Here is a 115,343-nt window from a genome sequence, read left to right on the forward strand (position 1 = left end):
TGACAGCGGTCTCGTCGACCGCGACCCGCCTCGGCGTCGCCTTCGGCGGGTCTGAGACGCTGTCAGCCAGCCGATGTACCCACTGAAAGATTGCCTGAAACGAGCGTTCTACGCCGAGCAGCCGAAGAATCGCTTCTGTCTCTCTAAGCGACAAACCGGCAGCATGGAGTCGGACGGCGAACGCCCTGACGGGCGTCGCCGTCCACTCCCGCTGCCAACATTCAAGCGTAGCGGTGTCTAAACTCTGCTTGAGCAGGTTTGAGAGTAGCATAGATCACTAACTTTTCGACCTGCTCGTTCCTTATCTAGACAGTGCCGGCTGGACCAGCGCCCTCCAACCAGAACATGACCTTCTCCCAGAAGATTCGGTTCGAAATTGCTTCGGAGCAGACTGGTGGGGACGACACCAGACACGCAACCTCTCACAGTCGATTCGTCGTGTCGTGGTTTGGGTTGGTGACGAACTTTCTCACTCTCCGAAGGAAACGGTTCTCTGATTGGCCGTTATAGCTGTGAACTATAGCTACAACATATAGTTAGATGCTATAGATAGTGACCGTATCTCGGTGTCATAGTCGTAGTCTGATCACGAGTCCCACGAGTACGACCGAGATATACTATATTTAGACACGATAGTGGAATAAGTCCGGTGTATGTTATAGCTATAAAGTATAGCTCGACATTATAGCTGGCAACTATAGCTATCTTTTATGGCTGTACTGTCTGACTTACCTTTATATTCATTGCGTTCGACTATCGCCTATAATGCTCACGTATGCTCCAGTTTCGGAGGCTGGAGGCGTCGGAAAGACGACCACGGCGGCGACGCTCGCAGCGAGCCACGCGCGTGCTGGACACGATGTCCTTGCCATCGATATGGATACGCAGAACGGGAGTCTCACGTACTTCTTCGGTCCAGACTACGACCGTGGTGATCCAAAGGTCGACAACCTCGTTCGGCATCTCGTCGGCCGCCCGAAGGGTGACTTTCGTGACCTCACCATCGAAGTCGAGGGTGGAATCGACCTCGTCCCCTCACACAACATGCTCGAAGACCTACACGAGTTTCTGCTGAACGAGAAGCAGCAAGCCGAGAACTTCGGCGAGTCATACAGCATGTATCATCAACTCCACCGCGTGTTGCGTGATGCAAACGTTCGAGACGAGTACGACGTTATCATCGTCGACTCCGCCGGGAAAGCGGGACCGATCCTCTACAACGCACTGGTCGCCGTCAGAAACGTCGTTATCCCGTTCGAGGCGACTGCGAAAGGGCAGGAATCGATCGAAGGTCTCGACGATCTCGTCGACGGGTTAGAGCAGAGTATCGACGTCGACGTCGGCGTGCTCGCCGTCCTCCCGATTGGCTACAAGGATACACGAGACCAGCGAGAGATCCTCCGGGAACTCCGCGAAAGCGGCTTCCCAGTCCCCGTCGTCATCGGCGAACGTGGCTCGCTGATGGAGGGGAGTTGGATGCAGCAGTGTAGCCCGTACACGTACGTCGAGAAACACCGCGATAGGAAGCGTGAATACGAACTCGAAACGCTCGACCAGTTCGACGAACTCGCTCGCTATCTCGAGAAAGAAGCCGGACTCGAAACTCCCGAGGTGACTGCATAATGGGACTCAAATCAGGGTCGCGGGACGCTGGTCTCGACGACTCCGAAGACGACGTCGAACCGTCTGACGAGCAGATACAGGAGGAGCCTCGAACTGAAGACGACGCGTCTCCGACCACCTCTCCATCCGAAACGACAGACGAACAGACCGAGACGGAGCCACGCTCCAAATCGGTCTCACAGCGTCCGACGATGGAGTCGATTCCGTACAAACTCCGGCGAGACAAGGTGAACGAAGGGCGAGAGCAAGTTCCGTATTTCCTTCGAGAGGAGATTATCGAAGCCGAGGGCGAACTGCAAGACACACTCGAAACGCTACTGGGCGAGAGTGTCTACAAATCCGATTATCGAGAGGCTGCCATGGTTGTTGCACAGCGAAACCCGGAACTCATCGCAGAAGTACTGCGCGAGTGGGGTTACGACCTTGACGCGACGTAGTTCGTGAACTGTTCGAGCTATCGGGTTCGGTGTCGCGTGAAATATTCCGTTAGAGAGCCGAAAGAGATGCGGAATCGATTAGACAATAGGGAGTTCCATCTACTCCTGAGAGGTCCCTCTCTCGAACGCAGCAGCGAGTTGTTCTCGCATGTACTCTCGCCGTAACTTCCGCGCACGTGCGTCCGAGAGATAGTTCTGTAGGACTACGTCGGCGCTTGCACTTCCTTGTTCAGCCGCGATTTCGTCGAGACTCCCGAGAACGACGTCGAGCGACGACGAATATGCGTCGTACCAGAACCGCCGTCCCATCTTTGGCGACGGAGATTCCCCACCGATTGTGTCGGGTAGCCCGGCACGATCGGCGAGTTGCTTAAATCGGTTCCAGACCGTCCAACGAGAAATGTGTCCGCCAGAAGCGTGTGGCGACGGAAACAGATAGCCGTCCCACTCGTCGCCGTCGGCAATCGCAGCGAGACAGTCTGCGAGAACATCCCGCCCGTAGAGAAGTGACACCTCACCGGGTCCGTTCTTCCGCTCTTCGAAGGCGATGACCGGAACGTCGCCGTCGTCCGGGTCGAGAACGAACTGGTGGGTGTGGAGTCGAGCGACCTCACCTGGTCGAAGCCCCCACGCGCAGAGCGCAAGCACGAGCAGTCGCTCTTCGTCGTCGACTGCCACAGTGTAGAGCGCCCGAACGTGCGCTGCGTCGAGACAGGGTGTATCGGCGTCGCTGCCACCGCTCCCGTTCGACCAGTCGAACTCGTCGTCGAGTCCGTCAGCCGGATTTATCGCAGCCCATTTCCGTCGAACCAGATGCGCATACCAGTTCGAGACCGCCAGATGGATGCGACGTTTCGTCTGACCGCCGTCAAGTTCGTCGTGAAGGCGGTCGAAAGCCGCCCAGCAGCCATCGACTGCCTTGTATGCCGGCACGTCGCTCTCGCGACCGATGGGTGTCACGAGATCGTCTGTCTCGTTCTCGTCTCGGTAGGCACTCACGTACCGATTCAACCGATAACGGAGCGTCTCGATCGACGATTTGGCGAGTCCTTTCCGCTCGCGGCGTGACATCAGGAAAGATTCGAGTGCCTCGATGGTCCGTTCGTGCTCAGTTGCCCAGTCGTAGCCGGTCTCTGCAGGTTCGAGCCCCAGGTCTTCGGACCAGAAGTCTCCGAACGTGGTGTCGTGGTACGCCCGAAGCGCGTAGAGCAGCGGTCTGAAGTCGTGTTTACGCAACCAGTTGTGCGTTGGCTTCTCTCGTGTCGAATCGAGGCCGTCAGCCTCCAACGCCGGTGCGACGACCTCCCAATACGCGTCGACGAGTTCCTCGCGGTCGAGGAGCGTCCAAGAGACGTCGTCGGCATCGTTCCAGTCTCGGTTTTGAGACGAGTGTGCTGGCTCACTCACGGTCGGCACACCATCGGTTCTGGTAAATCCGGCCCTGAATCGTCGGTAGCCGCCTCAGTGAGTGAGTTCCTGATTCTAAGCGCGTCATTAGCTGGTGAAAGAGACTACTACTTGGATAGATTATATATTTTGGGAACAAACTGACCGCTGGGGTCTGTGTGAACACCAAAAATAACGACTCGCGACGTATCGTACTTCATAAACTGCATTGTGCTACATCAAACTCTGGTCCTCTTCGTCCCCAGAGGTTCAGAGGATTGGCCAAGTTTTGGGCCGAATCGTCGGTCATCGAAGTCGTATGTTGTCGATGTAACTCTTCGATTCGGTCTTTGACCCAGTTACGATTGGAGCATGGACAGAATCGACTGCTTGGCGTCGACGCACCGTCCACATCGGTGTCTCTAAACGATACTGTCTCGACCCGGTCGGATCGAGAACGTCCGACCGGTCACTCGTCGTCCACAACCGCCGGGGTGAGGTCGCCATCCTCGACCATCGCTTCGAGCGGGTTGTCGTCGAGGTCCAGTGGGAGGTCGACGCGGCCGCGCGAGCGGACCGACTCGAACCCTGCGAACAGAATCTCGGCCGTGTTGAGCCCACGCTTCCCGCTCAACACCGGTTCGCGTCTCTCGTCGAGCGCGTCGAGAATCTCCGCGACGGCACGGTCTTGGAAGTGCGACCCGAACCGCCCCTCCTCCTCGCCGGTGTGGTGCATCGTCTCGCTGCCGACGTCGACCGCCTCACGCTCGCCGGCACGCTCCAGTTCGAGCATCGGCCCGTCGTCGACGTCGATGCGGATGGCGCCTTCGGTACCGCGCAGCAGGAATGCGGCGTCGTGGATGTCCGAGCCCGCGCCGGTCGAACAGACGCCGTAGACGCCGTTGTCGTAGCGCCATTGTGCCCACATCTGGTTCTCTTGGTGGCTACCGAACCGGATGTCTTCCTCGCGGTAGTCGAGTCCCGCGAGCACCCACTCGGCGGGGCGCTCGTCGTTGAACATCCCTGCGAGGTCGACGGTGTGGGCGCCAGTGTCGTAGAAGTCGCCCCACGCGATCTCAACGCGCTGGAGGCTGCCGATCTCGCCTTCGTCGAGTAGCCTCTTCGCCTCGGTGAAGGGCTTGCCGAACCGACGCTGGCGGTTGAACGTCAGTTGGACGTCCTGTCGCCAACACTCTTGGACCATCGTCCGGGCGTCGGCGAACGTGTCTGCCATCGGCTTCTCGCAGTGGATCGCATCCACGGCGCCGCTCCGAGCGCAGTCAACGACGACACGGCGGTGAATGGCCGGCGGGACACAGACGCTCACCACGTCTGGGTTGAGCGACGCGAGCAGTTCTTCGTAGTCGGTGAAGGCGGCCTCGTCCGGGAGGTCGAACTCCTCGGCGAAGGCCGCCACGTTCTCCGGGACGATGTCGGCCGCGCCGACAAGTTCCGACCGGTCGTCGACCGCGTACGCCTCCGCGTGTCTGTAGCCCATCGCGAACCCCTGAACGCTAGGGTTCGAAGGATCAGGGCCGGTACCGATGACTGCGACAGTGTAAGTGCTCATCCGTCGGCTATCCCTGTGTCGGGATGTCGTATAGTGATTTCGTCTCGGGGATCGACCGAAGCGGGAACCCGATGCGGCAACGACGAGCTACCAGTGCGTCTCGACGACGTCGGCGGCGTGGTCCAGCGTGTCGTAGGAGTCCGGTCGCTCCTCGGCCTCGTAGACCAGCCAGTCACAGCCGTGCTCGCGGACGGCCGCGATGGCGGCCGCGACGTCCAAGTCGCCGTCGCCGACCTCGACCACGTCGCCTGTCTCGGCATTGTAGTCCTTGAGGTGGACGATGCGCACGCGGTCGGCGTAGTCGCCGAGGACGGTGAGCGGATCGTAGCCGGCCGCGCCGACCCAGCCGAGGTCGAGTTCGAAGCCGACGTGTTCGGTCGCCGCGACGAGCGTCGACAGCGCGGGCTCGCCATCGAGGGTGGTGAACTCCTGGTCGTGGTTGTGGTAGTGGAGCGAGAGGCCGTAGTCCGCGAGGGACACTGTGGCAGCGTCCAGCCGCTCTGCCACCGCCTCGACGGCCGCGACCGATTCGAAGTGCTCTGGGCCGAGCCACGGGACGACGACGTCGTCACAGCCGAGCGTTCCGTAGGTCTCGGCGACCTGTTCGGGGTCCTCCTCGATCTCGTCGAGGCCGACGTGTGCGCCGGCGACGTCGAGGTCCGCGGCCGTCAGGGCGTCGGTTATCTCGGTCAGGTCGTGGTCGTCCAGACCGGCGAGCTCGACGCCGTCGAAGCCGGCCGCGCCGACGCGTTCGATGACTGCGGGGAGAGGGTCGGCGACCCCGTGCAGACTGTAGAGCTGAAAGCCGATTGCTGTCATACGCGCCGTTCACCGCTCACCAACATAAAGTATCGGTGCGCGAACAGTCGTTGCCGGAAGTGCTGGCACGAACCCACTGCCGACCGGGGGTACGGCGGGGTGGGGACGAGAGCGAACCGTCGGTCAGTCGTCGGCCGCGCCCGGCCGGTAGGCGCGGCTGATCGCCTTCCACTTTCCGGAGCGGAAGCGATACCAGTTGACGAGCATCGAGGGAAGGCTCTCGCCGAGAAACGACAGCGAGACGGCGAACAGGCCGAGTGAGGTCGTCGTGGCGAGATAGGTCAGCGGGATGGCGAAGCCGAACATCCCGAGGGCGCGGCCGTAGAAGGGCCACCGCGTGTCACCCGTCGCGTCGAGCGCGCCGGCGATACCGTTCGTCACACCCGCGGGGACGATAGCAACGCAGGCCGCGTAGACGAAGTCGACGGCGATGGGCACCGCCGGCGAGACCGGGTCGTCGACGAACAGCAGAACGGCCGGTCGGGCGAAGGCCGCGACGAATGCCGCCGCGAGCAGGTACGTCGCGACGGTGAAGTAGGTAATCTCGCGGCCGTAGGCCTCGGCGTTCGCCTCGTCGTCCGCGCCGAGTGCCTGTCCGACGAGGCTGCTTGCGGCGAGGCCGAAGCCCCACCCGGGCGTGTTCATCAACCCCCAGATGCGACGGCTGATGACGTAGGCGGCGACGACGTTCGGGCCGAGCAGGCCGACGAAGACGAGGATGGGGAAACGCGCGACTGTCCACACGGAGCTCCGGCCGACGACCGGCAGGCCGATGGCGAGCAGGTCGGCGAAAACCTCGCGGTCGAGATACCGCGCGGCCGGGTCGACGGTTATGGGGAAGTCACCAACGAGCGGCAGTCGGCCGGCGACGAGGCCGACGACGAACGCGGCCGTGACGAGGACGCTCGCGACGACGGTCCCGGTCGCCGCGCCGACGACGCCCATGTCGAGCCCGAAGACGAACACGGCGTTGAGCGTGACGTTCGCGGCGGCCCCAGCAGAGCGGACGACCATCGGTGTCCACGCGTCGTCGACGCCGATGAGAACCCTGCTGCCGATCTGATTGACGATGGCGAACGGGACCGCGAGCGCGAGGATACGGAGGTAGGCGGCCCCGTAACCCACGGCGGCGGGGTCGTCGCTCAGGAGCGCGACGAGTTCGGTCGGGACGGTCCAAAAGAGCAGCGTGACCGGGAGCGCGACGAGCGTCACGAGCAGCGCGCTCGACCGGACGACACCTTCGAGGTCGTCGTGTGCGCCCGCGCCGTAGCGCTGGGAGACGAGTGCGATGGTGCCCGCGGCCATCCCGCCGCCGACGGCGAACGTCATGCCCCAGTACGGCCCGGCGAAGCCCATCCCGGCGATGGCTACGGGGCCGACGGCGACGCCGACCATGGCCGCGTCGGCGACGCTATTCGACATCCGCGCGAGGCCGGTCAGGATGCGCGGCCACGCGAGGTCGGTCGTCTCGCGGGCCTTCTCGGGCGTGACGAGGCCGAGTTTGGCGAGCACCGCGCCGACACCGACGAGAAACAGTCTGAGGGGGTTTCTGTCCCGTACCACTACCCTCGTGTCGGTGTCGGCACGGAGTTAACTGTTGGTGTGACGGCGACGACTGCAGGCCGCGAGACGAACTGCCGCTCCCGCCGGGCAGAACGCGCGGTCACGGCGACGCGGAGACGATGCTTTGCAGTCGACGGGCGAGACCGTCGCCGATGGCGCGCATCCCCGCGTCGCCCGGATGAAGCAGGTCGGCGGCCAGCCCGGAGACGGGCAACAGCGCTGGCCCCTCGACCAGCGAGAGGTTGTCGTGCGGCGAGGCGGCGACGATCTCACGGAGCGTCTCGCGGTACGCCTCCGCGTGGTCGGCGTCGCCGGCATCGGTCAGGTCGTCGAAGTAGGAAAACAAGGTGATACAGACGACCGGCTTGTCGGGGTGGGCGGCCGCGACGGTGTCGACGAAGGGTTCGGCGCGGGCTTCGAAGGCCTCGACCGAGAAGCCGCCGGTGTTGGCCATGTTGACCGAGAGTGCGAGCGTCGCCACGTCCCAGTCGTCGCGAGCGGCGATATGTTCGGCCATGGCGGCCTCGCAGTAGGCCGACCCCGAGCAGCCGAGATTGAGTGCGTCGTAGCCACAGTCGCGAGCGGCCTGTGTCACGTAGTTGGTCTGCGGAGCCGACGACGTTGCCCCCTCGGTGATGGACGTGCCGTAGGCGAGATATCGCGTCTCGGGGCGTTCGTCGTCGGCCGGCGGCCGGCAGTCGCCGACGACGTCGTGGACCGCGACGGGTGTGAATCGCTCGAATCGGAGCCGACAGACCCGCGAGTCGAACCGCCCGCCGAGGTCGGCGTCGGAAGCGAGGCCGGTCCCGGCGGCGAGGTCGGCCACACGCTCCGGAACACGGAGCCTGAGCGTCTCCGACCCGGGGCCGAACTCGGTCGGTTCCCACGGCTGGAACGGCCCCCAGAAGACCCGGACTCGTGTTCTTTCGGGGACAGAGAGCGTCACCTCGACCGTGGTGTCGTCGTCTCCCGGGACGAACCGCAGTTCACTCCCGGTGGGATGTCGGACGCGGTCACGAGCCGTCTCGTTCAGGCCTGCACCGACCGTGTCGGGGACGCGACACAGCCGGTCCCCGTCGTCGGTCCACTCGGCGGGAACCGTCTCCGCGACGTTGTGCAAGGAGACGGAGGGGTAGCTGTCGGAGTGCATACCGGCACACTCGTGCCCGCTCACATGACGTTACTGGAAACTTCCGTATCTTACGACCGTTTCGTGGTCAGGTCTCCCTCGTGAATCGCCCACGTCGGTAGCGACCGGCTGGAACTCGTCGGTCGCGAAGGAGTAAGCCACGTACCGGCCGTAGAGCAGCTGTCCGGCGGTGGGTACGAAGTTCTGGGCGTCGTAGGAATCGACGGTGAGCTGGTGAATATTTGCAATGGGTCGGTTTCGAAGAATCTCTTCGACTGTTCGTTGAAGACGAAAGACGAACAGCCGAGCCGGTCGAGCGACGGTGTAGTCTCTGTCTGTCGCCGTCTCTTTGGCTCGTCTGTCGGTTCGGTCCGTCGGCTCGCTCCGGTTCGGTCGTCGAGTCAGTTCGGGTCGTACTGCAGGTCACCCTCGTGAACCCACCAGAACTGGGGCCACTTGACACGGCGGTTCGTGTCGTCCTCGCCGGGTTCGGTCCACTCGTCGTTCGTGGTCCACGACTGTTCGTACTTCGAGACGAGCCCGAGGAACGGCAGTTCGATGTGGTTGTGCCACGCCGCCTGCTGGACGAACGGCCGTGCCCCCTCGTCGTCGGCCTGTTTCGCGATCTCCTCGACGGTGCTCAACGGCGTATCGAGCGTCATCTCGCCGCCGTCGCGACCGGGGATGGTCTGCGCAGACTCAGCCTTCTCGCGGTAGCCGTGACCACCGCCGATGTCCGAGGCCCACAGCTGGTAGTACAGTGGGAAGTACGGGAACGCCGAGCGCGAGCCACCGGGCAGCCAGTAGAACGAGCCCATCTTGAAGTTCCCGCCGGAGTACTGGCTGAACCAGTCGTTCGTCGGCTTGGTAGTGACTGTGAAGTCGAAGCCGAACTCGTTGAGCTGGCTGACGACCGTCTGGGTCATCGTCGTCCAGTCGTTCCAGCCGGCCGGCGAGTAGTAGCTTCCGCCGAGGGTCTCGCCGCTATTGTCCTGCCACTTGCCGTTCTGCTTCGTGTAGCCGGCCTCTTCGAGCAGTTGCGTCGCCTTGTCGGTCTGGCTCTCGTCGACGCCGTAGGTCTCGAAGTCGTCGTACCAGTCACCGAGCCAGTACTCCTGGTCGCGCGGGGCGATGCCACAGGGGATTGGCGCAGTGAACTTCGTTCGGGGGCCGGCGTTGTCGACGATATCCTGCCGGTTGATGACGTGGGCGATCGCCTGCCGGACGGCGCGCTTGCCGAAGTCGGGGTCGTTGTGGTTGAAGACGATGCCGTAGCCCCACTTCGCCGGAATGTTGACCTCGACGACGTGGTCTGGGAACTGCTTGGCAATCTCCGGCGGCGTGAAGGAACTCGTCGCCGCGTCGACTTCCGTCCCCGACATCAGCGCCTGGTGTTGGGCGGACCCGCCACCGGTGTTCTCCAGCAGGTAGGTCTCGAAGTTGACGTTGTCGGACTTGTAGAACTCGGGGTTGCGCTCGAACTCGAAGGCCTGGCGGTCCTTGTTGACGAACCGGAACATCCCGCTCGCGACGGGGTCTTCCCACGCCCACTGGAGGAACTCGGCTTCGCCCTTGTCGAGCCACTGTTCGTGCGTCTCGGCCTTCGTGTCGACGAAGTAGTTCGTCAACTCGAAGCGAATGATGCGCGGGTTCGTCGGCCCCGAAAGCAGGAGTTTCGCCGTCTTGTCGTCGACGATTTCGAAGTCGTCGACGTAGCCGAACAGTGAACTTCCGGTCTTTTGGGCGAGTTGGAGCTGGACGTCGAGGTCCTCGGTCGTCCACTCGTCGCCGTTGCTCCACATGAGGTCGTCGCGGAACGTCAGTGTCACTTCCTCGTCGGTGATTTCGAGGTTATCCAACGCACCGTAGAGGAACTCGTCTTTGTTGAAGGAGTACTTCAGGAACGGTGCGAACACCACACGGCCCGCGGGCCAACTGTAGTTCTGACTCGCCGAGGAGTTGAAGTGCAGGTCGACCGGGTTGCCGTCGTACGCGTTCGTAAGCGTCGCGTCGTACACTTGTCCACTCGACCCCGATGTCGCGGTGTTCGCGGTGTCGCCGCTCGACGTCCCACCACTATCTGTGCTAGCACAGCCGGCGAGTGCAGCCACACCCGACGAGCCAGCCGCGGCCAACATCTGGCGACGGCTGATCGACTGAGCAAAATTGTCTCTGACGCTGTCTTCGGACATGTCGTATTGTGTTAAAAATTGCCATAGATTAAATCTTGTGCATCGGACAAGACCCAGATACGTCCTTCCGTGCCCGTCGGACGCGACAGCAGCACGACGCGAGTGTCGTTTTCGATGCGGTCGCTGTCGACGAACTCCGCGGTGTAGAGTCGCGACGTTCAGCCGAAGTTCGGGCCGGCCACGTCGGCGTCCGCAGCCTCGCGCCACGTGTGTTCGGGAGCCCAACCCAACTCTCGTTCGGCCTTGACTGTCGTGAACGCCGAGTCGTCACCCGTGACCGGGCACGGCGGCGCGTCGTCGTAGAGTGCGTCGATCAGATCACTCGTCGCGACGCCGAGGTAGTTCTCCGCGGCGTGACAGAGATACGCCTCGTGGCCCGAGACGTCCGCGGTCAGCGCCGCCGAGACCATCGAGACGAAATCCCGAACGTCGATGTACGACCAGAAGTTCCCCGCACCGCCGCTCGGGGACCTGCCCGCTGGCAGCGCTGCCAACTCGTCGAGGTCGAACGCCTCACGGTTGGTCGTCGCTTGGTACGCACCGGGGTACTGCACCCACGACGGCCGGATCGATGCCACCGGGACGCCATAGCGTCGGGTAGTCATGCCCGCGAGCGCCTCGCCGGTGACCTTCGAGACGCCGTAGGGGTCCTCGGGCCGTAGTGGGTGGGACTCGTCGATCGGGAGGTAGTCGGGAACGAGGAGGTTCTGTGCGAACGGGAAGCCGTACGCCGACTCACTAGACGCTTGGACGACGCGCGCACCAGCCCGGCCGGCCGCGTCGAGGACGTTGTACGTACTCAGGACGTTGTTCGCGAACACGCGGCTGCCGGCGTGGTTCGTCGGGTCGGGAATCGCCGCGAGATGGACGACGGCGTCGGGCTCGAACGTGGAGAGGAGCTCTGCCGTCTCACCTCGGTCGGTCAAGTCGACTTGGAAGAAGTCCGCGTCGTCGGGGCCGCCGTCCGCGGGGAGTCGCTGGTCCAGTCCAACGACGTCGTAGCCGTCGGCGAGCAGTCCGTCCACAGTCCACTGGCCGGCACCACCGAGCGCTCCGGTGACGACGACACTCGTACATTCGGACATCACACCTGTACGGACGGCGAACAGCCACTTGAACCCACGGAACCGAGCGACTGCGTCACGTCGTCGTCGACGAACGGCGGTCACTGTGACGACATCCTGTTCTCTAAACCAGAACGTTTATCGCCTTGAAGTGCTAGTCAATAGCATGGACGCCAAGCACCCGGTGCGAACCACCGAGAAGACACTCCTGCTGATAGAGCAACTGATGGAGGCAGGTCCGTGTGGAGTGACGGAACTGTCGAATCGGCTCGACATAGGGAAGAGCGCCGTCCACAACCACCTGACGACGCTCCAGAGTCACGGCTACGTGCTGAAGACCGACGGCGAGTACCGCCTCGGGCTGAAGTTCCTCGAAATCGGCGGTCACATCCGAAAGTCGATGGAGCTCTACGAGGTCGCCGAGCCCGAGGTCAAGTCTTTGGCCGCCGAGACGGGCGAACTCGCCAACCTGCTCGTCGAGGAACGGGGACTGGGCGTGTATCTCATGCGGGCGAAGGGTGACGACGCCGTCGACCTCGACACTTACGCCGGCCTGCGGACGAACCTTCACACGACCGCACTCGGCAAGGCCATCCTCGCCAACCTCCCGAAGTCGCGCGTCGAAGAGATCATCGACCACCGCGGGTTGGAGCAGAAGACGCCGAAGAGTATCGGGACACGTGAGGAACTGTACGACGTTCTCGACGACGTCCGCGAACGCGGCTACGCTATCGACGACGGCGAACGACTAGAGGGACTGCGCTGTCTTGCCGCCCCGGTCAAGGCCTCGTCGGGCGAGGTGTTGGGTGCGATCAGCGTCTCGGCCCCCGCGAGCCGCGTCAGCGACGAGGACCTCTACGAGGCGCTCCCCGAACGTGTCCTCAGCGCCGCTAACGTCGTCGAACTCAACATCAACTACTGAACTCTGTTTTCTATTTCAGAAAACACCGCTCGGACAGGGAGACGGCGTTCTGCTCACACCCACCGCCTGTTCTGTTCTCTACACAGCCCCCGTTACAAACCTAACAGTGTAATCTTCTGCTGACGAACGGTTCCTCGGTGTTCTGATATAGAGAAATTCGTTCTCGCCGTCACGGCGTGACGGTATCTGCGTCACGGCTGGTGGCGGCTCGTGACGAGTACGGTGGTCGGTGTGTCGAACCTGCGGCCCAATACGGGTCGCAAGGAGGAGAGCGGCGTCAGTCCGACGTCGTATCCCCTTCGCTACTGGTCGCCCGTGCCCAGCCGTAGGCCTGCCAGCCGCCGTCGGCGTAGAGCACCTCACTGGTCACGAAGCCGGTCTGCGCGACTTCGTCGGCGCGCTTCTGTGAGCGAGAGTTGACGACGACGTTCGCACCCATCGCCGAGGAAGTACTCGAGGTTCGACCAGAGTTCGCCTTCGCTGATGTCGACGGGGTAGTCGGGTGCGCGTTCGGACTGCTCGTGGCAGTAAGCGGTCGTCCGCGAACCGCCCCGCAACGGAACCGAGCCGGCGGTGTGAATCACGCCGCCGGGGTTCTCCGTCCAGACCCAACGAGTAGATGCCGATGCCGATGTCGATGCGACCCATGTTCCGGAGCAGTCGCTCGACGGTCGCGATCTCCTCGTCACGGTCCTCCCGACCGAGCACAGTCTTCGTCGTCGGTCGGTTCTCGGCTACTCGCTCGGGTGGCGGGTCGGCCGTGGTCAGCTCATCCGCGTGGTCACGTAGCCCGGGAAGTTGAGGATGAGTCGTTGGGTCGTGTCGCCGAAGACGGCCTTCCCCGTCGGCGACCGCGGGTTGCCGAGCGTGAAGACGTGGTCACAGTCGTGTTCCTCGGCGATGTCGACGATGTGGTCGGCCGTCCGCTCCTCGACCACGTCGGCGACGATGGTCCACTCGACGTCCATGTCAGCCAGCGCGTCGTTCGCGAGTTCGCGGGCGAACGTGAACGCGACGCCGAGCGCCTGGTCGTCGCCGTACTCTCGGTTCTCCACTCGCCCGATCTCGTCGAGCGTCTCGGCGGTCTCTTCGTACTGTTCTGTGGTCAGCGGCGAGTAGAGCACGAGTTCGCTGTCTGCGCCCTTCGCGTACATGGCTGCCTCACGGAGCAAGTCGGCACAGGCGTCTCTGTCCTCTAATACGACGAGTGCGTCCTCCATATCCCCGTGTTCGACAGCCCCCTATATAATTACTCGGTGATTCACGGGGAGTCGAGTCCGAAAAAGTCGTCGTCGGGGTGGAAACCGTCGTGGTGAGGTGGCGTGACTGGGGGTGCCGGCGCGGGACTGTCGCCGACGGGGTGGTGTGTCGGTCGTGCGTCACGCGGTCGGTCGTACTCAGTAGTTGTCGTAGACGGTCTTCTCGATGGTGTAGAAGTCGAGGCCAGCGTCGCCCTGTTCGCGCCACGTCTCCGAGGAGGAGCGCTTGAAGCCGCCGAACGGGACGTGGAGTTCGAGACCGGTCGTCTTCTCGTTGACTTTCACGACGCCGGCTTCCGCCTCGTCGACGAAGCGGTTCGCTTCGGTGTGGTCGTCGGTGACGACACTGGCCGAGAGACCGTAGTCCACGTCGTTGGTGACGGCGAGTCCCTCCTCGAAGTCGCTGACCTTCAGCACGGCGACGACCGGGCCGAAGACCTCCTCTTGGGCGATTCGCATGTCACTCTCGACGTCGGTGAAGACGGTGGGTTCGACGTAGTAGCCCTCCTCGACCGCCTCACCTTCGGGTCGGCCGCCACCTGCGGCGAGTGTCGCGCCCTCGTCTTTCGCGATTTCGATGTAGTCGAGTGTCCCCTCGAGTTCGCTCTCGCTGGCCTGCGGCCCCATCTCGTGGTCGTTGCCGGGGCCGACGTCGATGGACTCCGCTCGGTCGACGAGTTCCGCGACGAAGTCGTCGTAGACGTCCTCGTGGACGATGGCGCGCGAACAGCCGGTACACGACTGGCCTGTCGTCCCGAAGGCGCCGGTGGCGACGATGTCGGCCGCCTCGGCGGGGTCGGCCGAGTCGGTGACGAGCGTCGGGTTCTTCCCGCCGAGTTCGGTCTGGACGCGCTTGCCCGCGTCGGTCGCCTGTTCGTAGACCATCTCGCCGACGTGACTGCTACCGGTGAAGGAGACGGCGTCGGTGCCTTCGTTCTCGATAAACTCGTTGCCGACCGTGCTGCCGGGGCCGGTCACCACGTTCAACACGCCGTCGGGCAGACCCGCCTCATCGAGTGCCTCGGCTACGTCGAGGACGACACCCGGGGCCTGCGACGCCGGCTTCAGGACGACCGTGTTACCCGCGGCCAGCGCCGGCGCGAGCTTCCAGACCGGGATGGCGATTGGGTAGTTCCACGGCGTAACCAGGGCGGCGACGCCGACGGGCTCTTGGCGGATGTAGAGGTTCTTCCGGCGCCCGCTCGGCGACTTCGTCGTCCCGCCGAGGTCGGCGGCTTTGGTGGCGAAGTAGTGGAAGATGTCGATGGCGCGCTGGACCTCACCGGCCGCTTCGGGGCGCGCTTTGCCCTCTTCGGCCACCAGCGAGTCGGTCAGTTCCTCTTTCCGCTCTTGGAGGATAGTCCCCGCCTCTCGGAGGATACGGCCGCGCTCCGGTCCGGGTGTCGTCGCCCAGTCGTCTTGGGCGTCGACGGCGGCGTCGACCGCCTCGGCCGCGTCGGCGGCGCTGGACTGTTGGTAGCGCGCGACGACTTCGCTCGGGTTCGCGGGGTTCTCGACGTCGATGGTCTCGCCCGTCTCCGAGGAGACCCACTCTCCGTTCACGTAGTTGGCTCTCGTCTCTGTCATCAGCCACGTGTTCACGGTTCACGCATACTACTCTTACGGTTCCCCAACTACCTGCCGACTGCGACTCTCACCCCGTCCACTACACTTTTGCCACTCGCCGAGTACCCTCGTAGTATGTCACTCGACGACCTACTGCAGGGTGTCCGCGCCCGTGACTGGGAAGCACTGGACTCCGGAACGCTCAGACTCGCCATCGTCGGCCTCGGCTGGTGGACCCGTCAACAGGCGATTCCGGCCATCCAGAACTCGAAGTTCTGTGAAGCGACCGTCGCCGTCAGCAGCAGCCACGAGAAAGCCGGCGAGACCGTGGCGGCGACACCGACAATCACGACCGGCCTCACCTACGACGAGTTCGTCGAGGGTGAGGCCACTGACGAATACGACGCCGTCTACATCTGTACGCCGAACGCACTCCATCTCCCCTACGTCGCCGCGGCCGCCGAACACGGTAAAGCCGTCCTCTGTGAGAAGCCCGTCGAGGCGACGCTCGAACGCGCCGAGGAACTCGTCGACACAGCCGAAGATGTGCCGCTGATGGTCGCCTACCGGATGCAGACCGACCCGCAGGTACGACTGATGCGGGATCTCGTCGCCGAGGGGGCCATCGGCGATCCGGTGGCCGTCCACGGCCACATGGGCCAGCAGATGCTCGACGTCGTCTCCGGGGACCCCGACCAGTGGCGGCTGAACCCCGACCTCGCGGGCTACGGCGCGACCGTGATGGACCTCGGCATCTACCCGCTCAACACCGCGCGGTTCGTCCTCGGGGCCGACCCGGTGAGCGTGACCGCCCAGATGCACTCCGAGGACGAGGCGTTCCGCGACGTCCCCGACCAACACGCCACGTTCACTATCCAGTTCGACGACGGCACCTACGCTGCCTGTACGGCGAGCCAGCACTCGCATCTCTCGGGGCATCTCCGACTCGTCGGTACCGAGGGTGAACTCCTGCTGGAACCGACGTTCCTCGGCGAGTCGCCACAGACGTTGACCTACCGGACGCTCGACGGCCGCGAGGTCGAACTCGACGACGGCCGTCGCGACGTCTTTGCCGACGAGATGACCGAGGAGTTCGACTACTTCGCCGACCACGTCCTGCGAGACGAGCCACTGACGCCCGACGGCGACCACGCGCTCGTCGACATGCGTTCGCTCGCTGCGATCTACGAGGCAGCCGAGACCGGTCAGGAAGTCACGCTCGACTCGCTGTGAGCGGTCCGAACCGATCGGAACGGGTTGTCTTGGCTCTGCGAAACGCGTCCTACGAACTGCCCTGTCGTTCGAGAATCTCGACCAGTTGATTGGCGAACTCGACCGTCCGGGTAGGAAGGCCGTATCTATCCGTCGACATATCGTAGTCGGCGAGTTCCGAGACCATCTCCTCGGTGTGTGACATGGTCGTCACCACCTCACGAACGTCGATTTCGAGGACGCCGTCGTCCGTATCCAGCCACGGCTGGGCCTGTTGTTTGTCGTCGTACTCGATGACGTACGTCTCGCCGCCGACAGCGTCGACGATGTCGTCGACGGTGCCGACCTCGATACGGGTGCCGTCGTCCTCACTGACCAAAAAGAGGGTGTCGTCCACGCACTCCGGAGTGTACCGTGTCATAGTATCGACTATGCTAGTGTGGGTAGTAATAGCTTGTCGGTGTCTCGGTGCGATGGCGATTCGGCTACTGGCCGAAATCAGGGCGAGAAAGAGAGCGGCCGCGCGCTCAGTGCTGTTCGAGGCCTTCGGGGTTCTCGGCCGCGCCGTCGAGCGGTTCGCTGTTCCAGTACGCGTGGTTCGGGTCCTCGCGGAAGCAGGCCGCGGCACCGTCTCCGTCGTCGAGTTCCGCCAGCTTCGGCTGCTCTTCGCGGCAGGCCTCACGCGCCACCGGACAGCGCGTGTGGAACCGACAGCCCGACGGTGGATCCACCGGGTCGGGGACGTCGATCTCGCGAATCGGCGGATCCTCGGCGTCCATCGCGTCGAGGTCGAGGTTCGGCGTCGCCCACCGCAACACTTCCGTGTAGGGATGTCGCGGGTCGTGGATGAGCCGCTCGGCGGAGCCGATCTCGACGATCTCGCCGAGATACATGACGGCGATGCGGCCGTCGCCGTGCTCGGCGAAGTACCGCGCGTTCGAGAGGTCGTGGCTGATGAACAGGAACGACGTGTCGAACTCAGCTTGGAGTTCGAGCATCAGATCCATGATGCCGATACGGAGACTCACGTCGACGGCGCTGATGGCCTCGTCCGCGAGGATGGCGTCGGGGTCCATCAACAGCGCCCGCGCGAGGGCGACACGCTGTTTCTCGCCGCCAGACAGCTGATGCGGGTAGCGTTCGAGGAAGTCGCCCGCGGGTGTCATCCCGACCCGTTCGAGCAGCGAGTGCATCCGGTCGCGACGCTCGGCACGGCCGATGTTCGGGTGAGTGTGGCGCAGCGGCTCCGTGAGGATGTCGGCGATGCGCCGGTTGGGGTTGAGCGCGCTGCCGGGATCCTGGTGGATGATCTGGAGCGCCGAACGAACCTCCTTGTAGGGGATGTCGGTGTTCCCGGCTTTCGCCTCCCAGATGTCGTGGCCGCGGTACTCGATCGATCCGCCGGTCGGCTTCTGGAGGCCGATCATCGTCTTGCCGAGCGTCGTCTTCCCACAGCCGGACTCGCCGAGCAGACAGACGAGGTCCTGCTCTTCGATGTCCAGCGAGATGCCGTCAACAGCGCGGACGACCGTCGGGTCCTGCGTGAACCGCTCGATGAGGCTCTGTTCCTCCCCGAAGTGGACTTCGACGTCGTCGAGCGACAACAACGGCGTGTCGCTCGTCGTCTCGAGAGTGGCCGTCGAACCGGCGTTCGGGCCGTCCGTCGGGTCGGAGACGAGTTGCTGGTCGAAATCCTCGGCCGTCTTGCCGAAGTTGAGCGGGATCTCTTCGCGGGCCTCCTCGCGGTAGTGACAGGCCGAGCGGTGGCCGCCCCCGCCGTCGACCGGCGAGAACGGCGGGTCGTCGGTCCGACACTTCTCGGTCGCGAGTTGACAGCGCGGATGGTAGCGACAGCCCGAGGGGACGTTGACGGGTGCGGGCCCCTCGCCCTCGATGGGTTGCATGTCCTCCAGCGGCGCGTCGAGGTTCGGTGTCGAGTTCAGTAGTTCCCGTGTGTACGGATGTGCGGAGTTGCCGATGATCTCGTCGCGCGGCCCGATTTCGGCGAACTGGAACGCGTAGATGATGGCCATCCGGTCGGCCAGCGACGCGACCAGCGGCAGGTCGTGCGTGATGAAGATGATCGTCAGGTCGTACTCGCTCTGGAGGTTGTCCAACAGTTGCAGAATCGACCGCTGCATCAGCAGGTCGAGTGCGGCTGTCGGCTCGTCCATAACGAGGACCTCTGGGTCGAGCACCATGCTCAGCGCGATGAGCGCGCGTTGTTGCATCCCGCCAGAGAGTTCGTGTGGGTAGGAGTCGAGCACGCGCTCGGGTTCGAGATAGAGGTTCTCCAGCAGTTCACGGGCGAACTCCATCCCCTCCGAGACGTTCTTGTCGTGGGTCCGCAGCGTCTCCTTGAAGTGCGAGCCGACCTTCATCGTCGGGTTGAACGAACTCATCGCCCCCTGGAAGACCATCGAGATCTCCTCCCAGCGGAACTGCCGCAGTTCCTCGTCGCTCATCTGGAGGATGTCGACGGTCGAGCCGTCCTTGCGGTTGTAGTGGATCTTCCCGGTGAGGAGCCCGGGATCCGGGACGGCGTCGAGCAGTGCGGAGGCGAACATCGACTTTCCAGAGCCGCTCTCGCCGACGATGCCGAGCACCTCGTGGCGGTCGATGGTGACGTTGACGTCTTCGAGGACGTAGGTGTCGCCTTCACTGTAAGTGACGTTCGTGTCCTCGATTTCGAGGATTGGGTCGTCGACGACCCTTTTCGATGCCGTGTCGTCGGTCGGTGACGTGTTCGTGTCTGTGTTGGTTGCCATGTTATTTACACCCACGCGGACGTGTTTTCGTTGTCGCTCTCCTCTTCGACGGACTCGGACTTACCGGTGAGGCGCGTCCGCACCCGCGGGTTGAAGATGCGATCCATGCCTTGACTGACTAGAATGAGCCCGAATGCGAGGCCGACGATGGCCACGATGGGCACGAGCAGCCAGTGGAGCGCTTCGAGAGTGAACAGCCCACCCTGGTTGTACGCGTTGTTCAGCGTGACGCCCCAGTTCTGTCCCGTGTAGGGCAGGACGCCGATGAAGTACAGCCCGACGGACGCGAAGATGGTGTACCGTGCGGCGAGCACGAAGTTGACCATGACGTACGGCATGATGTTCGGCAACACGTCCTTCAGGATGATCCGATGCGTACTCGTCCCCATCGTCCGCGAGGCTTCGACGTAGCTGGCCTCGCGGATCGAGAGGACCTGCGACCGGATCGACCGGCCGAGGCCGGCCCAGTAGTTGATCGTCAGGATGACGCCGAGCAGGATCGGGTTCTCCGGACTCAGCGCGATCGCTAAGATGATGATGAGCGGCAGTCCCGGAATCGCCATGAAGAAGTCCGAGATAGACGTGATGACGGTGTCGACGGTACCGCCCTTGTAGCCGGAGATGGTACCGACGACGATGGCGACGCTGGTCGCCCAGACGCCGCCCGCGAGCACCATCAACAGGATGAACGGCGTCGAGTCGACGATGAGCGCGAACAGGTCGACGCCGGACTGCGTCGTCCCGAGCGGATACTGCATGTTCACGAAGGGGGCGAGCAGCCGCGGTGCCTGGTTCGGAGCCGGGTTGCGCCACAGCCCGAGCACCTCGACGAGCGCCATCAGCAGGTAGACGCTCAGGATGACGATACCGAGTCGGGTTCGCACGTCGGACCACGCGACGACGGCGGGTTCGTAGATGCTCTGCTCGTAGAACTCCGCCAGTCGGTCGCGCTGGCTCATCTCGGCCGAAGAGGTCTCCGAGCGCCAGTCGATATCGTCCGGGGACGAGGAGTCGGTTTCAGTAACCATCGGAATCACCTGCGCTGATGCGGGGGTCGATGAGCCCGTAGGTCAGGTCCGCGATGTACACCGCGATGACGAGCGTGACCGTGATGACGAGGAAACAGCCCATCATCAGCGGGTAGTCGTTCGCGTTGACCGCGGAGATGAGGTAATAGCCCAGCCCGGGGTACGAGAAGATCTGCTCCAGGACGACGGTTCCGCCGAGACGGAAGCCGATGAGAAGCAACAGTCCCGTGTACATCGGGAGGATGGCGTTCTTCGCGACGTACTTCGTCGCGATACGGCTGTCGGGCAGTCCGCGTAGCCGGGCGACTTCGACGTACTCCTCGCCGAGCACCTGGATCCCGTTGCCGCGCATGTTGAGCGCGGTCGAGCCGACGCCGCCGATGGTGAACGCGATGATCGGCAGCGCGGCGTGGTGGAGCACGCTCAGGAAGTACTCCGCGCTGAGGGAAGCTTCGATCCCCCGTTCGACCGCGTTCCCGGTCGGAAAGAGGTTGAGCTGGAACGAGAGGAAGAACAGGAAGAGGACGGCGAAGATGTAGTACGGGACCGCCATCAGGAAGATAGAACTCCCCGAGGCGACCTTGTCGAACCGTGAACCTTCCTTGTACGCCTGAATCGCGCCGATGAGGACGCCGATGACGAACATCAGAACCGTCGACGTCACGACGAGAAAGACCGTCCACGGCAGTGCACGCGCGAGGATTTCGATCACGGGTGCGTTCAGCGAGATCGACCGGCCGAGGTCCAACTGGGCCACGCCGATGAGGTAGTCGAGATACTGTTGCCAGAGCGGTGCGTCCGGCCTGATGTTCTGAAGCGCTTCGATGCGAGCGTTGACCTGCTCGGCCGGGACACCCTGACGGATGAGCTGGATACGCAGTTGCGTGAACGGGCCACCCGGGAGAAGGCGAATCAGCCCGAAAGTGAATGTCGCGACCGCGAGGATGGTCAGGGGGATTCTGACCGTTCGTCTGAGGTAGTAGTTCATTGTTGAAGTTAGTGGGTTTTTGGATGGGGTGTCTTATCCCTGGTACTGCAGTTCGCCCTCGTGGACCCACCAGAACGGGGGCCACTTGACCTGGCGGTTCGGGCTGTCCTCGCTGGCGACCGTCCAGTCGTCGTTGGTCACCCAGGACTGTTCGTACTTCGAGACGAGTCCGAGGAACGGCAGTTCGATGTGGTTGTGCCACGCTGCCTGCTGGACGTACGGCCGTGATTCGTCGTCGTTCGGCTGTCGAGCGATTTCCCGCGTGACCTCCAACGGGGTGATGGTCGTCTCCCCGCCGTCGCGACCGGGGATTGTCTGCTCGGACTCGGCCTTCTCGCGGTAGCCGTGACCGCCGCCGATGTCGGTCGCCCACAGCTGGTAGTACAGTGGGAAGTACGGGAACGACGAACGCGAGCCACCGGGCAGCCAGTATAACGAACCCATCTTGAAGTTGCTGTTGGAGTACTGGCTGAACCAGTCGTTCGTCGGCTTCGTGCTGATTGAGAAGTCGAAGCCGAACTCGTTGAGCTGGCTGACGACCGTCTGGGTCATCGTCGTCCAGTCCGTCCAGCCCGACGGCGAGTAGTACTCCCCGCCGAGGGTCTCGCCGCTACTGTCCTGCCAGGTGCCGTTCTGCTTCGTGTAGCCGGCCTCTTCGAGCAGTTGCGTCGCCTGCTCGGCTTGAATCTCGTCGGCACCGTAGGTCTCGAAGTCGTCGAACCAGTCGCCGAGCCAGTATTCTTGGTCACGCGGGGCGATACCACACGGCGTCGGGGCGACGAACTTCGTCTCTGGGCCCGCGTTGTCGACGATTGCCTGCCGGTTGATGACGTGGGCAACCGCCTGGCGGACAGCGCGCTTGCCGAAGTGCGGGTCGTTGTGGTTGAAGACGATGCCGTAACCCCACTTCGCCGGGATGTTGACCTCGACGACGTGGTCCGGGAAGCGGTTGGCGATCTCCGGGGGTGTGAACAGACTGGTCGACGCGTCCACCTCGCTGCCGGAGATGAGCGCCTGGTGCTGGGCGGTGTTGCCACCGTAGCTTTCGAGCAGGTAGGTCCCGAAGTTGACGTTGTCGGACTTGTAGAACTCGGGGTTGCGCTCGAACTCGAAGGCCTGCTGGTCTTTGTTGACGAACCGAAACATCCCGCTTGCGACGGGGTCTTCCCACGCCCACTGGAGGAACTCGGCTTCGCCCTTGTCGAGCCACTGTTCGTGTGTCTCTGCCTTCGTGTCGACGAAGAAGTTCGACAGCTCGAATTGGATTATCTGTGGATTCGTCGGCCCCGAAAGCAGGAGTCGCGCGGTCTTGTCGTCGACGATCTCGTACTCATCTAGATAGCCCCAGAGCGAACTCCCGGTCTTTTGGGCGAGTTGGAGTTGAACGTCGAAGTCCTCGGTCGTCCACTCGTCACCGTTGCTCCACATGAGGTCGTCACGGAACGTCAGTGTCACTTCCTGGCCGTCGATCTCGAGATCCGAGAGCGCCCCGAGAATGAACTCCGACTTGTTGAACGAGTACTTCAGGAACGGCGCGAAGACCGCCCGTCCGGCGGGCCACGCGAAGTTCTGACTCGCCGAGGAGTTGAAGTGCAAGTCGACCGGGTTGCCGGTGTAGGCGTTGACGAACGTCGCGTCGTTGACCGCGCCCCCCGAGTCACCCGACCCACTCGTCGAGTCTCCCGAGTTCGACCCCGAACCCGACTCGGTCGGATTGGTGTTTCCGCTGGAACAGCCGGCGAGTGCGGCGACGCCCGAGGCCCCGGCCGCTGCCAGCACCCTTCGACGACTGATGTATCTGTCGTACTCTTCCCGCCTGCTATCAGATGGCATAACATGGCGTAGTATTCTATAGTTGATTATAAACATTGTGTATTATAATGGGGTTATATCTCATGAAATATGCTCGAGATGGAACTTCTCCCTCGTCACACCGACCGGATTTAGTTCGAGAATCTGCCAATATGGTGTCGTGAGGAAACTGTGTGTCTCGGTACTGTCGGTTCCCGCCTCCTCGATCGTTCGGTCGAGGACTAGCGTTTTAGTCCCGGGTGTCGACTGCTCAGTCAGATACGATGAACGAGTACGACAGTTGCTGGCTTCGGTACGAGTGCGTTCCCGACGACCGTCTCGACGCGTACCGGCGTCGGTGTCGACACGCCTACGTCGCCGAGGAGGCACCCGAACTGAGTGCGGTCCGCGACGAACTCCGACGGGCGCTCCCGGCTCTCCTGGGAACGGATCCGCATCTGTGGCAGCATCCGCCGACGACGGCCGAGGGCTTTCTCGCCGTCGGCACGCCCGACGACATGGCGATGATCGCCGAGTCAGTTCCGACCGACGTCGTCGACGACCTCGCCGACGGCGGCTACCTGCTGAAGTCGGTGACGTGGAACGGGCAGGACTGTCTCGTCGTCACCGCGTCGACGGACCGAGGGTTGGTGTACGGGACGTTTCACCTGTTACGCCTCCTGAATACGCACGAACCCGTCGCCGACCTCGACGTACGCGAGGAGCCGGCTTACGAAAACCGCCTGCTCGACCAGTGGGACACGCCCTTCCACCGGTCGGTCGAGCGCGGGTACGGCGGCGAGTCCATCTTCGACTGGGAGCGACTGCCTGACCTCCGGCCGCGCTACGAGGACTACGCGCGACTGCTCGCCTCCGTGGGTGTGAACGGAGTCGTCTTCAACAACGTCAACACGACGAAGCCGGCGCGGCCGAGCGCGAACGTGGCCTTCGACGCCTTCGAGGGCTGGCAACTGCTCGAACCACGCCGACTGGAGGCTTTTACCAGCCTCGCCTCGGTGTTCCGCCGCTACGGGATTCGGCCGTATCTCTCGGTGAACTTCGCCGCGCCGATGCTCGTCGGCGACCTCGACACGGCTGACCCGCTGGACGAAGACGTTCGCGCGTGGTGGCGTGCGAAGGCCGACGAGATCTACGAGCTCGTCCCCGACTTCGGGGGCTTCCTCGTCAAGGCCGACTCGGAGGGCCAGCCCGGGCCGTACGACTATGGCCGCGACCACGTCGACGGCGCGAACGCTCTCGCCCGCGTGTTAGAACCACACGGTGGCCGGGTCTGGTGGCGCGCCTTCGTCTACGGCACCCACGAGGACCGCGCGGTCCAGGCCTACGACACCTTCGAGCCGCTCGACGGCGACTTCGCCGACAACGTCACCGTCCAGGTCAAGAACGGCCCCATCGACTTCCAGCCGCGCGAGCCGGTCTCGACGCTGTTCGGCGCGATGCCCGAGACGGACCTCGGGTTGGAGCTGCAGATTACGGGCGAGTACACCGGCCAAGGCGTTCATGCGACATACCATCTCCCGATGTGGAAGGAGATACTCGACTTCGACACCCACGCCGACGGGCCGGGGTCGCCGGTCGGGTCGCTGTTCCGCGACGACGGCGAGGGTATCGTCGGCGTCGGGAGCGTCGGCGAGGACCACAGTTGGACGGGTCACTACCTCGCGCAGGCGAACCTCTACGCCTTCGGCCGGCTGGCGTGGGACCCCGAGGCGTCGGCCGAATCGGTGACCGAAGAGTGGGTCCATCAGACGTTCGGTGCCGACGAGCAGGTCGGCGATACAGTGACTCGAATCCTCCACGACTCGTGGGAGGTCTGCATCGATTACGAGACGGGCGGACTCGGCCTGATGCACATGATGCACAACGCCGAGGAGTATCTGGAGAACCACTACGACCCCGCACCCGAAGAGTGGCCAGGCTACCACGGCGCGACCGAGGAGGGCATCGGCGTCGACCGGACGAGTACGGGCAGCGGCTACGCCGGCCAGTACCGCGACCCGGTCGCCCAGCGTTACGAGTCCGTCGCCGACTGCCCCGAGGAGCTCCTCTTGTTCTTCCACCATCTGCCGTGGACCCACGAACTCGACGACGGGACGACCGTCGTCCAGCGGCTCTACGACAACTGCTTCGCCGGCGTCGAGGAGACCAAGCGACTCCGCGCGGAGTGGCAGTCGCTCGACGGGAAGGTCGACGAGCGACGGTTCCGACACGTCGCCGAACGGTTCGACGAACAGGTCGCGCAGGCCGAACGCTGGCGTGACGTCCTCACGGACTACTTCTACAGTCACTCGGGCGTTCCGGACGAGCAGGGTCGCGTCGGCGACGACTGACGGGGGCGCTTACTCGACGAGGCCGAGAGGCTCTTCGAACTCCACGAGGACGCCTGCACGCTACGGCGTGGTCGGCGTCGCCGTAGGGAAACCGGAAGACACGCGCCGGCCAGTCGGCGCCGACCGTCTCGTAGATGTCATCGAGGAGTATCTCGGTCCACGCCACTTCCTCGCGGAATTTCGCCGGCGAGAACGATGGCGACATCGGCATTGTAACCGTCGAGCCGGAGTCGCCCGGCAATGGTGGGGACAACGGAAACGGTAACCGCCCCGGGAACTGAACCGACGACTGGAGGGTCGACTCAGCCGAGTCGGGACGTCGACCCGACCGCTGGCTTTTTTTAGTGTGTCTACGGACCACGTACCATGTCGAACACGTCGGTGCTGGTCGATATCGTCTGCTCGCAGCGCGAGCGGATCAAGATACTGCTCGCGTTGCTCATCGCATCGGCGCTCTTTCTCGGTCTGTCGGCGCTCTTCGTCGAACCGGGCGACCAGGCGTACCCCATCCTCGTCATCGACATCGTCCTCGTCGTCGTCCTGTTCGTCTTCTTCAGCGTGCTCTACTGGTACTGTACCAAGCGCGCGATGGACATGTGAATCGTCTCCGGCTTCCGGGTTCAGTTCTCACGGCTGTGCCGTCTCGACGATGAACTCGGCCGTGTCGGCCGCGAGTTCCCGCACGTCCTCGTCGTCGTCGGTCTCGGCTACCTCCCGGAGCGCCGGGACCGTCGACTCGTCGCCGAGATAGCCGAGCGCCCGGATGGCCCGCGCGCGAACGAGGCTGTGACCGTGATTCAGACAACCGACGAGTCGGTCGGCGACTGGCGCGACGGTCTCGGGGTGGCTCGTTGCGAGTTCACCGAGTGCGTCGACCGCACCGCCAGCGACCGAGGGGTCTACGTCGTCGAGGAGCGTGAGGAGGTCGTCGACCGCGTCGGCCGCTGCTTCGGGGTCGGTCTCGGCGACAGCAACGACGACGTTGACCAGGGTGCGACGGCTGGACAGCCACCGCTCGCGCTCGCCCTGTTCGTGTTCTTGGAGCGTCCGTCGGGTCACGGGGTCAGAGACGACCTCAGCGAAGTTCGGGGGGTTCTCGTCGATTTCGGTTTCGTGAATCGCCACGACGAGCTCTCGGACGTACGGGCTGACGAGGTCCGGTTCCTCGACGACGAGCGTCGCGAGGAGCTTCCCACCGGTCAGTTGGACGTCGACGAGTTCGGTGTCGAGCACACTCACGAGATGGTCGAGCCGGCCGTCGAGCCGCGTCGGGTCGGTAGCCGCGATAGTGTCGAGGACGCCGATGGCCCCCAGCGCGATGGCGACGTTGTTGTCGGCGGCCGCCGCGGCGACTTCGTCGAGGAAGGGGTCGACGGCGTCGAGGTCCTGGGCGGCCAGCGAGTCGAGGACTTCGACGCCGCGCTGGCGAACCAGCGGACTGGACGAGGCGAGTGCGGCGCGTATCTCCGCGTCGTCGACGTCGCCCGGCGTCGTCTCTTCGGGGGTGATACCGTCGAGTGGCTTCGACGAGTCCGTCGTCATGGCCCTACGATGCGAAGCGGGAGATAAATACGTGGGGGTTGCTCCGAGGCTCCGGAACCGTGACGCCAGTGCGCCGAACATCTCCCAAATATGATAAAAAATCATTTACTGGTCAAGTCGCAACAGAGAGAAGATGACGTCAGAGAACTCGCGCGGACTCTCGCGCAGAGCGCTGGTCAGGTCGGCGCTCGCCATCGGTGGGACGAGCGCCCTCGCCGCCTGCCAGGAGGCCGAACGGTCGCCGGACGCCGAGACGCCCGACCCGCCGGAGTATCCACGGGGCACCGACGACCGGTCGGCGCTGCCCGACCGCCAACACGCCTGGGACGACTATCTCGTCAACAGCGCCCACGGGACGGTGACTCAGAGCCAACACCAACTGCTGCTCGGCCTCTCTCACGAGGGGTCGGTGCCGCCGACGGAGGCAGAGCGCAGAGAGGTCGAGGACGCCTTCCGCCTCCTCGAACGCGCCTTCCAGTGGGGCAGCGGCCTCGACACGAGCGGTAGTATCAACAACGGACTCCTCTTTCTCGTCGGCTACGCGCCCCAGTATCTCGAACAGGTCGACATCGACCTACCCGAACTCCAGACGCCCGAGACGGTGCTGGAGGAACTGGGCGAAGACCCCTCGTTGGCTGCGAACTTCGACGCGCTCCTGTTGCTCGACAGCGACTACGCCTCGATCCTGCTCGCCGCCGAGGAGGCGCTGTTCGGGGAGAAAGAACAGCTCAACGGCGTCGACGTCGACAGCCGACTGTCGGGCGTGTTCGAGGTCGTCGAGCGTCGGTCGGGCGTCCTCGGCAAGGGCCGGCCCGCCCAGGAGATCGGTCACGAGGACATCCCGGAGGAAGCCCCGCTGTCGATGGGCTTCCGCGCGGGGTTCGACAACAGCCTACCGCCGGAGGACACTGCGACGTTCGACGAGGGGCCGTTCGCGGGCGGGACGACACTCGCCGTCTCGCGCATCCGCACCTCTCTCGACGACTGGTACGACCAACCGCACGAACAGCGGACGAAGGAGATGTACTGTCCGGCTCACGACTACGACGACGTGGGCGACATCGGAGACCGGATGGGTAGCCACAGCGGGATCACGGAGGAGAACGTCGAGAACATGGAGGAGTTGGCAGCCGAACACGGCATCGTCGGCCACGCCCAGAAGGTCGCCACGGCACGCGACGAGGAGTTCCAGACGCAGATTCTCCGCCGTTCGGAGGGCGTCGCCACCGACGACGTCGAGGGGTCGACGTTCAACTTCTCGTCGGTCCAAACAGACACCCGGAAGTTCGTCTCCGTGCGGAAGGCGATGAACATCGACGAGTACGACCTCGACGCCGACGTCCCTGACGACAGACACGGTATCGTCGACTACCTCGGGACGCTCTCACGGAGCACCTATCTCGTCCCACCGCGCGCAGACCGCGCGCTCCCGAGTCGACGATGACGGAACGGCCCGACCGAACCGGACGACCCAGACACCGACGAACCCTCACGCTCGCGACCCTCGCGCTCGTGCTTCTCGTCGTGAGCGCGGGCTGTCTCGGCTCGATGGGCGGGGCGAGCGTCGACACCGAGATTCAGTTCCGGGAATCGACCGAGTCCTCGGGGCTCGACTACCGAACCGACGGCGGCGGCGCGGGCAACGGCGACGACGGTATCTACGTTGCCGACTACGACAACGACGGCTGGCAGGACGTGCTGGCCGTCGGCGGCGAGCGCCCGGCGCTGTTCCACAACACCGGCGGCGAGTTCGCGCGCGTGGATGGGTTCCCGGAGTTCGGCGACGCGGTCAAAGGCGCGCTCTTCGTCGACTACGACGGCGACGGCTGGGAGGACCTGCTCGTCCTGCGCTCGCACGCCGAACCGGTGCTGTTGCACAACGACGACGGGGTGTTCGAACAGTCGGGAACCGACCTCGGCAACCTGACCTATCCGATGGGGGCGACCGCGGCCGACTACGACCGCGACGGCGACGCCGACATCCTGGTCTACCAGTCGGGCGACTGGGTCGACCGCAAGCCCGAGGGCTACTTCAGTCTCTACCAGTTCGTCGACGAGGACAACGGCAACCAGAACGTCCTTTACGAGAACACCGACGACGGCTTCGAGCGCGTCGAAGACTCGGGGCTGGGCGCGGCCGACCGGTGGAGTCTCGCAGCGAGCTTCGTCGACCTGAACGACGACGGCCTGCCGGACGTCCACGTCGCCAACGACTACAACACCGACGCAGTGTACCTCAATCAGGGCGACGGTCGCTTCGAACAGCGCGTCCTGCGCGGCAACACCTCACGCAACGGAATGTCCTCGGAGATCGCCGACGTGAACGGCGACGGTCGCCAGGACGTGTTCACGACGAACATCTACCTTCCGCTCGACGAGGTCGAGGACGACGAGCGCCACGAACGGCTCAGGCTGCTGTTCGGCAACGTCATCAAATCTGGACGGACGAAGGGTAACACCCTGATGCTCAACGACGGCTCGGGCAACCTGACTGACCGCGCCGTCGCCTACGGCGTCCGGCAGGGTGGCTGGGGCTGGGCAGCAAGCCTGACTGACCTCGATAACGACGGCGACCGCGACCTGATCCACGCGACCCAGTACGTCACTCAGATCAACCCCGACGACCCGCACTACACCTACCCGATGCTGTTCGAGCGCGAGGGCGAGTCGTTCGAGAGCCTCGATGCCTCCGAGCGCAACCTGACTGAACACGACGGCCGCGGGCTGGTGACGCTCGACTACGACCGCGACGGCGACCGCGACGTCATCGTCGCGCCCTACGACGGGACGGTGACGGTCTACGAGAACGTCGGCGTCGGTGCCGACGCCAACAGCATCGCGTTCCGCGTCGTCGACGACGCGGGCTCGACCGTCTACGGCGCGGAGGTCACCGCGACGACGCCCGACGGGGAGACGGTCGTCCAACAGACGGTGCAGTCGGACTTCCTCTCTCAAGAGAGCCGCGTCACCCACCTCGGCCTCGGGAGTCGCGAGCGGGTCGACCTGACCGTCACCTGGCCCGACGGAGAGGAGCGCACCTACGAGGACGTCGCAGCCGACCAGCAAGTACGACTCACGAGAGACGGCGTGGAGACCATCGTCGACTACGGTACGAACGAGTCGAACTGAGCGACGTCCGCACCACCTCTCGTTTTCGCGTCTCACTTCTCTGTCTGGCAGAATCGCTACCGACCCACAAGCTTTAGTATCGGGTTTCGGGATATACGAACGCAATGGTCGAGTACGCGAAGCTTAGCGACCCGAACGCAGAGTACACGATGCGGGACCTGTCGTCGGAGACGATGGGTATCACCAACGAACGCGGCGGCGTCCGCGACGCGGAGATCACGGATATTCAGACGACGATGGTCGACGGGAACTATCCGTGGATCCTCGTTCGCGTCTACACGGACGCGGGCGTCGTCGGCACGGGTGAGTCGTACTGGGGCGGCGGTGACACAGCTATCATCGAGCGGATGAAGCCGTTCCTCGTCGGCGAGAACCCGCTGGATATCGACCGACTCTACGAGCACCTGATCCAGAAGATGTCCGGCGAGGGCTCTATCTCCGGGAAGGCCGTCTCGGCCATCTCGGGTATCGAGATCGCGCTCCACGACGTCGCTGGCAAGTTACTCGACATCCCGGCTTACCAACTCGTCGGCGGGAAGTACCGCGACGAAGTTCGCATCTACTGTGACCTCCACACAGAAGACGAGGCTAACCCCCAAGCCTGCGCTGCCGAGGGTGAACGTGTCGTCGAGGAACTCGGCTACGACGCCATCAAGTTCGACCTGGACGTTCCGTCGGGCCACGAGAAAGACCGAGCGAACCGTCACCTCCGCGGCCCGGAGATCGACCACAAGGTCGAAATCGTCGAGGCGGTCACCGAGGCCGTCGGCGACCGCGCCGACGTCGCCTTCGACTGCCACTGGTCGTTCGCCGGTGGAAGCGCGAAGCGTCTCGCGGCGGCCATCGCTGACTACGACGTCTGGTGGCTCGAAGACCCCGTCCCGCCGGAGAACCACGACGTCCAGCGTGAAGTGACGTTTTCGGCACCGACGACGCCAATCGCAGCGGGTGAGAACGTCTACCGGAAACACGGCCATCGCCGACTCCTCGAAGAACAGGCGATCGACATCATCGCACCCGACCTCCCCCGCGTCGGCGGGATGCGTGAGACGCGGAAGATTGCGGACATGGCCGACACCTACTACGTCCCAGTCGCGATGCACAACGTCTCCTCGCCAATCGGGACGATGGCGTCCGCGCAGGTCGCCGCCGCTATCCCGAACTCGCTGGCCGTCGAGTACCACTCCTACCAACTCGATTGGTGGGAGGACCTGGTCGAAGAGAACGGCCTCATCAGTGAAGGTCGCATGGAGATTCCCGAAGAACCCGGTCTCGGCCTAACGCTCGACCTCGACGTCGTCGAGGAGCACATGGTCGAAGGTGATACGTTGTTTGATGAAGCATAGTTTCATCAAGTAGGAAAATCTCTGATTTTCCGTGTTCGACGAAGAGTAACTTCGTCGTGCTCACAGAGCCTCGCTCTGTGTTGTTCGACGAGGAGTGAAACGACTCGTCGAGCCAGAACATTTCTGATTCGTCGGTTCATTCAGGGCGACGATACACTTTTAGTGGTCTGTAATCATCATCGGGTATGCGGTACTATCGACTTCCCGGCGGAGAGCATCAGTCATCGTCCGAGTCACTCGTCGTCATCGACGACGAGGGCGACGCGTACGACCTGACGTCAGCGTCCGAGGACCTCGGTTCGTTCACCGAACTCGCGCGGGCGGCCAACGCCAGCAACCAGAGCATCGACGCCATCGCCCGCGACCGAATCTCCGAAGCGGACCAGCGCAACCTCGACGACATCGAAGCCAACGCCCTGCGGCCGGTCGTCCCGGACGAGGTGTGGGCGGCGGGTGTGACGTACAGTATCAGCGAGAAAGCCCGAAAGGCAGAGAGTGGAAAACCGGAGGTCTACATCGACGTCTACGAGAGCGAGCGCCCCGAACTGTTCTTGAAGGCGACACCCTCGCGGACGGTCGGCCCGTACGATTCGATCGGTGTTCGCGGCGACTCGGACTGGGACGTGCCGGAACCGGAACTAGGTATCGTTCTCCACCGCGGCGAGGTCGTCGGATACACCGTCGGCAACGACGTATCGAGCCGTGACATCGAAGGCGAGAACCCGCTCTACCTCCCGCAGGCGAAGGTCTACGACCGCTGTTGTTCCGTCGGCCCCTGCGTCTCGACTTCCGAAACCGTCGAGGACCCCCACGACCTGACGATGTCGCTCACTATCGAGCGCGACGAGGAGATTGCCTACGAGGACTCGACTTCGACGAGCGAGATGGCGACTTCCTGTGAGACGCTGGTCGAGTATCTCCGACGGCACAACACCCTCCCCGAGACGCTCGTGTTGCTAACGGGCACGGCACTCGTTCCGCCAGAGACGTTCACACTCGAAGAGGGTGACAGAGTCTCTATCGACATCGACAACATCGGTCGACTCGTCAACGACACCGTCATCGTCTGAGCGGCGCGACGACATCGACGAGAACGACATCGACGAGAACGAACCCGACGAAACCAAGCGATCCGTATACTGCACCCTGTCACCGTCGAACCTGAAAGAACTCGAGAACAGAACCGGTCGACTGCCGGCCGTGAGACCCCCTATTCGAGGGCCGTGACGTCCGTCTCGCTGAAGTACGTCCGGCCGTTCGACGGCACTTCTTTCGTCGCCGTAACCGCGAGCGACGCCGTCGACGTGATGTCGGCCGCGGAGTGGCCGACGCGGAACTCGTAGGGACCTTCCTCGACCGTGAGGTCCATATCCCGGTCGTGGTAGGCGAGTTGGTCGGCCGCGACTTCGAAGTCGACCTGCACCGTCTCACCCGCTTCGAGACGGACGCGCTCGAAGCCGACGAGTTCCTGGACCGGCCGCGCTTGGTCGGGGTTGACCGCGCGGGCGTAGAGCTGGACCACGTCGTGGCCAGCGCGGTCGCCGGTGTTCTCGACGGTCACGGTTGCCGTCACCGTCCCCGCGGGCGGCAGTTCCTCCGTCGACAGTGTGAGGTCGCCGTACTCGAACTCGGTGTAGGAGAGGCCGTGGCCGAAGGAGTAGAGTGGGTCGCTCTCGGTGTAGACGTACTCCTCGTTGGCCGTGTTGGGCTTGCGGTTGTAGTGAACCGGAAGCTGGCCGACACTCCGCGGGATGGAGACGGGCAGGTGGCCGCCGGGGTTGTGCTCGCCGAAGAGTACCGAGGCGACGCCCTCGCCGCCACGCTCGCCGGGCAGCCACGCTTGGACGACCGCTGGCACCGACTCGGCGATGGACTCGATGGAGTGGGGTTTCCCGCTGACGACGACGACGACGAGCGGCGTGTCCGTCTCGCCGAGCCGTCCGACGAGTTCCGCCTGAACGCCCGGCAGCCCGAGGTCGACCACGTCACAGCCTTCGCCGCTGGTGGCGACGCTCGGCATGTTGACGCGCTCTCTGTCGGAGTCCGAGAAGTCGACGGCCGAGCGGGCACCGACGAACGCGAGCGCGACGTCGGCGTCGCTCGCGGCGTGGGCCGCGGCGTCGAAGCCGTCCGTCTCCGGCCCGGTCGTCGTACAGCCCTGCTCGTGCAGGACGTCGAAGCCGTACTCCTCGCCGCGGGCGCGGAGGGCGTCGAGCGGCGTCGTCGCGTCGAACTCGACTTCTTCCTCGGGGTAGTGAGCAGGGTAGGCGTAGTCGCCCATGAGTTCTTGGGCGTCGTCAGCTTTCGGGCCGACGACCGCGACCGAGTCGGTGTCGTCGCCAACGAGCGGCAGGAGGTCGTCCTCGTTCTTCAGGAGCGTCATCGACTCGCGTGCCGCACGCGTCGTGAGGTCGTCCGCCTCCTCGGTGCCGAACGGCTCGGCGGCCGTCTCGGGGTCGACCGTCGCGTCGTCGAGGAGACCTTTCTCCGCCTTCATGCGGAGGACGCGACGGACCGACTCGTCGAGCGTCGCCTCCGAGAGGACGCCGGCCTCGACGGCGTCGACGAGATGCTCGCCGTAGCAGTCAGTGTAGGGGAGTTCGACGTCGATTCCGGCTTCGACGGCGGCGACGCCCGCCTCCTGCTCGTCGGCGGCGACGCCGTGTTCGCTGCGGAGGAACTCGACGCTGTAGTAGTCGGAGACGACGGTGCCGTCGAAGCCCCACTCGCCGCGAAGGACGTCGGTCAGCAGCCACTCGTCGCTTGCACAGGGGATGCCGTCGACGTCGTGGTAGGCGTTCATGACCGACTCGGCGTCGGCCGTCCGGATCGTCGCCTCGAAGGGGAACATGTGGGTCTCGCGGAGCTCGCGTCGGCCGATATTGACCGAACTGCGGTTCTTGCCGCCCTCGCCGGCGCTGTGGCCGACGAAGTGTTTGAGCGTCGCCGAGATGCCGTCACCGTCGCCTTGGAGCCCGCCGACGTAGCCGCAGGCCATCGCCGCGACGAGGTAGGGGTCCTCGCCGAACGTCTCCTCGACACGGCCCCACCGGAGGTCGCGCGCGACGTCGAGAACGGGCGAGAGCGCGTGGGCGGTGCCGATGGCTTCCAGTTGCTCGCGAATCGTCCCGGTGACCGTCTCTAACAGCTCGGGCGACCAGGTGCTCGCCATGCCGATCATCTGCGGGAACGTCGTCGCCTCGGGTCCCATGTAGCCGCTGAGACACTCCTCGTGTGGGGTCGCGGGGATACCGAGTCGCGTCTCCTCGCGGAGATACGTCTGAAGCTCGTTCGTCCGCTCGGCCGCCTCGCGCGGGGGGAGACTCCCCTCGCCTCCGATGCGTGTCAGATGGCCGATACCCGCCGAGAGATGTTCGTCGACCGCGTCCTCGTCGAGCGTGCCGTCGTCGGTGAGGAGCTTCTCGGCGTTGACCGACCCGAGCTGTGCGGCCTTCTCCGCGAGCGTCATTCGTTCGAGGAGGTCGGCGACGCGTCGTTCGATGGCGGGTGAGTGAACTCCGCCGTCTGAACCAGTGTGCATCATCATTGTTCACTCAATCCCGTGTCTTAACCGTTCGGACTGACCGACCGGCGTACGTCTGAAGCGTGTCGCCGTGGGCACGAGCCTCGACTGTAGAGCAGTTCCCAACGAGAGAACACGCGTCGATAGCCGAGAGCGGACGACGCGGTGGGGTAGCCACAGGCTGAAAATACTGAGTGACACTGAGAGGCCTCCACAAAACCAAATTCGGCAGCCACCGAGACGTTCTGATTTAGAGAACTAGGCGCCGTGAATGAGGCAACCCCCCTCGTCGCGTGCGTCGTAGCGAGTGACAGGGAGGGACCAGGAGAAACGTTACACTACTACGACTGTAATTCACCTCCCGCCTGAACAGGAACGCTCGTCCAGTCGGCGTGTATCGCGCCCGTCGAGCGCGTAGAATTGGTCGAGGACCGCGAATCGTGACCACGCGACCCGGGCATAGTTCTCTATCTCAGAACAGACTCGCGAACAGGAAGAACGCACCGGTGATAGAGGGGAACCGACGGACCAGTTGCCGATTCACTGAACTATAACTGAGAGAACGTCAGCCATGTGCTATGGAGTACACAACCCTCGGGTCTACCGGCATGGAAGTCAGCCGCATCTGTCTCGGCTGTATGAGCTTCGGCAGCGGGAGCGACTGGATGCTCGACGACGAGGAAGGCGCAGAGATCATCGAACGGGCCATCGACCTCGGTATCAACTTCTTCGACACGGCCAACGCGTACTCGAACGGTGAGAGCGAGGAGATTCTGGGCGAGACGCTCGCGGGCTACGACCGCGACGAGCAGGTCGTCGCAACGAAAGTCCGGTTCGACCCGGGGACGGACCATCCGAACGCCTCGGGGCTGTCGCGGAAGACGGTCGAACAGGAGCTAGAGAACTCGTTGGAACGCTTAGGGATGGACACGGTCGATCTCTATCAGATCCACCGCTGGGACGAGCAGACACCCATCGTGGAGACGATTCGGGCGCTGGACGACGCCGTCCGACGTGGAAAGATCCGCTATCTGGGGGCGTCGTCGATGTGGGCCCATCAGTTCGCCGACGCGCTCCACACCGCAGACAGGTTGCACGCCGAGCGATTCCAGACGATGCAGAACCACTACAACGTCGTCTACCGTGAGGAGGAGCGCGAGATGAACCCGCTGTGTCGGAACGAAGGCGTCGGGCTGATTCCGTGGGGACCGCTCGCACAAGGATATCTCGCGCGTCCACACGAGGAACTGTTCGAGACGGTGCGTGGCGACCCCGACCAGAAGCACAACCCGAACCCGGAGTATCGCCGTGCCGGCGGGACGGAAATAAACGAACGCGTGGCCGAACTCGCCGAGGAGAAGGGGTTGACGATGGCGCAGGTCGCCATCGCCTGGCTGCTGCACAAGGACGTCGTCGATGCACCGATCATCGGGACGACGAGCGTCGACCATCTAGAAGCCGCGGTCGAGGCCGTCGACGTGACGTTGAGCGGTTCGGAACTCGACTATCTGGAGGAACCCTACGAACCGGTCCCGGTCTTCGGCCACTGATGGGGGCGAGAAGAGAGGACGGAGCGACCTGCCACACGGTCGACCACCTGCTCAGTCCGCACCCCGCGGGACGAAATATCCGCATCGGTCGCAGACGAACTCGCTGTCGTAGAACTCATCGTGGACGGTAAGCGTGTGACTACACTCTGGGCAACGCATACACAACAAGCTGTCTACGACATCTACTTAATTCTAACTACGACAATCGTCGTATTCGTGCCAATGATTCGTACCGGGTGGCAATACTTTCACTAACATCGTCTTTTGTGTATGTCCAGTACAGAGGAGTAGACGGCCCGAGACAGAGGGCCATGTGTGAGTGTCTCCAATCATTACACCCTCACAGCGTCGACGGGAGGAACACGTCTGTCCCCACCGCTCGTGAACAGTCCTCTCGTGGCCGTTTTCTGTGGACGAGCTCTCTCACCGACGAGCGTCGCCGTCGGCCGACCGGAGTCACCCGCCACGCTCGTCGCGTGGCTCGAAGACGAACCGCGTCTCGTTCGTGACGACAGCACCGTCGACAGTATCTTCGACGCGAAGTGTGATGTCGCGTGTCGTCCCACAGCCGCAGCTGACGAACTCCTCGAACTCGTCGCCGACCGCGACCGGACCACGCCGCGTGCGACAGAGATACGTGCGGTACGACTCCGCGCTGAGTGCCGTCGCGACCCGTTCCGTCGCCGGAGCGTACGAGAGGACGACCGTCGTCGCGGTCGCTGCATCCGCTCGGTCCGCTGGCGCAAGGGATTCTGACTGCCGCCCGTTCGCCTGTTCGTCGTTCATCGCCCGACCGTTGCCGTTCGGGAGGGATAAACGCCGGGGGCGACGGTCGAAACGTCGGCCACGTGAGTACGGGCGGTCCGAAGCTACTGCCCACAAGCGCCCGAGAACCCACGAGGACGAGAAACTGATACCTCCGGTACGCTGCCTTCGTCGTGCGATTATACTGCTCAGTATAACTCGTCGATTTGTCTCGGGGTCTCAGAGCTGCTGTCGGTGTTTTTGTCGCCGGCCGGCCGGGCACACCGGCACACCTCGTGGGCAGACTGTCGAGCGCCGAACTCTGCTCCGGGTAGCCGTCGCGGACGCCCCACGAGAGAAAGCCCGACACCCAGTCGAATCGGTGTGTACCGTCGTCGCCTCGATGTGGCCCTCGGCGCTACAGCGTCGGAGCCGCTAAATCCACTCAGGTTCGTGGAGATTGCTGTAGAACGGCTATCGGGCGAGACAGAACAAGCTATATATAATGTACGTTCGTGCGAAACGTATGGCCGGACCGAAGCATTCGGTGAGGGCGGTAGATCGAACGCTCGAAATCTTGGAGATAATCCAAGAGCTCGACGGGACCGGCGTCTCAGAGATTGCAGCCCGCGTCGACATCGGCAAGAGCGCCGTCCACAACCATCTGAGCACGCTGGAGAACCGAGAGTACGTCGTCAAGCACGGCGACGAGTACCAAATCGGACTGTCGTTTCTCGGTCTCGGGGCGTACGCACGGAACCGGACGGAGATCTACAAGACTGCACAGCCCGAGGTGGAGAAGTTGGCCGCAGAGACGGGCGAACTGGTCAACCTCATGGTCGAGAAGAACGGGCGTGGGGTCTACCTCTCGCAGGCGAGAGGAGCGAACGCGGTCCAACTCGACACCTACGAGGGAAAGCGCGTCGCGCTCCACTGCACCGCGCTCGGAAAGGCCATCCTCGCGTTCCGCTCCCGCGAGGCGGTCTTAGACGTCGTCGAGCGCCACGGGCTGCCACGGACGACGGAGAACACCATCACCGACAGGGACGAACTGTTCGAGGAACTGGACCGCACCCGGGAGCGGAAGTACGCCATCGACCGCGAGGAACGACTCAATGGGCTGCGCTGTCTCGCCGCTCCCATCACCGACGACCGTGACCGGAGTATCGCCGCGATCAGCGTCGCCTGTCCCGCACACCGAGTGGACGACGAACGGTTCGAGAACGAACTCCCCGACGCGGTGCTCGGGACGGCGAACGTCGTCGAACTGGAACACAACTACTCGTAGGCCCGCACCGGACGAACTACGCCTGTTCTCTCCTGTTCTCTATTGTTCTCTATTTCACTAGTAGACGTACCGTCCGACTCACACGTCTCGCGCCGGATCGTAGACGAACGAGTCGACGGCCGCAGGTGACGTCGCTTCCACACCGCTCGTCGCGTACGGCCCGACGTACACGCCGGTGAATGCCCCGGTGACTTCGGTCGCGAGATACTTCGAAGACGTGGTCGCCGCCACCACGTAGTCGTCCCCGTCGCAGTAGCCGAGTTTGTACTCCTCGGGCGTCGCGTCGACGCGGAGCGAGTGCTCGGAACCGTCGACCCGCTCGGTGACCGTCTCCGTGGCGTCGCCGATCCGCAGTCGGACGATAGCGACCAGAGTGCCGTCGCGGCGGGTGACACCGACCTCGTAGTGGTGACGCTCGTCGGCGACGACGGCCAGTCCGGCCTCCGCACCCTCCCCCGGGTCGAAGCTGACCCGTGTGTCGATCTGACAGTCGAAGTGTGCCTGTCGGCGACCGACGAACGTCGCGCCGGGGTCGTCGAGACTGTCGGTCCGTCCCCGAAGCGTCAGGCTCCCCGGTCGCTCGGTCAGCGAGTAGGCGGCGTCGTCGGGGTTCCGACGGTATTCGAACGCCGGGTCGAGAGTCTCACCGTCGAAAGTGGCTCGGGTCGCCTGTACCGGGGCGGCGGGGTCGGGTTCGGAGTCGTCGCCGGGGAGTGTGTCGACGGTCATCTGAGGGGTCACGAGGTCGCCGCCATTGACGACGGGCCAGCCGTCGACCCACTCGACGGGTGCGAGAAACGTCTCGCGGCCGAGCTGGTGCCACCCGGGATGGCCCCCCTGTTGACGGATGCCGAGGAAGATGAGCCACCACGAGCCGTCGGGGGCGCTGACCATGTCGCCGTGGCCGGCCGCTTTGATGGGTTGCATCGGATGACCACGGTGAGAGAGAATCGGGTTCGAGGGGCAGGGCTCGAACGGCCCTGTCGGACTGTCACTCCGAGCGGCGACGACCATGTGGTTGACGTGGGTGCCGCCCTCGGCGGTGAGCAGGTAGTAGGTCCCATCGATCTCGTAGAGGTGGGGTGCTTCGGCGAACGTCCCCTCGATGCCGCGCCAGATTTCACGCGGCTCGCCGACCGCACCCGTATCGAGGTCGACAGTCGCCTGCTTGATCGTCGTCTCGGGGAGCGTCGGCCCGTGGGCGTAGGAGAGATACGCAGTGTCGCCGTCGAAGAAGAGGTCAGGGTCGAAGCCGGGCGCGTCGAGCCGTGTCGGTTCCGACCACTCGCCCGCGGGGTCGTCGGCCGTGAGGAGGACGTTACCCTGTCCGCCGACGTCCGTCGTCACGAGGTAGAAAGTTCCGTTGTGGTGGCGAAGCGTCGGCGCGTAGATGCCGTCGGAGCTGTCGGTCTCGCGAAGGTCGAGTTGGGACTCGCGGTCGAAGCAGTGGCCGACCCGCTCCCACGAGACCAGGTTGTCGCTGCGGTACAGCGGCACGCCGGGAAAGTACTCGAAGGAACTCGTCGCGAGGTAGAACGTCGAGCCGACGCGGCAGACGCTCGGATCCGGATGTGTCCCCGGGAGAACGGGGTTGTGATACTCCATATCACGGCATCCGCTCCGTTGAGAGTAAAGCTTCGGGTCGTCGCAACGATTTGGGTCGTCGCGTCGACAGCCACCCGAGCGAGGAGCGTTTTGCGGGCGTAGCTTTTTGGCGCTCTTGTGTGCACATGGAGACGATGCCGTCCGACAAGTCATTGAGACAGACAGCCGACGAGCGCGGGTTCAACTTCGGTGTCGCCGTCGACCCCGACGCGCTCCGTAACGACGTGAGCTACCGTGCACGCGTCCGCGACGAGTTCAACACGCTGACGCCGGAGAACGCACTGAAGATGGGGCCGCTCCGTCCCAGCCCGGAGACGTACGACTTCGGCGACGCCGACGCCATCGTGAACTTTGCGCGGGCGAACGACATGGATGTACGCGGTCACACGCTGGTCTGGCACAACCAGACGCCGACGTGGTTCCAGCCGTGGGACTACACGGACGACCAGCTCGAACGGTTTCTCCGCGAGCATATCCAGACCGTCGTCGGCCGCTACCGACGGACGGTCGACGTCTGGGACGTCGTGAACGAGGCCGTCGCCGACGACGGGACGATGCGCGAGACCGTCTGGTACGACGCCATGGGCGAGACGTATCTCGACCGTGCCTTCGAGTGGGCCCACGAGGTCGACCCCGAGGCTGACCTCTACTACAACGACTACGGAGCCGACGCGATCAACGAGAAATCAGATGCCGTCTACGACCTGCTCGAACGGCTCCTCGACCGTGGCGTCCCCATCGACGGTGTGGGACTCCAGCTACACGCGCTCGGCGAGTGGCCCGACTGCGAGTCCATCGCGGAGAACATCCGACGGTTTCAGGCGCTCGGGCTCGACGTCCAGATCACCGAGATGGACGTGGCCTTCCCCGCCGGCGAGGCCCCCGAGGATGCCCTCCAACGGCAGGCGGCGTTCTACCGGGACGTCGTCGAGGTCTGTCTCGATACCGGCGTCGACACACTCGTCACGTGGGGGGTCGGCGACGCGAATTCGTGGATTCGGGTTTTCCGAGACTTCTCGGAGCGGTACACGGGTGACCCGCTGCTGTTCGACGACCGCAACCGGCCGAAGCCGGCCTACGACGCCGTCATAGACGCGCTCGACGGCTGAGTTCGGTAGCGCCGTCGGTCGTGGTACTGTTCTCGCCATTGTCGCTGCCGTCACGTCGTGCGCGACGTCGACCGAAGACGGTGCCACCGTCCAGCAGTGGGCCTGGAGCGGGGACGGAAACAAGCTCTGGACGTTCGAGTCAGTCTGAGAACGCCCACGGCCGAGCACGTCGTCACGGCCTTCCGTGGAGAGGTCTCGAACGGCGCTTTCTGTGGATTCTGTCGGTCTACCGCCCCAAGACGAACTGAGCGGAGTGTCGACCACGTCACTCTGTAGTGCCGGCCACCGGACGGAGACGTGCCGGTCGATTATCGGCGAGGGTCGTACCGCTTTTTCGCCGGCTGTGTTCCCTCACAGAGAAAGCCGTTCAGTGTGGGAGCTGCTTACAGCTCTCGCTCACGACGACGAGCCACTGGCGTGCAAGCAGCTGGCGGGGTCTCTGGAACTCCGAGTCTATGGACCTGGCCGGGTGCGTCGGCAGCGAATCCGGTTCGTGAGAGCCGAGAGTTGTTCACCATGAGACAGGCGCTGTTCAGTAAGAAGCGAGGGTCGTTACGCTGCAATTCGGATGGTGAACCGGCGCTCCAAGTTACAGGCTTAGATTTGTAATGTAGGGGAGCTCCGAACTACCAAGCAGCGATTTGAATACAGAGTACATTGGATTTATCGAGCCCGTTGCCGTCTAAACGGACCAACAGGTGTCTGAAGAGAGAACTAACATAACGGGGGCGACGAAGTCGAGACGACAGAGAGTAAACAGGCTCGACGAAATCGTGTCTAAGACGCCCCGAGGAAGAGAAAAAGGGGCGTAATCGTTGGGGCAGTAGTCCTATTCTGTTCGACGAGGTGACGGTCGTGGGCCACGCCGCTCGACAAAGGGGATGCCGTGCTCTCGGCTCAAGTCGGCGGCGAGAGCGGTCCTGACGAGCCACCGACGGCTCCGTGTCTATCGGAACCGTCGATAGGTGATGGCGTCAGCAGCGATGAGATTCGCACCCGACGAAGCGAGTCTATTAGTCCAATAAATTTCATACACAACATCTCACCTCCAAGATGGATAACCCATCGAGGGCCCGGTGGACGGACGCCAACTCAGGAGAACAATCAGTTAGTGACTCAGAACGCTCACGCACGAGTGAGCCATCGGATAGCATTCGCAATCAACGAGCGGACGTCTCCGTTCGTGAGAGAGGCCTCGTCGTGACCGAGTGAACAGTAGAAGACCTTCCCTTCCTCGTAGTTGTGCGTCCAGACGACGGGCATGTCGGCGTGGTCGGGATGGTCCATACGCGCGAGAACGCGAACATCGTCGTCTACGTCGAGGACGTAGGGTTCATCGTAGACACGGAGGTCGCTCAGGTTCGCCGTCACTGGATGGAAGTGATCGACGATACGGACGTCGAACGTGGTCTGTTCAGGGTGGGTGCGGAAGTGCCCACCGACGAGTTCACGAAGTGCCGAGAACGGTTCGTCGCGATGTGTGATGTGGGAGTCTGGGTCGTCGCTGACGATGCTCGTCAGGTCCGCAGCACAGTGTAAACCGAGATACCCACCACCCTCTTCGACAAACGTGAGAAGCCCTCTCTGTTGAGCGTCAGTGAACGTGCTGTCAGTGAGGTAGTCTACCACTGCGTCGTACTCACTGAGGTCAGTGAGACTCTCCTTCTCCGTCGTGAGCGTCACATCGAACGCGTCGGGAATCATGTCCGCGATCAGCGAGCCGTGTACCTCGAATCGATGGAAGGGAAAGCGATTCCCGCCGATCACCAAGACGTGCCGTGAGTTCTCCATACCGACTGCTCGATTGTCACGAGATTAGCTTTTGTGGTCGGCTCCCCGACCCAAACGTTAAGCGATAGTCTGTAGCCATCTCTTGTACGATGGCCTCTATACCGACTGGCGTCCTAGGGTGTGGAACGATCAGCGACAGGTACTTCGACGCCGCAGAGCGTTTCGACGAGTACGAGATCGTGGCGTGTGCGGATATCGACGAAGAACTCGCTCGGGCGAAAGCCGAGAAGTACGATTTAGAGCCCCACGACCCGGAGGGGCTTCTCGATTCAGCCGTCGAGATCATCGTGAACCTCACACCGCCGTCGGTACACGCGGAGACGTGCGAACAGGCTCTCGACGCTGGAAAGCACGTCTACGTCGAGAAACCGCTCGCACCGAGTCTCGCCGAGGCTCAGCGCATTCTCGATAAAGCGAAAGATGCCGGGCGACGAGTAGGGGCCGCCCCAGACACGTTTCTGGGGGCTGGTCTACAGACGTGCCGGCGAGTGCTCGACGAAGGACGGATTGGCGATCCGATCGGCGCGACCGCCGTGTACACCTCGTCCGGCCACGAGTCGTGGCATCCGAATCCCGACTTCTACTACCAAGAGGGAGGCGGCCCACTCCTAGATATGGGGCCGTACTACGTGACGGCGCTCGTCTCCCTCCTCGGTCCGGTCGACCGTGTCACCGGGTCGGTAACACGACCACACGACGAGCGGACGATTACGAGTGCCCCCCGACACGGCGAGAAAATCAGCGTCGAAGTCCCGACCCACGAGACGGGTATCTTAGAGTTCGCCGATGGACCGGTCGCGACGATTACGACATCCTTCGACGTCCAAGACTCGACGTTACCTGAACCGACCTTCGAACTCTACGGAACCGAAGGGACGCTCGCACTCCCGGACCCGAACCACTTCGAAGGACCCGTTCGCGTCTCGACACACGATAGCGATGGTTTCGAGGAAGTCGAACTCACGCACGAGTATACGGCCGGACGCGGTGCGGGGGTCGCCGACCTCGCTCGTACGATCCGCGACGGCGAGTGGAGCCATCGGACGAGCGGTGATTTCGCGACCCACGTCCTCGAAGTCCTGACGAGCGTCCGTGCTGCTTCCGAGCAGGAAACCCATCTCACGACCGATCGCACCCCAGAACGGCCGGAACCACTTCCACAGACGTTCCCGAACGAGTCTTCGAGACCGTCTCTCGATTGAACTGTTTAGTGTCTCTACTCGAAGTCGATACGGCCGAAGAAGCGCGGAGAGTGATACACCGGCGTCGGGAGGCCGATACGGTTCCACGTCCCTTTCGCTTCGTCCGGGACGCCACTCCGATAGAAGTTCCCGCGCCACACCGTCTCGGAGTCGGGTCGAAGCGAGAGGTCGGTGAGCGAACGGAGCGTCGACCAGGGAATCCGTGCTGCGAGCCACCACGAGACGTCGTCCGGCGAAGCGGACTTCGTCGGCCCGGGGACGGACGTCTCGACGGTGACCGAAGCAGCAGCGGCGGGAGAGACGAGACTGCGACCGATTTCGCGTTCGCGCCAGTTCGGTTCCTGCCACGCCAGTTTGAACGTCCCACAACAGTTCGCCTCGAAGTTGAAGTAGTTCCCTGGATCCTCGTTCGTCGCTGGGGCCGGCGTGGCGAAGAACTCGACGGAGCTATCGGCGAACGTCGGCCCGTTCAGTTCGGTTACGTCCGCAGTTATCTCGGTGTCGTCGGCGTGAAACTGGAGGTAGAGAGCCTCCGTATCGTAGAGGACGCGAGCGGTCGTCGATGGACCCGGTTCGTCGCCCCACGGATACTGGTCGAGTCGTGCTACGCGTGCGTGCTGCCACACCGTCTCGTCGACGTCGCCGGTCAACGGCACCGTCGTCTCCGCGTCGACGCGGCGAACCTCGTACGCTGTCATGGACGACAGTACCAGAGTCGTCCGCAATAAGCTTCCGGCGCTCTCCCGACGGTCGAGCCGGTTCGCGACGGTGGCGACAGATCTCACACAACTGTGGCAACGACCGGCCAAAGACGGTCGCAGCGGCAGGTTCAGATTCCGCCGGTCGGTGTCCGACGGTCGCCCACCGGTGTCGGAAGGGCGGTTCGCTCACCGTCACGAAGTACCGTCGCGAGGTGGAGCAACGCCAACGGCCGTGGGTCGTCGAGCAGAATCCGCCCGCGTTCGTCGACGAACGCTCCGGCCGAGTCGTCGAAGCCGGTCGCGTGCAGTTCGCGACCGACGGTCGCAGCGGCTTCGAGATAGGGGTCGCGACCAGTGGCTTCGTAGAGTTCGAGGAGACCGTACAAGGTCGAGAAATCCAGCGGCTCGGCGGTGTCAGTCGGGTGAATCTCTGGCGAACCAGCTTGCGGGCCGAGATGCCCTAAACCGAGACCGCGGGCGATATCCAGAACCATCTGCCAGCAGACCGAGTCACCCGTAGCTCGATACGCTTGTGCGTACAGCCAGAAGAAGTCGGAACCGGCTTCGATGGGGCCGACGATGCGTCCTTTGGGTCCGAAGTATCCGTCGCGACGGCAGACGAACCCCTCTAAACTGAACCCGTCCGTGAGCATCGGTTCGAAGTCGTTCGTCTCGGGCCGATACGCCGCTTGACGCCACGCACGAAGCTCTTCGACCGCCCACTGCGTAAACGACGTGCCCCGCTCACCGAGTCGTTCGCCGAGCGTCAACTGTTGCCGTTGGACGATTGGTCTCGGCCGAAAGAGCGTCCCCTCGTACACGAGGTGATCCCCGTGGATGTACGGAGCAAACTGATACTGGGCACGGTCACCACGAATCGACGGGCCGTCACAGTAGCTCGGATGCTGACTGAACTGATAGCCGCTGATTCCCGGCTCTTGTCGCGTCTCGACGTACCGTCGAGCCAGGTTCTCGCTCCACGCCAGTGGTCCGTCGTCGTCGGTGAGGGAAGCGAGTACGCCCGCCGCGTAGTAGAGGTCACTCCCCGTATTGACGAAGGTCAATCCGTCGCCCCAGAAGAAGACGTCACCACCCTCGTATTCGTGGTTCCACGGCGACGGTACCTCAGAGGTGGCATCCACGTCAGGTTCGTCGGTCCACGCCCCGTGTCGATTGAAGTCGAGCGTCTCCCACTCTCGGACGTGAGCCTCCCAGAACGTCTCGATGAACTGTCGCGTACGCGCTTCGTCGACCTCCCAGAGGAACTCGTAGAACGGATACTCGAACTTCAACTCGTGGCTGTCTTTGTGGACGACGACCTCGTCCCTATCGAGGTCGTAAGCGGCGTGGCCGCCCCAGTAGACGAGTCCGGCGTCGTCGGTCAACTCGTCGAAGACCCAGGTGACGATGGTCGCCGCCTCCTCGGAGTACTCTCTCGTTCCGGTGAGACGAGTGAGGCCGACGAGTACCCGGAGGAACTCCTGTTGGAATGCGAAGTTCGAGAGTCGGCGGTCGCCGTCGACGTCGCGCGCGTCGTACGGGAGCGCCTCCATCGTCTCCCCGTCGAGAGCGTCGGCCAACAACGGCGTTCGTTCGTCACCGTATCGGTCGCGTCCGTGTTCGACAACGGTGTCGGCGTGGGTCCTGATGGAGTCGACGAGCGTCGCTGGTAGTGTCACGGGTTCTCTAGCAAGTAGCCCACGTACGGAAACATGAACTTTCGGGTCGGGTTGGGTAATCCCGTCTTGACGTCGTCGGTCGCGTCAGTCCGAAAGATGGTTTCTAGCGTCGCGCGGAGACGATATCTCTAGTCGATATTGCCACAACATTTATGCACTATTGGTATCACCTTTTCGTCGGAGTTCACACAATGAAGTCCAACAGACGGACGTTTCTGCGAGCGATCGGAGCGGGGAGCATCGGCACTGCCGCGTTACCGCTATCGGGCGGGACTGCTACGGCGGCAACGATAATCACGATTCAGGGAGGAGGTGCGGACATCTGGAACAGAGAAGACGCGTTCCACTTCTACTATCAGTCGCTGACAGGTGACTTCGACGTGGTGGTACAGAACGCCGAACTCGAACGGACCGACGCTAACGCGAAGACGGGACTCATGGTCCGAGAGTCGCTCGACGCCGACGCGAAGAACGTGATGCTTCGCCGAACGCCCGACGGGATGGTCTCGCTCCAGTGGCGGCCGGAGGCGGGCGCAGACACGCTGAGTACGACCTCGGGCGGCGAAGACGAGAGCGACGTCGAAGGGGGCGGTATCGAAGCCGATTGGGTACGGCTGAAGCGGAGCGGTGACACTGTCGAGGCGTACGGTTCCACGGACGGGAACGACTGGACACGAATCGCACAGCTCGGCACAGAGAACCTCGAACTCGGATCGAGTACGTACGTCGGCGTGCCCGTCACGAGTCACAAGGTGGGGACGCTCTGTACCGCCAAACTCCGCAACCTCTCTGGAATTTCACCCACGACCAATCGAGACATCGGCGAGATAGAGGTCGCCGGAAGCGTCTCCGTCGAAGAGGGTGTTCCCCTCGTCTCGACCGGGTCACCGACGGACGTGACCTCGGGGTCGGTGACGCTACGCGGAGAACTGACAAACTTCGGCGGCGCAGAGACCGCCGACTGTTACTTCGAGTATCGGGAAGTGCCGACGGAGTCGTGGACGGCGACGGCGACGCAGACCCGTTCCGAGACGGGCGAGTTCTCGGCTGACGTCGACGAGCTGACCAGCAGACGGTACTACGAGGTGCGGGCAGTCGCCGACGTGAGCGACGACGACGTGGCGACGGGGTCGACGCGTACGTTCGGGACGCCCAGTCGCTCGAACGGAAACGGCGGACACGGACCATCGAGTGTCTCGGCGTTCGATCCGGGTGACGGGTTTGCAGACGTCGCCCCGTGGCTCGACAACGACACACCGGTCATCAAAATCACCGAACCGACGCGTCGGCAACTCGAGGCGGCGACCAGCGTCGACGGACCACGACTCGTGGTCTTCGAAACCAGCGGTACGATCGACCTCGAAGCCCAACGGCTCACCGTCGGCAACGACCAGTTGTATCTCGCGGGGCAGACGGCCCCGTCGCCGGGAATCACGCTGATTAGGGGTGGTCTCTGGTTGACCGCCGACGACTGCGTGGTCCAGCACCTCCGCGTCCGACCGGGCGACGCCGGTCAGGACACGGGGTGGGAACCCGACGCCATCCAGACAGGCGACGGGACGTCGAACAACGTCATCGACCACTGTACCGGAACGTGGTCGGTCGACGAGAACATCAACGTCGGTTACGACACCACCGACACGACGATTTCGAACTGTCTGATCGCAGAACCGCTGAACGACGCGACCCACTCGAAGGGCGAACACGGCTACAACTCTATCATCGGGGACGGTGCGAAGAACGTCGCGTACGTGGGCAACGTCCTCGCCTACGCGACCGACCGCAACCCCCGACTGAAGGAGGGGACCGAAACCGTCGTCGTCAACAACCTCATCCACCGGTACGAAGACGGAATGTGGGCCGACCCCGACACGGCACACAGCATCGAAGGGAACGTCTTCCAGTGGCCGACCAGCGACAAAGCGAACATCTTCGGCGAGGGAAGCGTCTACGCCGCAGACAACGTCCTCGACGGAGACGCCGACGTCGCCATAGTGGGTGACGAAATCACCAGACTCGACTCGCGACCCCTGTGGCCAGACCGGCTAGAGCGCCTCGAGACGGGTCGCGTTGCGGAGCACAACCTCGAAAACGCGGGTGCGCGTCCCGCTGACCGGACCGCACAGGACAGTCGAATCGTCGAGAACGTCCGAACGAGCGGAGGAAGCGTCATCGACAGCCAAGAGGAGGTCGGTGGCTATCCTGAACTCCCGGAGCAAAGTCATCAGTTAGACGTACCGCAGGCGGGCACACGTGCGTGGCTCCGGTCTTGGGCCCGAGAAGTCGAAGCGGCCGACTGAGAACCTACAGGAGACCGCCCGTCTTCTGGCCGGCGAACCGTTCTTGGCGTAACGTTTATCCCCACACTCCGAAACCATCGACTGATGTCAGACTTAGCGACCTCCCCGTACGACGTGCGCGAATACGGGGCGACGGGCGACGGGGACGCACTCGAGACAGATGCGCTTCAGCGTGCGCTCGACGATTGTGCCGAGAACGGAGGCACCGTACACGTGCCGCCGGGGACGTATCGCACCGAACCGCTTCGCGTCGGCGACGACACGACGCTCCATCTCGAAGCCGGTTCCACACTGCAGTTCGCACGGGATTACACGGCGTTTCCGACGGTCGAGAGTCGATGGGAGGGGTGGAACCAAGCCGGATTCCACCCCTGTCTACTCGTCGACGACGCCGAGAACGTCGCCGTCACCGGTCGAGGAGTAATCGACGGACAGGGCGACTACTGGTGGGAGTTCTACGACATGCCCGACTCCGAGTATCCCGACGGACTGAAAGAGCGACTGGCCGAGTTCGACGCCCTGAACGACAAAGCCGACGACGTGAGCAGTTTCACACTTCGTCCGCCGCTGTTTCAGGTCTCGGAGTCGGAGAACGTCACCGTCTCGGGTGTGACGCTTCGGAACTCGCCGTTCTGGAACACTCACATCGTCTACTCGAAGAACGTCACGCTCCACGACGTCAACGTCGAGAACCCAGCGGATGCTCCCAACGGAGACGGAATCGACATCGACTCCTCACGGTTCGTCCGCATCAGCGACACCTACATCAACGCCGGTGACGACGCCATCTGCATCAAGTCGGGGAAGAACGCGGAGGGACGAGAGGTCGGTCGCCCGGCCGCTCAGATTACGGTCACGAACTGTACGGTCGAGGCTGGACACGGTGGAATCGTCATCGGCAGTGAGATGTCCGGGGACGTACGGGACGTCACCGTCACCAACTGTACGTTCACGGACACCGACCGCGGCGTCCGTATCAAGACGCAACGTGACCGCGGTGGTGTCGTCGAGGACCTTCGCTTCGACAACATCGTGATGCGGCGGGTGACCTGTCCGTTCGTCATCAACGGGTACTACTTCATGGACATCGACAGCGACCCGGTCCCCGTCGACGAGACGACACCGATGGTCCGGAACGTCCACTTCCACAACATCACCGCTCGTGATGTCTCGTACGCGGGATTCTTCGCGGGGTTGCCGGAACAGCCGTTCGAGGGACTCTCGTTCAGCAACGTCAGTATCGACGCGACGCGCGCGCTCGACGCGACGGATATCTCGCCCGCGATGGCGGAGAACTACGACGCGTCGCACACCTTCTACTGCAAGTCACTCGGGGACGTCTCGTTTCGAGACGTCGAGATTACGGTCCCCGAGAGCCCCGCACTGGCCTTCGAGGAAGTCGAGTCGGTCTCTATCGACGGCCTTCGACTCCGCGGCGACGGACACACACCGGCCGTGACAGTGAGAGACGTCGGGACGACGCGGATTCACGGCTGTCATGTTCCCTCCTCGAGTGGACCGTTCCTCAGGGTCGGTGGATCGTCAACTCAGACAGTGACGCTCTCTGGAAACGACGAGAGCCTCGACGAGCGTATCGAACTCACCGAGACGGCAACCGAGACGACTGTCCAGTAGTCGTAGTGCGCTCGTACGGGTGAGTTTCGAAAACTGACACTCGACGACCTCTCGCCGCCTCTTTGTCGTGTTTTTACCGTCGCATTCGTCCTGTAGAAGCGCGCTACGTGACCTTCTCTCCATCCTGACTAGTGGTAGCTCTCTATCGACTGTCGCTCGCGTGCCTCGACACGTACTCTTTTTCTCGAGACGACTGCTCTCGCCGCCCGCTCGAAGCCTGTCTGTTCCCCCCTCGCGAACAGTATCCTGTCGTTTACCGGCGAACACCAGTTGTCAAACGAACCGAAGGGATGGTCTCTACGTTCTCCTTCGCAAGCTGATTTGGGCCAATCCGTGTCGACAGTAGGTCTGTCTTCGGGGCAATCAGAATAATCACTCTCCACCACTTTCGGTGTCGTCGGTTGGGATTACAGTTCTAAATGTGTAATGAAGGCAGAGAGAGCGAGCGCGGGGTGTTCCCCCTTGGGGAACAAAGTACCGGGTGACCAGGCTAGCACTCCCCCTTCGCACGAGTGAATCGACAGCATCTGTGCAAAAAGCTATTATAGATCGTTCATAGAACGACAACACAGCAACAATGGAGAACGAAATGCATTCGGAAGGATCCCTTCGTGTCGGCCTGGTTGGGTTGGGGAGCCTGGGAATCCGTCTCGGCCGCGAGTTCGACCGACTCTCGGGAGCAGAACTCGTCGCACTCGCAGATGTCAGTCAAGAGATTCTGGGTTCGGCCGGTCGCGAACTGGGCGTGCCGATGTCCGAACAGTACGCGGAGTACGAGACCATGTTGGACGAAGCGTCGCTCGACGCTGTGGCGATTGCGACACCCAACGGCCTCCACTACGACCAAGCGACGACGGCACTCGACCGAGGGCTCCACGTCCTCTGCGAAAAGCCGCTCTCGACGACAGTTTCCGACGCACTCGACCTGACCCGGCGGGCGGAGTCGGGCGAGGAGGTAGTGATGTTGGGCTACCAACGTCACCTCAATCCGGCGTTCATCGCCGGGCGGGAACGTTGGGCGCTCGGCGAACTCCGTCCCACGTTCATCACGGGCGAGATTACCCACGATTGGCGTGAGTACTACGAGGAGATGACGGATTGGCGGATGGACCCGGAACTGAGCGGTGGTGGCCATCTCCTGAACGTGGGAACGCACATCATCGAGGCGATTCTCTGGATGACGAACCTCACGCCGACTCACGTCACGGCGAACATCGAATTCCACGACGAGGAGCAACTCTTCGACAAACAGACGTCCATGCTCGTCGAGTTCGAGAACGGCACCGTGGCGAACATCGCCGACACGGGTATCGTGCCGAGGACGAGAGAACACATCCACATCTGGGACGACGAAGGTGCAGTCTACTTCGAAGGTCGTGAGTGGGACGACCGAACGGCCTACACGATAGACACCGAAGGAACGGAACACAGACCGTACCCCAGTGACTGCGGGAGCAAAGCGGCGGCGTTCGTCGAGTCCATCGCCGACGGCACGGAACCGCCGTCGACAGCACGAGACGCGCTCTGGGCTACTATCGTCACGATGGCCGCCTACGAGTCGGGTCGGCGCGACGAGCGAATCGACATCGTCGAGCACTACCCCGCCCTCGAAGACTGCCCTCGTTGAGACGCTCTGGGCCGCTTCGACTGCGGAACGCGTTCTTTTTGACACGACCGTATAGGCAGAGATAATGATAGTTAAATATATATAGGGGACTTTGTATTGTTTTACCATGCCAGATTCTAGCAACTGGCGGGACGACCTGAGTACCAGACGCAGTTTCCTCAAGATGGGTGCAGTCGGCGGGGCAACACTGATTGCCGGCTGTTCCGGCGGCGAAACCCAGGGAACACCCGCACCCGGCGGCGACGGAGGGAGTAACGCGAACGGCAGCGGCGGCGGAGGCGGACAAGCGTCGGGGAATCGGTTCCGAGTCTTCGACCCACTGACCAGCGGCGCCACCCCGACGGAGCGACACTTCAACCCGTGGAACCCATCCCAGACGGGATGTTGGCACCCGGGCGCAGCCGTCTTCGACCGTCTCGCCGTCTACAGTCCGACCCACAACGAAGCGTACCCACTCATCGCGAAGTCGTGGGAGATGGCCGACGAGAGTACGCTCGAAGTCACGCTCAACGACCAGTGGACCTGGCACAACGGCGACACGTTCGTCGCCCAAGACTGGGTGATGCAACAGGAGATGGAGCTAGCGATTCGCGCTGCGAGCGAAGACGCGTCGGAACCGCTCATCAATTCGGTCGAAGCGGTCGACGACCACTTCATCCGTATCGGACTGAACACCGAGCTTTCGGAAATCTTCGCGGTTCAGAACACCATCGGCATCTACAACGGTAACCTCGCTCGGGGTGTGTTCACGAAGCACGACGACGACCAGTGGGTCGACTGGCACGAACGGTTGGTCAACGGGTCCGGCCAAGAGAAGTCGGCCGCCGTCGAAGAGATTACCACGACGAAGTATCCGAAGGTTACAGACGACCCCATCGGCCACGGCCCGTTCCAGATCGCGGAGGTCGGTGACGACATCGTCATCATGGAGAAGTACGAGGACCACCCGAACGCCGACAACATCAACTTCGATCAGTTCTCGCTCAACCTCTTCTCGTCCAACCAGCCGACACAGCCATACTCGACGGGACAGGTCGACGCCGCGCACAAGGGGTTCCCGGTCCAAGACGACCTCAAGAGCCAACTCCCGGAAGGCCACAAACTGTTCCGCGAGGGACGGTCGAGCAACAAACTCTTCGCGTTCAACTGCGGTCACGGGGTCGAAGGGTACGATACGCCGTTCGAGAGTCCGAACGTCCGCAAGGCCGTCGCTCACGTGTTCAACCGTGAACAGGTCAAGCCACTCCTCCAAGGAGTCAACCGGATGTTTGAGTGGGCACCGTGTCGTGTCCCCGGGAAGGTGCTCGAAGCAGGCGATCACGAGGCAGCCGAGTGGGTCGAAGACTTCACGCTATACGGGCAGAACGACACCGAACGGGCGGCAGAGCTTCTCCGAATGGAGGGCTACTCGAAGAACGGCGACAAGTGGATGACGCCCGACGGAGAGGCGTTCGGAATCAGTATCATGAACGGTGCGGACCGACAGGACATCTCGGTGCTGAAGCGGAACCTGACCGAGTTCGGCATCGACGTCACGCAGGAACAGGTCGACGACGCGACGTTCGACGAGCGGCGTAACAACGGCCGGTACGACATCATGCCCGACGGGTCGTCCGCGAACGGTGTCACAGCGCTCTGGTCGCTGGGTCTCGTTCCGGACTGGATTCAGTCGATTACGCACTTCAAGCCGGAACGCGAGGTTCCGATGCCCGTCGGCGACCCCGACGGCGGCAGCGGTACGAAGACCATCAACGTCGAAGAACACATCCGACAGTGGCAGACGACGGGCGACTCCCAGTACCACAAGGAACTGCTGTGGTGGTGGAACCAGACGCTTCCCGAGGCAGAGATGATGTACCAGCCGGACGCCGGTGCGTACAACTCCACGAACTGGGAGATGGACGTGAGAGACGGAATCCTGAACGGCGTCGACGACGCTCTCTACATCGCACCGAAGATGCCGGACGGAGCACTGCGCTACGTGGGCGACTGAGCGATTCGGCGAAGCACACGACGACATTCGACGCGGTCCGACATCTGGCGGAACGCGCCTGTCCCTCTCTGCACCCGAGACGGTGTTTTCTGTGGCAACTGAATACTTATTAGGATTCGACCGTACCTACGCGTATGGGGTTACTACAGTCGGCGTCACGAACTGTGCTGAGCATCGACGTGTTCATCCTGCTCCTGCTAGGTTTCTCGTTTCTCTATCTCCAGCCAGGGTCGAAATCGTACGTCGTCGCACAGGTGACGCTCATTCCGATTGCGCTCACGTTCATCGCGTGTATCGCCTTGATCTACACCGGGTGGGACCCGTTCGAGTGAACCGCTCGAACTCTACTGGGTGTCGGTTCACTCGACGCGGAGCATCGTCCGAGAGCGTCCCGCCTTCCTTCCACTAGAGTCGAGAGTTCGGAGTAGCCGACAGTAGGTCGAGTACGAATAGGTTGCTACCCAGAATCTCAATACTGGGTTCATGAGTAACATTCATTAGGGTGGTCTCTAAACGATTTGCGTACCCACACCATGGCAACAATTGACTGGCGTATAAGGCGACTAGCGCAGACAGTGTTCACTGTTTGGGCTGTGACCACGCTCTCGTTCGTTCTGGTACGGCTGATGCCCGGAAATCCGATGGGGGCGATGGTTCGACAGTTAGAGCAACAGGGCGTCGACCCGGTCCGGGCGCGACAGCTCGTCGAACTCCGGTTGACGATCGACCCCAACGAACCGATTCCGATCGCGTACGTAGACTACATCGTGAACGTCCTCTCCGGGAATCTGGGACAGTCCGTCTACTACGCAGAGCCAGTCACGCAGATTCTCGCACAGGCGATGCCGTGGACCTTGTTCGTTCTTAGCTGGTCGCTCTTCATCAGTTTCTTTATCGGTATCGTGGCCGGCGCACTGATGGCCTACTGGGAGGGCGGGAAGTTCGACGTCGGCTTGACCTCGTGGGCGATTCTGATGGGCTCTATCCCGTACTACGTGTTGGCGTTCCTGCTCCTCATCTTCCTGGCGTACAGACTGAACTGGTTCCCGACGAGTGGGCGCGCACCGACTGGCGTCCCAGCCGGGTTCAACTGGCCGTTCATCAAAGGAATCGTTCACCACGCCACCTTACCCGTCCTCTCGATGCTCGTCGCGTCGGGCGTCGCTTCGCTGGGGATGCGCGGAAACAGTATCCGTGTACTTGGGTCGGACTACCTCCGAGTTGCCCGTCTACGAGGACTCTCTGACACGACGATTTCGACGCAGTACATCGCCAGAAACGCCGTTCTCCCGATGTACACGTCGTTCCTCATCAGCATCGGCGAGATGTTCGGTGGGTCGGTCGTTCTGGAGCAGGTGTTCCAGTACCGAGGACTGGGGTACTACCTCCTGGCGGCGACCTACCAACGGGACTACCCCCTGATGATGGGTGGGTTCGTCCTGATCACGGTGGCAGTCGTGCTCGCGTTGCTGATTGCCGATCTGACCTACGGACTCGTCGACCCCCGCGCAGGAGGACAGAACAGTGACTCGTACTGAACAGCGATTCGGAACCCCGAACACCTTGTCTCACCAAGAGAGTCGGGGAGTACGCGACACGGGAGAAGTGACGCCATGACTGATCACACCATCGAAGACTTACTGAGCGACGACGAACCGACCGAGACGCCGGACGACGGCGACGCTCGAACCGACGGCGGCAGTGTCACCTCGCCGTTCGACGTCGTCTCACAGTACGAAGAGACACGTCGTGACCGGTACCGAAAGCTGTACGACGCCTACGTCTACGCCCCAGTCTCGATCATCTGGAAGGACTGGCGTGCACGGATCGGGTTCACCATCGTCGCCTTCTATCTGCTGATGGGGACTGTCGGTCCACTACTCGTCGACGAGGCCGTCGTCGCAGAAGGCCCGGCACTCGCACAACCGTTCGAGAACTGGGCGTACCCACTGGGAACCGACGACATGGGTCGGGACCTCTTCTCGCAGGTAGTCAACGCGACACCGGAGATGCTGAAGATGATCACCTCGGGGGCGTTGTTCACGGTCATCGTCGGTACGACGGTCGGCGGTATCGCCGGCTACAAGGGTGGAACGGCCGACACGGTGCTGAGTTCCATCACCGACGTGTTCATCAACATTCCGGCGTTCCCGCTCGTCATGGTGCTGGCGCTGTTGCTCCCCATCGGCGGCAACCCGTGGGTGATCGGCATTCTCCTCTGTGTCGCCTCGTGGGGCGGACTCGCCCGAGCGATTCGGTCGCAGGTGTTGACGCTTCGGCAGGAACCGTTCATCGAGGCCGCTCGCGCAATCGGCGTCCCGACGCCGAAGATCGTCTTCAAGGAGATCATCCCGCATCTGATGCCGTTCGTCGTCATCAACCTCACGAACGCTGCACGGCGGGTCATCTTCGAGGCGGCCGCGCTGTACTACCTCGGCATCCTCCCGTTCGAGAACCTCAACTGGGGGGTGACGCTGAACCTGGCGTACACGGCCGGCGCACACTACAGACCACAGGCGCTTCACTGGTTCATCGTTCCGATGGTTGCAATCGTGTTCATCTCCATCGGGCTGATACTGCTCGGTCAGTCGCTCGACCGAGTGTTCAACCCGCGCGTCCGGGCGCGTCACGAGAAGACGACCGAAGCGACGGAGGACCCCGAAGAGGGTGACGGAACGAACACGGATGTCGTCGGTGGACTCTAACGGAGACACAACATGACTATCTCACAAACGGACTACGAAAGCAGTTCGGCGAAAGGCGAAACGATCATGGAGATACGGAACGCGTCGGTCTCGTTCGACATGGAACGAGGTGACTCGCGTGTTCTCGACTCTGTCGACCTCGACGTCCATCGAAACGAGGTATTGGGCGTGGTCGGCGAGTCGGGGTCCGGCAAGTCGATGCTCGCCTCTGCGTTGCTCGACGCCATCGTGGACCCGGGCGTTCTCACGGGCGACGTCACCTATTACCCCAAGAACGAGACGCCCGTCGACGTCCTCGACCTCGACAAGCAGGAACTCAAAGAGTTCCGCTGGGAACAGGTGTCGATGGTGTTCCAGGGGGCGATGAGTTCGTTCAACCCGGTCCGAAAGATCAGCACCCACTTCATCGAGACGTTGAACGCCCACGACTACAACGTCGAGGAGGGGATGGAGCGTGCACAGCAACTGCTTCGAGACCTCTATCTCGACCCGGAACGGGTCCTCGACGCGTACCCGCACGAACTCTCCGGCGGGATGAAACAGCGGGCACTCATCGCGCTCAGTCTCATCCTCGAACCGGAGGTGCTCGTGATGGACGAACCGACGGCGGCACTCGACCTGCTGATGCAGCGGTCGATCATCTCGCTGCTCCAACAGATTCAGGAGCGGTACGACCTCACAATCGTCTTCATCACGCACGACCTGCCGCTCATCGCGGACCTCACCGACCGTATCGCCGTGATGTACGCCTTCGAAGTCGCCGAACTCGGGCCGACCGAGGAGATGCTGGAGCGGCCTGCGCATCCGTACACGCGACTCCTGTTGAAGTCGACGCCGAACTTGGAGTCGCCGATAGACGAGATGCAACCGGTCGAAGGGAGTGCCCCAGACCCGGTGAACGTCCCGACTGGCTGTTCGTTCCACCCGCGTTGTCCGCTCGCGGACGACACCTGCAAGATGAACGACCCCGAGGCGTACAACGTCGACGCCACCCACCACGTCCACTGTCACCACTGGGAGGAGTCGGCCGACGCGATACCAATGACGGAGTCGTCGACGTCGGTCGAAAGCCCGACAGACCGTATCGACCGTCCGACGACCCGAGCGACGCGCAGAAGCGGCGACCAACCGTTGGTGTCGCTGGACGACGTCGAAGTCCACTTCGAGAAGGAGAAGGGTTTCTTCGACTTCTTCTCCGACCCCGAGACGGTCAAAGCGGTCGACGGCATCTCTCTCGACATCTACGAACAGGACGCGGTGGTTCTCGTCGGCGAATCCGGTTGCGGAAAGACCACGCTCGGCAAGGCGGCGGTCGGACTGCAGCGACCGACCGGTGGGAGCATCAACTACCGCGGTGAGGACATCTGGGACGTCCACGACTCGGGCGGGAGTGGCACGCTGGATTGGGGCGAGATACGTCGCTCGCTGCAAATCGTCCACCAAGACCCCGGGAGTTCGCTGAACCCCCACCGCCGGGTCAAGACGAGCCTCGAAGAACCGCTCAAACGCTGGCACGACGACCTCGACGGCAACGACCGGAAACAGCGAATCTTGGGACTGCTCGACCACGTCGGCATGTCTCCGCCGGAGGACTACTTCGAGCGCTACCCGCACCAACTGAGTGGGGGTGAACAGCAACGCGTCGCCATCATCCGCGCGATGCTGATGAACCCCGACCTCATCCTCGCGGACGAACCGGTGAGCGCACTCGACGTGTCGCTGCGCGTCGAGATGATGGACCTGATGATTCAGCTGCAGGAGATGTTCGACACGTCGTATCTGTTCATCAGTCACGACCTCTCGAACGCCCGGTACATCGCCGAGAAGACCGGCGGTCGAATCGGCGTCGTCTACCTCGGCGAACTCGTCGAAATCGGTCCGCCCGAGCAGATTCTCCACAACCCGCAGCATCCGTACACGCAGGCGCTTCGCTGGGCGACGCCAGAACTCGAACTCGCGGCCGGAATGGGCGACGACCAGACCGGCGGATCGCCGATACGGAACATCGACATCCCGGACCCGACGAACCCGCCGAGTGGCTGTCACTACCACACCCGCTGCCCCGAGGCGCGAGAGGTCTGTAAGACGGACAGCCCCGCGTCTTACCAGGCCTCGGACGCGGAGAGTCACCGCGCGGCCTGCTTCCGCACTCTTGAGGACCACGAGTACTGGAACAGCGACTCGATCGTCGACGAGGAGGAGAGTTTCGACGGCTGAACTGATTTCCTCGCTGTTCTGTCACGCCGTTTCACTTGTTTCATCACCCGTCACGTGGTCTCCTTTCCTATCGTGACGGAACCTGTACCCGAGGTGGTGGCCGCCACTCGTCATTCGGCCAAACGCTTAACCCCCCTTCAGCCGTGGCAAGACGTAGTCAGCGATGAAAATCAGAGACATCGAGACCATCCGGTTCACGTATCAGTCGACGAAGGTTCGCGACGAGAAGGGACACTCCCACCCCGGTCCGCCGCGTCAGAAGACGGGGAGTATCACGCACGTCGTCGTCGAGGGCGGGCCGGACGGCTACTGCACCGGCGGCGACGAACGAGCGAACGAGTTGGCGGCGAACTATCTCTCCGGAAAGGACCCGCTCGAACGAGAACAGCTCTGGCAGCAACTCAACCGGTCGCAACGCCTCCACAAGGGGACCTTCAGCGACTCGAACGTCTGTCGTATCGACTGTGCTCTGTGGGACGTCGCCGGGAAGCACTTCGACGCCCCGGTCTACCGACTGCTCGGCGGACACAGAGAGCGAATCCCGGCCTACGGGAGTACGATGGTCGGCGACGACGACCCCGACGGGTTGGGGACGCCGGAGGCGTACGCCGACTTCGCGCTGGAACTACTCGAAGAAGGCTATCGGGCGCTCAAACTCCACACGTGGATGCCGCCGTACGACGCCGACCCAGACCGCGTCGTCGACGCCTGTCGCGCGGTTCGAGAGGCTGTCGGACCGGACGTCGACCTCATGCTCGACTCGCACCACTACTACAGTCGCACGGAGGCGAAACGAATCGGGCAGGCGCTCACGGACCTCAACTTCAAGTGGTTTGAAGAGCCGATGGACGAACACTCGATGTCTTCGTACGAGTGGCTGACGAACAACGTCGACGTACCAATCGTCGGTCCCGAGACGGCCGAGGGGCAGATGTACACGCGTGCAGAGTGGATCAAACGCGGTATCGCCGACATCAGTCGGGTCGGTGTGGCGGACGTCGGGGGTCTTACACCGGCGCTCAAGACGGTCCACCTCTGTCAGTCGTTCAACGTCCCGTGTGAAGTTCACGGTGGGAACGTACCGAACCTCCATCTTCTCGGTGCGATGGCGACGCCGGGCGAGTACTACGAACGAGGGCTCCTCCATCCGAAGTACGACTACGACGCGGCGACGCCGTGGTTAGCGGAGACACCCGACCCACTCGACGACGAGGGCTACGTCAGAGTCCCGCAGTCACCCGGCCTCGGCTACTCGTTCGACTGGGAGTTCATCGACGAGCACCGGGTCGACGCCTGACCGGAACTACCGATTCAGTTCACCTCGTCGGAGTCCGAACCGCCGAACGATTCCCACGAGAGTCCCTTTCCGACCGCTGCGACACCGCCGTCAACGGGGATGTTCGCCGCGGTAACGAACGATGCCTCCTCGGAGGCCAGAAAGCAGATCGCATCGGCGACTTCCTTCGGAGCGGCCGCTCGCTTGAGGACGCCCGGGCCGTCCGCGTGCGGCGTCGTCCGTTCCTCGAAGAACCGCCGAGCAGCGGCCTCGTCGTCGGGTAGGTGGTACTCCGTGATGACCCACCCCGGTGAGACGGCGTTCACCCTGATACCGTCGGCGGCGTAGTCACAGGCCATATCTTGCGTCATCGAGACGACTGCACCCTTCGTCGCGTCGTACTGCGACCAGTTCGGACGGGCGACCGTCGCACCGTTCGATGCGACGTTGACGATAGCGCCGCCGTCGTCCATGAGCGGAACCAGATATTTACAGCAGAACGCGACGCCCTTCAGATTCACCGCGAGGATTCGGTCCCAACTCTCCTCGTCGGCTTCGGTGACCGGTCGCGGGTCGACGCGAACGGCGGCGTTGTTTACGAGTACGTCGACGGATCCGAACTCGTCGGCGACCGTCTCGGACAGCCGTCTCACCGCTGCTTCGTCGCCGACGTCCGTCTTGACGGCGAGTGCACGCCGATCTGTCTGCGAGCGAATCTCGGCTACCGTCGTGTCGGCAGCCTCGCGGTCACAGTCGACGACGGCGACAGACGCTCCGTGCGTCGCAAGCCGCAGACAGGTCGCTGCGCCGATTCCACTGCCGCCGCCGGTGACGACGGCGGTCGTTCCGCTGAGGCGGTCTGACATGGTCGTACCGTCTCCCTCGCGGGAGATAACTACTTCGTCGGATAGTCTGCTCCTGTCGTCGGTAGTTCCTACGTGAACATTTATCACAGCGGGGGCCGCACCGACGAGTGAGAAAGCGATGAAAACGTTCGAATCTGACGACGGGCACGTTATCGTCCGTCTCGACCGCGGTGACCGAGCACTCGAATCACTCACCGATGCCTGCGAGGACCACGACGTCGACACCGGCGTCGTTGTCTCGGGAATCGCGACGTTCAGCAACCTCAACATCCACTACGTCGACCGAACCGACCTCCCGGAGGAACAAGCCGACCGAAACGTCGACGTACAGCTCGACGGGGCGTGGGAGGTGACGAACGTCGGTGGCGTCGTCGCCGACGGCGAACCCCACCTCCACGTCACGGCGTTCGACGGCGAGCGGATGGTCGGCGGCCACCTCGAAGAGGGATGCGAGGTGAACGTCCTCGGCGAGTTCACGATCCGGAAGGTAGAGGGGTTGTCGCTGCACCGTCGACCGGGCGAACACGACGTGTCTCAGCTTCAGCATCGGTAGAGAGGTTCGAAAACACGGTTCGACGAGAGTCGGTTGACAGTTACGAAACGAGCGATACGAACGATACGACCGTAACGACGGCTACCGTCGCTGCAACCAGAGGAGCGTGTAGACGGTCGCCCCGAAGAGGACGAGTGCCGTCCCCCAGACGGCGAATATCGCGGCCCACACTCCAGTCTGCATGGCGAATCCGGCGAGGAACAAGACGAGACCGAACAACGCGATACAGAGTGTCACCGAGTGAGTGATAGTTCCGATTACACCTTGCCTTCGAGTTACCCACTTGTTGGCTTCACTGGTTTCTTGTACGGAGCTCATTGCTAGTGTGGTACGCAATAACACTATAAATCGGTTGGGATTCGAGCGAGAGACGGACGATCGAGAGAGCGGTTCGCGAAGTATCGATACGTGAGACGACGGACAGAGCACGTTCTTGTCCCCACCAAAACATTCGTATGGGTGGAATTAGCACTACCATACGCAAATGTCGACAGAGCACGGAATCTACAGCGACGGCAACTGGATAGAGTCGGAGTCGGGAGAGACCTTCGAGGTCCGAAACCCGGCAGACACGGACGAAGTCGTCGGAACCTATCAGTCCGCGACGAGCGCGGATGCCGAGACGGCCATCGAGGCTGCAGTAGCAGCACAGGACGAGTGGGCATCCACTCCGGGACCGGCACGCGGGGCGATACTGAAAGAGACGGCCGATATCTTGGAATCGCGAAAAGAGGAGTTGACCGAACTGCTCACCGCAGAAGAGGGGAAGACGCACGCGGAGGCCGGCGGTGAGGTCCAGCGCGCCATCGATATCTTCGGTTACTACGCGGAGAAGGCACGTGACCTCGGCGGTACGGCGAAAGCCGCCAGCGCGGAGAACAAACAGCTCTACACCAAGCCCGAACCGCTCGGGACCGTCTCGTTGATTACGCCGTGGAACTATCCGATTGCCATCCCGGCGTGGAAACTCGCGCCTGCACTCGCCACCGGAAACACCGTCGTGTTCAAACCGGCATCGGTCGCACCGGGCGTCTCTCGGGCGCTGTTCGAAGCACTCGACGAGGCCGGACTTCCCAACGGTGTCGCGAACTACGTGACCGGGTCGGGCAGCGAAATCGGGTCCGTGTTCGCCGACCACGAGGACATCGACGCCGTCTCGTTCACTGGCAGTACGGCCGTCGGAACGAGCGTCGCACAACAGGCCGCAGACGACCTCAAGCGCGTCCAGTGTGAGATGGGCGGGAAGAACCCGACCGTCGTGATGCCGAGCGGCGACCTGGAGATGGCCGTCGACAGCGTCGCCACCGGCGCGTTCGGCGTCACCGGTCAAGCCTGCACCGCCTGTTCCCGGGCAATCGTCCACGAGGACGTGTACGACGACTTCCTCGACGCGATTGTCGACCACGCAGAGACACTCGAAGTCGGCGACGGCAGCAGCGGCGTCGACATGGGGCCGCACGTCACCGAGAGTGAACTCGAGGAGACTCTGGAGTACGTCGACGTCGGCATCGACGACGGCGCGACTCTCGAGACGGGCGGTGAGCGACTCACGGGCGACGACTACGACGACGGCTACTTCGTCGAACCGACCGTCTTCTCCGACGTGACCCCCGAGATGCGAATCGCCCAAGAGGAGGTATTCGGCCCGGTGCTGGCCGTAATCTCGGTCTCCGACTTCGAGGAGGCCGTAGAAGTCGCAAACGGCGTCGACTACGGACTCTCGGCGAGCATCATCACCCAGGACCTCTCGGAGGCGAACCACTTCGTCGACGACGTCGAGGCCGGCGTCGCGAAGGTCAACGAGAAGACGACGGGACTCGAACTGCACGTCCCGTTCGGCGGCTACAAACAGTCTTCGACGAACACGTACCGCGAGCAGGGCGACGCCGGACTCGACTTCTTCACGTCGACGAAGACGGTCTATCTGAACTACTGACCGCTCTCGCCACGCGAAGCGTCGTCCCGATAGCCGGCGGCAGGAGACGTGAGCAGCGATTTCAAAGATGAGCACGGACGAACGGCCAGACACCGGCCGGATAGTAGCGGTGACCGCCGTCGCCTACGTGTAGTTCACAGGCGTCCGGCACGCCGGCACCGCGGTACACCGCTCGGATGCGCTCGAACGCTCGCTCCGTCCCGTCGATGGGGAAAATCGAGTCGTCCGCGCCGGCGACGACGCGGAGCGGCCGTGGGGCGATTGCCCCGGCGATGTCCCATATCTCTCCAACCCGACGGATTCCGGGGACGTAGTTACAGACACAGTGATCGATAGGCACGAGAGAGTCGGCGAACGGACACACCGAGGCACACGGGGCGACGGGCGAGAGCCGTTCGTCGAGTGCGGCCGCGTACAGCGCGACGACTCCTCCGCCGGAGTGGCCGGTGACGGCCAATCGGTCGGCGTCGAGAGCAGGGCGACGTTCTACGAACTCGATTAACTTCAGGGCGTCCCAGACGCGCTCTCCGACGAGTGTGCGCCCGACGAGTTGGAGGTTCTTCTGGAGGCGAGTACACTGTCGTCCATCCTCAGGTTGCTCCGGGTCCGCGAGTTCTCCGAAGGCTCGCATATCCGGGACGAGGGCGGCGTAGCCGCGCTCGGCGGCCTGTCGAGCGATGTCGCGTCGTTCGTCGACGATTCGTTCCTCGTCGCCGACGGTCGGCGACTCCCCCACGGCGAGTTCTTTACCGCTCTCGGCGTGTCCGTGGAGCGTGAGAGCGACCGGATACGGCGGGTCTTCGGTCGCTGGCAAGAGGAGGTAAAACGGAACGCGGAACCCCTGTTCGGTCTGAATACTCCACTTCTGTCGCTCGAAATCTTCGGTGAGCGTCGTCCCGTGACGTCGGAGAGCGGCGTCCGAGACGTCGCGTTCCCGAATCGCGGGGAACCCGAGGGCGGACTGCAACCCCTCACGAAGCCTCGTCTGCCACGCTTCGAACGCCGTTCCGGTCTCCCCGTCGTACGCGAACGGCCGGTCGTGAGTCGACAGTACATCTTCCATCCAGCGAGTGTAGTCGTGGTCGAACTCCCGGTCCATGTGAATCTCTATCGTGAGTTCCGAGTCGACGCATTAGTCACTGTCGCTCGTTCGCGCGTCACGGCGAAACATACTTCGTCCGTATCGACGAAAGACGACCGTGCTACACGACTCCATCGAGTTTCACAACGTCGAAGAAGCGCGAGCGCTCGACGACCACGACGGTCTCCTCCTCCAGCGAGTTCCGGAAAACGTCCGTACCGAGTTGAACGAGGGTGCACAGAACCGGATGTGCCATCCGGCGGGTGCAGAGATACGTTTCGTTCCGGAGGGGACGGTCCGTCTGGTCCTCTCGACACGCGTCCGCGAGAGTGTCGTCCGCGTCTTCTGGGGCCCCTTCCAGAGTCCCGAAGAGTTCGTCGTCGGTCCCGACCCGACCGAAATCGAGGTGACGTTCCCGGAGAAACTCGGCCGTCTCGACCCCGACCGAGTCGAGGAGTTGGCGTTCGACCCCCGCGTCTGTCGACTGCGGCTACCGGGTGAACATCGGGGCGGACACGTCCTGTACCACGGTGTCGACGGCGACGTGCGCCCGCCGCGCGCCGAAGAGCGACCGTCGACTCGCTACCTCGCGTACGGGACCTCGATTACCGAAGGGGAGGCCGCACTCGGCGAACACCTCACGTACGTCTCGCAGACCGCCACTCGCCTCGACGCGGACCTGCTCAACCTCGGGTCCTGCGGGACTGCCTTCTGCGACGCCGCAATCGCCGACCACATCGCCGCCCGTGACGACTGGGACGTCGCGACGCTCGCCATCTCGGTGAACATGGTCGACCGATTCTCGGTGGCGGAGTTCCGCGAACGCGCGGCGAACTTGGTCGACACCGTCGCCGCCGCACACCCCGAGAGACCAGTCGCGTGCATCACGATATATCCGAACGGCCGCGACGTACTTGACGGTGAGGACGAAGACGGACGTTGCGAACAGTTCCGTCAGGCGCTCAGAGACGTCGTCAGAGAGACGCCACACGACAACGTCACGCTGATAGAGGGACCGGACGTGCTCGACGGTCTCGGCGGACTCACGACCGACCTCACCCACCCCGGGGACGACGCGATGATACGGATGGGCGAGAACCTCGCCGAGCGTCTGAAGCCGCTTCTCGAAGAATGAAAAGAGGGTGAAGAGAGGGCGTTACGCCGGCGGTTCGTCCCACTCGCTGCCGTCGTCCTGCGGGTTGTATCCGATTTTTGAACGCGCGTGTTCGAGGTCGTACCATCGACTCCGGTTGTCGCTGACACCGCTGAAGATGTCGAACTCGACGGAGTCGTCCTGGAGACAGCAGTCTATCTCGTGTGCGAAGTCCCGCCGCGACTGCCACGTCGCCTTCATCCGGGCGACTTCCTCTTCGTACTGGTCGCTGCCGCGTTCCCACTCGCCGTCTTCGACACCCTGTTCCGCGTCGCCGTAGGGATGGTCGTTCTCCTCGTGGCGGACGCTGCAGATGCGAAGCGCGTAGAACCGCTTGGGGTACTCGTAGTTCTCGACGTAGTACCGACCGAGGTCCTCGCCGAAACTCTTCGAGGAACCGTAGTAGGAATCGGGTCGGACGGGGTCGTCGTGACCGACGACGAGGCCGTACCCGGGGTCGTAGAGTTCCGGACTATGCTCTTCTTCGTACATCCCCATGACGTGGTTCGTCGACCCGAAGACGAACGACTCTACCTCCGCCTCTCGGGCCGCCTCCAGTGCGTTGTACATCCCGAGGATGTTCGGTTCGAAGATGTCCATCCACTCGCCGTCGGTGAAGGGGTACGCCGCGAGGTGGACGACGGCGTCCTGCCCCTCGAAGGCATCACGCAGTTTCTCGTATTCGGAGATGTCGCCGACGACGGTGTCGTAGCCGCCGTACGGATGGTCGTCGGGCCGGTCCGAACGGTTGTAGTACGTGAACTCGTACTCCTCTCGGTCGTGGAGATGGTCGATGATGGCGGTGCCGCAGCGTCCGTAAACACCCGTGACTAAGACGCGCATACCTATACCGAGAGCGTTTCGATAATAAAACAACCGGGTCACCGAGTCTTTCGACGGCCCCCGTGAGTCAGTTCATCATCGTCGTCACCGGCCCGTCGAAGTTGAGGATGACCTGTTGAGTAGTGTCTCCGAACAGTACCTTTCCCGTCGGCGACCGCTTCCGTCCGGCGATGAAGACGTGGTCACAGCCCTTCTCGTCTGCAGTGTCCAGGATGGCGGTACCGACGTCGTCGTCGTCGACGATACGGGTGGCGATTTCGTACTCCACGGTTCCCTCGGCGTGTCCGAGCGTCTCGTTTGCGAACTCGCGTGCAAACGTACGCGCCGCGTCGAGCGCGTCAGGTTCGCTGTACGTCGTCCCCTCCATCCGTTCGATGGACTCTAGGGCGTCGAAGTTCTCTTCGACTCGCTCAGGTGTGAGCCACGAGAACAGCACCAGTTCCGAGTCGGTGTTCTTCGTGAACTCCGCTGCTTCCTGCAGGAGCTTTCGGTGCGCGTCAGTATCGTCTACGACGACGAGTGCTCGTTGCATGCTCACATTCGTCATGGGAGTATAGCTAAAAGTAGCTACCGCTTTACCGAGCGACTGCCGGGGGCTTCACGACCTGTACTGTTCGACTGCTGCTTCATCGACAGAGACGCCGAGGCCGGGTTCCTGTGGCACGTCGAGGACGCCGCCGGTGGGGTCGAACGGCGTCTCCAGGATATCCGTTCGGAGCGGATTCTCACTCCGGTCGAACTCCACCATCATCGGTTCCGGAACGTTTCGCGTGTTCGGATAGCGAGAGACGCTCGCGGCGAACTGGACGGCGGCGGCCAGTCCGACCGCGCTGTTCCAGATGTGGGGCCGAACGGCGACGTTTTCGGTAGTCGCCATATCCGCGATGAGTCGCGCTTCCGAGAACCCACCACAGCGACCGAGGTTGGGTTGGACGATATCGACTGCTCGGTCGTCGATGAGGTGCTTGAACTCGAATCGGCCGTAATGCGCCTCTCCGGCGGCGATTGGCGTGTCGACGTGACGCTTGACCTCCCGATAGCCGGAGTCGTTCTCTGGGGGTACTGGCTCTTCGATCCAGGTGATGTCGTACGGTTCGATCGCTTTGGCCGTCTTGATCGCCTGTCGAGGTCGGTAGTTTCCGTTCATATCCACCATGAGCGTCGCGTCGTCGCCGAGCACCTCCCGCGCCACTCGCACGCGTTCGGTGTCTTCGTCGACTCCCGTTCCGATTTTGATCTTCGCCGCCGTGAACCCCTCGTCGACGGCTGCTTGCATCGGCTCTTCGATCGGCCGGTCGGTCTCCGTGAAGTACATCGTCGACGCGTACGGAGTGAGCGTTTGACACTCCTCACCACCGAGCAGTCGGTGGACGGGACGACCGACCGTCTTGCCGATGATGTCCCAGCAGGCGACGTCGACCGCGCTGACGACGCTCTGGCTGAACACGTTGCCGGCGAAGTGATAGGAGTCGGTGTACGCGTCGTCGGCGAGCGATTCGACGTCGAAGGGGTCCATCCCGACGACGTCGTCTCGAAAGAGTTCCTCGAACGTAGCGTCGACGATGCGACCGGGTGCGAACGCTTCACCCCATCCGACGGTCCCGGTGTCGGTTTCGACCCGCAACAGTGTCGTCTCGCGCGTTCGACCGAATCCGCGTGCGTCACCGATTCCCTCTCCCTCGGGGCGCGTCGAACTGATCGGTATCACTTCGACATCGTCGATTTTCATACGGAATTCACCGAGTGAGACCAGTTATACCTTGTGCTGTAGCGCAGTTACAGCGCGTCCCGCGCCGCCACTACCGAATCGAGAACTGTGTGTCAGAATAGAGGTGTCGGCCCCTACACTGGCTGGTTGCGTCGCGACCGCCGACTCCGATACCGTATCAGTGAACGAGATGGTCAATATCGTCGTCCAACTGGTAGTAGATCTCCTCTGCCTCGTCCGCCTCTTGCGGTGACAGTGAGCGTATCGGCTCTCGAACGTTTCCGCCGTGATATCCGGCGAGTTCGAGGCCCTTCTTGACCGCCGGGACGCTGATTGCACCTTCGAGCGTGTTGCGCTGTCCGGTCCGGTCACGGAAGTTCTGGTACGGGAGACAGATGTTTCGGAGTTTGCGGGCCCGTTCCCAGTCTCCGGCGGTGAGTGCGTCGAACAGTTCGAGTCCGACTTCGGGGCGGAAGTTGCTCACACCGGCGGAGAACCCTTCGATACCCTCTCCCCAGAAACTAACCGCGTACGGCTCTGCGAGTCCGTTGACCCAGACGACGTCGTCGGAACCGGCGGCGACCGCGGCACCGAGTTTGACGGGGTCTTTGATCGCATACTTGACCCCGACGACGTTCTCGAGTTGAGTGAGGTCGGCCAGGAAGTCGACCGATGGTTCGAACGCTCGAATATACGGGACGAACGGTGTCTCCGTCACCGACGCTAAGTCGTCGAAGTAATCCAGGAGCCCTTGTTCGTGGACGTACGTGTGATCGGGTGGCATGATCATGTGAGCGTCGACTCCGAGACGGTCGTACGCTCGAATCAGTTCCTGTGCACTCGCCGTACTCCCACCGACGCCGGCGAGAACACAGGCGTCGGAAGGGAGTCCGTCGAGAGCCGCCTCCGTCACCTCGACACGTTCGTTCTGTGTGAGCGAGTGATACTCGCTGATGTTGGCGGCGGCGAGAAACGAACGTAAGCCGCTGTCGTAGAGCGACTGTGCGTTCTCCTCGATCTTCCAGTGTTCGATCTCTCCGTTTTCGTCAAACGGTGTAAGGAGTCCGGCGGCGACACCCCGCAGACGGTCCTTAACCTCGTCTACTGCTAGCGGCATCAAAGAGGATATGTACGTATCAGTTTAAAAAACCACCGACCGTCAACAGTTCGCACACGTCACCACGCGAGCGCCGCGGCCGACGCTGTACAGCGACGGGACGTTGTTTGCTTCAGGTGTCGTCTTCGTATCGGAACTCTGTCCACGGACCGTCGACGAAGGGGTACTCCTCTACGACGTCGAGGTCGACGTCGAGACCGAGACCCGGGTCGTCGGACAGGGTCAGTACACCGTCGGAGACGGATGGCTGCCCCTCGATAATGTCGAAAGCCAAGTCGAAGGGATACATTCCGGGGTCTTGCTCAGCGTCGAGTACTGGGTCGTTCTCGAACACAGGGTATTCGAGCAGACGAACGTCGGGTGCGGCGGCGACGAGATGAGCGTTCGCGAGGAGACCGACCCACGTCCCGAAGTTGTGGGGGACGAACTCGACGTCTCGCCCGTGACAGAACTCGACTGCGTCCCAACAGCCCGTGTACCCTTGGTGGTGGCGAACGTCACCCTGTAGGAACGAGACGGCCTCGGTACGTCCCAGTTCGACGAGCCCCGCCGCCGACTCCTCGCTCTCGCCGCCGGCGAGGGGCGCGCCCGTCGCTGCGAGTTCTCTGTAGCCCTGACGGTCGTCCGGTTCGACCGGTTCTTCGATCCAGTACGCGCCCCGGTCTGCCGCGTGGGTGACCAGTTCGCGAACGGTCTCTCGGTCGTAGGCGTCACGAACCTTCCACCACGTGTGTACGTCGAGCATGAACTCCGTCTCGTCGAGCGTCTCCGAGAGGAGGTCGACCGTTCGGCGGTCGGCGTCGGGGCCGATACCCGGGCGATACTTGTAGCCCATGAACCCAAGATCCGCTATCGTCGCCGCCTGCTCGGCGTAGCCATCTGGTTCCATGTACATCCCCGCGCTCGCGTAGAGCGGTATCTCGGTGGTCGGGGCGGGATCATCGGGATCATCCGAATCGCCGAGAAGTTCGTAGATCGGTGCACCTACCTCTTTCCCGCGGATATCGTGTAACGCGACGTCGATAGCCGAGATCGCTTCGTTCTGCAAGTGAGACGGGAGTCCGGCATCGGCAATCAGGTCGTGTGCATCGGCGATGTGTGCGAGCGTTTCGCCCTCTAAGGCGTCGGCCACGGGGCCGTTGACGAGGTCGGCGAACGTCCCCTGTGAGTCGCCTTCGAAGTACTCACGCATCGCAGAACTACTCGCACCGGCCGTCGAAACACCTCGCTCTCCGTCTCGCGTCTCGACGACGACGAGCACCACGTCTCGTTTGTGGAGCAAACGCGTTCCACCCGAGAACGAACGGTGCTGTGGTGGGGTGATCGGCGACGAGAGCGCGTAACCACGGATGTCAGCAATCTCCATGGCAGCCACATACAAACACAGCGGTATAAATCACGTTGGTCGCGGAGAGCAGTGCCCGAAAGAGACGAGAGAGACGAGCGGTGGTCCGTCAAAGGACGTTACGAGAACTTCGTGTTGAGTTCGATGACGTTCGCCGCCCGGAGGACCGAGTCGGAGAGTTCGCCGTGAAGACGTTCGTCGGTGAACCGACTGGACGGACCGGAGATGCTGATTGCGCCGAGCACTTTCGGTCCGTTTCTGACCGGCGCAGCCACACAGCGAAGCCCTTCGATGTTCTCCTCGTCGTCAAGCGCGTAGCCCTGTTCGGCGATGCGGTCGAGTTCGGCGTACAGTTCTTCGCGAGACGAAATCGTCTTCGGCGTCTTCGAGACGAACTCCATCGTGTCGACGATTGCCTCCTGGTGGCTGTCAGGGAGATAGGCGAGTATCGCCTTCCCGAGCGAAGTCGAGTACATCGGCTGTCGAGTCCCGACGCGTGAAGCAGTTTCGACGGCCTGCTCACCTGTCGCTTTGCACAGATAGGCGACTTGACCGTACTCTTCGATTCCGAAGTGGGCGATCTCTCCCGTCTCTTCTACGAGCGACTCTACCTCGTTCTGAACGACTTCGTAGTTGCCTGCGTGGTCGCGGACGTGATTCGCCATATCCAGAATCTGGAGACTCAGTCGGTAGCCGTCGCCCTCGCGAACCAGTATCTCGATCTCTTCGAGCGTTCGCAAGTGGCTGTGTATGGTGCTCTTCGAGTGCCCCAGTTCGTTTGCTAACTCGGTCACGCCGACGTCGTTCTGGTCCTTGAGAACCTCGATGATATTGAAGGCTATCTTCACGGACCGAATCGTTCGACCGGGCCTGTTTCCCGTTTGGGGTGGCATATGCTAGCTTCGCTGTTACACTTACTTAAACCTGTTCCCGAGAGGGGAACCGATGATGTGGTGATTCGATGATACGTAGTACGCAGTACGCAGATTCGGATCGGTGGAATCATTCCGTACGGCACTCCCACCAGACTAGCCTCGCAGTCAACCCCATAGCGAGACACGCCGCTTGCGGTTGTTTGGCACACTCGGGGAAACAGTCGGATCGAAGAGAATCGTTCACGCTCAGCGTTACAGCACTACAGATGTAACACCCACGTTCTCTCTAGACGAACGAAGGCGGTTCGTGCGGTCTGGTCAAACCGCTATCACGTCGAGCGTAGGCACGCCCGACACAATAACTGTAATACCACCCCGACACGTACACCGCTTCGATGAGGAAGCACCAATGACGATCAATGTCACTGTGTGGAACGAGAACGTTCACGAACAAGAGGAACCAGACGTTGCAGACCGGTATCCCGACGGTATCCACGGTGCGGTCGCCGACGCTCTCGAAGCGGATCGATACAGCGTCCAGACGGCCACACTCCAGGAACCGGAGCACGGCCTCTCCGAGTCTGTCCTCGACGAAACCGACGTCCTCGTCTGGTGGTCCCACTGTGCGAACGACGAAGTCGACGACGACGTTGCAGATCGCGTCGTCGCGCGTGTACACGAGGGGATGGGGTTCGTCCCACTGCACTCGGGGAAGAACTCGAAACCGTTCAAACGGCTCATGGGAACGAGTTGTCGAATCAAGTATCGACACGGGGGTGAAACCGAGCGGATATGGGTGGCCGATCCGGGCCATCAGATCGCCGACGGTTTAGACGAGTACTTCGAGATTCCATCGACCGAGATGTACGGGGAACCGTTCGACATCCCGGAACCGGACCGAACGGTGTTCATCTCCTGGTTCGAAGGAGGAGAGGTGTTCCGTTCGGGTGTCTGTTACCGCCGTGGTCGCGGTCGCATCTTCGCGTTTCGGCCGGGCCACGAAGCGTATCCGATCTTCTACCAGTCGGAGGTTCGAAGAGTGATCTGTAACGCGGTCGATTGGGCGGCGCCGAACGAGGGAGCGACAGTGCGGTGGGGAGAAGTTGACTCCATCGAACGACTCGAAGAGTAAGAGCCCCGACTCCAACACCCCGTCGGCGCTGTCGTCGGACTGGGGTAATCGTCGGGTCGCTTCCTCATGGCTCCGCCTTCTGTTCCCACGTCGCGAACACGGAGCTAACACTGAGAAGTCGATAGCTTCGCTCCGGTCGACGTCTCTCGATGGTGACCCCACCGTTTATATCCGAGTCTCCCATCTGGTGGAGTAGACATCAGGATATGGTTCGCTACGAAACAGTGGTCGACGACGGACAACTCTCTCTGGTCCACGAAGACGAACGGATCGAAGTCGGGTCGATGGCTGCCGTCGCCGACCTCGTCGGTGGCGAGACGTACACGCTCACATATACTGACGCACAAGCGAGTACCGCGTGGCTCCAAACCGACGACGACAACGAACTCACCATCGACGTCCCGGACGCCGTCGAACGGTTGACTCACACGAGCGAGTTCGCGACACTCGTTCGAGACTGCCCTCTCGACGAGACGGGTGAAAGCGGTCACCCCCGGCGGACCGAACTGTTCGCGACGCTCCTGATGAAAATTTGGGACTCCAAAGGGAATCTAGATTCGCTCTCGGACGGGTAGGTCTCGACTTCGGTCAACCACTGCGTTCGCTGGGCTGTGTAGTGTGGCTTATTAGCAATACTGGCGGCATTTTTTGTGTAGTACTTCACCACTCATCCACAGCTAGACTAGCAGTCAGAGTTCAGATCAGATAGTGAGAAATACGAACACAATTCGTAGTCAGCTTCGTTCCGGACGTTGAGGATGAGCGGTCCTCGTCGTTGTTGTGAACGCTTCGATCAACTGCCGATAGAGTGACGTTAGTATTGAACTTAGCGCACAATACTAATCGACAGAGGCGATTGAATCATGTGACTGAGCCGAAATTTACACCAAGACTTGGTGCCGCCAAGTACCGAATCAGAGCTCGACGTACGTCTCTTGGGCTTGCTCCCCACCGATTGCGTAGACAGTCCATGGTCCTTGTTTCGTCCCACCCATACCAGGCGTTCCGGCTGGCATCCCAGGGAGTGCGACGCCATCAATCGCCGGTTTCTCCGTGAGGAGCTTCCCGATTACCTGTGCCGGGACATGTCCTTCGACGACGTAGTCCTCCAAGACGAGCGTGTGACAGCTACGCAGGTCTTCGGGAACGTTATACTTCTCTTTGATGCGAACGATGTCTTCGGGGACGGTCTCGGTCAGTTTCCCGTCGATATTTTCACGCAAGTACGACGCGTACTTCCCAGTTACGAGCATCGGACGATCCGAGGCATCCAGCAACACCGAATATACCGGCAGTCGCCAATGTGCGGACTGCAGTTCGCCGTGTAATGGGCATCGTCTATACTATCTTGGCAAGAGATAAAACACCTATCACTTGTGGGACGATGTACCATTGGTCTTGATTTTCGTCTCCGAAGCTCGCTTTATATGTGCCTTACTTTATTTCCTGATACTGCCTCTCAACACGCAGACGGTTGGTACGAGTGTTTTCTGAGTGATTCTCCGCCGTGTTCCAGATATTTTCCTTCGATTCTCCGCTTAGCTCTCACTCCGACCCATACTATGTGAAGCCACTATTACGTTACTACGTGTGTAACGTAATAGCGTTGTATTTAAACTCTCCTCGAGAAAGCGATAATAGAGACGTCGGTCGCTTAGATACCATCGGTTATCCGGTAACACCGTACATCTCCACAAGCGACACGACAAACCGTTCACCGAACTTCTCTCCGAGAATGATTAGTCGCCTGCTGTACTCTGTGATCCCATCTTCGCGGGGTTGCTCATTCCTTCTTTCACGCCGAAATAGACGAGTGCGACGTTGACGGGCCACGCAACGACAAACCCGACTGATAGGGAAAAGGCAAGTGCAGACCAGAAGAGGATGTCACCCATGTGCGCCTGACTTGCCAGTAGCAGATCCGTCCCGATGGCGAATATCTCCATGATGGTAATCGATGGCGTTTCGCTATAGAGTGCGTCAGCCATCGCCTCTTTGAATCCAACACCATCCTGCATGAGTGGACCAACAGTGAGTGCGAATCCGAACAGATACGCGAAGGTGAACGTCACCCCTGCAACGTACGCCGTCCCAAGTGCAAGGATCCCCTGAGCGAGCGTAATACCGACGACCTCACCGGCGCCACAGCCGGAGTAACAGTGTGCGGTCGACCGAAAGCCACGTCGCCACAGCGAATCGTGGGAAATCTGCGTCCGTCCCGTGTACCAGTAGATGAGCAATCCGAACGGACCGGAGTAGAGCACAACGAGCGACCACACTCCGCGCATCATCGAAGCAATCGCCTGATTGTTCTTCCGAAGATCCCACCACAGAACGCCAACCGAGACCAGGACGAGTACGGCCCAGATACCGACGACGGTCGGACTCGAGAGAATCGGGATAATCGCCTCTCGTGCTGGGGCGAACGCGTGCTCAATCTGCTTGGCGATGCCGGACAGCCAGCCACCGGACACCAATGGGACTGTCGTCTCGACGAGCGACTGCTGGACGAGCATACTCGTCTTTACATACGTGTTTCTCTTTTACGTAGGTTGTGGCTCAGATTGCAAACCGGGAAACGTCACGGTCGTGAGAGACGTGTTGCTGACTGTGTACTCGCGACCTGTGGCCGACACTATAGAGAATTGTTGTGTTGAGTAGTGGGATAGAAACCCAAAACTACATCGGTCGGTGGCTACTACTTTGAGACGATGACTGCTGAAAACGGAAGGCAAGCTCCTGTCCCCGAAATGAGCTCTCGACCAAACCGCTCTGAGACTCCAGTCCGATAATGAAGTCGACATTGACTCGACGGCAGGCGTTGGCCACTGGTGCAATTGGATTCGCTTCCTTGTCTGGCTGCGTTGGGGTACCAACAATCGGTGATTCCGGGGGCTCAACACGCCCAGACATCACACCACTCCCTCCTGATTCGGCAGACAAAGCACAGACACTACGCGCGACAGCAGGTGAGTACAGTCCAACTGGAGAGTCACTACAGACATGGCTGTACGACGGCCAAGTCCCTGGTCCCGAGATTCGGATCCCCGAGGGATCGAGGCTCCGCGTGGACGTGACGAATGGTCTTCCCAACGATGCAGAGACGACCGTTCACTGGCACGGTGTCCCAGTTCGCAACCCGGCTGACGGCGTTCCGGGAATCACACAAGATCCGATTGGCGCTGGTGAAACCTTCTCGTACGTCTTTGATGCGACGCCACCAGGGACGTACTTCTACCACAGCCACGTCGGGCTTCAACTCGAACGACAGCTACTCGGCCCACTCATCGTCGAAGAAGAGTCACCGCACGTCGAGTACGACCGCGACGTCATCGTCTTCCTGAACGACTACCTGACCACGGCTCCGAAGCCAGAATCGGAGTGGCGAAACGGTAGTAGTGGCTCTGGCGGAGGGATGGGAGGGATGGGTGGCATGAGTGGAGGAGGCGGGATGATGTCGACGTGGCGGCCGCCGTACGCCGGCCATCTAGTGAACGGTCAGGGTCCGAGTTCACCCACAGAGTTCACCGTCTCCGAGAACGAACAGATTCGATTCCGGTTCATCAACGCGAGTGGTGCGACGACGTACCGCGTCGGTATCGGTGGGCACACGATGCGTGTCTCACACGCCGACGGCCGTCCAGTGAACCCCGTCGAGGTAGATTCGTTCGTCTTCGGGGCTGGAGAGCGATACGATACAATCGTCACGGCAGACGAACTCGGAACGTGGGGAATACAAGCCATCCCTGTCGATGGAAACGAAACGCCAGCCCGCGCAGTCCTGAAGTACGATGGTTCGGAAGCAACGACACCAACCGAACCGACGTTCGGCGGCCGTCAACTACGGTATAACGATCTACAGGCGCGTGAATCGCTCGACGCATTCAGCGGCAGTCCCGATAAACGATTCGAGTTAACGCTCTCTACAGGGTCCGAGGTTGGGTCGTGGGTCATCAACGGCCAACGGTTCCCCAACGCGGACTCACTTCCGATTCAGGAAGGTGACCACGTTCGCGTGCAACTCGACAACCGGAGCGCGATGCTCCACCCGATGCACTTACACGGTCACTTTTTCCGCGTCGGAGACGCCCTGAAAGACACCGTCATCGTCCCCTCTCACATGGGCAGTGTCACCTTCGACTTCGTCGCTGACAACCCGGGCGACTGGCTGTTCCACTGTCACAATGCGTACCACCTCGAAGGAGGGATGGCTCGTGTGTTCGAATATCGGTGAAGTATCTCGGGGGTTCTTCGCTGGTGAGTGTCGGTTCGAGGGGTTTGGAATCGGGTCTCTATCAACGGACCCTGTTATCGATTCTGAAGGAAGAGGTAGCCAAGCAGGAGAACGAAGAGCACCTGCACGACCTTATCGAGCAGACCGAAGCTATCCAGATGGGGCATCCCTTCGACTATCCACAATGAAATTTGGGCCAGCGTAAACAGTGCTCCACTCGCGTAGAGATGTTGACGATTGAATCCGGTAAAGAAGAGGACGATTCCGCCGATGAACCCTCCCCCAGCGAGCAGCATTATGACTTCACCGTGTTCTATGAACAGATACAGATGAACAGCGGCCGTGAAGAGAGCCAACAACGCCACAGCAAAGTGAATAGCAGTCGCCTCGAACCCGTCACGATTCGAGGAAAGGTATCTGTACGTTGGGGCCGTCGCTACCGCACCGACGAGAAACAGTCCGCCAACGACGGATAGCCAGCTACCAAAGAGCCCCTCCTCACTGTGTCCATCGCCCTCGTGCGTGTGTCCATCGTCACCCTGCTGGGCGGAGTCGTTGTGAGGGGTCGTAGACGTGCCCGTCTCCTCACCGTCGTGAGCATGTTCGTCGTCGCCGTGTTGGGTAGATGTTCCCGACTGTGGCGACGTCCCGTTGTGGTGGCTCCCAGCGGCTGAGGTCTGCGTCGACGCCTCGTCGTGGTGGCCCGTCTCATCGCTGTGTCCGGCAGTCGTCGTGGTCGGTGTTTCCGTCCCGTGTTCTTCGTCTGCGACCGCGATGCCCGATGAAATCGCCAACAGGACAACGCTCGCAACGAGCAGTACTCGGCCGATTCTTCGCCATTGGTCTGACATCCACAGCGGAATATTCTCTCGGAGAGATTAACTGGTGGTGCGTATTTTCAGCCAGTGCAACTACTGGTAAGCAGTCGTGAAAACGGAAGACAGTTCTCTCATCGTGCAGGCACGTGGCCAGTAAGGATATACAGGAGTATCCGTCACTATGCGTATGCAGCAGGGCGGGAACACGAACAATCAGCTTCTTACACTACTCGGTGACGACGCCGTCAGAGGGATTCTCGCAGCGACTGACAAAGAGCCGATGTCGGCACAGATGTTAGACGAGCACTGTGACGCGTCGCTCACGACCATCTATCGGCGGCTAGAAGACCTCCTCGAGCATCAACTCCTGCAGGTAGAGACAGCGGTTCGTTCCGACGGAAACCACTATGGTCTCTACGAGGCGAACTTAGACCACCTCAACGTCACGCTCGAAAACGGCGATTTTGATGTCGAACTGGCCAGACGGGACGACGCACCAGACCGGTTCCGTGGCATCTGGGATGCAATGCAGGGGCGTGAGAAGTGATGCATCTCGGTCTCGTCGCCGCGAAACTAGTCGTTATCTTCCTCGGGTTGCTCATCGCGTATCAAGGATTTCGGGCGTACCGTCGAGAGCAGAGCCACCGAATGTTGTTCGTCGCCGCCGGATTTGCGCTCATCACCGTTGGATCAGTCCTCGAAGGGGTACTCTACGATATCGTCCACCTCTCGGTTTTCGTTTCGGGGATGGTCCAGACGGGGTTCGTCGCTGCAGGGATGGCACTGATACTCTACTCTCTGTTCGTGACTCGCCAGTCGGTGCAAAGCGAACGCTCGGAATCCCGCTCGTCGAACGAGCAGCGGCACAGAGCAGATTGAAGCACACACTGCTCCGTCGCCGACTCGGCAGTCGAGACGGTCGCTGTAACCACCGTTCGTGTTCTAATCGCTCAAAGAAGAAACCGAATTCAGGAAGTCGCACCCAAGTCGGCTGACGACTGAGCGCGACGGCGTCACGATTCGATGGCCCGACTCTACGCCGACATCATGCTGCGACAGGATTCGGCACAGTCGCGGAGGACATCGGCACACGTCTGGCAGTGGTCGGCGTCGTGCTGGTCGCACTCTTCGGCACACTCTTCACAGACACCGGCACAGACCTCGGCCAGTTCCGTGCTGTAGTTCGAGTTACGTGCCATGAAGCGTGCGTGGAGCGAGGCAACGTCTGCAACGTCTCGACATAGCCGGATGCACTCTTCCATACCGTCTTCATCGATACACTGGTCAGCACAGTATTCACACGCCTGTGCTGCCTCCAGACAGTTCTCGATACAGTTGCGCTGTTCGTCGTCCAGATGCTCGAGTTCGGAAACCGTGTCTGACAGTGACATTGCGTCTAGTCTTACGCACCGGTCCTTTTCTGCACTTCTGGCTTACAGCGTTCTGTCTCTCACTTTCTCACCGAACGAACCCGTCCTAACAGTCGCCGTCAGTTAATATTGTTCAGTCTCAACTCACGAAAACTGCCACAACCGGTTTTGGCAACCACGGAGAAGACCACACACATGGGGACACTGGACGATATCGATATGCAGATTCTTCAGCTCCTGGTCGAGGACTCACAGCAAACCTACGGAGAGATCGGTGAGCAAGTAGACCTCTCACCGCCAGCAGTCTCTAATCGAATTAGCCGATTACGAGAGCGAGGTGTCATTCGACGGTTCACGGTCGACGTCGACCGCTCGATGCTGACCGAAGCAAATGCAACCCTCCTCGAGATACAGGTTCGGCCGGACGACATCGATTCTGTCGTCGATGCACTACGGGAACTCCACAAAGTAGAGTATCTTATACAGACGTGCGATGCACGAGTCACGGCGTTAGTTCATCTATCGGGTACCGAACTCCGCGAGTACGTTAGTGACGCGCTCGAAGGTCACACGCTCCTCTCGTACGAGGTGCAGAACGTCGCCGAGGTTGACTGGAATCCGCAACTCGGGACCACTGGGTTCGAGGTGACGTGTGCAGAGTGCAAGAAATCGATTCACGGCGAAGAGGTGACGATTGAAACGGATGAACGGACGTACTATCTCTGTTGCTCGTCGTGTGAATCGCTGTTTCGGGATCGATACGAGCGACTCTCGCAAGCGAGCGACGGTTCGTAGCGAAACCACCATTCCGACTTTCCACGTCGTGGCAGTCGAGACGACGCGACGCATCCGAGACTAAGTCTCGGGTGGCAACGACCGTGTTGCTCTGCGTGTATTCACCGAGGAGAGAGTAATCAACAGCAGTCGGGGTCGTTAGGAGACCACTCGCACGCGTCACCAGTCGTCAAGTTGTTTTCGTCAACGTAGGTCGAGAGACACGCGTAGTTGCAGAAGTACGTCGGCGAACCACAGTCGTCGCTACAGTCGCGCACACAGATCGGGTCGTGGTCGAAGATACGTAACCCGCAGTACGCACAGGCCTCGTCGGTGTCGGGAAGTTCGACGGTCGTAGACATACCTACGCTACGGGCACGAATCAAAAACATATTTCGGTAGCCGACCAGCCGTACACTCCGATTCCAGGTCGAGAGACGCCAGAACGTGATAGATTCACTCCGAGCGTTCGAGCCTGTTCTGACGCGCTTCGAACTCTTCGTCGGTGAGATCGCCACGGGCGTACGCCATGCGCAACTCCTCCAACGCAGGATTCCGAGACGACTGTGAGTCCGTCACACGACGGAAGAGGAGGTACCCCCCGCCCAGAAGGACGAGGAGGAAGACCAGTGGGACGAGCATCCCGACGACTGGCCACCAGCCGCCGGTCGTTCCGTACCCACCCATCATACTCCCGTATCCCATCATCCCGCCGAACCCCATCCCCATCGTGAGTAGTGGGAGGGCGATGATCGCTCCGAGGATGAGGAGGACGATGGTTGTGGTGTCGAGTTGGTTCGATGACGACATCGTGACTTAGACCTCCGACGCGGATTCGAGTTCGCGGCCGACAGTCGAGAGAACGCGTTCAAACCGGTCGTGGACCTCGTTTGCAATCGAGTCGAGCGCCTCGTTGTCGGCGATGCCGACGAGCTGTTGCGGATCGACCGCGCTCACCATGACCTCGCCGCCGTCGGTTTCGTAGACGATGACGTTGCACGGAAGGAGTGCGCCGAGTTCGATCTCTTCGTTCAGACCTTCGTGCGCGAGCGCCGGATTGCACGCACCGAGGATACGATACTGTCGAAACTCCTCGCCGAGTTTCTCCTCGAGCGTCGCCTGCACGTCGATGTCACAGAGGACACCGAATCCCTCGTCCTTGAGCGCGTCAATCGTCGTCTCAACCACCTGGTTAAAGTCACCGGATACAGACTTTTGTATTGTGTACATCGCACAATATAGTACACTAGTGGAGGACTTAACTGTGGGGTTCCGAAGCCGTTGTCACGGGTGAAGCCATCCACATTGGAATCGACGCCGAATGGGTCACTCGGCACGTTTCAGCTGTTCACGCCGCCGTTCGAATTCATCGTCGGAAAGTTCACTACACGCGTAGCGCTCACACGCCTGAGAATCGCCGACACGTACGTTAACGAACGTTCCGTGGTTCGCTTTCGATTCCAATTCTCCCAACGGCACCTCACTACCAGGGGTCAGGTAATATGATGGATAATGGCACCGAATAACATACCATGAGCAACCATCCAGACAACGACCATTGCGAGGATACCTCGCAGAACCCCCACCCCTCGCCTCAATCCGAGGGAGCCGTCTACTGTTGTCGTGTCTGCCAGTTAGAAGCAGACGAGGAGATGCGAGCAACAGGCCGATCTTCTTCCGAACAGTACTCCCACTCATCGGAGCACGGAGATCACACTGCGGCGGGCGGGGCTACTACGGCACCCGAACACACGCAAGACAAACACGAAACCGGAGACAGGCACCCTCCAGCCGAAACTGAACACGGCCCTCCTGTAGAGGCAGAGCACACTCACGACACTCGCAACGATGCGCACGGCCACGAAGGTGGACACGTAGACCACAAGGCCCACACCGACCATTCGGGCCACGAGAAGATGTTTCGCCGACGGTTCTGGGTGTCGCTGGTCCTCTCGGTTCCAGTCATCTTCTTCAGCGAATTCATCCAGGATGTCTTCGGCTACACGGCACCGACATTCCCTGGGAGCGTCTGGATTACGCCCGTCCTCTCGGTGATCGTCTTCGCGTACGGCGGCGTGCCGTTCCTCTCGATGGCTCGTACCGAACTGAAAAACCGTGAACCGGGGATGATGATGCTCATCTCACTTGCCATCACCGTCGCGTTCGTCTACTCCATCGCCAGTCTGTTTCTCGAGGGGACGACGCCGTTTTTCTGGGAACTGGTCACGCTGATCGACATCATGCTGCTGGGCCACTGGATGGAGATGCGGTCGGTCCGGCAGGCCTCCGGTGCACTCGACGAACTAGCGAAACTCATGCCCGACACCGCCGAGCGCATCACCGAAAGTGGGGACACCGAAGAAGTTCCTGTCTCCGAACTTTCTGAGGATGACGTCGTGCTCGTCCGTCCCGGTGCCTCGGTTCCTGCGGACGGCAAGGTCGTAGAGGGCGAGTCATCTGTCGACGAGTCGATGATAACGGGTGAGTCCCGACCCGTGGACAAAGAACCCGAATCCGAAGTGGTCGCGGGGACGGTCAACCAAGACGGCAGTCTCCGCGTCCGTGTGACGAAGACCGGGGACGAGACGACTCTCGCAGGTATCATGCGTCTCGTCGATGAAGCACAGAAGTCGAAATCACGCACACAACTGCTTGCCGACCGTGCAGCAGGATGGCTGTTCTACATCGCGCTCGCCGTCGCAGGAATCACGGCTGTCACCTGGGTCGCCGCGGTGGGATTCAACATCGGCGTCCTCGAACGGGTCGTCACGGTCCTCGTCATCGCCTGCCCCCATGCGCTCGGCCTCGCCGTCCCCCTTGTCGTCGCCATCAACACCTCGACCGCTGCCCAGAACGGAATGCTCATCCGCGACCGGATTGCGATGGAGGAGGCCCGAAACCTCGATACGGTGATGTTCGACAAGACGGGGACGCTCACGAAGGGCGAACAGGGCGTCGTCGGCATCCAGACGGGGGACGGCTGGGACGAAGCGCGAGCGCTCGAGATCGCCGCTGGCGTCGAAGGCGACTCCGAACACATGATTGCTCGCGCGATTCGAACCGCCGCCGAGGAGCGGGGGGTTCAGCGAGCGAGCGTCTCGAGTTTCGAGAACCTTCGTGGGCTCGGTGTTCGGGCCGTCGCTAACGGTGACACAGTGCACCTCGGTGGGCCGAACCTGCTCGAGAAACTCGGAATCGACCGGTCCGACGAGTTCGTCTCCTTCGCCGATGAGGCAGGCTCGAACGCCCAGACCGTCATCTACCTCATTAGGCAGGAATCGGAGGTCGTCGCAGCCTTCGCCCTTGCAGACGTTATCCGCGAGGAGAGCCGACAAGCCATCGAGGCGCTACATTCGATGGGCATCGAGGTGGCGATGCTGACCGGCGACTCCGAAGACGTCGCAAAGGCGGTCGCTGAGGAACTCGGTATCGACCAGTACTTCGCAGAGGTGTTGCCCGAGGAGAAAGACACCAAGGTAGAGCAACTCCAGTCGGAGGGAAAACTCGTCGCGATGGTCGGTGACGGTGTCAACGACGCTCCTGCCCTGACGAGAGCAGACGTCGGTATCGCCATCGGCTCCGGAACCGACGTCGCTATCGAGTCGGGCGACATCATCCTCGTCGACAATAATCCCGTGGACGTGGTACGGCTCATTCGGCTCTCGAAGGCGAGCTATCGAAAGATGCAGGAGAATCTCGTGTGGGCGACCGGCTACAACGTCGTCGCCCTCCCGCTCGCCGCAGGGATTCTCGCACCCATCGGCATCCTCCTGTCGCCGGCGATTGGCGCGGTGTTCATGTCGCTGTCGACGGTCATCGTAGCGATCAACGCCCGCCGACTCAAGGGGGTCGATCTTACTCCATGAGCACGACTGTTTCGGGTGGGTAGGTGACGGTTTGTGAGGCTGCTGAAGGGATACTGACAGGGACACACACGGAGCTGTTGTTCTTCAGCGGGTTTGGGCTTCTGGTGGGAATCTCCACGCTTCAGTGCGGGGAGGACGTCGATTCGGTCGAGTTCTTCGACTTGGGGCGGTCGCATACCGAATCGGTCGGACTACTCTTCTAGTTCGGACCAGACGTGCCGGAACTTCTCGCTTCGTTTCTCTCGTTGTGGAGGCTCGGATGCCGTTTCGACGGTTATGCGGCTAATCCCGTGAGTGCGAAGGAACGACTGGAGCTCCCGCTCGATATGCTTCCAGACTTTCTCCTCGGTTGCACCGGGGGTGACATCAAAACGGACCTGAAGTGTTGTGGGGGCTGTGCGGATGATCTGGGTTCGATGGACGCCCGGAACTTCTTCGACGACACTCGAGAGTGCAAGTGGGAAAATCGGGACCGCCTCTCCCTCGTCGGTTTCGAACTGGAGGACATCTCCTTGCCGTCCGCCGACCTCCATGATGGGGAATGCACTCCCGCATGGACACCGTTCTTCGTACATCGTGATGCTATCCCCGAGATCGTACCGAACGAGCGGTTGCACTCGGTTCGAGAGGTTCGTGATGAGGACGGTGTCCGACGGCGTCCCTCGTTCGATCGGCTGATAGTTTTCATCGACCGGTTCGACCACGACCCAGTCGATGTTGGCGTGGAGATTCCCGTGTTCACACTCGACGGCAATCGGGACGAATTCCGTCGCCCCATAGAGTTCTCGGACCACACAATCGAAGCTGTCTCGGAGCATTTGCTTTTGGGTCTCAGAGATGGGTTCTGCCGTGGGGAGAACGAGTGCCGGACTGATGTCGAGACGGCCGTCTTGCTGACCTCGTGCCAACTCCACAAAGACGGTCGAGTAGCCTTCGAGGATGGCGGGCTGGTACTGATTCAGAGCAGAGATCAAGTCGTCGATCGGACTCTTCGGGGAAAAGAGTCGAAGGCGACGTGCTCCATAGACGGACTCTCGACGCATCATCTCGAGGCCGGCCGCACCGGCGAAGTGTCCGCCAGAAACGGCAATGAGTGCAATACGGAGATTCTGCGTGACGAGCTTTGAGAGCGGCGAGATACCGACCATTGCGGGCACGACCCATCGATCACCCAGCACGTCTGAAATGGTCCATGCGGTCTCATCCTGGACGAAGATGCCCGGCTCCCCGGTCGTCCCAGACGTCGTCCAAACCGGATACATGCCGAGGTAGCGCTCGCCGACCTTCGTCTCGTCAGCGACGAACGCGTCAATCTCGGCTTTGGTGATTGCCGTGTCCGTGACGACGTCGTCGAAGTGCTCCATGAGCATCGACTTCGTCACCGGCGGGTACTGTGTGAGGTCGCTTCCCTCGGGAACGTCGGCGTAGTGTTGCTTGTAGAACCGTGACTGTCTTCGAGCGAACGAGAGCATCTCAGCGAGACGCCGTCGCTGCCGAGCCTCTATCTCTGCACGGGTCGCTCCTCTGGCCCGCCAGGCGTCGAGCGTGACTTTTCCTCTCTCGATCGGTTTCATGGAACTGGTGGTGAAGCGCGTGGAAATTCTTCCGAGTTTCCCGTCTCGTGATCCCTGTACAGTTCGTGCCGAACTGACTTTGTTCTTGGCCAGCCGACTCGGCCGTTATCTGACGGTCCGCATTCGTCAGCCGACGAGCGTCACCCCAATCAGGCTCCCGACACCATAGGTGAGAACTGCAGCAGCGAGTCCGATGCCGACCTGACGCAGTCCAGAATAGAGAACAGAACGCCCCGTGAGAAGCGTGATGCCGGCTCCGATGACGAACAGTGCGACTGCACTCAGCACGAGACTCACGCCGACGGCGACCAGTCCGTTCAACACGAAGTACGGGAGGACGGGGACGATGGCACCGAGTGCGAAGAGCACGAACGACGTCGCGGCCGCTTCCCATGCTGAACCACCCAACTCCTCGGGATTGATGCCTAGTTCCTCGCGAGCAAGCGTGTCCAGGGCCATCTCCTCGTCGGCGATTAACTGCTCGGAAATCTCTCTGGCGCGTTCTTTCGAGAGCCCTTTCGCCTCGTAGATGAGCGCCAGCTCTTCTCTCTCCTCTTCGGGAATCTCGGCGAGTTCTTCGGCCTCGATACCGATCTGGCGTTGATACAGTTCCCGAGAGCTCTGGACGGAGAGCCACTCACCCATCGCCATCGACCCCGACCCAGCGAGGAGCCCGGCGAGACCCGTAATCAGAATCGCCGTCGAATCCAGTGCCGCGCCGGCGACGCCCATCACGAGACTCAAGTTGGAGACGAGGCCGTCGTTCGCGCCGAGAACCGCGGCACGGAGTGCGTTGCCGCTAGTCGCCCGGTGACGGCCTTCGAGCTGCGCGAGGATATCTCCTCGCACCCCTTGCCCAGGCGTTTCCGCGACCATCGTCAGGAGACGACCGTGTGAGCGTTCGTCGGCGGCCATCCCGGTTCCTACGGCCTCCGGTTGAGTCGAATAGTCGTGCCCGCCGATGGCCTCTCCGGCTTGCATCGAGGATAGTACAAGTCCTGGCCCGAATCGACGAGCGAGCCACGCCAGTACTCTCGCTCTCCGAGACGGCTTGCCATCTCCTGGGTCAGAGCCAGCCTCCCGAATCTTCTCCGTCCAGAAGTCTGCGTGGGTTCGCTCCGTTCCGGCCAGCCGCCGGTACACTTCTGCGACCTGTGGTTGCGATTCGGCGTCCGCCATCGCCATGTAGACCGTCGCACTATCGATTTCGTCTTGCCGATTGCGACGGTAACGTTCGATATCCTCTGGCGTAGTCATACCAGTGTAATTGCGACGTAAGGTCTTAGTGGTGTATTCAGTGTGTCATCTGGATGGTTCCACCGCTGTTGGTGACGAACTCGAAGCGGAAGCAGACCGCCCGGATGGCGTTCCTTGTAAGGCGACAATCACAGTGAAAGAAATCAACGACAATCGTTACTACTACTGGCAGTGGAGAGAGGGTGAGTCGATCAAGTCGAAGTACAAAGGTCCAATCTCGGACGAATAGGCGACACCCCTAAACGTGGCTTCCTTGGTGATGGCGTGGTTGGGAATCGATTGGTCGTCAAGAATCTTCATCCAACCGACTTTGCTGAATCGGACGTAAACGAACCTTTCACGGTCCCTCTTTTCATTGATATCGAACCCAGACTGGTTAGAAATATATATCGATGAGAACGTCGGAAACACGGGGGATGGGACAGGACAGAAGACGCACTCTGGACTGTTGAGTTCAGTTGTCCGAAAGGTGGTTCGTCAGTGACGCAAAACGCGAATCTTCACGGATAATCTCATAGACGATCTCAGGCTCCTCAACGAGTCGGTTCAAGAGCGTAATCCCACCCGAGCGGCCGAGATTCTCCTTGCGGTTGTCGACGATCCCTAGGAAGGCGAGTTCTTTTAGGATGTCACGGAACCGTCGTTCCGAACGAACGCCTTGGTCGATGTTTTCACAGATATTCTGGTACTGGCGATACACGAGCTGGGTCGGGAACTCCTCTTGCTCCGAGTTCAACGAGAGAATTGCCAGTGCGAGCAACGATGCTTTCGCCTGTTGCGGAATCCCTTCGATGAGTTCCTTGAATCGATCTTTCTCAGCTTTCGTCCGTGCGTCTTGCACGTGCTGTTCAGTGACGTTGGCAGCATTGCGCTCGTAGGCGATGTTCCCGGCGTGGCGGAGAATGTCGATGGCTTTCCGTGCATCACCGAAATCAGAGGCTGCATACGCCGCACAGAGTTGGACCACACCGTCTTCGAGGACATCGGGTTTGAATGCGTCACGACGATGCTGGAGGATCTCTTCAAGTTGGTCAGCATCGTAGGGGTGAAACGACAACTCCTTCGGCTGGAGGCTGCTTTTGACTCGCTCGTTGAGGTCGTCGGCCCACTCTATTTTGTTCGAAATCGCGATTACACCGATGCGGCAATCAGTGTTTCCTGACTCACCCGCTCGCGAGAGTTTCATGAGCAGGTTGTCGTCGGCCATCATGTCCGCCTCGTCGAGAATGATAATCACAACGTCATAGAGTTCCTCGAGTGTCCGCCACAGACGTTTGTAGTAGGCAGCTGTCGAAAGCCCCCGTTCGGGGATATCGAAGCCAGTCTTCGAAGAATCATTGAACGAGCGAGCGAGTGTCGAAGCAGCCTGTGTTTCAGTGTTATCTGTCGAACAGTCGAGATACTGAAAGCCGATGTTGACGTCAGTGTGGGCGTTACTGACTGCTTGTGAGGAGACGTACTTCGAGACGAGCGATTTCCCCGTCCCAGTCTTTCCGTAGACGATTACGTTCTCGGGCGAGTAACCCTGCACTGCTCCACGGAGCTCCTCGGACAACTTGCGGATTTCCTCGTCTCGTCCGACAATGCGCTCGAAACTCGGGATATGACTAATCTCGAGCAGACTCTTATTGGCAAAGATGGGGTCTTCCTGTCGAGAAAATATTTCTTTGGCAATGTTGACTTGTTCGTCATCTCGAGGATCCGCTGTCTCATCCGGCGCGGAGGTGTCCTCGGGCGAATCATCTTCCATACACAAGCGGTAACAAACATCTATATTAAAACCAAGGGGTTCACCCGGACCCCACCTTCCGACGTTTGACCACACTTTCAGCCTATCTCACGGTGGGATTCATCAGAATCCGCTGATGAGGGAGAATCGGGTGTGTTTCCGACGTTTTTTCTGTGGACACCCCGCGTTTCCGACGTTAATCATAGCTAGAGCGGTTCTACATCGGTTACTCGTGTTGAAATGTAACTCTAGGTGGATACCGTATTTCCGACGTTCAACTCGAACACCCCCACCCCACGTTTCCGACGTTTCTACTGCACAAGTGTTATCCCACGGAGAACTATTGCCAGGTATACAGTTATTACACTTCAGCGTAAATAGTTCACCAAGCTAGCTCAAAAGGGTTGCTAGAATGCTGTTGGCGGGTGAAAAGAAGAAGAGTTTTCAGATGGGGACCGATTCGGGGGCGTTAACGTCGGAAACGTGGGGTGGGGGTTACCCGAGAATCCGTTCGAGGTTCATCCTTCGGACCGCCCCTTTCTCTTTGGGTGGTGTCGGGTCTTCGTGACGGTTCTCCTCTCGAGTCAAATTCGTTAGCGTTGCTGTCGAAGACTTGCGTTTGCTTGAGAGGTCGTATCCATTGCGTCAGAACGTCGGAAACGTGGGGGGTGTGAGTCACTTGGTAAGGCCATTGCTTGCTTTCGATTAACGTCGGAAGCACGGGGTGTCTGCCCTGTGTCTGACACACGGGATCGTGTTTTCTTCTCAACCGACGATCGACTTCCATGTTAACGTCGGAAACGAGGGGTGGGGGTAGTCCCTAATTCCGTCAGAACGTCGGAAACGTGGGGGGTGGGTCCGAGATAATCAGTCACACGAGAACCACCTTGGGGTCTAGCCCCGAAGCGCCCACTTTATTCATAATGACCGCGAAAGCGGAAACCCGCGACTTTAGGCGCGGGAGGAAGCCGACACCCATTACACAAACCACGTTCGATAGCAGGCCGATTCCCCGAAACCAATCCGAACCATGACAAATACTGACTCTCATGTATAACGTACAGATGGTGGAGAATCCAAGCACTCGAACTCGCTTGATTCTTCGTTTTGGGTTCGTCGAGGCGATGTACGAGCGCAACCGACTCCGCTCTGGGAGCTGGGAACAGGTGGCACTTCCGACGTCGGACCCCGACGCGCCGTGAGAATACGTCTGATTTAATGACAGTGTTTAAACGGAAAATGTGGCCGGTAGTATTTTACTTCTCACTGATTATACAGCTAGTGCGACCACGAAGCATGTGGGAGGAGATTCGGGTCGCACAGCAGGCCAGATTGGACTGGTGCATGGTCTTCGACTGATGCACGGGAGTCTCACTTGCCCATCGAGACTCCCGGACACTCCTGTTCTCTTTGATTTCCCATACTTGACAGTGAGCCGCGCGTGAACAGCAGAACCGACACAAAATAACCGACACAGCCGCACAATGTCAAAGTTGTCGGGTAACAAGATGGAACGTTCTCAGCGTCTCAGATTTGGTGACTCTTCGCCGGAGTAATTGAGAACGTCGTCGTGAATGCGGTTACAAGCACGAAGTCGGCGGTATTGAACCCTCTCACGAGTGGTTTGGGGGGTCGTTCAGATGATTTGGCGTTCCACTTCCTTCAAGAAGTTTTTATGTCCAACTCCACAACGCATTCCTGTGCCACATCTCGGACTCAAGATACGGATGGCCGTCGTCGGTACCATCCTTGCTGCGTTCTATCTCGTCGTAGTCGCCGCCGCGATGGTCGTGTTTGGAACGGGAATCTGGCCCATCGCTATCCTCGGCAGTATCCTCTTAGTCGGCGTGCAGTACAAGGTCGGCAAGTGGGCGGCACTCCGTAGCGTCGGGGCCCAAGACATGCCCGAACAGCAGTATAGCTTCATCCACCGACGAGTGGAGGAACTATCCCAGGAGATGGGTATCGAGAAACCAGAGTTGAAGGTTGCCCGTATGGGTGTCCCGAACGCATTCGCCGTCGGCCGAAAAGGCGCCGGCGTCGTCGTCGTCTCCGAGGAACTCATTCAGTTACTCGACCAGGATGAACTCGAAGGGGTTCTCGCTCACGAACTCGCACACATCGCGAATCGTGACGTCGTCACGATGGTCATCGGGCAGGGAATCGCGTCTATCGTGGCTATCGTCGCCCAGTATCTCGTCCTCTTTACGGGTGACAACGATCTCGCGGACTTCTTCCTTGCAATCGTTGTTGGAAACATTGTCCAGTTCTTCGTCATGCTGTTCGTACTCGCAATCTCACGGTACCGCGAGTACGTCGCAGATGCTGACGCGAAGGGCGCCATCGGGAGTGGTGACCCATTAGCTCGCGCTCTGGAGAAAATCCAGCACGGTAACCAGCGCGCCCGCGAGTCGAAGGTCGACGAACAGGTGAGCGCACTCTGTATCTTCGGTGAGAGCACCGGTCTGCTCACGAAGCTAGTTTCGACACACCCACCCGTCGAAGAACGCATTCAGCGACTCCGCTCGTAGATGCCTGGAATCCGTGAACTCCTCGCGGTTGCCCTCGGTCTCTGCCTCGGTGTGATGCTCGTTGTAGCGCCACGAACAGCACTCCGACTGTCCGTGTTTCTCGGGTCACAACGTCGTCGTCAGGGGCGCTACGGGACAGACGCCGAGATCCCCAAAATGTGGGCATGGATCGTCCGTGCCCTGGGTCTCGTCTGTATCGCCATCGCTGCCTTCATCACTTCTCAAGCGTACGTCTAGCAGTCCTGTCGGAGTTCTTGACTCTTGAACCGATCTGATTGTCCTCGGAACTCACGGGGGGTCTGGCATCGACCACCATCTCCTAGATAGCGTTGCTGAAACGGCGATTCGAACGGCAGAGGTTCCTGTGCTGGCTGTGCAGCTTGCTGAGTGACATCTCCTCCTACGTAGGGTCTCACCGACGAGAATCATGAAGTCGGTGAAGTCGAGCAGCCACGGCGTCGCGACTGCCCACGCGAAGAACCGGTCACCGTCGAGACTTTCGAATTATGTCATCAGATTTAGTAGGAACCCCTCAGCGGAGGAACTACGGACAGTTCTATCTACTATTGAGAGCCAGTGAGCCGGGCTTGGGCTAGTGGATAAGCGAGCCAAGGCCGAAAGTAAACAACTACGGACATATTTGGCGGCAGCTGGTGCAGTCGGTACGACGAGTACAAAAGAGGTCCTTTGTACTGTCTAACTCCAAACTCACAGACGCGTATCTCAACGCTTGAGAATCACAGATGCCATTTTTAACTTCAACATCTAATAGCTCATTATGAAACAACCGAACCCTCTAACCGCTATTTTTACAGTATTTTTGGCCATAGCCCTCGTTATTGCATCTGCCGGTGTTTCAGCTGTCGCCCAGTCAGAGAGCGCAGTTGCGGATTGGTCGATGCTCCAGCACGACGCTGCCGGCACAGGGTATAATCCGTCAGCAAACGGACCGACAGGAGAGGTCGGACCGCGATGGGTCGTTCACACGGACGGGCCGGCGTCGAACATCCAGCCGAGCGTCGTCAACGGGACACTGTACGTTGGGAGCGGGAAGTACAGCGGTGGCGGTCGTGGAGTCTTGTTCGCTATCGACACCGAGTCTGGGGCTGTCGACTGGCGATCTGATCTCGGTGACAGCGTCCACACGACGGCCGCAGTCGGTGATGGTCGTGTCATCGTCGTCGTTCGCGACGAGGTGAACGAACGTGAGTTCGTTGACGATGAGTTCAGTCTAGTCGCTGTTGACGCCGATTCCGGCGAGGAACTGTGGCGAACGCCACTATCCGGTGAAGATGCCCAATGGGTTGATGTCCAATCCGGAGTCGTCCTCGCTGAGGATCACGTTTACCTTTCGATATTCGAGGCGCGTGGCAATCCCGAGGACTCGGGTAGCGCGGTACTCGCGTTTGACGTGGTCGATGGGAATCAGGTGTGGCGACATGACACGACAACCAGTAGCTTCAGTATCCCCGCCGTCGCGAACGACTCGGTCTACGCGACGATCTCGCCGAACACCGGCGAGGGACCGTGGAGCGTTGTCTCGCTCAACGTGACCGGCGGGACCGTGCGCTGGACTACTGAATTCGCCAACGAGTACCGCGGCGTGCCGCCTCTGCCTGCCGGTGATCGAGTATACGTTCCGGGGCCGCAACTGGCCGCGCTTGACGCCGCGAACGGCTCAGTCGTCCGGACCTACAACGCTTCGGTCTACCCCAATTCACGGCCCGCGCTGGCCGAAGGCACGCTCTACTACGCGGCCGGGTTCGGCGAGTCGCTCACTGCGCTCGACCTTGACACCGGCGACACCCGCTGGACCACGGGGGTGACCGGCTACGAGATTACCGCATCGCCCACTGTCGGATCACGGCACGTCTACGTCGGGACGGTCGGCGGGACGGTTGAAGCGTTCGACCGTGAGACAGGCGATGCCGTCTGGACCGTCACGCTCGACGATCGATTCGGACTTGACACCTCACCGGTTGTTGTTGAGGACACCGTGTATGTCGGGCCGGCTCCGTTCCACGTCTATGCGCTCGCAGAGGGTGGGACCGCATCACCAGGAGGAGCGGTTGGCGGGTTCATCGACTGGTTGGCGGCAAACCCGCCCCTAAATGGACTGTTCATTGGACTACTGGCAGCGCTATTCACCGGACTCCTCGGCGGACTTGCACTGTACGGAGTTATCCGAGGGCTCCACTACTCTGACGCGCCACCACGCATCCTCGCCACGAAGCTGTTCAGACGGCCCTATGACCAGATCACGAGCGGACAGACGCTGGCTGCTCACTTGCTAGCGAGCATCGGGATCTTGCTGGCGTTCTCGATAGTCGGCATCTTGGTCACAGCACTCGGGGCCCTCATCGCAATCAATGTCGGCGGACTCCTCTCGTTTGCCTCCACCGGTGCGGGCGTGTTCGTTGTCCTTATCGTTCTCGTTGGGTCCTGGGCTGTCGTCTCGTATCGGTGGCTCCCGGCCAACGAGGCCCATCTCGACCGTGGTCTGGCTACGGCCCGGCGCGAGTGGGCCCTCGTTCACGTGCTGTATGGCTTGGTCCTGCTGGTGTTCCCCATCGTGTATTTCCTGCTCTTCCTCATCGTCTTCCAACCGTTCTGAGGGAAGCAGGCCCTCGGCGGTGCAGACTGCCAGAAGCACTCGGCTCTTCTCAATGGGGTCACCACGTCTGTGATACTGCGCGACTCCTCGTTCGTCGACTCGAGGTCTGCGACTACCAGTTTTGTGAAGACGCCGCGCCTCGTCCCGCGACGTTTCACAATCTTCGTCTCGTCTTTGCCGAATCGATGGCGAAGTTCCATCACCCGAGAGACGGTTTCGGGGTGGGGGGCTCTCGCCATTGCTGTTCGATGGAGACTATCTCGACCTGCTACCGACTCTCATCGGGCGCATCATTTCGTTGTCCTCGTGGAAGGTGTGCGTCGTATTCACCAGCGACACGTCGTACTCCTTCCCCGACTGATTGGGTTCCATCAGGAATGCGTCGTCCAGTGGGTTGGGAAGTTCGTTCACCCACTTGTTCATCTGCGATTCCGGGTCTCCCTCTAACATCTGGGCCGACTGCGCCCGAGCAAGGTGGACGCTCCAGGGTATCGCCGACAGGATTCCTGTCGCCGCGCCTGCTCGGAGAATCGATCGCCGACCGATTCCCGCTTGGTCGTTTTAAGAGTCTTTCTCCGTCGGCTGAGTTTCTTCGCTCATTGATAGGTTCTCCGGGTCGGAAATGAGAATCACCGACCACTGTGGAGTTCGATACGTTTTGCGCCGATATAATTATCACCAATAATTGTGAAGATCTATGTTAATAAGCGAAGAATGTTGGGACAATCACACAATACGTGCTAGGAGGGTTCACTGTTGCGTCGGAGTTAGCACCGTCTGATTACTGGGTCGACCAGAGCCGAGAAATTGGATTGGAACTAGTTAGTCCTCTTCTGCTTCTGCGCCGACGATCACGTTATCTTTCACACCTTGCCGATACGAAGCGAGAAACTGGTTGGCTTGAGCTCGACCCTGTGTCTTGAGCTGCTCAATGAACTCCGGTCGGCGGTCAAGTTTCGAGGCCGGGGTCAGATTCCGTAATTCTTCGATCGGCTGGTCATCGCCTTCTTCGAGTTCAATCAGCCGAACTTTGATCGGCTTGTATCGTCTCTGGACATCTTCCGATTCATCATCTAGCGGCAGTCTCAATTTTCCTTCCTTCAACCACTTGTTCACTCGCCTGATGTGGTAGAGTTCCTGATAGAGTGAGAGGCTTCCTGCCAGTTCGTTCCGCCGATCGGCGATATCCTCGAGGTCGTCAAGCTCTCGCTCGTGGACCGTCGGATTGATACGTATAAGCCAGATCTCATCCGGTTTTTTGGTTCTGTCTTTGATTCCCCGTAACAAGTTTCTCACCGGAGGATTCTGTGAGAAGAGGCCGTCCCAGTAGATGCGTTTATCATCATTCCCGAGCCGGACACCACTGAATAACGTCGGAACGGCGGCAGACGCAACAACCGCGTCCAGTGTAAGCGGACGGCGAACATCCGTGAGCAGTTCCTGATAGAGGTACCGGAACGGCACCTCCTCGTTCGAGGCGTGTGAGGTGTGGGCACCCTCCATCGCTCGCGTCGTCGGATTCCCCGAGTCCTCCGGCCAATCGGAGAAGATCTCGAAACTCCCGTCGATCGCGTCCACCGCGCTGACGTAGAGCCACGGTTGCTCTGGCGACTTCGGAGGTTCGTTTGACTCATCTTCTGGGAGGTCTTGGACCAACTCCTCAATCGCATCCTCATCGGCAATTCCCTCAAGAATCGCGCGAAACCGTTCCTCACCTGCAGGGGTGAATGGATTGCGTTTCGGGGCGATCTGAGGGACGGGAAATCCCATTTCGGCGAAACGTTGCATCTGTATAAGGCCTGTATTGGTGAGTTGTTCGACATATGTCTTCACCTTGATATCGTCCCACACCTGCTCCAAGAGCTCACGTGCCCGCTTGTCACCCGCTGTTGGCGTATTACCAGTTCGAAGGCCATACCACACGGCAAGTGAACAAACCGCCCCGCCCGACGTCCCGCTGAATGCCGTAATCCGATAATCTGAACGATGCTCTTCGAGGAGGCGGTCCAGCACCCCCGCGGTGAACGCGGTATGGCTGCCTCCTCCTTGACATGCGATGGCGACCTTCGTCTGGTCAGTCTCACTCATGGTGCTTCCTCACGTTGAGACAGCGTATTAACATATTTAAAACCGCATCCTAGTTGGTTACAAATTCAAGAGGAGTCTTCAGCGGATACGTACATCTCCCCGCGACCAACGACCGCACTAGACCGGTGGCGAATCTCTCGTTGATGAATCTATCCTCTAAGTTCACCTATGGAAATTCTGCTAGCTCAACTATCCACCGCTGGCGAGCCTTGACTGATGTTGTCGACGTAGACGACCAATTTACCTCACTCTCAGATCTCGTGGTCTCAGGGTTGGTCTCTGTTCTCGATGTTTGTCGTTGTGTTGACTCGCTATCCACGGAGAGATGACCTACCGGTAGTTATGGCCGACCACTCAGTCGCTGACGTCAGAAAAGCAATTAAACCCAATAGTAACAAAACCGATATTTCCCCACTGGTATTCACCGCGTCGACTCGGTACCGACCGTGGAATGGTCGACGACCGATAGATTGCTCGTACAGGAGTTGACCTTCGTTCACCAGATAACGATTAGCACGTATAGAAAGCGCCAATGAGAGTTGTACGTCGAGATCATCGGGAACGGCTACGGCTGTTGGTTAATCAGGACGTCTCTTGTAGGTTATAGCTGGTCGCTCTTACGCAAAGCTACGGAAAAGTCAGTGCATTCCGCCGACGTCTAGCGGATATGTCTAAAACCCAGCCAGCCTTCGGCGGAATGCTTCGAAACCTAATCGACGACGGTATCTTAGAGCTTCGGACCGAGCCGCTCGACGCCCTCGTCGAGCGGCGTCTCAAGCAACTCTGGGAGCACACACCGTGCCCTCGCTGCGGAAATCGGACGATCAGAACGTGGGCGCACTCCGATCGTGTCTGGTGTCGCAGCTGCCAGTTCAAACCCGCCTATACCTACGGCACACCCTTCAGCGAGAAGGACCTCCCCGCAGGCGAGGTCCTTCTCGCGTTCATCCTCTACGCAGACACCTTGCTCAGCATCAATCAAATCGCGATTGTGCTTGACCGCGCGTACAACACGATTCACACAGCAATTCGTGACCTGGAAGCCGCGCTCGAGCGCGGCTTCCCGATTGTCTGGAACCGTCTCAAACGACCGCACAGCGGCCCGTTACAAATTGACGAGAGTGGCAAAGTCTGTTCAGGATACAAGGGCCAAGACCCGCCGCGGCCCGGACGGGCTCGCGGCGGGTCGTCTCGAACTGGACGCACTCGATGGCAAGGACGTCACGGTGATCAACTGACGCTCGTCGCGGCCTGCCGCGACGAGCTCACTGTCATTCGCGCGAAGAAAGGAATCCGCTACGAGGGTGATCTTGGACCGGTAATTGAGGAGGCTGAAGACCTCTCCCAGCCACTGGGAGAGGTCTGGACTGATGGACTCCAAGCGTATCGCTGGATGGAGTACGACCACCGGACGGTCGTTCACAAGGAGCGGTACGTTTCGCCGGACGGCGTCCACATCAACCAGGTTGAGTGCTTGTGGTCACTCTTGCATCCGTGGCTGCGGAAGTTCCGCGGCCTGTCCAAGCAGGGCTTGGAACAGGCCGCTCACACCTTCGGCTGCGTTCGATCCTTGAACAGGATCGGCGCGTCGCTGTTCGCACTCATCGATTGCTTCGCCCTCCATCGTTTCCGTAGCTTTGCGTAAGAGCGTAGCTGGTACTCGGCGTCGACGTGGCACCAATTAACCAACACAATCAATTTTGTTGGTTAATACCAATTCGTGGGAGGTTCGCTGCCATGAATTGCCTCGGGGTCAACAAAGAGTGGCAGACAGATATCTGAGTGCGATTTTGTCAGCATAATCCACAAAACTTTTTATATATTCAAGCGATCCAGTCTGCAGCCAACTGAGATTGTACTCTTGCCTGTGGTTCATAGTAAGGCAGTACGAGAGTTAGCCTCTCATCGGCTAGTCTCCTGAATTCGATAGGATAGTTACTACCCTGTTCAGCCGCGAACTCGTCGAGAATTCCGGAGATGACGTCGATTAGCGACGAATATACATCATACCAGAATCGGTGTCTCCATCTTTGGCGACAGAGGTTCGCCGTCAATTGTCTCGGACAATACAGCACGAGCGGCAAGTTGGCCAACCCGATTCCAAACTGTCCAAGGTAAAATGTGTACTCTCGGTGCGTATGGTGAGGGGGGGAACAGATAACCTGTCCACTCGTCAGAGTCAGTCGTTGTAGCGAGACGATTTTCGAGAATGTCCCGCTTATAGAGGAGTGACTCCTTCCCAGGGCCGTTCTTCCGCACTTCGAAGGCGAGGGATGAGACGTCCTCGACTTCGTTGAGGATAGGGATAGTTCACATGTCGGGGACGCTACCGCCGAACTCTTCGATGAGTGCTGGCACGACGTCGAAAAGGTCGTCTTCGATGCCGTAATCAGCAAGGTCGTAGATTGGGGCGTTCGCGTCCGTGTTAATCGCGATTATCGTGTCCGCGCCTTTCATTCCGGCGACATGTTGGACTGCTCCGGAGATGCCGATGGCGATATACACGTCTGGTGTAACGACCTTCCCGGACTGACCGACCTGCCGGTTGGCTGGCAGCCACCCGTTGTCGACGACCGGACGCGAGGAGGACAGCGTCGCGTCGGTCGCCTCGACGAGTGCTTCAATAAGCGGTAGGTTCTCTTCTTCTTCGATTCCGCGGCCGATGGAGACCAAGACATCAGCCTCGCTGATGTCGACGTCGCCGCCAGCGGCTTCTTCGAAGCCGGTGACGGTGGACCGGATCGCGCTTTCGTCAATGGCAGCATCGAACGTAGAGATGTCGGCTTCACCCATACCGTCGGCCTGCGGCCATTCGGCGGGACGGATAGTGAGGGCTGCACGGTCGGCTTCGACCTCAATGGTCGTCTCGACTTTCCCACCATACTGCTCGCGGGTGACCTCGAGTGTCCCGTCGAACGAGTGAGCCACGGCATCAGTCACGAGCGGTAGGCTGAGTGCTTCGGCGACAGCTGGTGCATAGTCCAGGCCATTGACCGAGTGCGGTATCAGTACATAGCTCGTGTCCAACTCGTTAGCGAGTTGTTCGAGTGCTTGTGTGTAGATGTCATGGTTGAACTCTTCTCCGTCAGATATCGTGTGGATTGCGTCCACACCGTCGCGGTTGACCTGGTCAGCGAACGTGTCCACATCTCCGCTGATGACGGCCGCGTGGAGCTTACCACCTGTCTCGTCGGCGAGTTCCCGGCCCGCGGAGATCATCTCGAATGAGACGTCACGCAGTTCGCCACGGCGGTGTTCCGTCACGATGAGGACGTCACTCATGCGTCGACAACTCCCTTGTTCCGCAGGAGGTCAGCAAGTTGTGCGGCTTCATCCTCGGGGCTACCGGTCCACATAGTCGTATCGCTCTCTGATTCAGGCTTGTACATAGAGGTCTGTGCTAGCGGACTCTCGACAACGTCCGCATCAAGACTTATGTCTTCCAGCGTCTGGACGTCCAGCGGTTTCCGCTGTGCTTGGCGGATACCACGCAAGCTGGCGTACCGCGGTTCGTTGATCCCCGATTGGATCGTCAGCACCGCAGGGGTTTCGATGTCTGTCACTTCCTCGACACCGCCTTCGAGCTCGCGGTGGACGGTTGCGACGCCACCGTCGACGTCCAATTCCAGTTTGTTGACGACAGCACCCCACTCGAAGCCAATTTTCTGGGCCAAGGAGACACCTGTCGCGCCGTTGGCTTTGTCACCTGACTGAACACCGGAAAGCACGAGATCAGGGTTTTCTTCCTCAACGACCGCGGCTAGGAGGTCCGCTTTGGAGTTAATATCCAAATAGTCGGCGCTCTCAATGGCCTCATCCCACACGCGAACAGCGCGGTCGGCTCCTTTCGCGAGGGTCATCCGGATGGTCTCTTCGGACCGTTCCGGACCAATCGTCGCGGTGATGACCTCAACGTCCTCTTCCTCCTCGCTGAGCTGGACGGCTTCCTCGACAGCGTAATCGTCCCACTCGTTGAGGTCGTATGTGAGATACTGCTCTGCGATTTCGTCGTCCGAAACCTCGAACTTGTCTTCGACTTCCGCCACTTCCGCTACCGTGACAAGGACTTTCATACTCGTCAGTGAGTCTCGATTCATGCTTGTTAAGTGTTTCCGACTACATGTTAGATGGACCAATACTGGGTCTCTGCAGAGTGGCCGGTACGAAGAGAAGCGGGTGTTGAGAATATCTACTGGGGGGTTACGACATGGCGGCTGGTTGGAGTGTTCTCTCTTCAGTCAGGCATGACTGTTTCACCATGTCACTCTAGGTCTGTCATATTCATAATACAAGATTATTTATGATGTGAATGGGAACGAAGGTTCTATGCGTGATAATCGCAATGCAGCTGGTATAGCCAGGCGGTCATTTCTCAGACGCTCGGTCGGCAGTGCTAGCGTAGTTGGAATGGCCGGAATCGCAGGATGCTTCGGTGACTCTGGCGGAACGAACGAGGACGCTCCTGGTGCCGATGGGGAAATGATAATGAAGACGGCCTCGGAGACGACAGCCGCGTATTCGATGAGCCAGGTAATCTCCTCGGCAGTCAGCCAGAACTCAGACGTTACGGTCGACGCGCGACCAAGTCAAGGGACGAATCGAAACGTCTCCGAAGTGGTCCAGGGCAAGACAGAAATCGCGTACATCCAGAACTGGACAGCGAACAAGATTCGACAGGGTGAGAAACCGTTCGGCGACCTCGATAAGCAGCCGTATCAGGTCTTCCACCTGTACGATCTGGCGTGGTTTCTGGCGTCGGCGAACGACGGCTGGACCAGTGTGACCGATATCGAATCCGACTCGACGGTCTCGCCCACCCCGAGTGGCTCTGGGACCGCAGAGATGCTCACACACGCGCTCGACTTCGCAGTCGACGATTATGAACGAACCAGTGTCAGTTACGGTGATCAGGCGGGTGCGATGAGCGAAGGTCGACTGGACGTCGGCGCCGCGACATACGTGAATCTCTCCATCGAGCCAAGCTGGCTCCAACAGATGAAGTCCACTACTAGCCTCCGTGTGCTGGATTGGCCCGACAATGTCGTCTCGGAGCTACAAGATGACCCCGCAATCGTCGTCTCGGACATCGATATGAGCCAGTTCGAAGACTACGCACACACACCAGATACGCTCAGCACGCCGACGCTGGCGTACAACTTCATCGTCCGTGAGGACCACGACTACGACACCCTATACTCGTTCCTCGAGACTCTCTGGGAACAACGCAAGGGGCTGAAAGAGCAGACGGGACTCCTCGCACCGCTCTCCGAGGGGAATGCGTGGGTCAAGAACACCTACACGGGTATCCCGTTCCATCCGGCAGCAGCAGACTTCTACCAGGAAAAAGGCATTTGGTCCGACAAGTTCGAACGCGGAAAAGAACAGTAGGGTTGAGAAGACTCTTATCAATTCATGACCGAGACATCCAACGAAGCAGCAACCTCACCGGGCGACCTGCTCGGGGAACTCTCTGACCGCCCGCTCGCAGAGACGGTGTTGTTAGCTCTCGTGATCTTCCTTGCGGTCGCTCTGACGAGCTATACGATATTTTACGCCTGGGAGCGGCCGTTTACGCAGATCATTCACGGGATGGTCTTTCTGCACCTTGGGCTCTCGCTGTACTACTTGCATCTCGCATACGAGCGTGTCGTGAAGGGCACATCGGTAATCGATGGGCCAATCGTCAGCAGGTTCGATGAATCGGTTCAGCGTCTCGTTGCCCGCGTAGATACGGTAGTGTGTCTGGCCACCGTAGTCGTCTCAGCGTCCGTTGGGTATTACTTCGTCACGGGCTACAGCCGACTCACGGGGGACGCGGTTCTCCTCGGCTACTCAACCATAGACCTCACACTCGGCCTCGTCGTCGTCGTCATTGCACTCGATGCCACGCGACGGGCGTACGGGTGGTCTATCGCACTGGTCGGTATCGCATCCGTCTTCTACGCACTGTTCGGGTCGGTGTTCCCTGGATTCCTCCAGCACACTGGGCTCAGTACGACCGACGTCGCCCTGTACGGTGCGACGCAGGTCGAACGGTCTGGTGTGTATGGGTTCATAACCCAGGCCGGTGCGAAGTACGTGGCCATCTTCATCATGTTTGCGGGGCTGGCCCGGGCCTACGGTATCTTAGATATCGTCCTTGACCTGAGCCAACAACTGGGGAAACGACTCCGGAGTGGGATCGTCCACGTCGCAGTCCTCTCTTCGATGGCCATGGGGTCAATCACTGGGAGTGCAGCAGCCAATGCCGCGACAACAGGGAGCTTCACCATCCCGATGATGCAACGCCAGGGAATCCGCGAGGACTTCAGCGCGGCCATTGAAGCTGTCGCGTCCAGTGGTGGGCAGATCATGCCCCCGGTCATGGGCGTCGCCGCCTTCCTCATGGCCGACTTCGTCGGCGTTCCCTACGTCCGTATCATCCAGGCCGCTCTACTCCCGGCGCTCCTCTTCTACTTCAGCGTGGGCGTTGCCGTCCAATTCACTGTGCTCCGACACGGCTGGACCAGCGACAGAGGCGAAGATACCGGGATATACGAGATCCTCTTCAGCAAGAGCGCGTTGGTCATCGTCGCGTACTTCGCGCTCGCTGGCGGGGCGTTCTACGCAGTACGCCAGATCGGAGAACTGTCACTCGTTCTCTCGGGTAGCGCAACCATCGGTGTGCTCTTGCTCGGGCGGTTCGCCCATGGCGTTGTCACGACGTCTACTGAGAGTGGAGTGACTGAACTTCTTGATTCCATCGAGCAGTTCTTCCAGGCCCGGTACTTCCTCATCCCGCTGGCAGTGCTGGTCTACGCACTTGCGGTGATGCAACTGTCCGCACTGGCAACCGGGTTCTACACGGTGGTGACCCTTATTGCCGTCATGTACGTCCGCGACCTGACGCTACTGATCATCGGAGACGAGTCTGAAGATTCCTGGGTTGCTGGAGCAGACGACGGGGTTTCCTCACCCCCCGGTCTCAGGAGCACCATCCCGAAGCAGTTGTTCGTCACGACGGTCAAGACCCTCCGCGGGTTCATGAAAGGGGCACTCGATATGGCACCCCTCGTGGGCGTCCTTGCTGCGATGGGCGTCATCATCAAGATGTTGACGCAGACGGGGCTCTCTGGGAAAATTAGCCTCCGAATGGTCGCGCTGGCAGGTGGCGTCCTGCTCGTTGCCTTGATTCTCGCGATGTTGACTAGCATCCTATTCGGTCTCGGAATGCCGACTCCGGCAGCCTACGTGCTGGTTGCGGCTCTGCTGACGTCACCGCTGCAGGAACTGGGTGTAGCTGAAATCACGGCTCACTTGTTCGTGTTCTACTTCGCGATGCTCTCGGCGATTACGCCGCCGGTCGCCGTCGGGGTTGCCGTTGCCTCACGCATTGCGGATAGCAGTTTCCTCGTCTCGGCGAAACAGGCGCTCCGAATCGGTATTGCAGGTTTCCTCATCCCGTTTGCTCTGGTGGCGAACGATAGCCTCGTCACCTGGACGGTGACCGGGACGCCAGTGGCCGCCTTCAGTGTGTTTATTGGTGTTGTCGCACTGACCGCCGTCACCATCGGGTTCGACGGCCGGCACGTGCTTGGAATTCCCCACCGGTTCGCCTATCTCGCCCTCACGTTGGTGGCTCTGTACGGACCTGTACTCTCGAAGTACATCGGACCGAGTACTGCGACGACGCTCCAAGTCGGGGCCGCGACGATTGCACTCGTCGGGTTGACGCTAGCCCAACTCGACCGTCTCCCCGACGTCGTCACACCCACCGCTGAGTTGCGCGATCGGTAACTCGCTCCCGTCTTCCTTCTCCGACTTCGGCTTCTGCCCCGTCACCAATAGTGTCGCAGGGATTCCTGCTATGCCTCGATTTAAAGGGAAGTCAACTATTAACATAGTGGCGGTCCCACATCAGGTATCAGTATGTCAAACGATTATACGGGTGCGGACCTGTTCGTTGACGCCCTCGAACAGTACGGCGTCAAACACGTATTCGGCAACCCCGGTACGACTGAAATCCCGGTGCTCGACGCCATCAGTACCGCCAGCCTCGACTACGTCCTTGGTCTCCACGAAGACATCGCCGTTGGGATGGCCGCCGGGTATGCAAGCACACGCCGATACCACAGCCACCACGAGGACGACATCATGCCTGCCGGCGTCGTCAATCTTCACATCACCCCGGGTCTCGCACACGGCCTCGGCAACATCTACGGTGCGTCCTTCACCGGTGCTCCGTTGGTCGTCACCGCAGGGAACCACGAGCGGGACTTCCGTCACGAAGAGCCCCTGTTGCATGGTGAACTCGTCGAGATGGTCGAGCAGTTCACCAAGTGGTCGGCCGAAGTTCTTGATGTCGAAGCGCTTCCAACGATGCTCCGTCGGGCGTTCCGCGTCGCGCTGACACCCCCAACTGGCCCGGTCTTCCTGGCACTTCCACAGGATGTGATGCTTGAAGAGACCGACGCTGAGGAGATTGAACCCCTCGGACCGATTCCGAACGCAGGCCGTGGTGACGTTACGCAGATCGAACGGGCAGTGGACCTGCTTGCCGACGCTGACGAGCCGCTACTGGTGGTCGGTGATCACGTCGCCCGGTCGGGAACGGATGCCGTCGGTTCCGCCGTCGCGTTCGCGGAGGCCGCTGGAGCGCGCGTCCACGCCGAGATGCTCTCCTGTGAGGTAAACTTCCCCAGCGACCACGAGCAGTGGATATCGCATATGCCACCCGATGAGAAGCTTGGGACGATGTTCATGGACACCGATACGATTGTGTTTGTCGGCTGTTCGACGAACACGACGCTGCTGAATCACGACAGCGATATCGTGAGCCCCGAGACGACCTGTATCCACGTCGCCGACGACGCCTGGGAGGTTGGAAAGAACCACCCAGCCAATGCTGCGGTCATCGGTGACCCTGGCCTCGTCATGGACCAACTGGCGGAGCGACTCCAGGACCGGATTCCAGACAATGTCCGCAGAGAGCGCGTCGAACGAGTCCGAGAAGTCAAAGATTCGGTCAGTGGGACCATGCGTCGCATCAGTGAGGACGAGACGCCGGCGGGCAGCACCCGTGCCTCCAAGGCAGAACTCGTCGACGTCATGCGCGACATTGCATCCGATGCGTACATTGTCGACGAAAGTATCACCGCGAAGTATCCACTGCTCATTCGCTGGCAGCTTCAACCAGAACAGTTCATCTCGAATAAGGGCGGTGGTCTCGGTTACGGCCTCCCCGCTGCCATCGGGGCCGCACTCGCCGAATCCATGCGTGAGAAGTCACGCGACGTTGTCGGCTACGTCGGTGATGGTTCGTACCTCTACTATCCACAGTCCATCTACAGCGCGACACGGTACGACTTGGACCTCACGGTGGTCATTCCTGACAACGGTAACTACCGTATCCTCAAGGACAACACGCAGAAGATACTCAGTGAGTCTGACGAGGATCATGACTACGTAGGAATGGACTTTAACCCGCCCATCGACTTCGTTAAGAACGCCGAAAGCCACGGCGCAGAAGCCTGTAGGGTTGAGACGGTCGAAGAAATACGGCCGGCACTCGGCGCGGCGCTCGACAGCGGCGGCGTCAACGTGGTGGACGTACTCGTCCACGACTAGCCTACGGTCAAATCGCGACTCCCATGTTAATTAATATTCTTCGAGAAAACTTTTGTACCGCGGTAGCAACAGCAGGGTACTGCAATGACGAATCTCGTTACAGCGGTCGCGGAGACTGTATCGGAGACACCCAACTCCGTGGCCATTTCCTTCGACGGCACCGAACAGAGCTACAAAACGTTCTGGGAGCGAAGTGGCCAGTTCGCGGCCGCGCTGAACGCCCATGGCATCGGCGAGGACGACCGCATCGCTATCTATCTCCCGAACCTCCCACAGTTCGTGACCGCGTTCTACGGCGCGCTCCGGACAGGTAGTATCGTCGTCCCGATGAACCCACAGTACAAGGCACGCGAGATCGGCCACCTGCTCTCGGACAGTAACGCGAAGGCCGTCGTCACGCTCTCAGAGAACGCCGCGGCAGTCTCCGAAGTCCAGCCCGACACGGACGTCGACACCATCGTCAGTATCGGTACAGAGGTTGAAGACGCGACCGACTTCGAAGCGTTCCTCGCAAACGAGACCGTGCCAGTCGTCGAGCGTGCTGACGACGACGTGGCTGTCCAGCCGTACACTTCTGGGACGACTGGAACACCCAAGGGCGTTCTCCTGTCGCACTACAATCTCGCGTCGAACACGCGGTCGAATATGACCCTGCCAGACCCACCTATCAGTCCGGAGGATAACCTCCTCGGGACGCTCCCGCTTTTCCACATCTATGGCATGTCTGCTGTAATGAATGCCGCTGTGTTCACGGGTGCAACCTACTACCCCGTAGCCGAGTGGGACCCACAGGTCGTCTTCGACCGAATCGAATCCGAGGGAATCACCGTGATGTACGGGGTACCAGCGATGTTCAACGACATGATAAACCAACCGAACGCCGACGAGGTCGACCTCTCCTCGCTCCGATTCGTCAACTCTGGTGGGTCGAGCCTTCCGATGGAGGTGCTAGAGACGTTCGAGGAACTGTTCGAAACGGCGCTGTTCGAGGGCTACGGGCTGACCGAGACGAGTCCCGTCACCCACGCGAACTGGCCCGGCGTCCGTCGGAAGGGAAGTATCGGCAAGCCCGTCGAAGCTGTCAAGGCGAAGATCGTGAACCAGCACTTTGAGGAGATGCCCCGCGTCGAGACGGGCCCGGTCGACGAATCTGTGGTCGACCTCGACGAAGTGGTCGGCGAACTCGTCGTCTCCGGCCCGAACGTCATGCAGGGATACTACGGACTTCCGGAGGCCAACGAAGAGGCGTTCACCTGGGAGGACGGCACCCGCTGGTTCCACACAGAAGACCTGGGATACTGGGACGAGGACAACTTCTTCTACATCGTCGACCGCGAGAAGCACATGATCGTCACCGGGGGGTACAACGTCTATCCGCGCGAGGTAGAAGAGCTTCTCTACGAACACGAAGCAGTCGCCGACGCCGCGGTTGTCGGGATCGAGGATGAGCGTCGTGGCGAGACGGTCAAAGCACTCATTGTCCCTGCACCTGGGGTCGAACCCGGCAAGGACGTCACCGAGGACGAGATTAGACAGTATGCGCTAAACAACATTGCCGAGTACAAGCACCCACGAATCGTCGAGTTCTGCGACGAATTGCCACGCACGACGACAGGAAAGGTCCAGAAGTACGAACTCCGGAACGAGAACTGAGCAACCGCGCCGCTCCTGTTACTTGTCTCCTTGCTGTATGATGTTCGTCACTAGCCGCAGTGTTGCAGCATCAAAATCTCTTTCACACATAGTCTGTAATGGTATGCTATGGCGTTCCAGCTATCGGACGAGCACCGTGCTATTCGGCAGGCTGTCCGTGAGTTCGGCGAGAACGAAATCAAACCAATCGCGCAGAAACACGACCAGGAAGGGACCTATCCGGAGGAACTCCGCAAGAAGGCAGCAGAGTTCGATTTCGTTGCTCCTCATATCCCGGTCGAATACGGTGGTGCAGGGATGGACCTCCTGGACGCTGTCCTCGTCACCGAGCAACTCTGGCGTTCGGACCCCGGTATCGGCAGTGCCGTCAGCAGTGCCGGCTTCGGGACGAACATGATCATCAAGTACGGTGACGACTGGATGAAAGAGGAATGGCTCCCGAAGATCGCGGGTGGGGAGGCTGTCTCGTACTCTGCCATCTCCGAGCCGGCCCACGGCTCGAACGTCGCAGGAATCGAAACCCGTGCGGAGAAAGACGGCGACGAGTACGTCCTCAACGGTAACAAGATGTGGATCACGAACGGGACAATCGCAGACGTCGGTGTCATGATGGCGAAGACGTCCATCGACGAAGGTCACCGCGGCATCACTGCTTTCCTCGTGCCCACCGACCTTGACGGCTTCAACACCGAAAAGATCGACAACAAGCTTGGTATCCGTGCCTCTGACTTGGCAGAGGTCATCGTCGACGACGTGCGCGTCTCCGAAGAGAACGTCATCGGCGAAGTCGACAAAGGGTTCTACCAACTGATGGACTTCTTCGCCTCCGGCCGCACCCGTGTCGCCTCCCAAGCCGTCGGTGCCGCACAGGCTGCGCTCGACGCGTCGCTCGACTACGCCGGTGAGCGCGAGCAGTTCGGCCAGAAGATTGGGGAGTTCCAGGCCATCCAGCACAAACTCGCCGAGATGGCGACCAATATCGAGGCAGCACGGTCGCTGACCTACCGCGCCGCATCACAAGTCCAGAACGGGGACGACCAGCTTGCAGCCAAGTTCGCCAGCATGGCGAAACTGTTCGCTTCCGAACACGCTGTCGACGTTGCTGACGAGGCCATCCAGGTACACGGCGGCGCAGGGTACGTTTCCGACCACCCTGTCGAGCGCTACTACCGGGACGCTCGCATCACGAAGATTTACGAGGGGACCAGCGAGATCCAGAAGAACATCATCGCCGACCGACTCCTGTAGAGGCGTCACGATTCGTCTGACCTGCTATCGCTGCTTTCTGTCGGCTGTGTTTAAAGAAGAGTCGTTGGTTCAAGGAACGCGGAACTCGATGGCAATACCCTGGCCGTAACCGATACACATCGTTGAAAGCCCACGCTCGGCGTCGCGGCGGTGGAGTTCGTGAATGAGCGTCACGGGCAGGCGCGCACCGGAGGCACCCAACGGGTGTCCGATGGCGATGGCACCACCGTTGACGTTGAAGACGTCGTCATCGATGCCGAGTTCGCGCTGACAGTACAGCGTCTGACTCGCGAACGCCTCGTTAAGCTCGACCAGGTCGTAGTCGTCGATGGTCGTCCCTGCACGGTCCATGAGGCTTCTGACCGCGGGAACAGGGCCGATACCCATAATCTCGGGGTCGACGCCCGCGACGCTGTGGGCTCCGATCTCAGCCATGATCTCAAGGCCGTGCTTCTCGGCGAACTGTCTGGACGTGAGCATGACGGCGGCCGCCCCGTCCGAAATCTGCGAGGCGTTTCCGGGCGTGACCGTGCCGTCGTCTTTGAACACGGTGGGGAGGTCGGCGAGTTTCTCCGTAGTCGTTCCCGGGCGCAGGCCTTCGTCTTCCGTAACGACTTCCTGTCCGGTGTCGATGGGACGTATCTCCTCGTCAAAGCGACCCTCTTTGGTCGCCTTGACAGCGCGTTGCTGAGATCGAGCGCTGTATTCATCCTGTACCTCGCGACTGACGTCGAACCGCTCGGCGACGGCTTCAGCGGTCATCCCCATCTGGAGTGCATCGGTGTCGTACTGCTCACGGATGGCAGGATAGGAGTCGATGCCTTGCTCGCGCTGTACCCGCGACATGTTCTCGACGCCACCAGCGATGATGCACTCACGCTGGCCAGCGCGGATGGAGTCAGACGCGGAGGTGATTGCCTGCGCTGACGACCCACAGAGACGGTCGATGGTCGTCGCAGGGACCCGCTCGCCGAGGTCAGACAGGAGCGCAATGACGCGTGCGAGGTTGTTCCCCTGTTCTTTAACCTGCTTCGCACAGCCCCACTGGAGGTCATCGACGTCTGCACCTGTCAGCCCGGTCTCGGCCAGTAATTCGTTCACGAGGGGAATCGAGAGGTCCTCACTCCGGACTCCAGCGTACACGCCGCCTTGCTTCCCCTGCGGTGTTCGGATGGCACCGACGACTACGGGGTCAGTGTCTGTCACCATCTATTCGAATGCGGGGATGCCGGTAAGGTCGTGGCCGATGATGAGCGAGTGAATGTCGTGGGTTCCCTCGTAGGTGTACACCGTTTCGAGGTTGGTGATGTGGCGCATCGGCGAGTAGTCGGCCGTGATGCCGTTGCCGCCGAGCATCTCGCGGGCGACGCGGGACTGCTCACGTGCCATTCGGACGTTGTTGCGCTTCGCCATTGACACCTGTGTAGGCTTCAGGTCACCGCGCTCTTTGAGCTCCGCCAAGCGGTGGGCAAGCAATTGTGCGTTGGTGATTTGGGTCGCCATCTCGGCGAGTTTCTCCTGCTGAATCTGGAAGCCACCAATGGGCTTGCCAAACTGGTCGCGGTCGGTTGCATAGTCGAGTGCCGTCTGGAAACAGTCCATCGCGGCACCAACTGCGCCCCAGGCGATGCCGTAGCGTGCCTGCGTGAGACACGAGAGCGGCCCTTTCATCCCCTCGACGCCCGGGAGGACGTTCTCTTCGGGAACGCGAACGTCGTTAAGACCGATTTCACCCGTGATCGATGCTCGGAGTGAGAGCTTCTCGTCTATCTTGTTGGTCGACACGCCGTCCCACTCTGTCTCGACGAGAAAGCCACGAACCGGGTCGTCGTCCACCGACCGGTCTCTCGCCCAAACGATCGCAACGTCACTGATTGGTGAATTCGTAATCCAGGTCTTCGCGCCGTTCAGCACATAACCGTCTGCATCGCGTTCGGCGTGCGTCGCCATCGCAGAGGCGTTCGAGCCGTGCTCAGGTTCGGTGAGGCCGAAGCAACCGACGGCTTCGCCGGTACCCAGTGCCGGTAGCCACTCATCCTTCTGTGCTTCAGAACCGAACGCGTGGATAGGGTACATCACGAGTGCTCCTTGGACGGACGCCATTGAGCGAAGCCCCGAGTCAGCGGCTTCGAGTTCCTGCATAAGCAGGCCGTAGGCCGTCTCGCTCAGATTTGGGAGCCCGTAGCCGTCCAGATTCGGCGCGTAGAAGCCCATTTCACCCATCTCGGAGATGAGATCCATCGGAAACGTGCCGTCGATCCAATGTTGGCCGATGTCGGGTTTGACCTTTTCCTCGACGAACTCACGTGCGGTATCGCGAACCATGCGCTCTTCTTCGGATAGCTCACTCTCCAGATCTACATAGTCGAGCATACCTAACAGGTAAGATGCGACAATATTAATAGTTCGGTCGAGGGCCTGTCGAAGACCCGTCCGCTGTCGACGGTTTGGAACTCACTCGTGTCGCAAACGATTCCTCTGGTTTCCCCTGAGCGTGCTTCTCACATTCGTACGAGGAAACGTTTTTGAGAGCTGCTTCTGTGGGACTTGGTATGCAGATTGCAGTGTTAGGAGCGGGTAGTATGGGTCACGGAATCGCGCAGGTATCAGCTATGGGTGGTCATGACGTCGTACTTCGGGACATCGAAGACAACCTCGTCGCTGAGGGTATCGAGGGGATTCAACAGAACCTCACAGCGGGTGTCGAGCGTGACAAGGTGACCGAATCGGAGATGGAGGCGACGCTCAACCGACTCTCTGGGACGACCAACCTCGCCGACGCCGTTTCGGACGCTGACCTCGTCGTTGAGGCGGTCCCCGAGGACATGGACATCAAGCAGGACGTCTTCCAGGACGTCGAAGCGTCGGCCCCGAAGGATGCTATCATCGCCTCGAATACCTCGTCGCTCTCTGTCACCGAGATGGCATCCGTACTGGAGCGCCCGGGCCGGACTATTGGTCTTCACTTCTTCAATCCACCACACATCATGGATCTAGTGGAGGTCATCATCGCGGAGCAGACGACCGGCGAGACAGAGGCCCGCGCCATTGAGTACGTCGAGAGCATCGAGAAAGAGGACGTTGTGGTCCGCGACACTGCGGGCTTTGCCACTTCGAGATTGGGGCTCGCACTCGGTCTGGAGGCCATTCGGATGGTCGAACAGGGCGTTGCCAAACCGTCGGATATCGACGCGGCGATGCGCAAGGGCTACGGCTACCCGATGGGGCCGATTGAACTCGGTGACCATGTCGGTCTCGACGTGCGACTTCACATCGCAGAGTACCTGCGCGAGGAACTCGGAGAGCGTTTCAAACCACCGCAGGCACTCCGTCGCAAGGTTCGTGCCGGGAAACTCGGGAAAAAGACAGGCGAGGGATACTATGTCTGGGAAGACGGTGAGAAGGTCGGTATGAGCGGTGAGTGGGGGGAAGGAAATGAGTAAGTCTCTGACAGAGCAGTCGTACGAACTGCTCTCGGTGACAGTCGGCGAACACGCCGACCGCGTGGGCACAGTCTCTATTGAGCGCCCGGACGCTCGAAATGCACTGAACGAACAGGTCCGTACAGAACTGAAGGATGCCTTCAACACCGCAGAGGCCGACGACGACGTTCGGGTCCTCGTCCTAACCGGTGGAGATGAGTCAAGCGCATTCGTCGCTGGTGCCGACGTCACCGAGCTACGCGAACGCGACCTAGTCGACCAACTCGAGGCGAGCAAGCGAGCACGCGTCTATGAAGCCGCAGATGAGCTGTCGATCCCGGTCATCGCTCGCATCAACGGGCACGCACTTGGTGGGGGCTGTGAGCTTGCACAGTCCTGTGACGTCCGCATCGCTCAGGAGGGTGTAAAACTCGGACAGCCGGAAATCAACCTGGGTCTGATTCCAGGCGGTGGCGGGACACAGCGATTGACCCGGCTCGTGGGAGAGGGTCAGGCGATGCGGCTCGTCCTCTCGGGCAAACTTATCGACGCTACTGAAGCGGCCGATATCGGGCTCATCGACGTGGTTTGCAACGAAGACGATATCGACAATCAGGTGTACGACTTGGCGGGTGCGATGGCGGAGAAGAGTCCCATCGCGCTCGAACTCGCCAAGTCGGCTATTCGTAAGAGTTCTCGGCTGGGTCTCGATGATGGTATCGAATACGAATCCGAACTGTTCGTCCAGTTGTTCGCAACCGAGGATAAGAACGAAGGAATCGATGCGTTCTTGCAGAATCGTGAAGCCGAATTCTCTGGCGAGTAAACGCGGGCCGGGAACTTGTTCGTCACACGGTTCTCTCAGCTGTCGAGTCGATAGCTGGGAGTGAATCCCGAACGCCTGGATTGAGGTGATCGTTCCTTGGCAGCCGTTACGATACTCGTATGGTGGGCTAATCGTCACGGACCAAGATCTGGTTGGCGCGCTATCTTGTCCTTTCGAGAGAGAACGGTGGAAATGGAGTTCGTCTTGCTGATGGTTCTTTGTCCGACTGTTGCATAATCTGTGCCATTTATCGCGAGTCGGCTGTCAAGATGTTTCTTATTAAGAAACGCATTGCTATCTTCCGTGGTAAGTGTTGACTATCTACAACCCAAATGTCCTGGACGGGATACGACTGGAGGAGAAGTTGGAACCGAGACACTTCAGAGTGCGTTCGTAATTATGAAACAGTGAATCCGATACGAGAGAGTAGTATTCACTGAACAAACCATCGCAATAGGATTGATATTACAATACTAAGACTGTAACACTCGCTTCCTGAGAACTCACAATCAACCTCCGTCATACGAGTGTTCACTAAATTCCGGCCTTCATCACGTCACAGAGACAGCCTGAGTTTCAGTGGCAGAATTTTAATCTGTGATCCACCGTATTGGAGAACTGAAAGTGAGGGATAGTAGGGGAGGGACGTGTTGGAGTAACCAATACATGCCCTCCCGAAGTAGGCGTAAAAGAGCAGAAAATCAACCAAGTATAGAATCTGCGTTAAGAGTGGGCGAGGTTGAGCTCCAGTTCGTTTACACTCCGATGAATGAGGTCTGAGATCTCATTCTCCAGTTGTTCATGCTTCAAGCGGTGAGCAGGCCCAGCAATGGCAAACGCACCGAGGATGTTTTCATCTGAATCCACGATTGGGACGGCCACGGCACGCAGTCCTCTGGTGCTTTCACTTTCATTAATTGCGAATCCCTGTTTCCGTACTTTGTCGAGTTCGTCGAATAACGCTGTCTCAGTAGTAATCGTGTTCTCAGTCGCAGCTGTTAGACCGTATGTGTCGATGAGGCGTTGAACCTCTTCTCTGGGCATCTGCGCCAGCATGGCCTTCCCTGCGGCTGTGTGATGTATGTGAAACCGCTTCCCAACCCGCCCCTTTGAGAAGACACCCTGCATGCCAGTCTCACGATACAGAACTACTGCTCGCCCGTGCTCTCTGACGGTGAACTGCGCTGTCTCACCGGTTTCCTCAGCGAGTTCCCGGAGTTTCTCCTGAATGAGCGTATTCCCTTCTATCTGGTTCCGGACGTCGGCGCCGATGTCGAGGAACCGAAGACCGAGGCGGTACGCTCTATCGTCTTTTGTGACGAAGTCGCCGGCTCGAAGTGTCGCCAGATGCTTGTGAACGGAACCCTTCGATAGTCCCGTCGCGTTCGCCAGTTCTGTGACTCCAGCGACTTCGCGCTCTTTCAGTTCTGAAATGATAGCGAACGACCGCTCGAGACTCTTCAGCGTTCGCCCATCGTCCGACGCTTCACACCCGTTATCGCCTGTATTTTCCATTGTGAGAGATTGACTCGCCCACCATAATAAAATTCACTAATACGAAACAACTATGTTTGGGGTTGGTGACGAGCGTAGCAGGATTCGAAACACATCGTTTGTGGTGATCGAATCCCTGGCCCCTCTCAAAATACCATCGTCATCCACGCAGCTAGATCCTCCCTTGTGTAACCACGGTTCACCTCGCAGAGTCTAATGGCAGGGTATAGGTTGCTAACACGCCCAATCTGATATGCTCCGGCGCGTCACAGTAGATTGGAAGAATACAGTCGCGTAGCCGTCACCACACTACTCAGCTCTGGGATCACCTACTGAGAGTACTCCTCTCTGGAATCTTGCTTCGGCCAGTGTTGCGTCGTCGAACCGAACTCAAATCTACCTATCAGTGTCTCGAAAGTGAAAACCTGTGCGCAGGGCTTCTATTCTTTCACTATAAGTTGAGCAGCTTGAGCAGGCTGTTCTGGACGGCCGTTGTTCGGGGAGACCTCGGAAGCTAATTAAGTCTTAACAGAAAAAGTTGGAGTAAGCGATTCAGCACCACCAACTGAAGCTGAAGTCGACGCGCTGGCGTGGACACCGGTACTTCTCGACAGATTTCTTGAAGAAGTGTTCGATTTTACCTACTCGATCCCCAGCTGTCGGCAGTTGATGAATGGTTTGGAATTGGGTCACCAAAAGTCTCGTCAAACAGTCGCCGAAGCCAAGCCTGAAGATTGAGACGGGTTCCATGATGAGCCCAAAGAAAGCAACAAGAAATGGACGTCACTGTAGATTGCATCTACCAAACCAAGAAATACGTGCAGTTTGAGCTGCGTCCCGTGTGGTTTCCACGTGGTATACGTCCTCATTGTCGCACTGTGCGAAGAATTCCAAAAATATCTGATTATAGATTCGACACGGATTGAATATCCAGAGCTAGAGGATTCACGAGGTGAGTGGAAAGCTGTTGTACTGATGCCGGGGATCTGCCTCAAGCATA

93 protein-coding genes and 2 pseudogenes are annotated in these 115,343 nt (G+C 60.7%); 46 read left to right on the forward strand and 49 right to left on the reverse strand.

Annotation, left to right across the window (positions count from 1 at the left end; translation table 11 throughout):
• A pseudogene (locus BM083_RS18095) lies at window positions 1-271 on the reverse strand (IS6 family transposase); the annotation flags it as partial.
• A gap of 494 nt (window positions 272-765) precedes the next feature.
• Here BM083_RS18095 and BM083_RS18100 point away from each other — a divergent pair.
• Together BM083_RS18100 and BM083_RS18105 are read left to right on the forward strand one after the other, a co-directional pair.
• Window positions 766-1,623, forward strand: coding sequence for a ParA family protein (locus BM083_RS18100; protein ID WP_009377611.1), 858 nt, complete (start codon window positions 766-768; stop codon window positions 1,621-1,623).
• Window positions 1,623-2,060, forward strand: coding sequence for a DUF7970 domain-containing protein (locus tag BM083_RS18105; protein ID WP_089871339.1), 438 nt, complete (start codon window positions 1,623-1,625; stop codon window positions 2,058-2,060). Before BM083_RS18100 ends, BM083_RS18105 begins: the two co-directional genes overlap by 1 nt.
• A 99-nt stretch (window positions 2,061-2,159) precedes the next feature.
• On the opposite strand, the gene BM083_RS18110 is transcribed toward BM083_RS18105, so the two are convergent.
• The 7 genes from BM083_RS18110 to BM083_RS18140 all read right to left on the reverse strand — a co-directional run bounded on the left by BM083_RS18110 (window position 2,160) and on the right by BM083_RS18140 (window position 11,888).
• A complete protein-coding gene (locus tag BM083_RS18110; RefSeq protein WP_089871633.1) occupies window positions 2,160-3,467 on the reverse strand; it encodes a tyrosine-type recombinase/integrase in 1,308 nt (435 codons plus the stop codon).
• A gap of 448 nt (window positions 3,468-3,915) precedes the next feature.
• Window positions 3,916-5,016, reverse strand: a complete 1,101-nt coding sequence (locus BM083_RS18115) for a Gfo/Idh/MocA family protein (RefSeq protein ID WP_089871341.1) — start codon at window positions 5,014-5,016, stop codon at window positions 3,916-3,918.
• Window positions 5,017-5,103: 87 nt separating this feature from the next.
• On the reverse strand, window positions 5,104-5,835 hold the full coding sequence (locus BM083_RS18120) for a sugar phosphate isomerase/epimerase family protein (protein ID WP_089871344.1): 732 nt from the start codon (window positions 5,833-5,835) through the stop codon (window positions 5,104-5,106).
• A gap of 123 nt (window positions 5,836-5,958) precedes the next feature.
• Window positions 5,959-7,398 (reverse strand): MATE family efflux transporter, encoded by a 1,440-nt coding sequence (locus BM083_RS18125; protein ID WP_089871346.1) that lies wholly within the window; start codon window positions 7,396-7,398, stop codon window positions 5,959-5,961.
• Window positions 7,399-7,498: 100 nt separating this feature from the next.
• The gene (locus BM083_RS18130; RefSeq protein ID WP_089871348.1) at window positions 7,499-8,548 is read right to left on the reverse strand and encodes a GDSL-type esterase/lipase family protein; all 1,050 of its coding nucleotides are present in this window, start codon (window positions 8,546-8,548) and stop codon (window positions 7,499-7,501) included.
• A gap of 380 nt (window positions 8,549-8,928) precedes the next feature.
• Window positions 8,929-10,665: an ABC transporter substrate-binding protein gene (locus BM083_RS18135; RefSeq protein ID WP_089871350.1), complete on the reverse strand. Its 1,737-nt coding sequence runs from the start codon at window positions 10,663-10,665 to the stop codon at window positions 8,929-8,931.
• A gap of 212 nt (window positions 10,666-10,877) precedes the next feature.
• Entirely contained in the window at window positions 10,878-11,888 is a 1,011-nt protein-coding gene (locus BM083_RS18140; RefSeq protein ID WP_177197691.1) for an NAD-dependent epimerase/dehydratase family protein, read from the reverse strand.
• Between the two features lie 61 nt (window positions 11,889-11,949).
• Between BM083_RS18140 and xacR the strand changes: the two genes are divergently transcribed.
• Window positions 11,950-12,705 (forward strand): HTH-type transcriptional regulator XacR, encoded by a 756-nt coding sequence (xacR, locus tag BM083_RS18145; protein WP_009377636.1) that lies wholly within the window; start codon window positions 11,950-11,952, stop codon window positions 12,703-12,705.
• A 277-nt stretch (window positions 12,706-12,982) separates the two neighbouring features.
• Here xacR and BM083_RS23500 read toward each other — a convergent pair whose 3' ends face one another.
• The 3 genes from BM083_RS23500 to xacF (BM083_RS18160) all read right to left on the reverse strand — a co-directional run bounded on the left by BM083_RS23500 (window position 12,983) and on the right by xacF (BM083_RS18160) (window position 15,551).
• Window positions 12,983-13,144: a hypothetical protein gene (locus BM083_RS23500; protein ID WP_177197692.1), complete on the reverse strand. Its 162-nt coding sequence runs from the start codon at window positions 13,142-13,144 to the stop codon at window positions 12,983-12,985.
• A gap of 325 nt (window positions 13,145-13,469) precedes the next feature.
• Entirely contained in the window at window positions 13,470-13,925 is a 456-nt protein-coding gene (locus tag BM083_RS18155; RefSeq protein WP_089871352.1) for a universal stress protein, read from the reverse strand.
• Between the two features lie 177 nt (window positions 13,926-14,102).
• Window positions 14,103-15,551 (reverse strand): 2,5-dioxovalerate dehydrogenase, encoded by a 1,449-nt coding sequence (xacF, locus tag BM083_RS18160; RefSeq protein WP_089871637.1) that lies wholly within the window; start codon window positions 15,549-15,551, stop codon window positions 14,103-14,105.
• A 114-nt stretch (window positions 15,552-15,665) separates the two neighbouring features.
• Between xacF (BM083_RS18160) and gfo6 the strand changes: the two genes are divergently transcribed.
• Window positions 15,666-16,763 carry a D-xylose 1-dehydrogenase Gfo6 gene (gfo6, locus tag BM083_RS18165; protein WP_089871354.1) on the forward strand — a complete coding sequence of 366 codons (1,098 nt, stop codon included), beginning with the start codon at window positions 15,666-15,668 and terminating at the stop codon, window positions 16,761-16,763.
• A gap of 49 nt (window positions 16,764-16,812) precedes the next feature.
• On the opposite strand, the gene BM083_RS18170 is transcribed toward gfo6, so the two are convergent.
• The 5 genes from BM083_RS18170 to BM083_RS18190 all read right to left on the reverse strand — a co-directional run bounded on the left by BM083_RS18170 (window position 16,813) and on the right by BM083_RS18190 (window position 23,359).
• On the reverse strand, window positions 16,813-17,163 hold the full coding sequence (locus BM083_RS18170; RefSeq protein WP_089871356.1) for a hypothetical protein: 351 nt from the start codon (window positions 17,161-17,163) through the stop codon (window positions 16,813-16,815).
• Window positions 17,164-17,269: 106 nt separating this feature from the next.
• Entirely contained in the window at window positions 17,270-19,510 is a 2,241-nt protein-coding gene (locus tag BM083_RS18175; protein ID WP_089871359.1) for an ABC transporter ATP-binding protein, read from the reverse strand.
• 5 nt (window positions 19,511-19,515) lie between these two features.
• Window positions 19,516-20,538: an ABC transporter permease gene (locus BM083_RS18180; RefSeq protein WP_177197693.1), complete on the reverse strand. Its 1,023-nt coding sequence runs from the start codon at window positions 20,536-20,538 to the stop codon at window positions 19,516-19,518.
• A complete protein-coding gene (locus tag BM083_RS18185; RefSeq protein WP_009377657.1) occupies window positions 20,528-21,526 on the reverse strand; it encodes an ABC transporter permease in 999 nt (332 codons plus the stop codon). The genes BM083_RS18180 and BM083_RS18185 overlap by 11 nt, the downstream gene beginning before the upstream one ends.
• A gap of 33 nt (window positions 21,527-21,559) precedes the next feature.
• On the reverse strand, window positions 21,560-23,359 hold the full coding sequence (locus BM083_RS18190; protein ID WP_177197694.1) for an ABC transporter substrate-binding protein: 1,800 nt from the start codon (window positions 23,357-23,359) through the stop codon (window positions 21,560-21,562).
• 242 nt (window positions 23,360-23,601) lie between these two features.
• On the opposite strand from BM083_RS18190, the gene BM083_RS18195 reads away from it, so the two are divergent.
• Together BM083_RS18195 and BM083_RS18200 are read left to right on the forward strand one after the other, a co-directional pair.
• Window positions 23,602-25,668, forward strand: a complete 2,067-nt coding sequence (locus tag BM083_RS18195) for an alpha-glucuronidase family glycosyl hydrolase (protein ID WP_089871367.1) — start codon at window positions 23,602-23,604, stop codon at window positions 25,666-25,668.
• Window positions 25,669-26,034: 366 nt separating this feature from the next.
• Window positions 26,035-26,268, forward strand: a complete 234-nt coding sequence (locus tag BM083_RS18200; protein ID WP_009377665.1) for a hypothetical protein — start codon at window positions 26,035-26,037, stop codon at window positions 26,266-26,268.
• 27 nt (window positions 26,269-26,295) lie between these two features.
• Here the strand turns inward: BM083_RS18200 and BM083_RS18205 are convergent, their stop codons facing one another.
• A complete protein-coding gene (locus tag BM083_RS18205) occupies window positions 26,296-27,210 on the reverse strand; it encodes a HEAT repeat domain-containing protein (RefSeq protein WP_177197695.1) in 915 nt (304 codons plus the stop codon).
• A gap of 133 nt (window positions 27,211-27,343) precedes the next feature.
• Between BM083_RS18205 and BM083_RS18210 the strand changes: the two genes are divergently transcribed.
• From BM083_RS18210 to BM083_RS18225, 4 genes are all read left to right on the forward strand, one after another.
• Window positions 27,344-28,654 (forward strand): DUF7405 family protein, encoded by a 1,311-nt coding sequence (locus BM083_RS18210; protein ID WP_089871370.1) that lies wholly within the window; start codon window positions 27,344-27,346, stop codon window positions 28,652-28,654.
• A complete protein-coding gene (locus BM083_RS18215) occupies window positions 28,651-30,339 on the forward strand; it encodes a CRTAC1 family protein (protein ID WP_089871372.1) in 1,689 nt (562 codons plus the stop codon). The genes BM083_RS18210 and BM083_RS18215 overlap by 4 nt, the downstream gene beginning before the upstream one ends.
• A 104-nt stretch (window positions 30,340-30,443) precedes the next feature.
• Window positions 30,444-31,685 carry a mandelate racemase/muconate lactonizing enzyme family protein gene (locus BM083_RS18220; protein ID WP_089871374.1) on the forward strand — a complete coding sequence of 414 codons (1,242 nt, stop codon included), beginning with the start codon at window positions 30,444-30,446 and terminating at the stop codon, window positions 31,683-31,685.
• A gap of 185 nt (window positions 31,686-31,870) precedes the next feature.
• Window positions 31,871-32,755: a fumarylacetoacetate hydrolase family protein gene (locus BM083_RS18225; protein ID WP_089871376.1), complete on the forward strand. Its 885-nt coding sequence runs from the start codon at window positions 31,871-31,873 to the stop codon at window positions 32,753-32,755.
• 140 nt (window positions 32,756-32,895) lie between these two features.
• Here the strand turns inward: BM083_RS18225 and BM083_RS18230 are convergent, their stop codons facing one another.
• Window positions 32,896-35,226: a glycoside hydrolase family 3 N-terminal domain-containing protein gene (locus BM083_RS18230; protein WP_177197696.1), complete on the reverse strand. Its 2,331-nt coding sequence runs from the start codon at window positions 35,224-35,226 to the stop codon at window positions 32,896-32,898.
• Between the two features lie 560 nt (window positions 35,227-35,786).
• Here BM083_RS18230 and BM083_RS18235 point away from each other — a divergent pair.
• Window positions 35,787-36,758 (forward strand): aldo/keto reductase, encoded by a 972-nt coding sequence (locus tag BM083_RS18235; protein ID WP_089871378.1) that lies wholly within the window; start codon window positions 35,787-35,789, stop codon window positions 36,756-36,758.
• A gap of 456 nt (window positions 36,759-37,214) precedes the next feature.
• On the opposite strand, the gene BM083_RS18240 is transcribed toward BM083_RS18235, so the two are convergent.
• A complete protein-coding gene (locus BM083_RS18240; protein ID WP_089871380.1) occupies window positions 37,215-37,544 on the reverse strand; it encodes a DUF7968 family protein in 330 nt (109 codons plus the stop codon).
• A 484-nt stretch (window positions 37,545-38,028) separates the two neighbouring features.
• On the opposite strand from BM083_RS18240, the gene BM083_RS18245 reads away from it, so the two are divergent.
• The gene (locus tag BM083_RS18245) at window positions 38,029-38,790 is read left to right on the forward strand and encodes an IclR family transcriptional regulator (protein WP_089871643.1); all 762 of its coding nucleotides are present in this window, start codon (window positions 38,029-38,031) and stop codon (window positions 38,788-38,790) included.
• A gap of 78 nt (window positions 38,791-38,868) precedes the next feature.
• Here the strand turns inward: BM083_RS18245 and BM083_RS18250 are convergent, their stop codons facing one another.
• A complete protein-coding gene (locus BM083_RS18250; RefSeq protein ID WP_089871383.1) occupies window positions 38,869-40,395 on the reverse strand; it encodes a glycoside hydrolase family 43 protein in 1,527 nt (508 codons plus the stop codon).
• Between the two features lie 134 nt (window positions 40,396-40,529).
• Between BM083_RS18250 and BM083_RS18255 the strand changes: the two genes are divergently transcribed.
• Window positions 40,530-41,504: an endo-1,4-beta-xylanase gene (locus tag BM083_RS18255; protein ID WP_089871645.1), complete on the forward strand. Its 975-nt coding sequence runs from the start codon at window positions 40,530-40,532 to the stop codon at window positions 41,502-41,504.
• Between the two features lie 1,125 nt (window positions 41,505-42,629).
• Here the strand turns inward: BM083_RS18255 and BM083_RS18260 are convergent.
• Window positions 42,630-43,295 carry a ThuA domain-containing protein gene (locus BM083_RS18260; RefSeq protein ID WP_089871385.1) on the reverse strand — a complete coding sequence of 222 codons (666 nt, stop codon included), beginning with the start codon at window positions 43,293-43,295 and terminating at the stop codon, window positions 42,630-42,632.
• A gap of 89 nt (window positions 43,296-43,384) precedes the next feature.
• Between BM083_RS18260 and BM083_RS18265 the strand changes: the two genes are divergently transcribed.
• Entirely contained in the window at window positions 43,385-44,497 is a 1,113-nt protein-coding gene (locus tag BM083_RS18265; RefSeq protein WP_089871388.1) for a Gfo/Idh/MocA family protein, read from the forward strand.
• Window positions 44,498-44,511: 14 nt separating this feature from the next.
• Here the strand turns inward: BM083_RS18265 and BM083_RS18270 are convergent, their stop codons facing one another.
• Window positions 44,512-45,195, reverse strand: coding sequence for a carbohydrate-binding family 9-like protein (locus BM083_RS18270; RefSeq protein ID WP_089871390.1), 684 nt, complete (start codon window positions 45,193-45,195; stop codon window positions 44,512-44,514).
• Between the two features lie 131 nt (window positions 45,196-45,326).
• Window positions 45,327-46,877 carry a pectate lyase gene (locus tag BM083_RS18275; RefSeq protein WP_089871392.1) on the reverse strand — a complete coding sequence of 517 codons (1,551 nt, stop codon included), beginning with the start codon at window positions 46,875-46,877 and terminating at the stop codon, window positions 45,327-45,329.
• A gap of 191 nt (window positions 46,878-47,068) precedes the next feature.
• On the opposite strand from BM083_RS18275, the gene BM083_RS18280 reads away from it, so the two are divergent.
• The 9 genes from BM083_RS18280 to BM083_RS18320 all read left to right on the forward strand — a co-directional run bounded on the left by BM083_RS18280 (window position 47,069) and on the right by BM083_RS18320 (window position 60,651).
• Entirely contained in the window at window positions 47,069-49,177 is a 2,109-nt protein-coding gene (locus BM083_RS18280) for a pectate lyase (RefSeq protein ID WP_089871394.1), read from the forward strand.
• A gap of 84 nt (window positions 49,178-49,261) precedes the next feature.
• Complete coding sequence (locus tag BM083_RS18285) at window positions 49,262-50,812, forward strand: glycoside hydrolase family 28 protein (protein ID WP_089871397.1); 1,551 nt, start codon at window positions 49,262-49,264, stop codon at window positions 50,810-50,812.
• A 589-nt stretch (window positions 50,813-51,401) separates the two neighbouring features.
• Window positions 51,402-52,439 carry a Gfo/Idh/MocA family protein gene (locus tag BM083_RS18290; protein ID WP_177197697.1) on the forward strand — a complete coding sequence of 346 codons (1,038 nt, stop codon included), beginning with the start codon at window positions 51,402-51,404 and terminating at the stop codon, window positions 52,437-52,439.
• Between the two features lie 106 nt (window positions 52,440-52,545).
• Entirely contained in the window at window positions 52,546-54,432 is a 1,887-nt protein-coding gene (locus BM083_RS18295; RefSeq protein ID WP_089871401.1) for an ABC transporter substrate-binding protein, read from the forward strand.
• Between the two features lie 134 nt (window positions 54,433-54,566).
• Complete coding sequence (locus BM083_RS18300) at window positions 54,567-54,764, forward strand: hypothetical protein (RefSeq protein WP_089871403.1); 198 nt, start codon at window positions 54,567-54,569, stop codon at window positions 54,762-54,764.
• 201 nt (window positions 54,765-54,965) lie between these two features.
• Complete coding sequence (locus BM083_RS18305) at window positions 54,966-55,970, forward strand: ABC transporter permease (protein WP_177197698.1); 1,005 nt, start codon at window positions 54,966-54,968, stop codon at window positions 55,968-55,970.
• Window positions 55,971-56,045: 75 nt separating this feature from the next.
• Window positions 56,046-57,137 (forward strand): ABC transporter permease, encoded by a 1,092-nt coding sequence (locus BM083_RS18310; RefSeq protein ID WP_089871405.1) that lies wholly within the window; start codon window positions 56,046-56,048, stop codon window positions 57,135-57,137.
• Window positions 57,138-57,149: 12 nt separating this feature from the next.
• A complete protein-coding gene (locus tag BM083_RS24170; RefSeq protein ID WP_089871407.1) occupies window positions 57,150-59,354 on the forward strand; it encodes an ABC transporter ATP-binding protein in 2,205 nt (734 codons plus the stop codon).
• Between the two features lie 163 nt (window positions 59,355-59,517).
• Window positions 59,518-60,651 (forward strand): enolase C-terminal domain-like protein, encoded by a 1,134-nt coding sequence (locus tag BM083_RS18320; protein ID WP_089871409.1) that lies wholly within the window; start codon window positions 59,518-59,520, stop codon window positions 60,649-60,651.
• A gap of 14 nt (window positions 60,652-60,665) precedes the next feature.
• Here the strand turns inward: BM083_RS18320 and BM083_RS18325 are convergent, their stop codons facing one another.
• Complete coding sequence (locus tag BM083_RS18325; RefSeq protein WP_089871411.1) at window positions 60,666-61,496, reverse strand: SDR family NAD(P)-dependent oxidoreductase; 831 nt, start codon at window positions 61,494-61,496, stop codon at window positions 60,666-60,668.
• Between the two features lie 118 nt (window positions 61,497-61,614).
• Between BM083_RS18325 and BM083_RS18330 the strand changes: the two genes are divergently transcribed.
• Window positions 61,615-62,049, forward strand: coding sequence for a PPC domain-containing DNA-binding protein (locus BM083_RS18330; protein WP_089871413.1), 435 nt, complete (start codon window positions 61,615-61,617; stop codon window positions 62,047-62,049).
• An 81-nt stretch (window positions 62,050-62,130) separates the two neighbouring features.
• Here the strand turns inward: BM083_RS18330 and BM083_RS18335 are convergent, their stop codons facing one another.
• On the reverse strand, window positions 62,131-62,367 hold the full coding sequence (locus BM083_RS18335; RefSeq protein ID WP_089871415.1) for a hypothetical protein: 237 nt from the start codon (window positions 62,365-62,367) through the stop codon (window positions 62,131-62,133).
• A gap of 166 nt (window positions 62,368-62,533) precedes the next feature.
• On the opposite strand from BM083_RS18335, the gene xacF (BM083_RS18340) reads away from it, so the two are divergent.
• A complete protein-coding gene (gene xacF / locus BM083_RS18340; RefSeq protein WP_089871417.1) occupies window positions 62,534-63,985 on the forward strand; it encodes a 2,5-dioxovalerate dehydrogenase in 1,452 nt (483 codons plus the stop codon).
• Window positions 63,986-64,046: 61 nt separating this feature from the next.
• Here the strand turns inward: xacF (BM083_RS18340) and BM083_RS18345 are convergent, their stop codons facing one another.
• Window positions 64,047-65,084 (reverse strand): alpha/beta hydrolase family protein, encoded by a 1,038-nt coding sequence (locus BM083_RS18345; RefSeq protein WP_089871420.1) that lies wholly within the window; start codon window positions 65,082-65,084, stop codon window positions 64,047-64,049.
• 100 nt (window positions 65,085-65,184) lie between these two features.
• Here BM083_RS18345 and BM083_RS18350 point away from each other — a divergent pair, with 100 nt between their 5' ends.
• A complete protein-coding gene (locus tag BM083_RS18350; protein ID WP_089871422.1) occupies window positions 65,185-66,201 on the forward strand; it encodes an SGNH/GDSL hydrolase family protein in 1,017 nt (338 codons plus the stop codon).
• Between the two features lie 21 nt (window positions 66,202-66,222).
• Here BM083_RS18350 and BM083_RS18355 read toward each other — a convergent pair whose 3' ends face one another.
• The 6 genes from BM083_RS18355 to BM083_RS18380 all read right to left on the reverse strand — a co-directional run bounded on the left by BM083_RS18355 (window position 66,223) and on the right by BM083_RS18380 (window position 72,125).
• Window positions 66,223-67,062, reverse strand: a complete 840-nt coding sequence (locus BM083_RS18355) for an NAD-dependent epimerase/dehydratase family protein (protein ID WP_089871425.1) — start codon at window positions 67,060-67,062, stop codon at window positions 66,223-66,225.
• 67 nt (window positions 67,063-67,129) lie between these two features.
• A complete protein-coding gene (locus BM083_RS18360) occupies window positions 67,130-67,594 on the reverse strand; it encodes a universal stress protein (RefSeq protein WP_089871427.1) in 465 nt (154 codons plus the stop codon).
• A gap of 66 nt (window positions 67,595-67,660) precedes the next feature.
• Complete coding sequence (locus BM083_RS18365) at window positions 67,661-68,791, reverse strand: mandelate racemase/muconate lactonizing enzyme family protein (protein ID WP_089871429.1); 1,131 nt, start codon at window positions 68,789-68,791, stop codon at window positions 67,661-67,663.
• Between the two features lie 157 nt (window positions 68,792-68,948).
• Window positions 68,949-69,887 carry a dihydrodipicolinate synthase family protein gene (locus tag BM083_RS18370; protein ID WP_089871432.1) on the reverse strand — a complete coding sequence of 313 codons (939 nt, stop codon included), beginning with the start codon at window positions 69,885-69,887 and terminating at the stop codon, window positions 68,949-68,951.
• A 112-nt stretch (window positions 69,888-69,999) separates the two neighbouring features.
• Window positions 70,000-71,253 (reverse strand): mandelate racemase/muconate lactonizing enzyme family protein, encoded by a 1,254-nt coding sequence (locus tag BM083_RS18375; protein ID WP_089871434.1) that lies wholly within the window; start codon window positions 71,251-71,253, stop codon window positions 70,000-70,002.
• Between the two features lie 98 nt (window positions 71,254-71,351).
• Entirely contained in the window at window positions 71,352-72,125 is a 774-nt protein-coding gene (locus BM083_RS18380) for an IclR family transcriptional regulator (RefSeq protein WP_089871436.1), read from the reverse strand.
• Between the two features lie 391 nt (window positions 72,126-72,516).
• On the opposite strand from BM083_RS18380, the gene BM083_RS18385 reads away from it, so the two are divergent.
• Window positions 72,517-73,239 carry a ThuA domain-containing protein gene (locus BM083_RS18385; protein ID WP_089871438.1) on the forward strand — a complete coding sequence of 241 codons (723 nt, stop codon included), beginning with the start codon at window positions 72,517-72,519 and terminating at the stop codon, window positions 73,237-73,239.
• Between the two features lie 206 nt (window positions 73,240-73,445).
• A complete protein-coding gene (locus BM083_RS18390) occupies window positions 73,446-73,814 on the forward strand; it encodes a hypothetical protein (RefSeq protein WP_089871441.1) in 369 nt (122 codons plus the stop codon).
• 339 nt (window positions 73,815-74,153) lie between these two features.
• Here the strand turns inward: BM083_RS18390 and BM083_RS18395 are convergent, their stop codons facing one another.
• A complete protein-coding gene (locus BM083_RS18395; protein ID WP_245756937.1) occupies window positions 74,154-74,492 on the reverse strand; it encodes a DUF411 domain-containing protein in 339 nt (112 codons plus the stop codon).
• A gap of 486 nt (window positions 74,493-74,978) precedes the next feature.
• Window positions 74,979-75,755: a DUF4396 domain-containing protein gene (locus tag BM083_RS18400; protein ID WP_089871443.1), complete on the reverse strand. Its 777-nt coding sequence runs from the start codon at window positions 75,753-75,755 to the stop codon at window positions 74,979-74,981.
• A 275-nt stretch (window positions 75,756-76,030) separates the two neighbouring features.
• Here BM083_RS18400 and BM083_RS18405 point away from each other — a divergent pair, with 275 nt between their 5' ends.
• Entirely contained in the window at window positions 76,031-77,473 is a 1,443-nt protein-coding gene (locus BM083_RS18405; RefSeq protein ID WP_089871445.1) for a multicopper oxidase family protein, read from the forward strand.
• A 74-nt stretch (window positions 77,474-77,547) separates the two neighbouring features.
• On the opposite strand, the gene BM083_RS23685 is transcribed toward BM083_RS18405, so the two are convergent.
• Complete coding sequence (locus BM083_RS23685; RefSeq protein WP_218148985.1) at window positions 77,548-78,324, reverse strand: DUF7475 family protein; 777 nt, start codon at window positions 78,322-78,324, stop codon at window positions 77,548-77,550.
• Window positions 78,325-78,472: 148 nt separating this feature from the next.
• Between BM083_RS23685 and BM083_RS18415 the strand changes: the two genes are divergently transcribed.
• Complete coding sequence (locus BM083_RS18415) at window positions 78,473-78,838, forward strand: helix-turn-helix domain-containing protein (protein ID WP_245756938.1); 366 nt, start codon at window positions 78,473-78,475, stop codon at window positions 78,836-78,838.
• A complete protein-coding gene (locus BM083_RS18420; protein WP_089871449.1) occupies window positions 78,838-79,170 on the forward strand; it encodes a DUF7521 family protein in 333 nt (110 codons plus the stop codon). The genes BM083_RS18415 and BM083_RS18420 overlap by 1 nt, the downstream gene beginning before the upstream one ends.
• 155 nt (window positions 79,171-79,325) lie before the next feature.
• Here BM083_RS18420 and BM083_RS18425 read toward each other — a convergent pair whose 3' ends face one another.
• Entirely contained in the window at window positions 79,326-79,682 is a 357-nt protein-coding gene (locus BM083_RS18425; protein ID WP_009367588.1) for a four-helix bundle copper-binding protein, read from the reverse strand.
• A gap of 174 nt (window positions 79,683-79,856) precedes the next feature.
• On the opposite strand from BM083_RS18425, the gene BM083_RS18430 reads away from it, so the two are divergent.
• Window positions 79,857-80,456, forward strand: a complete 600-nt coding sequence (locus tag BM083_RS18430) for a winged helix-turn-helix transcriptional regulator (RefSeq protein WP_089871450.1) — start codon at window positions 79,857-79,859, stop codon at window positions 80,454-80,456.
• Between the two features lie 119 nt (window positions 80,457-80,575).
• On the opposite strand, the gene BM083_RS18435 is transcribed toward BM083_RS18430, so the two are convergent.
• The 3 genes from BM083_RS18435 to BM083_RS18445 all read right to left on the reverse strand — a co-directional run bounded on the left by BM083_RS18435 (window position 80,576) and on the right by BM083_RS18445 (window position 81,665).
• On the reverse strand, window positions 80,576-80,797 hold the full coding sequence (locus BM083_RS18435) for a hypothetical protein (protein ID WP_089871451.1): 222 nt from the start codon (window positions 80,795-80,797) through the stop codon (window positions 80,576-80,578).
• A 94-nt stretch (window positions 80,798-80,891) separates the two neighbouring features.
• Window positions 80,892-81,245, reverse strand: coding sequence for an SHOCT domain-containing protein (locus tag BM083_RS18440; RefSeq protein WP_009367591.1), 354 nt, complete (start codon window positions 81,243-81,245; stop codon window positions 80,892-80,894).
• A 6-nt stretch (window positions 81,246-81,251) separates the two neighbouring features.
• Entirely contained in the window at window positions 81,252-81,665 is a 414-nt protein-coding gene (locus tag BM083_RS18445; RefSeq protein ID WP_089871453.1) for a DUF302 domain-containing protein, read from the reverse strand.
• Between the two features lie 686 nt (window positions 81,666-82,351).
• Here BM083_RS18445 and BM083_RS18450 point away from each other — a divergent pair.
• Complete coding sequence (locus tag BM083_RS18450; protein WP_177197699.1) at window positions 82,352-84,301, forward strand: copper-translocating P-type ATPase; 1,950 nt, start codon at window positions 82,352-82,354, stop codon at window positions 84,299-84,301.
• Between the two features lie 191 nt (window positions 84,302-84,492).
• On the opposite strand, the gene BM083_RS18460 is transcribed toward BM083_RS18450, so the two are convergent.
• From BM083_RS18460 to BM083_RS18475, 3 genes are all read right to left on the reverse strand, one after another.
• Entirely contained in the window at window positions 84,493-85,875 is a 1,383-nt protein-coding gene (locus BM083_RS18460; RefSeq protein ID WP_245756939.1) for a phenylacetate--CoA ligase family protein, read from the reverse strand.
• A 126-nt stretch (window positions 85,876-86,001) separates the two neighbouring features.
• Window positions 86,002-87,132 (reverse strand): VIT1/CCC1 transporter family protein, encoded by a 1,131-nt coding sequence (locus BM083_RS18465; RefSeq protein WP_089871460.1) that lies wholly within the window; start codon window positions 87,130-87,132, stop codon window positions 86,002-86,004.
• Window positions 87,133-87,586: 454 nt separating this feature from the next.
• Window positions 87,587-88,957, reverse strand: coding sequence for a Cdc6/Cdc18 family protein (locus tag BM083_RS18475; RefSeq protein WP_245756940.1), 1,371 nt, complete (start codon window positions 88,955-88,957; stop codon window positions 87,587-87,589).
• A 1,631-nt stretch (window positions 88,958-90,588) separates the two neighbouring features.
• On the opposite strand from BM083_RS18475, the gene BM083_RS18480 reads away from it, so the two are divergent.
• The 4 genes and pseudogenes from BM083_RS18480 (at window position 90,589) to BM083_RS18495 (ending at window position 94,006) form a co-directional block, all read left to right on the forward strand.
• Window positions 90,589-91,392, forward strand: a complete 804-nt coding sequence (locus BM083_RS18480; protein ID WP_089871654.1) for a M48 family metallopeptidase — start codon at window positions 90,589-90,591, stop codon at window positions 91,390-91,392.
• The gene (locus tag BM083_RS18485) at window positions 91,393-91,629 is read left to right on the forward strand and encodes a DUF6199 family natural product biosynthesis protein (protein ID WP_089871466.1); all 237 of its coding nucleotides are present in this window, start codon (window positions 91,393-91,395) and stop codon (window positions 91,627-91,629) included.
• Window positions 91,630-91,660: 31 nt separating this feature from the next.
• A pseudogene (locus tag BM083_RS24175) lies at window positions 91,661-91,783 on the forward strand (universal stress protein); the annotation flags it as partial.
• 387 nt (window positions 91,784-92,170) lie between these two features.
• Window positions 92,171-94,006, forward strand: coding sequence for an outer membrane protein assembly factor BamB family protein (locus BM083_RS18495; RefSeq protein ID WP_089871468.1), 1,836 nt, complete (start codon window positions 92,171-92,173; stop codon window positions 94,004-94,006).
• 255 nt (window positions 94,007-94,261) lie between these two features.
• Here BM083_RS18495 and BM083_RS18505 read toward each other — a convergent pair whose 3' ends face one another.
• Together BM083_RS18505 and BM083_RS18510 are read right to left on the reverse strand one after the other, a co-directional pair.
• Complete coding sequence (locus BM083_RS18505; RefSeq protein WP_089871470.1) at window positions 94,262-94,456, reverse strand: hypothetical protein; 195 nt, start codon at window positions 94,454-94,456, stop codon at window positions 94,262-94,264.
• A 372-nt stretch (window positions 94,457-94,828) separates the two neighbouring features.
• Window positions 94,829-96,094 (reverse strand): patatin-like phospholipase family protein, encoded by a 1,266-nt coding sequence (locus tag BM083_RS18510; protein ID WP_089871472.1) that lies wholly within the window; start codon window positions 96,092-96,094, stop codon window positions 94,829-94,831.
• Between the two features lie 667 nt (window positions 96,095-96,761).
• Here BM083_RS18510 and BM083_RS18515 point away from each other — a divergent pair.
• Window positions 96,762-97,739 carry an IS1595-like element ISHrub1 family transposase gene (locus tag BM083_RS18515; RefSeq protein WP_086558339.1) on the forward strand — a complete coding sequence of 326 codons (978 nt, stop codon included), beginning with the start codon at window positions 96,762-96,764 and terminating at the stop codon, window positions 97,737-97,739.
• Between the two features lie 665 nt (window positions 97,740-98,404).
• Here BM083_RS18515 and BM083_RS18520 read toward each other — a convergent pair.
• Window positions 98,405-99,376 carry an electron transfer flavoprotein subunit alpha/FixB family protein gene (locus BM083_RS18520; protein ID WP_089871474.1) on the reverse strand — a complete coding sequence of 324 codons (972 nt, stop codon included), beginning with the start codon at window positions 99,374-99,376 and terminating at the stop codon, window positions 98,405-98,407.
• Window positions 99,373-100,167 (reverse strand): electron transfer flavoprotein subunit beta/FixA family protein, encoded by a 795-nt coding sequence (locus tag BM083_RS18525; RefSeq protein WP_089871476.1) that lies wholly within the window; start codon window positions 100,165-100,167, stop codon window positions 99,373-99,375. Before BM083_RS18525 ends, BM083_RS18520 begins: the two co-directional genes overlap by 4 nt.
• Before the next feature lie 334 nt (window positions 100,168-100,501).
• Here BM083_RS18525 and BM083_RS18530 point away from each other — a divergent pair, with 334 nt between their 5' ends.
• The 5 genes from BM083_RS18530 (at window position 100,502) to BM083_RS18550 (ending at window position 108,601) form a co-directional block, all read left to right on the forward strand.
• On the forward strand, window positions 100,502-101,482 hold the full coding sequence (locus BM083_RS18530) for a TAXI family TRAP transporter solute-binding subunit (RefSeq protein ID WP_394327627.1): 981 nt from the start codon (window positions 100,502-100,504) through the stop codon (window positions 101,480-101,482).
• Window positions 101,483-101,506: 24 nt separating this feature from the next.
• Entirely contained in the window at window positions 101,507-103,870 is a 2,364-nt protein-coding gene (locus tag BM083_RS18535; RefSeq protein ID WP_089871481.1) for a TRAP transporter permease, read from the forward strand.
• A gap of 132 nt (window positions 103,871-104,002) precedes the next feature.
• On the forward strand, window positions 104,003-105,700 hold the full coding sequence (locus BM083_RS18540) for a thiamine pyrophosphate-binding protein (RefSeq protein ID WP_089871483.1): 1,698 nt from the start codon (window positions 104,003-104,005) through the stop codon (window positions 105,698-105,700).
• Window positions 105,701-105,784: 84 nt separating this feature from the next.
• Complete coding sequence (locus BM083_RS18545) at window positions 105,785-107,353, forward strand: long-chain-fatty-acid--CoA ligase (protein ID WP_089871485.1); 1,569 nt, start codon at window positions 105,785-105,787, stop codon at window positions 107,351-107,353.
• Window positions 107,354-107,461: 108 nt separating this feature from the next.
• On the forward strand, window positions 107,462-108,601 hold the full coding sequence (locus tag BM083_RS18550) for an acyl-CoA dehydrogenase family protein (RefSeq protein WP_089871487.1): 1,140 nt from the start codon (window positions 107,462-107,464) through the stop codon (window positions 108,599-108,601).
• A 69-nt stretch (window positions 108,602-108,670) separates the two neighbouring features.
• On the opposite strand, the gene BM083_RS18555 is transcribed toward BM083_RS18550, so the two are convergent.
• A complete protein-coding gene (locus tag BM083_RS18555) occupies window positions 108,671-109,807 on the reverse strand; it encodes a thiolase family protein (RefSeq protein WP_089871658.1) in 1,137 nt (378 codons plus the stop codon).
• Between the two features lie 3 nt (window positions 109,808-109,810).
• Window positions 109,811-110,974 (reverse strand): acyl-CoA dehydrogenase family protein, encoded by a 1,164-nt coding sequence (locus BM083_RS18560; protein ID WP_089871489.1) that lies wholly within the window; start codon window positions 110,972-110,974, stop codon window positions 109,811-109,813.
• Window positions 110,975-111,153: 179 nt separating this feature from the next.
• Between BM083_RS18560 and BM083_RS18565 the strand changes: the two genes are divergently transcribed.
• Window positions 111,154-112,044: a 3-hydroxyacyl-CoA dehydrogenase family protein gene (locus tag BM083_RS18565; protein WP_089871491.1), complete on the forward strand. Its 891-nt coding sequence runs from the start codon at window positions 111,154-111,156 to the stop codon at window positions 112,042-112,044.
• Window positions 112,037-112,849, forward strand: coding sequence for an enoyl-CoA hydratase/isomerase family protein (locus tag BM083_RS18570; protein WP_089871493.1), 813 nt, complete (start codon window positions 112,037-112,039; stop codon window positions 112,847-112,849). The genes BM083_RS18565 and BM083_RS18570 overlap by 8 nt, the downstream gene beginning before the upstream one ends.
• A 723-nt stretch (window positions 112,850-113,572) precedes the next feature.
• Here BM083_RS18570 and BM083_RS18575 read toward each other — a convergent pair.
• Complete coding sequence (locus BM083_RS18575) at window positions 113,573-114,364, reverse strand: IclR family transcriptional regulator (protein WP_089871495.1); 792 nt, start codon at window positions 114,362-114,364, stop codon at window positions 113,573-113,575.
• Between the two features lie 564 nt (window positions 114,365-114,928).
• Here BM083_RS18575 and BM083_RS24180 point away from each other — a divergent pair.
• Complete coding sequence (locus tag BM083_RS24180; protein ID WP_143085772.1) at window positions 114,929-115,081, forward strand: winged helix-turn-helix domain-containing protein; 153 nt, start codon at window positions 114,929-114,931, stop codon at window positions 115,079-115,081.
• The last annotated feature ends 262 nt before the right edge of the window (window positions 115,082-115,343 follow it).

Origin of the sequence: Halogranum rubrum, assembly GCF_900114455.1 — an archaeon.
In the GTDB taxonomy this organism is placed as follows: Archaea; Halobacteriota; Halobacteria; order Halobacteriales; family Haloferacaceae; genus Halogranum; species Halogranum rubrum.

Bases quoted from the DNA above. Each gene is read 5' to 3' on its own strand.
- BM083_RS18560 (WP_089871489.1), bottom strand. From the start codon at position 110,974: ATGCTCGACTATGTAGATCTGGAGAGTGAGCTATCCGAAGAAGAGCGC.
- BM083_RS18465 (WP_089871460.1), bottom strand. From the start codon at position 87,132: ATGACTACGCCAGAGGATATCGAACGTTACCGTCGCAATCGGCAAGAC.
- BM083_RS18515 (WP_086558339.1), top strand. From the start codon at position 96,762: ATGTCTAAAACCCAGCCAGCCTTCGGCGGAATGCTTCGAAACCTAATC.
- BM083_RS18310 (WP_089871405.1), top strand. From the start codon at position 56,046: ATGACTGATCACACCATCGAAGACTTACTGAGCGACGACGAACCGACC.
- BM083_RS18105 (WP_089871339.1), top strand. From the start codon at position 1,623: ATGGGACTCAAATCAGGGTCGCGGGACGCTGGTCTCGACGACTCCGAA.
- gfo6 (WP_089871354.1), top strand. From the start codon at position 15,666: ATGTCACTCGACGACCTACTGCAGGGTGTCCGCGCCCGTGACTGGGAA.
- BM083_RS18185 (WP_009377657.1), bottom strand. From the start codon at position 21,526: ATGAACTACTACCTCAGACGAACGGTCAGAATCCCCCTGACCATCCTC.
- BM083_RS18245 (WP_089871643.1), top strand. From the start codon at position 38,029: ATGGCCGGACCGAAGCATTCGGTGAGGGCGGTAGATCGAACGCTCGAA.
- BM083_RS18570 (WP_089871493.1), top strand. From the start codon at position 112,037: ATGAGTAAGTCTCTGACAGAGCAGTCGTACGAACTGCTCTCGGTGACA.
- xacR (WP_009377636.1), top strand. From the start codon at position 11,950: ATGGACGCCAAGCACCCGGTGCGAACCACCGAGAAGACACTCCTGCTG.
- BM083_RS18400 (WP_089871443.1), bottom strand. From the start codon at position 75,755: ATGCTCGTCCAGCAGTCGCTCGTCGAGACGACAGTCCCATTGGTGTCC.
- BM083_RS18460 (WP_245756939.1), bottom strand. From the start codon at position 85,875: ATGAAACCGATCGAGAGAGGAAAAGTCACGCTCGACGCCTGGCGGGCC.
- BM083_RS18170 (WP_089871356.1), bottom strand. From the start codon at position 17,163: ATGACACGGTACACTCCGGAGTGCGTGGACGACACCCTCTTTTTGGTC.
- BM083_RS18210 (WP_089871370.1), top strand. From the start codon at position 27,344: ATGACGTCAGAGAACTCGCGCGGACTCTCGCGCAGAGCGCTGGTCAGG.
- xacF (WP_089871417.1), top strand. From the start codon at position 62,534: ATGTCGACAGAGCACGGAATCTACAGCGACGGCAACTGGATAGAGTCG.
- BM083_RS18220 (WP_089871374.1), top strand. From the start codon at position 30,444: ATGGTCGAGTACGCGAAGCTTAGCGACCCGAACGCAGAGTACACGATG.
- BM083_RS18365 (WP_089871429.1), bottom strand. From the start codon at position 68,791: ATGAAAATCGACGATGTCGAAGTGATACCGATCAGTTCGACGCGCCCC.
- BM083_RS18240 (WP_089871380.1), bottom strand. From the start codon at position 37,544: ATGAACGACGAACAGGCGAACGGGCGGCAGTCAGAATCCCTTGCGCCA.
- BM083_RS18300 (WP_089871403.1), top strand. From the start codon at position 54,567: ATGGGGTTACTACAGTCGGCGTCACGAACTGTGCTGAGCATCGACGTG.
- BM083_RS18480 (WP_089871654.1), top strand. From the start codon at position 90,589: ATGGCCGTCGTCGGTACCATCCTTGCTGCGTTCTATCTCGTCGTAGTC.
- BM083_RS23685 (WP_218148985.1), bottom strand. From the start codon at position 78,324: ATGTCAGACCAATGGCGAAGAATCGGCCGAGTACTGCTCGTTGCGAGC.
- BM083_RS18545 (WP_089871485.1), top strand. From the start codon at position 105,785: ATGACGAATCTCGTTACAGCGGTCGCGGAGACTGTATCGGAGACACCC.
- BM083_RS18575 (WP_089871495.1), bottom strand. From the start codon at position 114,364: ATGGAAAATACAGGCGATAACGGGTGTGAAGCGTCGGACGATGGGCGA.
- BM083_RS18520 (WP_089871474.1), bottom strand. From the start codon at position 99,376: ATGAGTGACGTCCTCATCGTGACGGAACACCGCCGTGGCGAACTGCGT.
- BM083_RS18265 (WP_089871388.1), top strand. From the start codon at position 43,385: ATGGCCTCTATACCGACTGGCGTCCTAGGGTGTGGAACGATCAGCGAC.
- BM083_RS18155 (WP_089871352.1), bottom strand. From the start codon at position 13,925: ATGGAGGACGCACTCGTCGTATTAGAGGACAGAGACGCCTGTGCCGAC.
- BM083_RS18325 (WP_089871411.1), bottom strand. From the start codon at position 61,496: ATGTCAGACCGCCTCAGCGGAACGACCGCCGTCGTCACCGGCGGCGGC.
- BM083_RS18180 (WP_177197693.1), bottom strand. From the start codon at position 20,538: ATGGTTACTGAAACCGACTCCTCGTCCCCGGACGATATCGACTGGCGC.
- BM083_RS18420 (WP_089871449.1), top strand. From the start codon at position 78,838: ATGCATCTCGGTCTCGTCGCCGCGAAACTAGTCGTTATCTTCCTCGGG.
- BM083_RS18380 (WP_089871436.1), bottom strand. From the start codon at position 72,125: ATGCCACCCCAAACGGGAAACAGGCCCGGTCGAACGATTCGGTCCGTG.
- BM083_RS23500 (WP_177197692.1), bottom strand. From the start codon at position 13,144: ATGGGTGCGAACGTCGTCGTCAACTCTCGCTCACAGAAGCGCGCCGAC.
- BM083_RS18530 (WP_394327627.1), top strand. From the start codon at position 100,502: ATGGCCGGAATCGCAGGATGCTTCGGTGACTCTGGCGGAACGAACGAG.
- BM083_RS18225 (WP_089871376.1), top strand. From the start codon at position 31,871: ATGCGGTACTATCGACTTCCCGGCGGAGAGCATCAGTCATCGTCCGAG.
- BM083_RS18130 (WP_089871348.1), bottom strand. From the start codon at position 8,548: ATGCACTCCGACAGCTACCCCTCCGTCTCCTTGCACAACGTCGCGGAG.
- BM083_RS24170 (WP_089871407.1), top strand. From the start codon at position 57,150: ATGACTATCTCACAAACGGACTACGAAAGCAGTTCGGCGAAAGGCGAA.
- BM083_RS18405 (WP_089871445.1), top strand. From the start codon at position 76,031: ATGAAGTCGACATTGACTCGACGGCAGGCGTTGGCCACTGGTGCAATT.
- BM083_RS18360 (WP_089871427.1), bottom strand. From the start codon at position 67,594: ATGCAACGAGCACTCGTCGTCGTAGACGATACTGACGCGCACCGAAAG.
- BM083_RS18445 (WP_089871453.1), bottom strand. From the start codon at position 81,665: ATGTACACAATACAAAAGTCTGTATCCGGTGACTTTAACCAGGTGGTT.
- BM083_RS18335 (WP_089871415.1), bottom strand. From the start codon at position 62,367: ATGAGCTCCGTACAAGAAACCAGTGAAGCCAACAAGTGGGTAACTCGA.
- BM083_RS18250 (WP_089871383.1), bottom strand. From the start codon at position 40,395: ATGGAGTATCACAACCCCGTTCTCCCGGGGACACATCCGGATCCGAGC.
- BM083_RS18535 (WP_089871481.1), top strand. From the start codon at position 101,507: ATGACCGAGACATCCAACGAAGCAGCAACCTCACCGGGCGACCTGCTC.
- BM083_RS18395 (WP_245756937.1), bottom strand. From the start codon at position 74,492: ATGCTCGTAACTGGGAAGTACGCGTCGTACTTGCGTGAAAATATCGAC.
- BM083_RS18200 (WP_009377665.1), top strand. From the start codon at position 26,035: ATGTCGAACACGTCGGTGCTGGTCGATATCGTCTGCTCGCAGCGCGAG.
- BM083_RS18450 (WP_177197699.1), top strand. From the start codon at position 82,352: ATGTTTCGCCGACGGTTCTGGGTGTCGCTGGTCCTCTCGGTTCCAGTC.
- BM083_RS18285 (WP_089871397.1), top strand. From the start codon at position 49,262: ATGTCAGACTTAGCGACCTCCCCGTACGACGTGCGCGAATACGGGGCG.
- BM083_RS18270 (WP_089871390.1), bottom strand. From the start codon at position 45,195: ATGACAGCGTACGAGGTTCGCCGCGTCGACGCGGAGACGACGGTGCCG.
- BM083_RS18370 (WP_089871432.1), bottom strand. From the start codon at position 69,887: ATGCCGCTAGCAGTAGACGAGGTTAAGGACCGTCTGCGGGGTGTCGCC.
- BM083_RS18305 (WP_177197698.1), top strand. From the start codon at position 54,966: ATGGCAACAATTGACTGGCGTATAAGGCGACTAGCGCAGACAGTGTTC.
- BM083_RS18510 (WP_089871472.1), bottom strand. From the start codon at position 96,094: ATGAGTGAGACTGACCAGACGAAGGTCGCCATCGCATGTCAAGGAGGA.
- xacF (WP_089871637.1), bottom strand. From the start codon at position 15,551: ATGACAGAGACGAGAGCCAACTACGTGAACGGAGAGTGGGTCTCCTCG.
- BM083_RS18320 (WP_089871409.1), top strand. From the start codon at position 59,518: ATGAAAATCAGAGACATCGAGACCATCCGGTTCACGTATCAGTCGACG.
- BM083_RS18330 (WP_089871413.1), top strand. From the start codon at position 61,615: ATGAAAACGTTCGAATCTGACGACGGGCACGTTATCGTCCGTCTCGAC.
- BM083_RS18540 (WP_089871483.1), top strand. From the start codon at position 104,003: ATGTCAAACGATTATACGGGTGCGGACCTGTTCGTTGACGCCCTCGAA.
- BM083_RS18425 (WP_009367588.1), bottom strand. From the start codon at position 79,682: ATGTCACTGTCAGACACGGTTTCCGAACTCGAGCATCTGGACGACGAA.
- BM083_RS18255 (WP_089871645.1), top strand. From the start codon at position 40,530: ATGCCGTCCGACAAGTCATTGAGACAGACAGCCGACGAGCGCGGGTTC.
- BM083_RS18135 (WP_089871350.1), bottom strand. From the start codon at position 10,665: ATGTTGGCCGCGGCTGGCTCGTCGGGTGTGGCTGCACTCGCCGGCTGT.
- BM083_RS18205 (WP_177197695.1), bottom strand. From the start codon at position 27,210: ATGACGACGGACTCGTCGAAGCCACTCGACGGTATCACCCCCGAAGAG.
- BM083_RS18565 (WP_089871491.1), top strand. From the start codon at position 111,154: ATGCAGATTGCAGTGTTAGGAGCGGGTAGTATGGGTCACGGAATCGCG.
- BM083_RS18195 (WP_089871367.1), top strand. From the start codon at position 23,602: ATGAACGAGTACGACAGTTGCTGGCTTCGGTACGAGTGCGTTCCCGAC.
- BM083_RS18385 (WP_089871438.1), top strand. From the start codon at position 72,517: ATGACGATCAATGTCACTGTGTGGAACGAGAACGTTCACGAACAAGAG.
- BM083_RS18115 (WP_089871341.1), bottom strand. From the start codon at position 5,016: ATGAGCACTTACACTGTCGCAGTCATCGGTACCGGCCCTGATCCTTCG.
- BM083_RS18430 (WP_089871450.1), top strand. From the start codon at position 79,857: ATGGGGACACTGGACGATATCGATATGCAGATTCTTCAGCTCCTGGTC.
- BM083_RS18280 (WP_089871394.1), top strand. From the start codon at position 47,069: ATGAAGTCCAACAGACGGACGTTTCTGCGAGCGATCGGAGCGGGGAGC.
- BM083_RS18100 (WP_009377611.1), top strand. From the start codon at position 766: ATGCTCACGTATGCTCCAGTTTCGGAGGCTGGAGGCGTCGGAAAGACG.
- BM083_RS18550 (WP_089871487.1), top strand. From the start codon at position 107,462: ATGGCGTTCCAGCTATCGGACGAGCACCGTGCTATTCGGCAGGCTGTC.
- BM083_RS18230 (WP_177197696.1), bottom strand. From the start codon at position 35,226: ATGCACACTGGTTCAGACGGCGGAGTTCACTCACCCGCCATCGAACGA.
- BM083_RS18120 (WP_089871344.1), bottom strand. From the start codon at position 5,835: ATGACAGCAATCGGCTTTCAGCTCTACAGTCTGCACGGGGTCGCCGAC.
- BM083_RS18525 (WP_089871476.1), bottom strand. From the start codon at position 100,167: ATGAAAGTCCTTGTCACGGTAGCGGAAGTGGCGGAAGTCGAAGACAAG.
- BM083_RS18440 (WP_009367591.1), bottom strand. From the start codon at position 81,245: ATGTCGTCATCGAACCAACTCGACACCACAACCATCGTCCTCCTCATC.
- BM083_RS18495 (WP_089871468.1), top strand. From the start codon at position 92,171: ATGAAACAACCGAACCCTCTAACCGCTATTTTTACAGTATTTTTGGCC.
- BM083_RS18415 (WP_245756938.1), top strand. From the start codon at position 78,473: ATGCGTATGCAGCAGGGCGGGAACACGAACAATCAGCTTCTTACACTA.
- BM083_RS18190 (WP_177197694.1), bottom strand. From the start codon at position 23,359: ATGCCATCTGATAGCAGGCGGGAAGAGTACGACAGATACATCAGTCGT.
- BM083_RS18290 (WP_177197697.1), top strand. From the start codon at position 51,402: ATGCATTCGGAAGGATCCCTTCGTGTCGGCCTGGTTGGGTTGGGGAGC.
- BM083_RS18375 (WP_089871434.1), bottom strand. From the start codon at position 71,253: ATGGAGATTGCTGACATCCGTGGTTACGCGCTCTCGTCGCCGATCACC.
- BM083_RS18355 (WP_089871425.1), bottom strand. From the start codon at position 67,062: ATGCGCGTCTTAGTCACGGGTGTTTACGGACGCTGCGGCACCGCCATC.
- BM083_RS18505 (WP_089871470.1), bottom strand. From the start codon at position 94,456: ATGTTAGAGGGAGACCCGGAATCGCAGATGAACAAGTGGGTGAACGAA.
- BM083_RS18390 (WP_089871441.1), top strand. From the start codon at position 73,446: ATGGTTCGCTACGAAACAGTGGTCGACGACGGACAACTCTCTCTGGTC.
- BM083_RS18235 (WP_089871378.1), top strand. From the start codon at position 35,787: ATGGAGTACACAACCCTCGGGTCTACCGGCATGGAAGTCAGCCGCATC.
- BM083_RS18295 (WP_089871401.1), top strand. From the start codon at position 52,546: ATGCCAGATTCTAGCAACTGGCGGGACGACCTGAGTACCAGACGCAGT.
- BM083_RS18485 (WP_089871466.1), top strand. From the start codon at position 91,393: ATGCCTGGAATCCGTGAACTCCTCGCGGTTGCCCTCGGTCTCTGCCTC.
- BM083_RS18345 (WP_089871420.1), bottom strand. From the start codon at position 65,084: ATGGACCGGGAGTTCGACCACGACTACACTCGCTGGATGGAAGATGTA.
- BM083_RS18435 (WP_089871451.1), bottom strand. From the start codon at position 80,797: ATGTCTACGACCGTCGAACTTCCCGACACCGACGAGGCCTGTGCGTAC.
- BM083_RS18175 (WP_089871359.1), bottom strand. From the start codon at position 19,510: ATGGCAACCAACACAGACACGAACACGTCACCGACCGACGACACGGCA.
- BM083_RS18260 (WP_089871385.1), bottom strand. From the start codon at position 43,295: ATGGAGAACTCACGGCACGTCTTGGTGATCGGCGGGAATCGCTTTCCC.
- BM083_RS18215 (WP_089871372.1), top strand. From the start codon at position 28,651: ATGACGGAACGGCCCGACCGAACCGGACGACCCAGACACCGACGAACC.